Raw genomic sequence first — 115,343 nt, forward strand, 5'->3', positions numbered from 1 at the left:
GCCACGGATCTTGAAGGAGAACACCGGTTGCAGGTCTTCGCGCTTGAGCAGCACCTGATTACCCAGCCGCTCGGACAACTGGCGCGCGCCGTGCAGCGGGGTTTCGATGGCGATGTCGTACACGCGGGAAGTGAGGATCTTGCGCATGTAGTGGTTAAGCAGATCGGGTTGTACGTGGCTCATCGCGGCACTGGCTCCTGGCTCCTGGTTCAAGCGTTCAAGCCCGGGAGACAGTAAAAACCCGCCTCCAGGGCGGGTTTTTTTGCAAACGTCGGCTAACCCGCCATGACTGGAATGACGGTAATAATAATCTGGCCGAGGTTTTGCTTGGATGTGTACATGGCAGCGAGGGTATTGCGCCACGGGCGTGTGAGTCAAGCGGGTAATGGCCCATTGATTCAGGAAGGCACGCCGATGGTTGTCAGTGCACTCGGGTGGTGCAATTAAATCGGGGGCATGTCGGCTCGTATCTTGATGACACCGATCTTAATGGCACTGACATTTTTTCTTCACATGTGAACCTTAATGTCAAGCAAGCGGTCAGTACACCCAACGCCCGAAAGAATGAGGGCTACTTAGTGAATCAAGCCAAGAGGGCTAGCAACATGGACGAATACCAGGAAGAACTGCTCGAATACCGCGCCTCTGAACTCGACCCGGTCGAGCCTGCCGACGACGCGACAGAGCTGTGATCATCGAGCGCTTTGGCGCTGGTGGCGGCGAAACTCCCCGGGAGTCTGCCCGCTCCAGCGTTTGAAGGCGCGTTGAAAGGCCTCTGCCGAGGCAAACCCCAGCAGGTAGGCGATCTCGCCGAATGCCAATTCAGTATCGCGGATGTAGGTCATTGCCAGATCTCGCCGCGTGTCATTGAGAATGTCCCGAAAGCGCGTGCCCTCATCGGCCAGCTTGCGCCGCAAGGTCCAGGTCGGCAGCTTGAGCCGCGCCGCCACTTCTTCAAGATCCGGTTCCCGTCCCCCATTCAGCAATGGCCCCAACAGGCCGATGATGCGTTCGCGCAGGCTGCGTGTGCGGGTCAGGCGTTCCAGTTCTTGTTCGCATAACTGCTGCAAATGCTCGAATGTGCCCGGGCAATGCGCCGGGTTGCGCAGTTCCAGGCGTGCGCGGTCGAGCCGCAGCCGGTTGGCGCCTGCCTCGAAGGTGATGGGCTGTTCGCACAGCGATGCATAATCGGTGGCGTAACCGGGGGCGGCGAATTCGATTTCGACCCGCTGGGCGACGATCGACTGGTCGACTACGGCCGATAACTGCGCCAGCCAGCCGCTGAGCAACGAGTCGACGACAAAGCGGTTATAGGCGTTATACGGGCTGATGGAATAGAACTGCAGCCAGGCGCCGTCGGCATCCTCATGAAACGTTGACTGGCCGCGGTAGTTGGAGCCGTACAACGGCTCGAAACGCAGCAAGGTCCGTGCGGCCTCGCGCACCGTCGGCGCCTGGGCTGCGGTCACGCCGGCCAGCCCGACCTGACCCAGATGACTGAGCCGGCCCATGCGCAAGCCCAGCCCCGGCTGCCCGGTAAGCTGGATCGCCGCGTGCCCCAGGTGCATATAGCGCGGAATCGACAAGCGCCCGCCGGCCTGGGCCAGGCGGGTGGCGCTCAAGCCGTATTGTTCCAGCAGCGGCGCCGGGTCATGACCGTAACTGCGCACGGCATCGCTCAGGCTGTGGATAAACCCCACCGACAGATCACCCAGGCGCAGGGTCGGACGGTTCATGTTCACAGCCACAGATTGATCATGCGTGCGCCGCCACCGGTGCGTTGTTCGACCTGCTGCGCGGCCGATTGCACCGGCCGCGGGCGCTTGTGCGCATGGGTGAAGCTTTCGCCAAAGCTGCTCTGGTCCCAGAACTGGCCGTGCATGAACACGCTGATGCCAGCCCTTGCCGTGCTGTCCGGCGTCTGCCCGGTAAGGGTCAGATGCTGCCAGGCCTGGCCCTCGCTGAGGCTGCCCGCCGGTAGATCAACATCTTTGCGCGCACGCCATGGCTGATTCCAGCGCTGCCGGTCAGGCACAAAGGCCGGCACGGCGATCAGTTCGGCGGCGTTGGCGTTCAGGCGCGCATAGTTGCGTGCATACAGACTGTCGCTGCCGATCAGGACGCCCAGGCGCCCGGCCGGGGTGTCGAAGACTTGCAGGTCGGCAGGGTCCGCGCCTTGAATGTAGCGGCGCTGATGGAATTCGGGATCGGTCTGGCGTTGTGGCTGGCCCAGCGGCTGGCCGTCGGCGGCAAACACCACGCTGACGTTGTACAGCGCGCCTGTGCCGGTTTTCAGTTGGCCGTCTTCGATGCGCGGCTCGGGCAGCACGATGGAGCCGGCCACCAGGGTGACGGCAAACTCGCGCGCCAGGCCGCCGAACACCTGCTGATAATCGCGGGCCATGCGCCGTGCCTTCATGCGCAGGGCGGCATCGGCCAGCCGCTGCCTGCCTTCGGCCTGCAACAGGGCACGGGCAAACTGCAGCGGGTTGCTCCAGGCCAGCCACTCCATCGCGGTATTGATGTTGTCGGCCTGATAGAACTGGTTCTTCTCGCCGGCCGCGACCAGCCAGGTGCCGATGTGTTCGGGCAGCACCACCAGGGTCTTGTCGTTGAGCAGGCCCTGATCACGGGCCTGTTGCAGCCAGGCGGCCAGCTTGCGGTGCAGGCGGTTCAGGTCCTGATAATCGGTGGGGTACAGCTCGGCCTCGATGCCCAGCAGATTGCCGCGCCCGGCGGGCTGGCCTTCGTTGACTGCCAGCTGAATGCGCAGGTCCGACAGGTAATGGCCCATGGGCCGCTGGGTGGTCCACACGCCATAGCTGGTCAACAAGGCCGCGACCAGCACTGCCAGGCAGAGACCGAAAAGTTTGCGCATAAAAGGCCAGCCACTGGCGTTGGAAAGTTGTCGACTAGGGTAGGGCGCGGCTGGCAGCTTGCCAAGCCCGGCTGCGCACAAGGATCAGTGAGTTGTCAGTTTCGGTCATTGAGCGCGCCGGCCATGCTATTTACTGTGAGCGACATCAATAAGGGAGCGACACAGACTCCCGACCCTTTCCGTGATGATCTCGTTGGAGCCTGACCATGAGCACCGCCGCCTACCCGCACCTGCTCGCCCCGCTGGACCTGGGGTTCACCACCTTGCGCAACCGTGCCCTGATGGGCTCGATGCACACGGGCCTGGAAGAAAAGCCCGGTGGTTTCGAACGCATGGCCGCCTATTTTGCCGAGCGCGCCCGTGGCGGCGTCGGCCTGATCGTGACCGGCGGCATTGCCCCCAACGAAGAGGGCGTGACCTATAAGGGCGCGGCCAAGCTGACCAGCTCCGAAGAGGCGGCCCAACATCGAATCGTCACTGACGCGGTGCATGCCGCCGGCAGCAAGATCTGCATGCAGATCCTGCACACCGGACGCTACGCCTACAGCCCCAAGCTGATCGCGCCCAGCGCCATTCAGGCACCGATCAACCCGTTCAAGCCGCGTGAGCTGGACGAGGAGGGCATCGAAAAGCAGATCAGCGATTTCGTCACCTGCGCCAGCCTGGCGCGTGAGGCCGGTTATGACGGCGTCGAAATCATGGGGTCCGAAGGCTACTTCATCAATCAGTTCCTGGCCGCGCGCACCAACCAGCGCACCGACCGCTGGGGCGGCAGTTATGAAAACCGCATGCGCCTGCCGGTGGAAATCGTGCGCCGGGTGCGTGAGGCGACGGGGCCGGACTTCATCATCATCTATCGCCTGTCGATGCTCGATCTGGTTGAAGGCGGCAGCGACTGGGACGAAATCGTGCTGCTGGCGCAGGCGGTCGAACGTGTCGGCGCCACCCTGATCAACACCGGCATCGGCTGGCATGAGGCGCGCATCCCGACCATCGCTACCAAGGTGCCGCGTGCCGCCTTCAGCAAGGTCACCGCGCACCTCAAGGGCGCGGTGAGCATTCCGCTGATCACCACCAACCGCATCAATACGCCAGAGGTGGCCGAGCAGATCCTCAGTGAAGGCGATGCCGACATGGTCTCGATGGCCCGGCCATTCCTGGCGGACCCGGAATTCATCAACAAGGCCGCTGCCGGGCGTGCCGACGACATCAACACCTGCATCGGCTGCAACCAGGCCTGCCTGGACCATATCTTTGCCGGCAAGCTGACCAGTTGCCTGGTCAACCCGCGGGCCTGCCATGAAACCGAACTCAACTATGTCACCACTACGCAGCCCAAACGCATTGCCGTGGTCGGTGCCGGCCCCGCAGGGCTGGCGGCGGCGACCGTGGCGGCGGAGCGCGGGCACCAGGTCACGCTGTTCGAGTCGGCCAGCGAGATCGGCGGTCAGTTCAACATCGCCAAGCAGATTCCCGGCAAGGAAGAATTCTTCGAAACCCTGCGCTACTTCGGTCGCAAGCTGCAAAGCACGGGTGTGCAGGTACGCCTCAACACCCGGGTGACGGCGCAGGACCTGCTGGCGCAAGGCTTTGACGAGGTGCTGCTGGCCACCGGCATCACCCCGCGAAAGCCTGCGATTCCCGGCATCGAGCATCCCAAAGTGCTGAGCTACCTGGAAGTGATCGGCCAGCACCGCCCGGTCGGGCCGCGGGTCGCGGTGATCGGCGCGGGCGGCATCGGCTTCGACGTGTCGGAGTTTCTCGTGCACCAAGGCATTTCTACCAGCCTGAGCCGCGAGGCGTTCTGGAAAGAGTGGGGCATCGACACGCACTTGCAGGCGCGTGGCGGCGTCACTGGTATCACCCCGGAGATCGAAGCACCGGCCCGCGAAGTGTTTCTCTTGCAGCGCAAGGCCTCCAAGGTCGGCGACGGGCTGGGCAAGACCACCGGCTGGATTCACCGCACCGGGCTGAAGAACCGTCAGGTGCACATGCTCAGCGGCGTGCAGTACCTGAACATCGACGATGCCGGCCTGCACATTCGCATTGGCGAGGGCGAGCCTCAGGTGCTGGCGGTGGACAACATCGTCATCTGCGCAGGGCAAGACCCGCTGCGCGAACTGCATGACGCGCTGGTAGCCGGCGGGCAAAGCGTGCACCTGATCGGTGGCGCCGATGTCGCCAGCGAGCTGGACGCCAAACGTGCCATCGATCAGGGTTCCAGACTGGCGGCCGTGCTGTAGATTGCTGCGTCTTTGAAGGCCCGAAGTCCGTCGATGATCCACACCACCCTGACCTGGCAGCCCCAGGCCCCGCTGCAATCCTTGACCCTGCCCTGGCTGCAACAGGCCGGGGTCGAGGTGGCAATCCTGCGCCTGGACCTGATCGACCCGCTGATCAGCGGCAACAAGTGGTTCAAGCTGCGTGAGCACTTGCACATAGCCGTACATCAGGGCGCGACCGGCCTGATCAGCCTTGGCGGCGCGCACTCCAACCACCTGCACGCCATGGCCGCCGCAGGCAAGCGCTTCGGTTTCCCGACCGTTGGCCTGCTGCGCGGCCATGCGCAGCAAACGCCCACGGTGCAGGATCTTGAGGCGTTCGGCATGCAGCTGCACTGGCTGGGTTATGGCGGTTATCGCGAGCGCCATCAGCCCGGTTTCTGGCAACCGTGGCAGGTGCAATACCCGAACCTGTACCCGATTGCCGAAGGCGGCGGCGGGCTGGCCGGCACTGTCGGCTGTGCGGACATCGTCAGGCAGGCGCGCGATCAATTGGCCGCGCTGGGCTGGGATGATTACCACGGCTGGTGGCTGGCCGCCGGCACCGGTACCACCCTGGCCGGGCTGGTGCGTGCCGAAGCTGGCGTGCACCCGGTGTATGGCGCACTGGCCGTGCCGGTCGATCATGGCGTGGCGAGCAACGTCGCAGCGCTGGTCGATCAGCCCGGTCACGGCTATGAACTGCTGGATGCCAGCCGGGGCGGCTTTGCCAGGACCGATGCCCGCTTGCTGGCGTTCATCCATGACAGCGAGGCACACAGCGGCGTGCCTCTGGAGCCGCTGTACACCGGCAAAGCCCTGCTGGCGCTGCACGAGGCCGTGACCGAAGGCCGCTTCGCTTGCGGCACCCGGCTGATCTTCGTGCACACCGGCGGCCTGCAGGGTCGCCGCGCAGCCTTCAACCCATCGGGTGACTGATCGATACCAATCGCCAGGTATCACCCATGTCGGCCTCGGATATGCCGATGCCCCTTTCAGAGCGAGGCCCGCCTGACAGCCTGCGGATAATCGATTCAGTCCCGATTATCGCGCCGAGGTCCGCATGACAACCACCGCTGTCGAGCAGGTCGATCCTGCCACCCTGAGAAAAGTCATTGTCGCGGCTGCCATCGGCAACTTCGTCGAGTGGTTCGACTTTGCCGTCTACGGCTTTCTGGCCACCACCATCGCCTTGCTGTTCTTCCCCAGTGGCGACCCCAGCGTGGCGCTGTTGAAGACCTTTGCCGTATTCGCCGTGGCCTTCGCGTTCCGGCCGCTGGGCGGCATCTTCTTCGGCATGCTCGGCGACCGCATCGGCCGCAAGCGCACCCTGGCCATGACCATTCTGCTGATGGCCGGCGCCACCACCCTGATCGGCGTGTTGCCGACCTACGCCAGCATTGGCGTGATGGCGCCGATCCTGCTGACCTTGATCCGCTGCGCCCAGGGCTTTTCCGCCGGCGGTGAATACGCTGGCGCCTGTGCCTATGTCATGGAACACGCGCCGAACGACAAACGCGCCTGGTATGGCAGCTTCCTGCCGGTGTCGACCTTTTCCGCCTTCGCCTGCGCCGCGGTGTTTGCCTATGTGCTGGAAGCGTCGTTGTCGGCCGAGGTCATGGCCAGCTGGGGCTGGCGCCTGCCGTTCCTGATCGCCGCACCGATGGGCCTGATCGGCCTTTACCTGCGCTGGCAACTGGATGAAACCCCGGCCTTCCAGGCGGTCAGCGACGAACATGCGGTGGCCCATTCGCCCCTGAAGGAAACCTTGCTGCACCACGGCAGACCGATGCTGTGCCTGGGCGCCTTCGTCTCGCTGACGGCGCTGTCGTTCTATACCTTCACCACCTACTTTGCGACTTACCTGCAAGTCGCCGGCGGCCTGAGCCGCGCCACCGCCTTGCTGGTGGCGCTTATCGCCTTGCTGTTCGCCGCCGCCATCTGCCCACTGGCCGGGGCCTTTTCCGACAAGGTCGGGCGGCGCAAGACCATCGTCACCACCTGTGCATTGCTGATCGTGGCGGTGCTGCCGTCATTCCTGATGGCCAGCTCCGGCTCGTTCGCCGCTTCCGTGCTGGGCGTGATGCTGCTGGCCGTTGGCGCCGTGCTCAGTGGCGTGGTTACTGCCGCGCTGCTGTCGGAAGTGTTCCCGACCCGCACGCGCTACACCGCCTCGGCGATCACCTACAACATGGCCTACACCCTGTTTGGCGGTACTGCACCGCTGATGGCAACCTGGCTGATCTCGACCACCGGCAGCAACCTGGCACCGGCGTTCTATCTGGTGGCCGTGGCCTTGCTGGCGCTGATCGGCGGGCTGGCACTGCCGGAAACCTCGCGCATTTCGCTGCATGACGTGCCGTCGATGGACAAGCAACCGGTGGCCAGCTCCATCGCGTGACACTGTTTACAAACGACACCGACAGGGCTGTGCAGCCGACGGCCCTGTCGCAAAAGCGGCAATAAAACATGGCGTCCCTGCACCGAAAAATGGCACATTGACGCGCCTCTGGAGTGAATGACACATCTTGTAATCATCCCTTCAAGGGCTTCTGCCACTTGATTTCAGGATGATTCCTCATGTCGCTCAGTGCCCAATCCGCCCCTGCGGCGGCTTCGACGGCCCCTCAATCCAGTCCGCTGGTCATGCGCATCATTGGTGCCGTGGCCCTCGCTCATCTGATCAATGACCTGATCCAGGCGATCCTGCCGTCCATCTATCCCATGCTCAAGGCCAGCTATGACCTGAGCTTTGCGCAGATCGGCATGATCACCCTGACGTTCCAGATCACCGCCTCGCTGTTGCAGCCGTGGGTCGGTTATTACACCGACCGCCATCCCAACCCGCTGGTGTTGCCGTTGGGCTCGGTGTGCACCCTGATCGGTATCGTGCTGATGTCGGTGGCCGGCAGTTTCGAGATGATCCTGCTGGCCTCGGCACTGATCGGCATTGGTTCCTCGACCTTCCACCCCGAAGCGTCACGCATTGCGCGGCTGGCGTCGGGCGGCAGGTTTGGCTTGGCGCAGTCGACCTTTCAGGTTGGCGGCAACACCGGCACGGCGATTGGCCCGTTGCTGGCGGCGGCGATCATCATTCCGTTCGGCCAGGGCAACGTTGCGTTCATCGGGGTGATTGCGCTGCTGGCGCTGGGCCTGCTGTGGGCGATCAGCCGCTGGTACAAAGCGCACCTGACCCTGTTCAAGCTCAAGTCCGGACAGGCCGCGACCCACGGTCTGTCGCGCCGCCAGGTGACCTTTTCGCTGGTGATCCTGGCGCTGCTGATCTTCTCCAAGTTCTGGTACATGACCAGCCTGACCAGCTACTACACCTTCTACCTGATCGAGAAATTCGACCTGTCGGTGCGCAGTTCGCAATTGCACCTGTTCCTGTTCCTGGGCGCAGTGGCGGCGGGCACCTTCTTCGGCGGCCCGATCGGCGACAAGATCGGCCGCAAGGCGGTGATCTGGTTCTCGATCCTCGGTGCGGCGCCGTTCACCCTGGCGCTGCCGTACGCCGACCTGTTCTGGACCAGCGTGCTGAGCGTGATCATCGGCTTCATTCTGGCCTCGGCGTTCTCGGCCATCGTGGTTTACGCGCAGGAGCTGGTGCCGGGCAACGTCGGCATGATCGCCGGGATCTTCTTCGGCCTGATGTTCGGCCTGAGCGGCATCGGCGCGGCGACCCTTGGGTTACTGGCCGACAGCCATGGCATCAACTACGTGTACCACCTGTGCTCGTTCCTGCCGCTGCTGGGCATCCTGACCGTCCTGTTGCCGCGGATGAAGAAGTAAACTGCACGCGGCCTTGTAGGAGCGCGCTTGCCCGCGACCGGCTGCGCTAGCAGCCGTAAATTTTCAGCGTTTCCGAAATTTTGCGAGCGCTAGCGCACTCGGTCGTTGGTATGCCGCCCAGGGCCAGGCGCGCTCCTACGGGGGGAGCGTCGGCACTGTCTGTGTGTTTCCTCGGCGACTGGTATCCACCAGCGCCGGCCAGGCATCGGACACCAGAAACAGCCGCTCGGCCTCGTGCCAGTCGCCAGCGGTTTGCTGCTGCAGGCGCACCAGTAACTGCGCCGGCGCCAGTGGGTCGAGCTGTTCCAGCCAGGCCTGCATTTGTTCTGTGCTCCAGGCCTGTTCATAACGCGCCGGCGCCAGCCAGGCCTGACGTGGCAAGGGCTGCCAGCAGCCCGGCAGGCTCTGGGCGATAAACGCCGGCCAGTCGCGCTGATGCAACCAGCGGCCCTTCAGATGCTGCGCGTGCGCGCCGCTCGGCGACTGCGCTTCACCGGGCCATGGATACAGCAGATAACCGCCCAGCCACAGCTCGGCACTGAACCCGTCGATGCCCAGCTCATTCAGGCTTGCGCGGCTTTGCGGGCGTGCCGACATTGGCAACTGGTGCTCGCTCAAATGCGCCAGCTTGCGGTCCAGCCGGTCGTTGGAGCCCGGCCCCAGCCAGTTGGCGGGGTTGCGGCCGTCACCGTCCTGCGGGCCCAGGTACAACTTGATCGCCAGCTCGATGTGATGAACACCTTCGCGATCACGCAGCAACAGGTCCAGCTCGCCCAGGGTATGGCCCTCCAGGCGGATCGGCAGATTGGCGGCAATAATCTCGACGCCCGGCGCCTGCTGAACGGCAAACTGCCAGAGCCGTTCGTAGTAACGGCCCAGCCGGTGCGTGGTCGCTTGCGCCAGCCACTGCTCAAGCGGTGCCGGGTCGCGATCCAGATCGATGAGAAAACCGGCCAGTTGCTGCGGCGTCTGCACCCAGTCGCTGGCGCTCAAGGGATGGCGCTGTGGCCAGGGCGTTTGCGCCAGCATGGGCGGCGCGATGATCACCCAGGCCAGGTCGCGGACTTCAGGATGGCGTAACTGGCGGGGCAGATCGGTGAGGCTGGGGAATAGAGTCATGTGCCGAGAATAGCCCACGCCAGCGGGTAATCGCTTTGGATAAAACTGTGACGCAGCTCACAGCCAGGCCTTCGCGCGGGAATTTTCCGTTTTTTATACGGTCTTTTACACGCTTGATACACAAACGCATCTCGTTCAGGCCCTGACAGGCCGTTCTGAACCCACTCAGCAGGCGGATTGCACGCCTCGCGCCATCGCTAATGGATTACACATGCTTGCCACGTCACGGACATGGCCGACCTTGTGCGGCCTGATTTTGAGCCTGGGTGCTGTTTCACCCGTCATGGCCGCCACCCCCGGCGAGCAGGACCTGATTCGTGATCGCCAGGATCGCCTGCTGCAAGAGCAGCGTCGGCGCCTTGAAGAACTCAAGGACCTGCCCGGCAAACAGAGTGCCCCGCAGGCGCCGGCCGCGCCTGTCGATACTCGCTGCTTCGACATCAAACGCATCGAGCTCAAGGGCGCCGACTCGCTGTCCCAAGCTGAGCGCCAGCGCCTGATCGCGCCATATCAAGGCCAATGCCTGGGTGTCACGCAGCTCAACGAACTGCTCAAGGCCATCACCAATCACTACCTCGACAAAGGCCTGGTGACCACCCGCGCGTATCTGCCGCAGCAGGACTTGTCCAAGGGCGACCTGCAGATTCTGGTCATCGAAGGCAAGCTGGAAAAACTGCGCAGCGAGGCCAGCAGCGACCTGTCGGCACGTGAGCTGGCCATGACGTTTCCCGGCAAGGAAGGCGAGGTGGTCAACCTGCGCGAGCTGGAACAAATGGTCGACCAGCTCAACCGCTTGCCCTCGAAACAGGCGCGGCTGGAGCTGACCCCCGGCCAGCAGGTCGGCGGCAGCGACGTGGTGGTCAACAACACCGCGCTCAAACCCTGGCGCGCCTCGCTGTCGCGCAACAACGACGGCCAGCGCAGCACCGGCGAGCAGCAATGGAACGCCGGCCTTGAGTGGGACAGCCCGCTGGGCCTGGCCGACCAGCTAACCCTGCGCGGCGGGCATGACGCGATCAGCGATCACCAGAAAACCTCGCGCAATGGCGTCCTGGCCTACAACCTGCCGCTGGGCTGGTGGACCTTCAGCTACCTGTACAGCGAAAGCGAATATCGCGCGCGCGGGCAGGGCGATGGTTTTACCGTCAAGCAGGACGGCGACAGCCAGAATCACCAGTTTCGCGCCGAGCGCGTGGTGCATCGCGATGCGCTGAGCAAGACCGCGCTCAACGTGGGCCTGGCCCATGTGCGCACCAACAACTATGTCGAAGACAGCAAGCTGGCGCTGAGCAGCAACCGCATTACCGAAGCGCAGTTCGGCATCAACCACGGCCGGCGCGTGGGTTCGGCGTTCGTCAACCTCGACCTGGGCGTGCAGCAAGGCATCGGCGCGCTGGATGCGCAGGGCCGCCATCACCCAGGCCCCGGCGAGCCCGACGCGCGCTACCGCAAATACACCGGCACCCTGAGCTACCTGCACCCGTTCCAGCTGGGCGGCGAGCAGTTGACCTTCACCAGCCTGGCCACCGGGCAGCGCAGCGAAGACCCGCTGTTCAGCCCGCAGCGCCTGAGCCTGGGCGGCTCGTCCTCGGTGCGCGGCTACAAGGATCAGTTTCTGGCCGGCGACAGCGGCGGCTACTGGCGCAACGAACTGCGCCTGGCCCGCCCGGTGACCCTGGACTGGATGCGCCCGGCCTTCGTCGAGTACGGCGCGGCCATCGGCTACGACCAGGGCGTGATCCGCAATAACCGTTACAACGGCGAAGAACACGGTCGCCTGTCCAGCCACTCGCTGGAGCTGTTTGCCCGGGGCCAGCACGCCGCTGCCTCGGTGACCTTCGCCCATTCTCTTGAACGTCCCGACGTGATCGAGCGCGAAACGCCGATCTATTTCAGTCTCGACCTGTTCCTGTAATTACATCGCTTTGAGGTTTCACATGGATGTTCATCAACTGGCCCTGCTGGCCCGTCAGCCTTCTGCAGCCCTGACCGAGCGCTCGCGTTTCTGGGGCATGCCCAAACGCGGCCTGGCATTGATCCTGGCCAATGCGCTGTTCTGGCAACCCTTGCTGGTGCAGGCCGAAGGCATCGTTGCCAGCAACCCGGCGACCCAGGTCGGCCAGGCCGGCAACGGCGTGCCGGTGGTGAACATCGCCGCCCCCAACGGCAGCGGGCTGTCGCATAACCAGTTCCAGCAGTACAACGTCGACAGCAAGGGCGTGATCCTCAACAACGCCACCAACCCGACCCAGGGCACGCAACTGGGCGGCATCGTGGTCGGCAACCCTAACCTGCAAGGCCGGGCGGCGGGCACAATCCTCAACGAAGTGACCGGCGCCAACGCCAGCCAGCTCAACGGCTACACCGAAGTCGCCGGGCAGTCGGCGCGGGTCATCGTCGCCAACCCGCACGGCATCAGTTGCAACGGTTGCGGCTTCATCAACACCCCGCAAGTGACCCTGACCACCGGCAAGCCGGTCATCGATGCCAGCGGCCAGTTGCAGCGTTTCAACGTGCAGGACGGCAGCGTCAGCATCGACGGCGCCGGGCTGAATGCGACCAACGTCGACCAGTTCGACATCATTACCCGCAGCGCGAAGATCAACGCCGAGCTGCACGCGAAAAAACTCAACATCATCGCCGGTCGCAACGACGTCGATGCCCAGACCCTGGCGGCCACCGCGCTGCCCGACGACGGCAGCGCCAAACCGGAGCTGGCCATCGACAGCTCGGCACTGGGCGGCATGTACGCCGGCGCGGTCAAGCTGGTGGGCACCGAAGCCGGTGTCGGCGTCAGGCTGGCCGGCGACCTGGCCGCCAGTGGTGGCGATATCCAGATCGATGCCAACGGCCAGTTGACCCTCGGCCAGAGCGCCGCCAGCGGCAACATTGCCGCCAAGGCACGCGACATCACCGTTACCGGCCCTGCTTACGCCGGCGGCCAACTGAACCTGGAGGCCAGTGGCAAACTCGACAATGGCCAGCAACTGGTTGCCGCCAAGTCCGTGACCCTGCAAGCCGATCAACTGAACAACCGTGGCAACGTGCAGGCCGGCATCAACCCCGACAACACGCGCAACACCACCGGCACCGTCACCGCCAGGGCGCGTACGGTGGTCAACACAGGCACCATCGCCGCCAGCAATAACGTGACGGTCACGGCGACAGAAAAACTCGACAACCGCGCCGGCAAACTGGTCAGCGACGCGAGCCTGAACGTCAACGCGGCGCGCCTCGATAACGCCGACGGCACCCTGAGCGCCAGTCAGGCCCTGAGCGTGAGCGCAGGCACACTGAACAACAACGCGGCCGGGCGCATCACCAGCGGCGCCGCACTGACCCTCGACGCCACCACGCTCGACAACCTCGGCGGCCTGCTGTCGGGGCTTGAAAGCGTCAACATCAAGGCCGCGCGCCTGGACAACAGCGCGGGTACGGTGGTCAGCAACGGCCGTGTAAATCTCGACCTGATCGACAGCCTGACCAACCTCAATGGCGACGTGGTCAGCGGCGGCGACCTGCTGCTGCAAGGCACCGCGCAGGTCAATAACCAGAACGGCCGGCTGAGCAGCAAAGGCCTGATGACCCTGTTCAGCGAACGCCTGGATAACCGCAACAAGGGCCTGATTGCCGCCAGCGGCAGCGCACTGACACTCAACGCCGCCAGCCTCGATAACAGCGCCGGCACCGTGCAAAGCACCGGCAGCCTGAACGTCACCAGTCTTGACACCCATAACAACGGCGGCAGCCTGATTGCCCAGGCCGGCGACCTGCAGGTCAACGGCACAAACCTCGACAACCGCAGCGGCGTGATCGCCAGCCTTAATGGCAACGTCGGCACCGACCTGAGCGGCGTGCTGCGCAATGGCGTGGCCACATCGACAGCCACCACAACCACAACCACAGCCACCGCCACAAGCAAAGGCGGAGCCATTCAAGGCCAGAACCTGTTGCTGATCGCCCGTGGCGGCCTCGACAACCAGGGCGGCGGCATTCTGGCGCAGAGCGGCAATGCCCTGCTGCAAGCCTCGACCGTTGATAACCGCAACGGCGCGCTGTCGGCCAAACGCCTGCTGCAAATGCGCGGCGCTGGCCTGGATAACGCCAGCGGCCAGATCTCCGGTGCCGACATCGACCTGGGCGTGACCGGCGTACTGGCCAACCGTGCCGGCCTGATCGAAAGCAGCGGCGCGCTGACGATCAACGCCGCCAGCCTGGACAACACCCAAGGCCGCCTGCGTGCCCTGGGCACCACCGGTTCCAGCGTATTTACCCTGGCCGGCGCGCTGGACAACAGCCGCGGTACCCTGGAAAGCGCCAACAGCAACCTGCAATTTGCGATCGGCAAGCTGATCAACACCGACGGCTCGATTCTGCACGTCGGCACCGGCGTGCTCGGCCTGGGCCTGCCGATGTTGCAAAACGTCGGCGGCCGGGTCGCCACCAACGGCAGCCTGACCCTGACCGGCAACACCTGGACCAACAGCAGCGTGCTGCAAGCGGCCAACCTCAACCTGAACATCGACCGCTTCAGCCAGACCGGCAGCGGCCAATTGCTGGCCGGCAAAAGCTTTACCGGGCGCGGCAGCCAGTGGCAAAACGACGGCCTGATCGCCAGTGACGGCACCCTCGACGTCCGCCTGACCGGCAGCTACAGCGGCGCCGGCCGCCTGACCAGCCTGGGCGGCCTGACCCTCAACGCCGCGCAACTGGACCTCAACAACGCCAGCTCACGCATCGCCGGTGGCGGCAGCACCGTCATCGACATCGACGGCATTCTCAACAACCGCGGCATCATCACCAGCGCCGCCGGCCTGCGCCTCGATGCCACGACCCTGAACAACCTCGGCAGCCTTGGCGCCGCCGGCAACCTGACCGTCAATGCCGCAACCCTGCTCAACCAGAATGGCCTGATCTTCAGCGGCGCCGACATGGGCCTGTTCGTCAACGACTTCACCAACCAGTACGGCGACGTCTACAGCCTCGGCAACCTGCAAATCAGCCGCGATGCCACCGGTGCCCTCGCCAACAGCATCGTCAACCGCTCCGCCACCCTGACCAGCGACGCCAGCCTGCTGCTGGCCGCCCGGCGCATCGACAACATTCGCGATGTGCTGACCGTCGACGACGCCGGCATCTACAACGCCCGCATCGACGAAATCGCCTGCGGCACCGCAGGCCTGGGCAACCTCGACTGCAGCGGCGGCAAGGAACACCACGTCTGGAAGATCCAGCAAAACGAAAAACTCGCCGTCACCGACGCCAGCGCCGCCTCCAGCATCACCGCCGGCGTCAACCTGAGCCTGATCGGCGGCGACTTCCTCAACAGCAGCAGCACCGTGGCCGCCGGTGGCGCACTGAGCGCCCGTGTCGACAACCTCAACAATGTCGGCCTGATCACCAACGACACCCAGACCGACCGCATCTTCGTCTCCAGCCGCACCCGCAACGACAGCGGCTGGCAAAGCCTGGCCCGCGCCTTCAACGCGCAATACTCCGCACAAGGCGCGAGCTACAACGCCGCCAACCTGGGCGGCCTGCAAGCGGCGATGAGTAACTTCATCTCCGCCACCGAGCGCGAAGCAATCAACCTGCGCGTCACCACCCAGCACGCCTTCGACGCCCAGACCTACGCCGCCGTGATCCAGGCCGGCGGCGCGGTCAACGTCCAGGCCGGCAACAACATCGACAACAGCGTCGTACGCGGCGGCTTTACCTACGTCAGCGGCGGCAAACGCACCGACACCACGGCACCGGGCAGCGACTACGCCACGCTGGTGCCGCTCGACCGGCAAGTGGCGCCAGACCTCGCCCAGCAAGCGCTCAACCCGACCACGTTGCCCGGCTTCAGCCTGCCCACTGGCCAGAACGGCCTGTTTCGCCTGAGCGACGCGCCCACCAGCGGCACCGGTGCTGCGCTGCTCAGCGCCGCCACCAGCAGCCAGCCACACCGCTACCTGATCGAAACCAACCCGGCACTGACCGACCTGCGCCAGTTCCTCAGTTCCAGCTACCTGCTCGACGGCCTGGGCCTGGATGCCGACACCGCCTGGAAACGCCTGGGCGACGGCTACTACGAACAACGCCTGATCCAGCAAGCCGTCGTCGCCCGCACCGGGCAGCGCTTCATCAACGGCCTGACCAGCGACGAAGCGATGTTCAAGTACCTGATGGACAACGCCATCGCCAGCCAGTCAGCGCTGAACCTCAGCGTCGGTGTCGGCCTGTCCGGCGAGCAAGTCGCCGCACTGACCCATGACATCGTCTGGATGGAGGACCAGGTGGTGCGCGGCGAACACGTGCTGGTGCCGGTGCTGTACCTGGCCCAGGCCAACAACCGCCTGGCCGCCAACGGTGCGCTGATTCAAGGCAACGAACTGTCGCTGATCGCCGGCAACAACCTGACCAACGTCGGCGTGCTCAAGGCCACCAGCACCCTGCAGGCCGGGGCCGGCAACAGCCTGATCAACGAAGGGCTGATTCAGACCAACGAGCGTCTGAACCTGCAAGCCACCAACGATGTACTCAATCGCGCCGGCGGCGTGATCAGCGGCCGCGATGTCAGCGTTACAGCAGTAAACGGCGATGTAAGCAACGAACGCACAGTCACCAGCCACCAAAGCGCGACCGGCGCATCGGTGTGGCGCGAAGACTTCGCCAACAGCGCCGCGCGGGTCGAGGCGGCGGGAGACCTGACGGCCAGGGCCGGGCGGGATGTGAATAACTCCGGTGTCATGCAGGCCGCTGGCAACGCGACGCTGGTGGCGGGCCGCGATGTAAATGTGGTGGCGGCGCAGACCCAGGAAGGGCGCGTGAACGGGCCGAATCACACCCGCTCCAGCGTGACGCAACTGGGCGCTGAACTCAGTGCCGGGCAGAACGTGGGCGTGAAGGCGGGGCGGGATATCAATGTGACGGCCAGTCAGGTCGCCAGCCAAGGCAACCAGACACTTCTGGCGGGCGAAAACATTCGGGTCGAATCCGCCGCTAACCAGAGCGAGTACGTTTCACGCAGCAAGAAGGTCACCGAAGAGATTCGCACGGTCAATCAGCAGGCCAGCCAGCTGCAAGCCGGCGGCAACCTTGTGCTGGATGCCGGTACGAATCTCGATGTCGTGGCCAGCCAGCTCAACGCACAAGGCAATGTGGCCCTCGACGCTGGACAGGACATCAACCTGACCTCAGCGCTGAATGAGGATGCACGCTTCTATGCCAAGAAAAGCAAAGGCTCGTTTGGCCGCAGCAGCAGTGAACAACGTGAAAGCTATGACAGCACCAACGTCGCCACCGAGGTCAATGCAGGCCAGGACCTGACCGTCAACGCCCGCCAGGCGGCCGATGGCAGCATCGGTATCAACGGGGCTCGCGATGTCACCGTTATCGGCAGCCAACTCAAGGCCGGCAACGATCTGGTCATCGGCGCCAGCAACGATGTTGCAGTGCTGTCAGGCGTCGAAGAGCACGGAGCCTACAGCCAGAAGAGCAAATCCGGGTTTCTGGGCCTGTCCAAAAGTGGCAAGAGCGAGTTGCAAACCAGCGCCACGCAAGTGGCCAGCGGGCTGGATGCCAAAGGTAATGTCATCGTCGCCTCGGGCAAGGACATCCGCCTGCGCGCCAGCGACATCAATGCCGGTAACGACATTGATCTCAGGGCGGGTCTGGTCGACAGCAACGGCGACATCAACCTGATCGCCGCCAACGACGAAGCCTACAGCCGCAGCGAGGAATATCGCAAAAAGACTGGCTTGTCGGTCTCGGGCGGCTTCCTGTCAATCAGCTCGGCCAAGCAGGCCGGGCGCGAAGCGCAAAGCAGCACCAGCGTCGGCAGCCAGGTGACGGCAGAGCGCGATGCCGCGTTGCAAGCCGAGCGCGACATCAATGTGGTCGGCAGCCGTATTCAAGCCGGGGGCCAGGTCAACCTGAATGCCGGTCGTGATGTGAATGTCTTGGCCGCACAAAACAGCCGTTCCGATCAGGATTGGGAGAAAAAACGTCAGAGCGGGATTGGCATCTCGGGCGACGACAATGGCGTCACCCTCTTTGCCGGCATCGAGCGCACCGCCGAAAGAAACCGACTGGAACAACAGACCGCCGCCGCGAGCCAGATCAGTGCAGGCCAGGACCTTGGTATTAGGGCCGGGCAAGACATCAATCAGATCGGCTCAGACCTGCAAGCCGGCAACGACATCAATCTGGCGGCACAGCGCAACATCCTGATCGACGCCGCCAGCGAGCGGCAGGTCATCGAGCAGCAGCGTGAACAACAACGCAATGGTCTGAGCGGCACCATCAATCACAACTTCGGGAGTACCAAGGATGCGGTGAGCGGTGCGGGCAAAGGCGATGACAACGTCAGCAAGGCCTCCAGCACCCTCAAGGCTGTGGACAGCGTCAGCCAGTTCCTCGCCGGCCCGACCAGTGATGGCAAGTTTGGTACCAGCAAGCAAAGCACTACCGAGCAAGTGACCGAGCAAAGCAGCCGTGCCTCCACGCTGGCGGCGGGTAACGATGTGAACCTGTCGGCGAACAATGATGTGCGGGTACGCGGCAGCCAGATGCAGGCTGGGCGGGACATCAATGTCATGGGGCGCGATGTGACCCTGGAAGCGGCCAGGAACAGTTTTAGCCAAGAAAACCGGGAAAGGCAGAGCTGGGGCGGGATTCATGGTGGGACCAGTGGTGGGTTCAAGGTCGGCGTAGGTGGCAGCAATGGTGTTGCCAGTGGCGACACTATTCAAGAACAGGCAACCGCGACCACGTTGCAAGCCGGGCGCGACGTCAATCTGCAGGCGCGTAACGATCTCAACCTGATCGGCACGCAAGTTCAGGCCGCTCGTGATATCGATCTGAGGGCCGGGAACGACCTGAATATCAAGGCAGCCCAGAACGACAGCAGCACCGATAACAGTCGTAAAAATGGCGGTGGGGAGGTTGGTCTTACCTTTGGCTCCGAAGGGGTTGGCGTCTACGCCAGCGTCAATATGGGCAAAGGCGATCTTGACCGCGAAGCTCAACAACAGCAGCAAGCCTATTTGTATGCCGGTAACCAACTCGCCTTTACAAGCGGGAGGGATACCCATATCGCCGGCGCTACGCTGCACGGCAATGATGTCGTCGGGCGTGTAGGACGCGATCTTAACGTTACGTCGCTTCCGGACACCGGCAAGGTCGAGGGCAAGGAGTACGACCTCAATGTAACCGTCACTGTCGGGCCAGGGGCCGGTGTCAGTGGCTCAGCAGGATATGGTGAAACCAACGGCTCTACCCATTGGGTGGAACAGCAAACCAGCATCACCGGCCAGAATGCCGTCGACATTCGTACGGGAAACCATACCCAGCTGGATGGGGCACTGATTGCCTCGAATAGCGGCAATCTCAGACTCGATACTGGCACCTTGGGTTTTAGCGACATCGCCGGTAAGGACAAGGAGCACGGTTATTACCTGAATATCGGTGGTTCATACGGTAAGGGCAGCGCTCAGGATTCAAGTCAGGTCGGTAAAGGTGACCAGGGACAAAACGGCTGGAGCGTCGAAGGCTGGAACTATGAGAAGGACCGCGAGCAAATCGTCCGCGGGACGATTGGTGCAGGCGAGTTGCAAGTTCGCAATGACAGCGTCACCGGCAAAGACTCGACGGCGGGCCTGAATCGGGATGTAAGCAAAGCCTATGAGGTTACTCAGGATGATGAGCAGCGGACGGATGTGTATGCGACGCGTTCCTCATTCCAGGCAGTGGCCAATCCGGAACAAAAAATTAATGAATGGAAAAGAAATGTACAGCTGTACGGAGAGAACAGTCAGGAGGCGATAGGTAAAATTGCCGACATGATTCTTGTCACCGCCTCCGTGCCTTTAGCCACTGTAATAACCATGCTTTCTCATGAGAAAGCGGAGACAGCAGCCAAAATATTGCATCACATTTTGGCTGGTCGAGAAGCGGCTCGACACATCATGAGCAATGATGAAACCCTACGTTCAGAATCTATCCGCGCATACCTAAAACTTATGGAGGGTAGCCAAGACAGTACCAATATTGCCCCTCTTATTGAGCGTCTTGTTGACTTGTCAAGAGAGGATCGCTCTGCGGCTGTTCAAGCGATCGAACTATTCGCAAAGCTTAAATCGAGTCCCAGTCTAGAGATAAATACTGAAGCCCATGTAGAAAAACAGCTTGGTGCTGCAACAGCAGTGTTTGGGGTGGGTGCTGCTTTAGCTGCTGCGCTGTCTGCCACACAGGCCACGCCTGAAGGTCAGGATCGCATCAAAGCGGCGGCTAACGCCGTTGCAAACTCTGCTGCTAAGTCCGGGCAGTCTGTAGAAACACAAGTCAGTACGTCTATCGAAATCTGGAAATTCCTGTTCAATACGTCTTTTCCGGTTCACCTACTTGACGATGAAAACGGCAAGCTGATCAACCCTATCGTTGAGGCTCAAGGTGCCAATCCAGCGAGTGGAGGCTATGCTGCTGGAGCGCAGCCGGGATCTTCCACGTCGACGGGTGGGAGTCAGATTGTTGATCAGGGGGGTAATGATTACTCGCGGCCTGTAGTGGAACTACCGGCTCCGGGGATGATGAGTCAGGATAATGTCGGAGAAGACGCTTTTGCAGATAATGGTGCAAAGGGGGGAGGAGAGAACGGTAAGCTAATTGAAGACGCTAGTAGGCAGTTACAAGAGTACATTGGTACCTTTGGTAAATATAAGCCTCCAACGGTCATTGGTGCTGTCGATCCTTTATCGGGAAAAATAGTAGCTGCATCCAGTGGAACGGTTCCGGAGGTGATTGCGCCAGAATTAAAGGCGTATGCTGAAAGTTTAGGTGGTTTGGGTGTCAAAGCTGCTTGTGGTAATACGTTGGGTCGCTGTGCTGAGTTTAGGGCTGCTAATGAGTTGCTTTTGAGTAATCCCAGTCTTAAGTTGAGTGATATTAAGTTTACTCCAGCAATACGTCCGAGGACCGGTAAAGTAGTTCCTCGCTGTGAGAATTGTACTAACATATTTGGGGCAGAGTGATGGAGATGGATGAAGAGTTTTTGGAAGTCAACGATCTGGATTGGTTTGCTTCTTATCAAGATGGCCTGCTTGCACATTTTGCGACAGCGGGGCGAGGATTTGTACCAATGGCAGTAAGGGAGTCAATCTCTGTTTATGAAAAAAATTATGATTATTTCTTTTCTGTAGAAGACAGTATTGCTGTTGAGGTTGTTGAAGAAAATTTACCTGTCTTCAGTGATAGTGCTCAGCGTGACCGCTATTTGCAGTCTTTTGTCGATATGGCTAGAAGAGGTTTGTTTAGTTATGATGTCAGCGATACTGGAGGGTATAATTTAATAGCTAGGCCTCTGGAAAATAGATTGGCTGATAGTTTGCCTTTGGATGTTAAGGAAAGTATTCATGTTCTACCTTTGAGTTTTTCTATGAGAATAGAGGCCAGTGATCTTCTTTGATTTTTTGGTGGGCTATGAATTTATAAATTTTATTGGTGATGTTGATAGTGCGTTGACACCGCCTGGAAACTCCTAGGCGACGGCTACTATGAACAACGCCTGATCCAGCAAGCCGTCGTCGCCCGCACCGGTCAGCGCTTCATCAACGGCCTGACCCTCGACATCGTCTGGATGGAAGACCAGGTGGTGCGCGGCGAACACGTGCTGGTGCCGGTGCTGTACCTGGCGCAGGCCAACAACCGCCTAGCCGCCAACGGCGCACTGATTCAAGGCAACGAACTGTCGCTGATCGCCGGCAACAACCTGACCAACGTCGGCGTGCTCAAAGCTACCAGCACCTTGCAGGCCGGAGCCGGTAACAGCCTGATCAACGAAGGGCTGATTCAGACCAATGAACGCCTGAACCTGCAAGCGACCAACGATGTGCTCAATCGCGCCGGCGGCGTCATTAGCGGCCGCGATGTCAGCGTTACCGCAGTAAACGGCGATGTGAGCAACGAACGCACAGTCACCAGCCACCAAAGCGCGACCGGCGCATCGGTCTGGCGCGAAGACTTCGCCAACAGCGCGGCGCGGATCGAGGCGGCGGGGGACCTGACGGCCAGGGCCGGGCGGGATGTGAATAACTCCGGTGTCATGCAGGCCGCTGGCAACGCGACGCTGGTGGCGGGCCGCGATGTAAATGTGGTGGCGGCGCAGACCCAGGAAGGGCGCGTGAACGGGCCGAATCACACCCGCTCCAGCGTGACGCAACTGGGTGCTGAACTCAGTGCCGGGCAGAACGTGGGCGTGAAGGCGGGGCGGGATATCAATGTCACGGCCAGTCAGATCGACGCCAAGGGCGACCTGGCGCTGGCCGCCGGCAACAACCTGAACATCGCTGCGGCGGCCAACGAAAGTCATTACTACAGCAAGACCAAGAAGGTGACCGCGCAGGAAGACCACGTCAGTCAGGTGGGGAGCCAACTGACCGCTGGCGGCAGCGCGGCACTGAGCGCCGGGCAGGACATTACGCTGACGGCCAGTGGTGTGAAGGCTGGGGGTGAGGCGTATTTGTATGCCGGGAATGATTTGAGTTTGCTGGCCGCGCAAAACCACGATTATTCGTATTACTCGAAAATCAAGAAAGGCTCCTGGGGCAAGAAAAGCTACAAGATGACCGAGAGCCAGAACGACGTTGCCGTTGGCTCGATTATAGAGTCGGCCAATGACGTCGTGCTCTCTGCGACCCGCGACATCAACGGTGTCGGCGCAAACGTCACCAGCAACGGTGCATTGAGCCTGCTGGCCGGCCGCGATATCGATCTTGCCGCTGCCGATAACTACGCCAGCGAAGCGCAGGCCTCATCGAAAAAGGGATTGCTGTCTTCCAAAAGCAGTAGCAGCCATTCCAGCCAATCGACCGTCACCGGCACTGAGCTGAAAGGCCAAAGCATCAAACTGGCGGCCGACAACGATATCCGCCTGAACGCCGCCACGCTGTATGCCGAGCAGGACGCCACGCTGACCGCAGGCCGCGATGTCGAGATCAGCGCCGCACAGCAAAACAGCGCTTCTGGCAGCGCCAGCCAGTCCAACAAGTTTTCGTTCACCTGGATGGGTGAAATGTCGGTGCAGCAAAAGGCCGCCGAAAATGAACAGCGGGCTTCTGAAGTCAAAGGCAGCAGCATCAGCGCCGACACGCTGGCAATAAAAAGTGGCCGCGACGTTGCTATTCAAGGCAGCACACTGGTCACCGACGGGGATACCCGCATCGATGCCGGTCGTAATCTTGATGTGCTCAGTGCCGAGAGCAGCACCGCTTCCGACAGCAGTTCCAGCAGTAAAAAAGCCGGTGAAATTGGCAGCTGGTGGCAATCCTCACTGGGCGTCGCGAAGCTCAAGCAAAGTGATAGCAGCGACACCACCACCCAGACCGGCAGCCAGATTGCCTCGTTGGGCGGCAATGTTGCCCTGACCGCAGGCGAGCGCTATGGCCAACTGGCCAGCCAGGTCGTGGCGCCGAATGGCGATATCTCTATCGCGGCCAAGCAAGTGGATGTGGTGGCAGGCTTCGACCTGCTCAGCGCCGAGAACGCCAAAAGCGCCAACAAGACTGCGATTGGCGGCAGCATCCGGATCCCCTTGCTGGATGCAGCCAAAAACCTGAAACAAGCGGCCGAGTCCACTACCAAAACCAATGACCCGCGTATGCAGGGCTTGTCGGCTCTCAATACCGCCATGAGCGCCAAGAAAGCCTACGACGCCGGGCAGGACATTTTGCAGAATGGCATCGGCTTCAAGGTCAGCCTCAGCCTGGGCAATACCCAGAGCCGAAGTGAAAGCAGCCAGTCCGGGCAAAACGTTGTTTCAAGCAGTTTGGCCGCAGGCAGGGATGTGGATATCCGTGCAACCGGCGCAGGCAAAGACAGCACGATCAATATCGTGGGCAGTTCGATCGAGGCCGGCAATGATGTGCGCCTGACCTCCGATGGCGATATCAACCTCCAGTCTGCCCAGAATACGGCTAAGCAAGAGGGCTCCAACAGCAACAGCGGCTGGAGCATCGGGATTGGTTTCACCGTCGGCGGCACGCAAAACGGCTTCACTCTGGATCTGGCCGCCAACAAAGGTCAGGGTAAATCCGATGGTGACGATGTCACGCAAACCAATACCCATATCAAGGCTGGTAACACCGCAACGCTGGACAGTGGCCGCGACACTAACCTGAAGGGCGCGGTGGTATCGGCCCGTCAGGTACAGGCCAATGTCGGCGGCGACCTGAATATTGAAAGCTTGCAGGACACCAGCAAGTACACGTCCAAACAGACGGATGCCAGTGTTGGCATCAGCATTTGTATTCCGCCGTTTTGCGTCGGTATTCCCGGCAGCACAGCCATTACTGCCAGTGGCAGCGCGGGCTTCAATCAGCAAAAAATGCAGAGCGATTACGCCAGTGTCGCCGAGCAGACCGGCATCAAGGCCGGCGATGGCGGTTTCCAGGTCGAGGTCAAAGGCAATACAGACTTGATCGGCGGCGTGATTGCGAGCAGCGATCAAGCAACGGCGCGCGGGCTCAATACGCTGACTACCGGCACCCTGACGTCTTCCGACATCAAGAACAAAGCTGACTACGATGCCAGCAGCATTGGCTTGAGCGGCGGCGTCGGCGGCACCTTGGGTCGTGATGCAGACAACAATATTCAAGCCGGAGCGCCAGGCCCGACGCCGACAAGTATTGGTAACGTCAGTGCAAACGCGCCTGTCGCCTTGATCGCCAGCGGTGATTCCAGCAGCAAGACCCGCAGCGGTATCAGCGGTGCGACCGTCAACATCACCAACGAAACGGGCCAACGCGCCCTGACCGGCGCAAGCGCCGCCGAAACGGTCGCCGGTATCAATACCGACGTGTCCAGCGAGCGCGATGGTACCAACAAGCTCAAGCCGATTTTCGACGCCGAAGAAATTCAGACGAATTTCGAGATCACCAGCACATTCGTCAAAAACGTCGGCGTGTTCCTGGAAGACCGTGCCAACGAGGTCAAAGCCAAAAACAATGAGGCTGAAAAAGAACTGGTTGCCTCCCAGAACCCCAACCGTTCGCTGGAGGATCGGCAAGCCAGCCGCGACAGGTACCTGACCCTCAAGGAAGAGGCCCGCGAAACCAACAACGACTGGGGCGCCGGAGGCACCTACCGTCAGATCGCCACCGCACTGACCGCCGGCATCTCCGGCAACGTGACCGGCGGCGCCAGCCAGTTCGCGCAGAACATGGTGGTCAACTACCTCCAGCAACAAGGCTCGGCCGCCATTGGCGACATGGTCAGGGATGGACTGGGAGAAGGCAGCCCGGAACACGCCGCACTGCACGCCATCCTCGGTTGCGCAGGTGCAGCGGCCAGCCGACAAAGTTGCTCCGCCGGCGCCATGGGCGGTGCGGCATCAAGCTTGCTGACCCATCTGTTCAGCGAAACCAGCGCCGATGAGTCTTCACCGGAACGCGAAGCCAAACGCAACGTCATCGCCAGCCTGGTGACAGGTATTGCGGGCATGACCAGCCCATCTACGGCGGCGACGGCCAGTAATGCCGCGGCTGCCAATGTGGATAACAACTGGCTGGCGACGCAGCAGGAGTTGCAGTACCGCAAGGAAATGGATCAAGCCTCTACATCGCTTGAGCAACTGGCTGTCTGGGCCAAGTGGGAAAAGACCTCACTCAGGCAGGACGTACTGACGGGCACAGGCGCGGCCAAAGGCTTCACAGAGGGCATGGCCGGTATGGGGCTGGACACCTTGAACAGCGCCGTCGGGTTCATGCGCGATCCGAAGGAAAGTTTCAAGGCCGCCAAAGAGTTCATTACCTCCCCTGAAGCCCAGAGGCAGTTGGGCCAGCAGTTGGCTGCCACCCTGGAGAAGCAGGTCAGGGAGATCGAAGTCGAGCTTGATCAGGGCGGCGACGCTCACGCCGAAGAACTCGGCAAGAAAATGGGGCAGACCTATGCCCTGGTGATCGGGACGATTGCCAGCGGCGGTGGCGGTAATGCTGCCAAATCCATGAACCTTGCGAAAATCGGGATCAATCTTCCCAGCAAAAGTGTTGAGGCGCTTGGCACTGCGGTGAAGCTGGATCACGTCAAGGACGAGATCGCCACGCTTGGGAAGGTGGGGCGTGATGCGGATGTGCCGGTTATTGAAACTGTTGCAGGCACAGCCGCGCAGGCAAAGAAGGATGTCGAGTCTGGCCTTGATTTATTACTCAGTGACCGTGCCAAGGCTCTGGCAGAGCAAAATGCAGATCGAAAACTCTCGCTATACGGGCCATGCTGCTTTGCAGCGGGCACCAAAGTATCGACTCCAAGCGGCGAGCGCGCGATCGAGACGCTCAAAGTGGGCGACATCGTCTGGAGCAAGCCAGAAAAAGGCGGTAAACCATTCGCCGCTGCCATCCTGGCCACGCATGTTCGTTCCGATCAGCCGATTTATAAGCTCAAACTCAAGGGTGTAGACGAAGACGGCAAGGTCAGGAACGAAACGCTGCTGGTGACTCCAGGGCATCCGTTCTATGTAGCGGCCAGGAAAGACTTTGTTCCCGTCATTGATCTCAAGTCGGGAGATCAACTGCAGTCACTGGCGGACGGTGCGACCGAGAACACCTCATCCGAGGTTGAATCGCTGGAGCTTTACGCACCGGTAGGCAAGACGTATAACCTGACAGTCGATGTTGGCCATACGTTCTATGTCGGTGAGCTTAAGACGTGGGTTCATAACACCGGAAATTGCTGGCTTCCGGATGGGACGCTAGGGTACGTCGAAGCGACGCCGGACATACCAGCTACCTCTATGGCTGCACGGATAGGCTTACGCGAAGATCTTGCAGCACAAGCAGGAATTCCTCGAAATATGGTTGAGGTGCCTGCGAATATTTGGGGTGCATCTATCGACGATATTTTGCAGTCGTTTAAGATGGATGGAGCGACGCTAACATATAAGCCACCTAAGCGTGATTCGTCGGGTAATGCTCAGGTATACAAGGTTGAAGGTGGCACGACTGGAATCAAAGAGGTTCAGTACAGCCCGTCAACTGTTGGTAAGGACGTCAAGTCAGAGCACGTAGGTGAGTATTATAAGATTACGTACGTTGATGGTAGCAAGGTGAAAATAGTTGACCCGCTTGTTTATAGACCAAGTTTTTCTGGGCCTTCAAAGCCAATCTATGATGCCAATACTGTATGTTTGAATCCGCAAGGCCAGAAAGTAATATTTAATCCCTCAACGAATACGTGGATTGAAAGATGATGATTTCAGAGGTTTTTTTCATAGATTGGCATGCGCCTATAGTTCCAGCGGTATCTCTTGCGGGGATCCCGCTGGGTGTCCATTTTTCTGAATTGGAGACTGTGTTAGATAGTTACTTGGTTGATGAAAAAAACTCTCTCTATAGATTTGTCGGTTCGCCAGTTTTAAAGATGCACAAGAGTAAGCTGGATCCGTCAGGGGGGGGTGGAATGTCTTTTTCAGTCTTTGATGATTCTGTAGTTAATAAGCTCAAGCGGGGTATCCCTGCCTTATCAGTTTTAATTAGAGATGAGAAAATATATGCCGTAAAGATTTATGATTTTAGCTTCCCTGGCGATTTAGCGGAAAAGCTTGTTTATAAAGGATGTTTGCCAGGTGGGATAAGGTTGGGGAGTGCTGTTGCAGAGATGCTACTGCTTACGGAATTAGAGTTTGATGAGGCTGAAGAGTGGTTTTATACTGATTCTGACTATGGCGTTATTGAAGTTTCAGGATGGGGGGTTCCACTCTCGGATGAGTCAGAGCAACTTGTTACGGCTATATGTGTGATTCCTAATTCGTAAGATTGATTCATTCAGGGCACGAAAGCGAAATAGTATGTTTTGCTTCACGCAAGGGTGCTCTTGTTGAAGGGAAATACAGGTATGAACTGTAAGGGCAGGTAGTTGGTTTGGCCTTAAGTGGTAGTAATTAATCGGTTTTTTAGCGCTGGTGATGGTTCGCTCTTTAAAAACGTACCGTGATATAGCTGTTGTCACAGTGTGAGCGAGTACGCCGTTACTATCCATCAGAATGCGCCAACAGCAGCCAGCCACACCGCTACCTGATCGAAACCAACCCGGCGCTGACCGACCTGCGCCAGTTCCTCAGCTCCAGCTACCTGCTCGATGGCCTGGGCCTGGACGCCGACACCGCCTGGAAACGCCTGGGCGACGGCTATTACGAACAACGCCTGATCCAGCAAGCCGTCGTCGCCCGCACCGGGCAGCGCTTCATCAATGGCCTGACCAGCGACGAAGCGGTGTTCAAGTACCTGATGGACAACGCCATTGCCAGCCAGTCGGCGCTGAACCTCAGCGTCGGCGTCGGCCTGTCCGGCGAACAAGTCGCGGCACTGACCCACGACATCGTCTGGATGGAAGACCAGGTCGTGCGCGGCGAACACGTGCTGGTGCCGGTGCTGTACCTGGCGCAAGCCAACAACCGCCTGGCCGCCAACGGCGCGCTGATTCAAGGCAACGAACTGTCGCTGATCGCCGGCAACAACCTGACCAACGTCGGCGTGCTCAAGGCCACCAGCACCTTGCAGGCCGGGGCCGGCAACAGCCTGATCAACGAAGGGCTGATTCAGACCAACGAGCGTCTGAACCTGCAAGCCACCAACGATGTACTCAATCGCGCCGGCGGCGTCATTAGCGGCCGCGATGTCAGCGTTACCGCAGTAAACGGCGATGTGAGCAACGAACGCACAGTCACCAGCCACCAAAGCGCGACCGGCGCATCCGTCTGGCGCGAAGACTTCGCCAACAGTGCGGCGCGGATCGAGGCGGCGGGGGACCTGACGGCCAGGGCCGGGCGGGATGTGAATAACTCCGGTGTCATGCAGGCCGCTGGCAACGCGACGCTGGTGGCGGGCAGCGATGTAAATGTGGTGGCGGCGCAGACCCAGGAAGGGCGTGTGGACGGGCCGAACCACACCCGCTCCAGCGTGACGCAACTGGGTGCTGAACTCAGTGCCGGGCAGAACGTAGGCGTGAAGGCGGGGCGGGATATTAATGTGACGGCCAGCCAGATCGACGCCAAGGGCGACCTGGCGCTGGCCGCCGGCAGCAACCTGAACATCGCTGCGGCGGCCAACGAAAGTCATTACTACAGCAAGACCAAAAAGGTGACCGCGCAGGAAGACCACGTCAGTCAGGTGGGTAGCCAACTGACCGCTGGCGGTAGTGCGGCACTGAGCGCCGGACAGGACATTACGCTGACGGCCAGTGGCGTGAAGACTGGGGGTGAGGCGTATCTGTATGCCGGCAATGAGCTGAATCTGCTGGCGGCACAGGATTACGACTACTCGCTGTACGACATGAAGAAAAAAGGCAGCTTCGGCGCGAAGAAAACCCAGCGCGACGAAGTGACCGACATTCGTCATGTCGGCAGCCAGATCACCACCGGCGGCGATCTGCTGCTGGCCAGCGAAGGCAATCAACGCTACCAGGCCGCGAAGCTCAACAGCGGCAACGACCTGACGCTGCAAAGCGGTGGCGCGATTGCTTTCGAAGGCGTGAAGGATCTGCATCAGGAGAGCCACGAGAAGAGCAAAAGCGACCTGGCCTGGAACAGCATGAAGGGCAAGGGCAGCACGGACGAGACCTTGCGTCAGAGCCAGATTATCGCTCAGGGCGAAGTGGCGATTCGGGCGGTGGAAGGGCTGCAGATCGACGTGAAACAGGTCGACCAGCAGACCGTGAGCCAAGCCATTGATGCGATGGTCAAGGCTGATCCGCAACTGGCGTGGTTGAAGGAAGCCGAAAAACGCGGGGATGTGGATTGGCGGCAGGTGAAGGAGGTGCATGACTCCTTCAAGTACAGCCATTCGGGGCTGGGCCAGGGCGCCATGCTGGCGATCATTATCATCGTGACAGTGGTTACGGCAGGCGCGGGTACTTTTGCCGCTGCGGGTACTGCGGCTGGAGGCGCGGCGACCGGTGCAGCAGGGGCCGCTGCCAGTGCAGCCGGGGCGAGTATTTCCGCTGCCACAGTCACTGCAATTGGTGCCGCCGCTGAGGCGGCAACAGTGGCAGGCCTGACGTCCATGACCTCTCAAGCTGTCATCAGCACGATTAACAACAAAGGCAATCTGGGCGCAGCGTTCAAGGACACATTCAGCAGCGACAGTTTGAAAAATGCGGCCGTTTCAAGTCTCGCCGCTGGCTTCACAGCTGGTGTCATAGACCCTCAGCTTGGCGGAAAAACCGAGCCGTTCAATAACCTGACCAAGGGTTTTGATCTGTCCACGCCTGCAGGCATGGGTGGTTTTGCTCTGCATTCCGGCGCACAGGGTCTGGCTTCCGGCACGATCAATACCGCCATTAAAGGCGGCAGCCTGAGCGACAACCTTGCTGATGGTCTGGTCAGTCAGGCCGCGAACGTGGCGGCTGCACTGGCTTTCTATCAGGTGGGCAGTTTTGCAGAGCGCCAACGCCTGCAAGCGCAGTCAGAAAACAATCTGGCGGCAATGGACTTCTGGAAAGAAGGCGGCGCAGGGCGGGTGTCGCTGCACGCCTTGATGGGCGGCGCGGTGTCCTCGGCCACCGGTGGTGACTTCACCAGTGGCGCTGTAGCCGCCGGAGCCAGTCAGGCATTGGCCGGGGAACTGAGTGAGGTGTTTGCCAGCCAGCCAGAAATTCGTCAGGGCGCTGCGCAACTGGTCGGCCTGACCGCTGCGGCTCTGGCAGGTGCTGATGTAGAGAAGGCGGCCTGGGTGTCGCAAATGGCCGATCAATACAACCGGCAACTGCACCCGGATGAAATTCCGCTGCTGCAAAAACAGGCCGACAGCCTGGCAAAAGAGGCTGGCATCAGTCCGGCTGAAGCCGAAGCGCGTCTGGCAAAGGCATTGATCTACTACACCGACAAGGACTGGAACAGCACGCTCAGTGCACAAGGTTTTACGCCGGATGCTGTGACTGTCGAGCACTTGGGAATTGCGCTGGCACCCAAAGGCAATACTTACGCTGCCGTTTCAGACATTCCCGTGACAGGCCCCGAAAGAACCTACACGCCGGCCGAGACGGCTGCGCTGATTACCGATTATCACAATGCCAATGCGCTGGATTATGGAAACAGCAAAGGTAACATTCTGAGCTTCATGGACTCGTCCTCTGATCTAGGAAAGCCATTTGCATACAGCAGCTTTTATGACAAAAACCTGGACGTTGACCCTGGGGTCGGTACGCAGATCCTGGGTACGCTGACAGGATACGGTCAAGGAATAGGCCAGGCAGGCTGGAATACCCTTGCAGGTACATGGGCATTGCTCAGCCACCCGGTAGACAGCGCAGATCAGATCGCCAATGGTCTGGTTGGCATGACCAAGCACCCGCTGGAGAGCGCAGTGGGTGCCTTATCGGGGTTTAATGAAGCGCAGCAAACCCGCTTGGCCATGCAGAGGGTTTATGAGCTGCAGGGCAACTATGCTGCCAGCACGGCATTGAAGACGGAAAACAACACGGAGTGGGCCCTTGCCTTGGTACCCAGTAATCGTGTCAAGGCACTGGCAGAGCTGGGGGCTGGTGGGAAAGCGGGTAAGCTAAATTTTGCAGAAGAAATAAATTTAGATAAAATAGAGAGGTCCTTCCTTGGAAGTAGTGAAGGGCATATATATGCGGAAAGTGTAACGCCTGGGGGCACGGGAACTGCATTTGCTGGGCATGGTGAATATGTCTATGGTGCAGGAAGTATGACTGTGCCATCTGGCACGGCAATAACTATTCCGAGAGAGGGAATAAAGATTCTTGATGAGACGGGTAGATATATAGAGGCTGGGGACTGGGCCGGATTAGCTCGTGCAGCTTCAATTAACCCTCGGATCGCTGATGATATTGAAGGGATGGCAACTTGGCTTCCTGGCAGCAAAGTACCAAATTATATTTTGAGCGCTCCAAATAACCCGCCGCTAAATATTCTCGAAAACTCTACCACGGTGGAATCTGCAACGCATTTAGACATGTTGTTAAAGCGTGATATGGGGTGTGTACAGTGGGCGGCATGTACATTTTACAAAAGGAGATAGGCAGTGATTTATCTGGATATGACTAGCTATAGGCACTTTCTTCAAAAGCCATTGAGCAGCGTGAATAATGTAGGCTGGCTGAGTGCTGAATATGACTTTAATCAGGGAGAGGTCAGTCCGTTTTTCTTGCAAAAATTGCGTGATGCTATCATTGGAGATAAGTTCTTCAATGCCCAAGTGAACCGGATGCGCTCTGCATCGCCTTGTCCGCTCTGCGACCGTAGTGCAATTGAAGTTAATAGTGATCATGGTCGGGAGTTTTTAGGCGCTGCCGAGCTATGGATTCCAGCGATTAAAGAGGGGGTCTATTATGCAGCGCCAACGCTTATCATACATTATATTTCTGAGCACTTTTATTTGCCTCCGCTGGAGTTTATTGAAGCCTTGGTGAAATTGGATATGTCCACACCTTATGTTGCACAGGACCACTATTTGAAGGAGGTTCAGGGCTGTTTTTAAGAGGGGGAAAAGAGTGTAGAGAAAAGCAGGCTGGGACTGGTGGGGCTTGGAACGTTTTGGGCGAGGCTATTAGTTTAATGTGGTAAAGCAATTCACTCCCACAACTTGCGGTGCTGCCTATGGTGAGAGGCTGTTGAAGGATCAAGGCGTTCTTACTTCTCGAGTTGATCTTGGAATCTCCGTTTACTTCCATGAACTTCTTGACGAGAAAATTGAATACAGTTGATTATTGCTACTAGCGGATCTTTAAAAACCTAATCTCCACAGATGCTGAGGCGGGTATGCCTTATACGCATCCGGTTAAAGTAGTAAGCGGTGCAAATAATGCAGCCGCAGAAATTGGAGTCCCTGTTTCCAGATCGAAAAACCCGCTCAGCCCTGTTCTGGAGCACGATGCGTACGGGAATGAAATCATGTATCGCACAATGTCTAAAGAACAGTATTTGCAGTTTACAGAATCTGGTAAGTTACCGCCTACTACAGAAACTTCAATTTCGCCCTCTGTGCTATATTCGTCAAAATATGACGGTGTGACGGTAAAATCACGGTAGCGCCGGGAACATCCGATGCTCTTCAAGAAATTGGAATTGCAGCAAATAAACCGGTAGCTATTCAGTTTCCTAATATGTCAACTCAGACAGGAAGTTGGATGCAAACAAATGCGCGCTTCAAAGTTGAGGGCGGACAGATGACGACGCAGCTTGGGCAAGGCAAGGCTATCGATATCCTCAATCAGAACATTGTGGACTTTGCGTTGGCCCCTAAAGGAGATCATTGATGTTGTTGTGCTTAGAAAATGCGAGCGGGCCGATGAAGTTGGTATATAAGCACTCCGAAAAGCTAAAGGCTGACCCGGAGCGGGTTGCAGCGGCACAAGCGCTTACAGTCAATCAATCTAAACCCGCACTAGGACTTAAAGGCACATATGGGCTTTATGGGTCGCCAGAGTGGTGGGTAAATATCCAACAGCGAAAAATGCCGTTATTGTTCGTTTCTGGTATCGTTCACCGTGCGTATGTCGCAGGCCAGGACAGCGGCAACGAAAATAATGGTATCGATTTGCTTTTGGATGATGGCTCAGTTCGTGCTGAAGGTATCTATGTCAACGATAAGACGGATATTTCACTCTTCCGAGTTGGATGCCGAGTGCAGATTGTTTTTGCTCTAGATGAATTAAAAAAACAGCCTGCACCGGACGGCGGCATAAACTATTTGGAAGTTCCGTTAGAAATGGCGGTTTCATTGGAGCCTGTCACCACATCTGTCTAGAGTAAAAGGCAAAGGGTGCGTCCTTTGGTGCAAAAGAGGCTGTCGCCGCCAATGAATTAGCAAGATTATCTGAGCGGGCGGTGCAAGTTCGCTCGGAGCTGAATATTGGGAGTGGTAGGAATATTGCTGTTGCTGAGTATTCAATCGATGGTCGAAGCGCTGAGCTTGTAGGAGTAAGCGGGGCAGCGAAGCGCTCTGGAACGGTCGACGTCCCTGAAAAGCAGGTATTCGACACAATACAAACTGGTAATAATCCAAGGACAATGGACTCAGAGTATAAAATATTGTCGCATTTGGCAGATAAGCTAACCCCTCGTCGCAAGGGGTCGTGAATATTTACTCAGAGCTCCCAGTCTGCGTTTCATGCAGTGGGGTTGTAAGTCAGTCTCAACAAAGGTTCCCGGGTGTGCATATTAACGTAGAAACAGGAAAGCCAAGATGAAAAAATTCGGGATATTTTTCATGAGTTGGTGCTGAGAGGAGTGATTTTAGAATCTGATCTTGTTGGTTGCTCTGATGTGGATATTGCTTTGGTTGAGCAATATTTTGGTTGTAAGGCTCCGTTAGCATATCGTGAGTTTTTGACGGTTGCGGGGCGTTCGGCTGGTAAGATTTTTTTGTGGTGTAGATATATTTTATCCGAGATTACTTGGCCTGAAGTTCGAGGCGGAAGAGTTGCTTGATGAGTTAGGTCTATCTGGTTTGCTGCCTGCGGATGCTAAGTTGTTCTGCATGCATCAAGGGTATGAAATTAATTATTTTCTACCGATCTCTGACGACCCACCAGTCTTTCAATTTTTCGAAGGTCAGAGCTCGACAACTAAAGCTTGGGATAGTTTTTCAGGCTTTTTAATTAAGTCGATAGAAGATCATCTTTTACAATGGCCTGACTTGAATTAGCACGGGCGGCCGCAAAAATCGAGTGCAATATCTCTGCGTAAGTTTGATTTGAAAGTTTGTTTTGATCTTTAAAAATTAATGATGTGAAGATATGAGTGTTGTGGGTAATGTTGTTGGCAGGCTATCAAGTCGTAGCCTGCCTTTTAGACAAGCCTTCACAAAAACATCGGTCGCGATGCGGATAATAACTTGCAAACCGGTATATCAGGCCAGCCACACCGCTACCTGATCTACACCAACCCGGCACTGACCGACCTGCGCCAGTTCCTCAGCTCCAGCTACCTGCTCGACGGTCTGGGCAAGAGTCTCGACATCAACGCCGACAACGCCTGGAAACGCCTCGGCGACGGCTACTACGAACAACGCCTGATCCAGCAAGCCGTCGTCGCCCGCACCGGGCAGCGCTTCATCAACGGCCTGACCAGCGACGAAGCGATGTTCAAGTACCTGATGGACAACGCCATCGCCAGCCAGTCGGCGCTGAACCTCAGCTTCAGCCTGTCAACCTCACCAACGTCGGCATACACATGTCGTACTACACGCTATCCTCTGTTGCGCAGGTGAAGTGGCCAACCGCCGTAGGCAAAGACAGTATGATCAATAGCCAGATGAGTTTTGAGCACAAAGCTTTCATTTTTGATATCGACAGCTTTAGTCATGAGCTTAAGCCACTGCTAGAGGCTGCTTTACGATCGGGAGCGATCGAGCCAATACGAAAATTTATTGTGCATAATAAGCAGCTTTTAGTTGATCCTTATGAAGGCGAATCGCTGGGTGATAATTGGGAGGGCATGATTGAGTGTGCGGATGTTCATCAATATGGCGATTTTGCGCTTACGAAATATTATTCACCCTTGAATGATCGAGGGGTAGGTTTTGAATGGGGGAGTTTGCAAGAGCAGATATCCCGGAATGGCAGACTAAATTTTCTGCCGTTTTTAGGCACGCCAGTTGGCGTGGATGGCTGCTTTTTTGATCCAGGAAAGATGGGGTCTTATTTTCAAGGTGGAAATAATCTGGTTAAAATCTTGAGTGAGCTTAGAGCGTTTGAGTCTGAGCTCCGAGGCGAACTGTTTGGTAATTTAGTGAGGTACAGGTGTTTGCTTGAACAAGCCGTAAGTGAGCGGAAGGGGGTTTACATAACCTTTTGATCTGATAGACGAGACGTCATCAGCTGTGAATGGCAGGTGTTACATTTTAAACAGTACTTTCGGTTTTTTCAGGCTGTTAGTTTCTTCGGTTTCTGTAAGCCGTTGCGAGGTTTTAGAGTGGTTGATGTTATGGGGGAGTTTGACAGGCTTTGCAGTGAGGCGATGGCTGCTTATGATGAGGGGTTGGAGTTTTCCTATGAGGAGGCATTATTAAGGATTTTAGATTTCGTCAAGGAAAATCCAGCCAATAAAAAAGAGTTTGTAAGTGAGTTCAAGTCTATTTTGATGTCGGCCAACTCACCGTTTGAGGCGGTCGCATTTTGCATGCGAGAGCTTCAGTGGTCTGAAATAAAAGAATTTGTTGTTTTACATATGGATCCTGCACATGACCCTCGTAGTGAGGGTCTACGAAGTGCATTGACAGCCTATGACGAATTTTGGCCAGATGCTGATATGTACACGTACTACGAGATGAGGTGATATTCGCTCGGCGTAAACGTTAATGCTGTTTTGGTTGGGGGGTGAAAATGGATGTTGGCGATTTTTTTGAATCTGCAGGTTGGTTGGCTATTATCGATTTTAGGCTTTTTTTGTTGCCTGTAAACTATTCTGAAAATGATGAGGTTGATAGTAAGGTTGAAATATCCAGCCCTGAATTAATATTTGCTGTCATTGATAAGGTTCTTCCCTTGGGAGGTGGTAAGAGTTTTGTATTTCATAAGTCGGAGGCTTCGGGCTTCGTAATACAGATTTCGCCGGTAAAGATTAAGTTGACGGCCTTGTCTGTAGAGGAGAGGGGGCATGGTTTTGTTTGTGTAGATGTCAGTGATGTCTCTATTGAATCGTGTAGGCCTCGCTATCAAAAACTACTTAAAAGCAAAAACATTAAGTCGGGTGACTGGCTGGATTATGTCTGATTAGGCTCTTTTCTGAGGCCGGAAATAGTCTGGTTGGTTGTAGAGAATTTTTTCAACGATCCACAGCAGAAATCAGAACGTATACAGTGGATTGCGTCTAACGATATTGTCTGGTCAGGCAATAGCTGAAAATTCTCAAACAATAAAGCTCGAAACGCTAAGCAGGGCATCTGATGAATCACTCAATCCAGACAATCCATGCGCTTCCCTCCATCGAACGTATCAAGCACGTCAGCCAGGCGCTTGCGCTGCTGGATGCGATCATCATGCCCGAGTGGCAATACCGGTATTTCTCATTCAACTGCAATTGGGATGGCGCCGGTCAAGAAATGATGGCGTCGATGAGGGACGGTTCAGGGGCGGAGTACTTCCTGCATTTCAGTCATGAAGGCGTTGCCGGAAAGGCCGCGAGTGGATCGCTGTTGCCGGATGCTCCCAGGCATCTGAGCGCAATGCCTGAGAGGTTCCAGGGTTTCAAATCCGAGCCAGCTTTTTCCACCGAACATGCAAGCCTGTTTTTCTGGAGAGGTGCGGATCAACCCTCGTGGTCGGTATCACCGGATACGTTGGGCCTCTATCCATTGCTGGGTTTTCTGGTGGATGGCGTCGATGCTTACAAGAAGCTGGTTGAGGATTACTACGAAGAACACCTTGATGCGAATGCCATCGAGCAGGTGTTCGCTTCATTAAGCGTGACTGAGCACCAGTTGCGCGAGCTTAACCCTGATCTGAGCCTTGAGGATCTGGCAGAGGACGCTCAAGAGATTTTGGGGCGAGTTCTTTAGGAGCACTAAGGTTGTGATGGATAAACAAGCGATTTCAAGACAGGTCAGCGAAATGCCGTGGATCAAGAAGGCCGCTCTCTTTCTGCTGATACTTGACCACGCGCTGGAAAACATCACTTCATCCACGAATACACATGAAACCTGCAAAGAGGCCATCGATCTTTGCTGGCAATGGCTGTCTGACCGCAACGTGACGGGGGAGGCGCTGGCGCACTACCTCGATTCCGACGAGCTGCAAGATGGCCCGTTGGCAGAAAGTAATTTTGCCAACGGCAGTGTCGAACAGGACAGCCTGATTCTGATTGTGCTGGTTATCGGGTTTTTTGCTCATCAGGCTTACAAGGTGTCAGGCGAGCACGCAAAGATGTCAGCCTCGCTGTGCGAAGCCGATGAAGGTGCTGCGCAGTACATTGTCGAGTTCATTGACAAGGTGGGTTTGCTGGATGTGCTGGGTGTTCACTTGCCCGCGGCCCACACATAAACCGTCACTGTCGCCCACCGATAATCACCGCCCCGTTTGCCGCTTACCGGGCGTTTCGCCATAATCCTTGCCTTGACACCGTTTCGCAGACTTAGCAGGAGCCTCATGGAGCACTTTCGTAATATCGGCATCATCGGTCGTCTGGGCAGTGCCCAGGTGCTGGAGACGGTGCGCCGACTCAAGAGATTCCTCCTGGACCGGCATCTGCATGTGATCCTCGAAGACACCATTGCCGAGGCGTTGCCTGGCCACGGTCTGCAAACCTCGTCACGCAAGATGCTCGGCGAGGTCTGCGATCTGGTGATTGTGGTCGGCGGCGACGGTAGCCTGCTGGGCGCGGCGCGGGCGCTGGCCCGGCACAATGTGCCGGTGCTGGGCATCAACCGTGGGCATCTGGGCTTTCTGACCGATATCCGCCCCGACGAGCTGGAGATCAAGGTCGCCGAGGTGCTGGACGGTCATTACCTGGTCGAGAACCGTTTTCTGCTGCAGGCCGAGGTGCGCCGGCATGGCGAAGCCATCGGCCAGGGCGATGCGCTCAACGATGTGGTGCTGCACCCCGGCAAATCGACGCGGATGATTGAGTTCGAGATCTGGATCGATGGCCAGTTCGTGTGCAGCCAGAAGGCTGACGGCCTGATCGTTGCCACCCCGACCGGCTCGACGGCGTATGCGCTGTCGGCGGGCGGGCCGATCATGCACCCCAAGCTCGACGCCATTGTCATTGTGCCGATGTACCCGCACACGCTGTCGGGTCGGCCGATTGTGGTCGACGGCAACAGTGAGCTGAAGATCGTGGTGGCCAAGGACATGACGATTTATCCGCAGGTGTCGTGCGATGGCCAGAACCATTTCACCTGTGCTCCGGGCGACACCGTCACGGTCAGCAAGAAGTCGCAGAAGCTGCGGCTGATCCATCCGCTGGATCACAACTATTACGAAGTGTGCCGTACCAAGCTCGGTTGGGGCAGTCGCCTCGGCGGGAGAGGAGACGACTGATGCTCGATCCCGCGCGTAGCTACGATCTGATCGGTGACGTGCACGGGTGTGCCCAGACCCTGGAGCGACTTCTGGAGCAACTCGGTTATCGTCTTGAAGCGGGTGTGTGGCGCCATCGCCAGCGCATTGCGCTGTTTCTCGGCGACATCATTGACCGCGGTCCACGGATCCGCGAGTCCCTGCACATTGTGCGTGACATGGTTCAGGCAGGTTACGCGCTGTGCATCATGGGCAACCATGAATTTAACGCGCTGGGCTGGGTTACCCCGGCCTTGCCACAAAGCGGCCAGCATTACGTGCGCGAGCACACGCCACGGCATGAAAAGCTGATCGGCGAGACCCTGGCGCAGTTCGAGCAGTACCCGGACGAATGGCGCGAGTTCATCGACTGGTTTTATGAGTTGCCGCTGTTTATCGATGCCGGGCGTTTCCGTGCCGTGCATGCCTGCTGGGACCCGAACCTGATCGAGCCGCTGCGTGGCCTGCACGGCTGCGGGCGCATCGACCGGCATTTCATCCAGGCCTCGGCGATTCCCGGCAGTTTTGCCAGCAATGTCTTCAACCGCCTGCTGCGCGGCACCGACATGCGACTGCCGCATGGCCTGACGCTGACCGGCGGCGATGGCCTGACCCGCGAGTTCTTCCGCACCAAGTTCTGGGAAGACGACCCGCAAACCTATGGCGATATCGTCTTCCAGCCCGACGCGCTGCCTGAAGGCGTTGCCAAGACGCCGCTGTCGACCTCGGACAAGAACGCCTTGCTGCGCTATGGCATCAACGAGCCGCTGTTGTTCGTCGGCCATTACTGGCGCAGCGGCGTGCCGGCGCCGATCCGGCCCAACCTGGCGTGCCTGGACTACAGCGCGGTGCTGTACGGCAAGCTGGTGGCATACCGGCTGGATCAGGAAACCCGGATCGACCCGGACAAATTTGTCTGGGTAGATGTCCAACGCCCCGAGGCGAGCCGCTAAGCGCTGTCTGCCCCTTTATTCAACCATTGGCTGTCACAAGGATTCACCATGGATGACTCGACGCTGGACCAACTGGAAGCCGCGCTGTCGGCGTCCCCCGGCAATGTCGCGCTGATTACCCTGCTGCTCAAGGCGTGCCTTGAGCGCGGCGATTATTCGCGTGGGCTCAAGTTGCTTCCCGATGACCTGCAAAACCAGGCCGGTAATGAAGCCCTCAAGCCCGTCGCGGCGCAGCTGTACCTGGCGGCCGGCGATGCACAAAAGGCGCTGGAGCTGGCCGAGGGCGACGATGCGCAGACACAGTTGCTGCGTGCCCGAGCGCTGGCGGATCTGGGCCGGCTCAAGGACGGTCAGGTTGAGTACCGCGCCGCGATCGATGCCAACCCGGCGCTGGAAGACATGGCGCTGTGGCGTCGGCTGAATGTGTCGGTCACCAGCATCGACAAGGGTGAAGGGCGTCCGCGCTTGCGCGTGATTTCCAACGACGACACTGACCAGACCGAAGTGCGCCGCTTGCTGGTGCCGGAAAGCCAGGACGTGACCTTCGCCGACATCGGTGGCCTGGATGAGCTGAAAAAGACCATCCACAAGAAAATTATCCTGCCGTACCAGAAGCCGGGCCTGTTCGAGCGCTTTCGCAAGCGTGTCGGCGGCGGTGTGCTGTTGTACGGGCCGCCCGGTTGCGGCAAGACCATGCTGGCGCGAGCCACGGCCGGCGAGTGCAAGGCCAAGTTCTTCAACGTGGCGATTTCCGATGTGCTGGACATGTACATCGGTGAGTCCGAGCGCAAGTTGCACGCCTTGTTCGAGCAGGCGAGGGCGCAGGCGCCGGCGGTGATGTTCTTCGACGAGGTCGAAGCGCTGGGCGGCAAGCGTTCCAATACACGCGACTCGACGTCTTCCAAGCTGGTCAGCCAGTTTCTGTCGGAGATGGACGGTTTCACCCAGGACAACAAGGGCGTGCTGATCCTGGCGGCGACCAACGTGCCGTGGTCGGTGGACTCGGCGTTCCGCCGTCCGGGGCGCTTCGATCGCACCTTGTTCGTGCCGCCGCCTGACCGCGTGGCGCGCGAGACCATGCTGCAGTTGATGGTCAAGGGCCGTCCGCTGGCGGCCGATATCGACTTTGCCTTTCTGGCCAAGAACACTTCGGGCTTTTCTGGCGCCGATCTGGGCGAACTGGTGGAAACCGCCGCCGATGAGGCCATCGAAGAGTCGATCGAGCAGGGCGGTGAACAGCCGATCTGCGACCGGCACTTCAAGCAGGCCTTGAAAGAGGTGCGCGCCACCACGCTGGAATGGCTGACCACGGCGCGCAATTACGCGCGCTATGCCAACGAAGGCAATCAGTACGACGAAGTGCTGGCCTTTCTCGACAAGCATGGCAAGGGACGTTGATGGCCACTGACAACGTGTATCGCATCGAAGACGAGCCGCGCCCCGGTGCGCTGGCCAAATTTGCCGTCTCACCGTTCTGGCCGCTGTTGGGCCTGATGATGGGCGGGCTGTGGCTGGGCTTGCCGTGGTTCGTGCTCAACTCCATCGCCGTCGGTTGCCCCAACCGGGTCAAGGAATGGATCTGGGCCGGCGTCGGTCTGCTGGGCAGCGTGATTATTGCGCTGGGCCTGCTGTGGCTGATCAATACCGGCTACCTGAACAGCCAGGTTCAGTTGCAATACGCCATTCTGATTCTGGTGGTGTGGAAGCTGTCCATCGGTTATGTGCTGTTCACCCAGCAGAGCGCCACCATCGAGCTGTACCAGTATTACGGCGGCGAGCTTAATCGCTTCGCGCCGCTGGTGGCGTTGGGTGGCGCGTTCCTGCTCAGGGGCGCGGTGCTCAAACTGCTGCCTTCAGACCTCTGGTTTTTGGTGATGAGCTGATGAATACAGACTATTTGCTGGAAGTCGCCTATCAGCGCCTGAACACCGGCCACACCGACGGCGCCATCGACAGCTTGCGCCAGTTGCTGGCGCATGACCCGGAGTCGGCCGAGGCGCATGCCTTGCTGGCCATCTGTTTGCTCAACATGCGCCGCCTGCATGCGGCACGTCACGAAGTCGGGCTGGCGCTGGCCAATGACCCGGCGCTGGCGCTGGCGCACTATGCGGCCGGGCAGATCGACATCGCTGCCCGCCAGTTCAAGAGCGCCGAACGGCACCTGTTGCAGTTGCTCGACCTGGAGCCCGTGCAGCCACGCGGCTATCGCAGCCTGGCGGACCTGTATCAGTTGACCGGACGCCTGAGCCAGAGCCTGCCATTGCTGGAAAAGGCGCTGGAATTGCAGCCTGATGACGCCGCCAATCTCACGGCCCTGGCCGATTACTACCGCTCATGCGGCGACTACGGCAAGGCGCAGCTGTTTGCCCGGCAGGCGTTGCAGGCTGAGCCCGGCCATATCGGCGCCATTGTGGTGTTAGGGCACTTGTTGCTGCGTGAAGGCAATGTGCAAGGCGCACGCGAACATGCGGCCTGGGCCTTGCAGGAAGACCCCAACAGTGTGCCGGCGCTGGGCCTGCTGACCGAGGTCAAGGCGCGCAGCAACGTGTTCATGGGCGGCTGGTGGCGTTTCAACCGCTGGCTGATCGAACGCGGCAGCACCCGCGCCATCGTGCTGTTGCTGGTCATGTTCGTCTGCTATCGGGTCACGGTGCTCACCGTCAGCAGCCAGGGCTACCCGCAGGCGGCGCAGGTCATCGACTGGTTGTGGCTGGGCTTTGCCATCTACACCTTCGCAGCCCCGCAGATCTTCCGCCGCACCATGCAGAAAGAGCTGGAGCAGGTGAAGCTGTCGAGAGATTTCTAACGGCGCTGAGAATCACCCGTAGGAGTAATGCCGATCAGTTAAGGCGGTTTTCGCCGATATTTCGTCTGGCGCCGAATCCGTAGGAGTGAGCATAGCTCGCGAAAGGGCCCGTAAAATCAGCACATTTGCGGTGGATGTACCTTAGCATTCGCGAGCTCAGGGGGCGGCCATCCGCCTCACTCCTACGGATCTTGATCATTTTTTAATCCCAAGTGTCCTGCCGCGCGATCAGCGTTAAACTGGCGCCATCCCGTAGAGAGTGTTGAACATGTCCTCTTTTGCAGAAATGATTCAAAACATCACCCCCGATGTCTATGAGAGCCTCAAGCTGGCTGTCGAAATCGGTAAATGGTCCGATGGCCGCAAACTGACCCAGGAGCAGCGCGAGCTGTCGATGCAGGCGTTGATCGCCTGGGAAGTGCGCAACCTGCCCGAAGACCAGCGCACCGGTTACATGGGCCCGCAAGAGTGTTCGTCCAAGTCCGGGCCGATTGCCAATATCCTGTTCAAGTCGGATGCCATCCATTGATTGAACTGGGTCGTGGTTCCGTCAACAAGATGGCGGCGCGTCAAGGTGACGCGCCGTTTGTGCAATATGCCTTTCGCCTGGGCGATGCTGAAATCGCGGTCAACCCGCTGATCGGCAAAAGCCTGCGCCTGGAGTTTCTGGGCGCCATTCATTGCAGCAACTGCGGGCGCAAGACCAAGTCCAGCTACAGCCAGGGCTATTGCTACCCGTGCATGACCAAGCTGGCGCAGTGCGATGTCTGCATCATGAGCCCGGAGAAGTGCCATCACCACGAAGGCACTTGTCGCGATCCGGCCTGGGGCGAGCAGTTCTGCATGACCGACCACATCGTCTACCTGGCCAATTCGTCCGGGGTCAAGGTCGGCATCACCCGCGCCACCCAGTTGCCGACCCGCTGGCTCGATCAGGGCGCCAGCCAGGCGCTGCCGATCTTGCGTGTGGCCACCCGTCAGCAGTCCGGCTTTGTCGAAGACCTGCTGCGCAGCCAGGTCGCCGACCGCACCAACTGGCGCGCGCTGCTCAAGGGCGATGCGCAACCGGTGGACCTCAAGGCCATTCGTAACGAGCTTTTCGAGCAATGTGGCGCCGGCCTTGCCGCATTGCAGGAACAGTTTGGCCTGCAGGCCATCCAATTGCTGCACGATGCCGAACCGCTGGAGTTCCGCTACCCGGTCGAGGCGTATCCGACCAAGATCGTCAGCTTCAATCTGGACAAGAACCCGATCGCTGAAGGCACATTGCTGGGCATCAAGGGCCAGTACCTGATCTTCGACACCGGCGTCATCAATATTCGCAAGTACACGGCCTATCAACTGGCCGTACTTCAGTAATAAGGATTTTCCGCATGCGCACCGAACAACCGCAAGTGATCCATCTGAAGGACTATCAGGCGCCCGAGTACCTCATCGACGAGACGCACCTGACCTTCGAGCTGTTCGACGACCACACGCTGGTTCATGCGCAACTGGTGATGCGCCGCAACCCCGAACGTGGCGCCGGCCTGCCGCCTCTGGTGCTCGACGGCCAGCACCTGGAGCTGCTGTCGCTGCAACTGGACGACAGCGAGCTGACCGCCGCCGATTATCAGCTGAGCGACAGCCACCTGACCGTGCAGCCCAAAGCCGAGCAGTTCACCCTCGACAGCACGGTGCGCATCCACCCGGAAACCAACACCGCGCTGGAAGGCCTGTACAAGTCCAGCGGCATGTTCTGCACCCAGTGCGAGGCCGAAGGCTTTCGCAAGATCACCTATTACCTTGACCGCCCGGACGTGATGAGCAGCTTCACCACCACGGTCAGCGGCGACAAGCAGAAGTACCCGATCCTGCTCTCCAACGGCAACCCGATCGCCAGCGGCCAGGAAGACGACGGCCGCCACTGGGCGACCTGGGAAGACCCGTTCAAGAAGCCGGCTTACCTGTTCGCGCTGGTGGCCGGTGACCTGTGGTGCATCGAAGACACCTTCACCACCCGCAGCGCGCGTGAAGTGACCCTGCGCATTTATGTCGAGCCGGAAAACGTCGACAAGTGCCAGCACGCCATGGACAGCCTGAAGAAATCCATGCGCTGGGACGAAGAAGCCTACGGTCGCGAGTACGACCTCGACATCTTCATGATCGTGGCGGTCAACGACTTCAACATGGGCGCGATGGAGAACAAGGGCCTCAACATCTTCAACTCCAGCGCCGTGCTGGCCCGCGCCGAAACCGCCACCGACGCCGCTCACCAGCGCGTCGAGGCGATCGTCGCCCACGAATACTTCCACAACTGGTCGGGCAACCGCGTGACCTGCCGCGACTGGTTCCAGCTGTCGCTCAAGGAAGGCTTCACCGTGTACCGCGATTCCGGCTTCTCGGCCGACATGAACTCGGCCACGGTCAAGCGTATTCAGGACGTAGCTTACCTGCGCACCCACCAGTTCGCCGAAGACGCAGGCCCCATGGCCCACGCCGTGCGCCCGGACAGCTTTATCGAAATCTCCAACTTCTACACCCTGACCGTCTACGAGAAGGGTTCGGAAGTGGTCGGCATGATCCACACCCTGCTGGGCGCCGAAGGTTTCCGTAAAGGCAGCGACCTGTATTTCGAGCGCCACGACGGCCAGGCCGTGACCTGCGATGACTTCGTCAAGGCCATGGAAGACGCCAATGGCGTGGACCTCACCCAGTTCAAGCGCTGGTACAGCCAGGCCGGCACGCCGCGCCTTGAAGTCAGCGAGCATTACGACGCCACTGCGCGCACCTACAGCCTGACCTTCCGCCAGAGCTGCCCGATGACCCCGGACAAGCAGGAAAAACTGCCGTTCGTGATTCCGGTCGCGCTGGGCCTGCTGGACCCGCAAGGCAATGAAATCGCCCTGCGCCTGGACGGCGAAACGGCGGCCGTCGGCACCAGCCGCGTGCTGTCGGTGACGGAGGCCGAACAGACCTTCACCTTCGTCGACATCGACGCGCAACCGCTGCCTTCGCTGCTGCGCGGCTTCAGTGCGCCGGTCAAGCTGAGCTTCCCGTACAACCGCGATCAGTTGATGTTCCTGATGCAGCACGACAGCGACGGCTTCAACCGTTGGGAAGCCGGCCAGCAATTGTCGGTGCAGGTGTTGCAAGACCTGATCGGCCAGCATCAACAGGGCCAGCCACTGGTCATCGATCAGCGCCTGGTGACCGCGCTGGGTACTGTGCTTGCGGATGAGCAACTGGACCAGGCCATGGTCGCCGAAATGCTCTCGCTGCCGGGCGAGGCGTACCTGACTGAAATCAGCCAGGTGGCCGATGTCGATGCCATTCACGCCGCCCGCGAATTTGCCCGCAAGGAAATCGCCAGCGGTCTGTTCGACAGCCTGTGGGCGCGTTACCAGGCTAACCGCGAAGTCTCGCGCAAGACCGCTTACGTGGCCGAGGCCGAACACTTTGCCCGTCGTGCCTTGCAGAACATTGCGCTGTCGTACCTGATGCTCAGCGAAAAACCGCAAGTGCTGGCAGCGGCTATCGACCAGTTCGACACCAGCGACAACATGACCGAGCGCCTGACCGCGCTGGCCGTGTTGGTCAACTCGCCGTTCGAGCAAGAGCGTGCCCAGGCACTGGCGGTGTTCGCCGAAAACTTCAAGGACAACCCGCTGGTCATGGACCAATGGTTCAGCGTCCAGGCCGCCAGCACCCAGCCCGGCGGCCTGGCGCGGGTCAAGGCGTTGATGGAGCACCCGGCGTTCAACATCAAGAACCCCAACAAGGTGCGGGCGTTGATCGGTGCGTTTGCCGGCCAGAACCTGATCAACTTCCATGCGGCAGATGGTTCGGGTTATCGCTTCCTGGCCGACATCGTCATCCAGCTCAACGGCTTCAACCCGCAGATCGCCTCGCGCCAGCTGGCGCCGCTGACCCGCTGGCGCAAATACGACAGCGCCCGCCAGGCGCTGCTCAAGGCCGAGCTGGAGCGGATTCGCAGCTCCGGCGAATTGTCGTCCGATGTGTATGAAGTGGTGAACAAGAGCCTGGCGGATTAAGCGGTTCTGAGTGATAGACAAGGCGTTATCCGCAGTTGCGGGTAACGCCTTTTTTATTGCTGTACACCGATTAATGCCTCGCTCTCATCAAACACAACGCACAACTGTCCGATTAATCGCATCCGTAGGAGTGAGCGCCAGCTCGCGAATGCTGATTACAAGTCACTGAATAGGTTGAAAGTGCTGGCCTCTTCGCGAGCTGCGCTCACTCCTACGTAATGTGTGTCGTACTCAGTATCAACGCCAGGCCAAAATCCGTGGGAGCGAGCGCCAGCTCGCGAAGGCTAAGGTACATTCACCGCAAATGTGCTGATTTCACCGGCCCTTTCGCGAGCTGCGCTCACTCCTACGTAATGTGTGCCGTACTCAGTATCAACGCCAGGCCAAAATCCGTGGGAGCGAGCGCCAGCTCGCGAAGGCTAAGGTACATTTACCGCAAATGTGCGGATTTCACGGGCCCTTTCGCGAGCTGCGCTCACTCCTACGTAATGTGTGCCGTACTCAGTATCAACGCCAGGCCAAAATCCGTAGGAGTAAGCGCCAGCTTGCGAATGCAAAGGTGCAGTCACCCCAAATGTGCTGATTTCACCGGCCCTTTCGCGAGCTGCGCTCACTCCTGCGCAATGTGTGCCGTACTCAGTCTCAAGCCCGCCCAAACTCCGTGGGAGCGAGCGCCAGCTCGCGAAGGCTAAGGTACATTCACCACAAATGTGCTGATTTCACGGGCCCTTTCGCGAGCTGCGCTCACTCCTACGCAATGTGTGCCGTACTCGGTATCAACGCCAGACCAAAATCCGTGGGAGCGAGCGCCAGCTCGCGAAGGCTAAGGTACATTCACCGCAAATGTGCGGATTTCACTGGCCCTTTCGCGAGCTGCGCTCACTCCTGCGCAATGTGTGTCGTACTCAGTATCAACGCCAGGCCAAAATCCGTGGGAGCGAGCGCCAGCTCGCGAAGGCTAAGGTACATTCACCGCAAATGTGCTGATTTCACGGGCCCTTTCGCGAGCTGTGCTCACTCCTGCGCAATGTGTGCCGTACTCGGTATCAAGGCCAGGCCAAAATCCGTGGGAGCGAGCGCCAGCTCGCGAAGGCTAAGGTACATTCACCGCAAATGTGCTGATTTCACGGGCCCTTTCGCGAGCTGCGCTCACTCCTACGTAATGTGTGCCGTACTCAGTATCAAGTGCGCCCAAACTCCGTGGCAGCTCGCGAAGGCTAAGGTACATTCACCGCAAATGCGCGGATTTAACTGGCCCTTTCGCGAGCTGTGCTCACTCCTACGCAATGTGTGCCGTGCTCAGTATCAACGCCAGGCCAAAATCCGTGGGAGCGAGCGCCAGCTCGTGAAGGCTAAGGTACATTCACCGCAAATGTGCGGATTTAACTGGCCCTTTCGCGAGCTGCGCTCACTCCTACGTAATGTGTGTCGTACTCAGTATCAACGCCAGAATGCGCGGAGCCTTGAAGGCTGACGCGCATTTGGATTGAGAACACAGTTGCTAGGGATCTGGTGTATCACACAAGAGATGTGCGCCATCTCGCGAAAATCCTCACATGTGAGGGCTTTCGGGTTTTTGAAACATCTGTTAGCGTGCGTGTCAGTTGTGTAAACGAATCAAGGGAGGAGTGCCCATGCCTCGCAAGACTGGAGGCGAGAACCCTTCGGGAACCGGCAAGCCCCTTAAGAGCTCGACCGACTATATGCGCGAAATGCGTCAGCGCCTCAAGGAGGCGGGTCTGGTCAAGCGCGAATTCTGGATCCGGCCCGAGAACACCGACGCTTTACGGGGTATCGAGAAGGCCCTGCGACAGCCCTTCCTCGGCACACGAATCAAACTGGAGGATTTCATGACCGAGAACGCCAACTGGACCATTCATTCGTTGCACAAATCCCTGGCCGAGCTGGACCTGGTGACTCAAGGCCAGATCGAACTGAGCCTGACCGAGGCCAGCGAGCACGGCATTCGCCTGACGCTGCGTGAGTTCGGTGACTTGCCGGTGTATCTGGCGGTGGTCGGCGACCAGATCCTGGCCGACACCACGCTGATCGAAGTCAGCCGCATCAAGGACACTGCCGCCTTCAATGAAATCGTGTTGCGCAGCCGTGATCTGTTCCCGCTGTCGGCGGTGGGCATCGAACAACTGGCCGACGGCCAGGAAGTCTACTGCCTGTTCGGCGCCCTGAGCGCCGCTTCGAGCCTGACCGTGATCGTTCAGGAAATCCTCACCCTGGCGGACAACGTGATCCGCGCGGCCGAGGCGTTCGAAGACCACTTTATCGACTGAAACGGCCCACTGGCCGTTCTGGAGAAAGACCTACATGAGCACAAGCATCTGGAAAAAACTGGTCACTGCCGTCCGTGGTGGTGCATCCGAAGTGGGTGAGGCGGTCATCGATGCCAATGCCTTGCGCATCCTCGATCAGGAAATTCGCGACGCCGACAGCGCGCTGGTCAAGGCCCGCGAAGGCCTGATCGGCATCAAGGCCAAGCACAAGCTGTCGACCCAACGCCTTGAGGAGCACAACAGCAACATCACCAATTGGGAAAACCGCGCCTTGCAGGCCCTGAACAAGGGTGAAGAAGGCCTGGCCGGCGAATGCGCGGCCAAGATTGCCGAAATCGAAGCCCTGCGCGATCAGGAAAAGGCGCTGGCCGACCAGTTCGGCAAGCAGACCAGCTTGCTGCAAGAGCAGGTGATCAAGGCCGAGGCGCGGATTCGCGGCCTCAAGCAGCAGGTCGAAATGGCCAAGGCGCGCGAAACCGTGCAACGTGCCCGTGTCGCCACGGCCAATGCCACCGGCGGCGCCAACGGTGCGGTCGAAACCGCCGTTGGTTCGCTGGCGCGGCTCAAGCAACGCCAGGATGAGCAGGACGCCAAGCTGGAAGCAGCTGAAGAGCTGGCCAATCAGTCCAGCGGTGGTGATCTTGAGCGTCGCCTGCAAGATGCCGGCATCGGTGCGCGCAGTGGCGGCGCTGATGACGTGCTGGCGCGGCTAAAGGCCAAAAGTCAGACCCCGCAATAATTGGCACTTTCGACACGCTTTCGCCTGATCCTCGGCTTGTCGCTGTTGATGGTCGGGGTGCAACTGGTCAATGCGTTCAGCGGCTACAGCCTGGTCCAGCACGGCATTTTGCCGCGCACGGTGTGGGGCTTGCAGGGCCTGGTGTTTGCGCCGCTGTTGCATGGCTCGTTCGCGCATTTGCTCAGCAACCTGCTGCCGTTCATGGTGCTCAGCTGGCTGGTGGCGACCGAAGGCGTCAAGCGTTATGCATGGGTGGTGGCGCTGGTGTGCCTGCTGGGCGGTGGCCTGGTCTGGCTGTTCGGGCGCACCAGCCTGCATGTCGGCGCCAGTGGTCTGATCTTCGGCTTGTGGGCGTATTTGCTGGCCCGGGTCTGGTATCAGCGCAGTTTCGCCAGCCTGCTGGTGGCGCTGGTGACATTGCTCGCGTACAGCGGTCTGATCATGGGTTTTGTGCCCATGCCCGGCGTGTCGTTCGAATCGCACATCGCTGGCGCCGTGGCCGGCGTGATCGTTGCCCGGTTGATGCACGCCAGGGCCGATCCGCGCTAAACGGGTTTCTATAGGGCATCCAGTCGATTTCAAGGAGATGCGCAATGAGTTGGTTCAAACGGGTCATGGGCCTGGAAGCGCCCAAACCTTCTGGCAAGCAAGCGGGCTCGGCCAGCGCCTCCAGTCCTCTGGGATTGCGCAGCGGCAATATGCTGTGCCTGGATGCTTCGCTCAAACTCCTGCTGGACGGCCATTCGCAGGTCGATCTGCCCGGTGACGAGAAGGTCTGGGCGGTGGGCGAGATCGATCTTGGTCAGGCCATGACCCTGCGGCGTTTCTATCTGGACGACGAAGACTATTTTCTCCAGGTGCTCAGCAACGGGCCGCTGGCCGAAGATATTCAGGACATCATCCTGTTCGGCTACTACAGCGCCACGCCGATCACCAGCCGTGACGAACTGTTACGGCTGACGGGGCCGTCATCGGAGATTGGCCTGCCGACCTACGAGCACGAAGGCGAAGTGTTCGAGCGCCAGTGGGGCACCGAGACCGGCCAGACCGAGCTCACGCCCATGGATGAGCGCGTGGTCAGCCCTGATAGCACTTACGTGGTCAAACACCTGAGCATGCTGTACGCCCGCGAGACCGGGCTGATCAACCGCCGCGAATTCTTGCTGTTCTCCCTTGAAGAGGACGAAGAGGGCAATATCAGCCTGAGCACGGCGGTTGGCGTCACGCTGCAATCCACCGACATCACCGTTCTATAAGAACGGCTTCACAAGAAAAGGAAATCTTCATGCTCGACGCGCTGCAATTGTCGCTCAATGCCCCGGCGGTATTGGGCTTCATCCTCTACATCCTGGTCGCGGCCCTGCTGTTTGCGGTGTTTCAGTTCATCTATAGCCGGGTCACACCGCACAAGGAATTCGCGCTGATCCGTGAAAACAACAGCGCAGCGGCACTGGCGCTGGGCGGTTCGTTGATCGGTTTCGCCTTGCCGGCCAGCAATATCATCGCCTACAGCATCAGCATTCTGGATGTCGTGGTCTGGGCGCTGATTGCCGCCGTGGTCCAGCTGCTGGCCTTCGGGGCTACCAGCCTGGTGCTCAAGGGCCTGTCGGCGCGGATTGCCAAGGGTGAAATGGCGGCGGCGATCTATGCGGCCAGCGTGGCCATCAGCGTCGGTATGCTCAATGCGGCGTGCATGACGCCTTCGGTCTGAGTCAGGGAGATCACCATGAGACGCAGTTCAGCCAAACTCGTGCTGGTCAGCGCGCTGCCGCTGGCGCTCAGTGCCTGCGGCGACTCGGACGAAAAACCGAATTTCACCGCCAAGACCACATTCAATTCGGTGCAGGAATGCTCCGAGGCCAAGGTGCCGGTGGACGTCTGCTCCGACGCCTACATGGAAGCCCTGGCCGACCACCGCCGCATCGCGCCGGTCTACGATGACAAGGCCTCTTGCGACGCCGATTTCGTGGCCGACTATTGCCAGGTCAACTCCGATGGCAAATACACCCCGAAACTGGGCGGTTTCGAGCTGTCGTTCGCCGGCAATGTGCCGCAACAGACGCTGGACCAGGCCAATCAGCAGATTGCCCAGGCCAACAGCGGCGCCACCAGCAACCTGCTGACCGGCCTGTTGATCGGCCACTTGCTCAGCAATGGCTTTGGCAACAACAGCCGTTATTACGCGCAGCCGGTGTACATGGGCCGCGATGATCGCGGCGGCTATTACAACTCGTCGCTGTACACGCACATTGACCGCGGCAAGACCTTCAGCCGCTCGACTCAGGCGCGCTATAGCTCGGAAAAGACCTACACCAAGTCGACGCTGGGTCGTAACCTCGGTGGCGGCTCGTCGGTGTCTTCGACCGTGTCGCGCGGCGGCTTCGGCAGCCAGGCCACGGCGCGCAGCGGCTGGGGCGGCAAGAGCAGCAGCATCGGCCGTTCCGGCGGTTAAGGGCAGCGCATGAAGCGGATCAGCATCGAAGAACGTCCCGACTGGCGCGCCACCGCCGAGCGTGAAGGTTTTGACTTTCACACCATCGACGGCGAGCGCTATTGGGACGAGCGTCATTACTACCTGTTCAACGAACAGCAGATCACCCGCGACCTTGAGGCGCCGACCCAGGAATTGCACCAGATGTGCCTGGACGCGGTCGCGCGGGTGGTCGACAGCGAGGCGCTGCTCAAGCAACTGGCGATTCCCGAGGCCTTCTACGATCTGATCCGCCACTCCTGGAAAGACGGTCACCGCCATCTTTATGCCCGCTTCGACTTTGCCTACGACGGCACGGGGCCGGCGAAGATGTACGAAATCAACGCCGACACGCCGACCAGCCTGATGGAGGCCGCCGCCTTTCAGTTGTTGTGGCTGGACGAGCAGATCGAGCGTGGCGTGTTGCCGGCGCATGCCAGCCAGTTCAATGCCATCGCCGAGGACCTGGTCACGGCGTTCGCGCCGTTCAAGGGCCCGACACCGTTTTACTTCTCCGCCATGTCCGGCTCTGCCGAAGACCGTGGCACCACCGAATTCATGCGGCGCATGGCCGCGCATGCCGGCATCGACACCCGGCATATCGATGTCGAGGACATTGGTCTGGATAGCCAGGGCCGCTTCGTCGACCTGCAAGGCCGCCCGATCGAGCGCTTGTTCAAGCTGCATGCGTGGGAGCATATCTTCCACGAGCCCTTTGGCCAGCACGTCGCCGCCAGCGGCACGCGCTTTGTCGAGCCGGCCTGGAAAGCGATCTTGAGCAACAAGGGCATTTTGCCGTTGCTGTGGCAGTTCAATGAAGGCCATCCCAACCTGCTGGAATCGTTTGTCGACACAAGCCCGACGCAAGCGGTGCCCAAGGGCTGGGTGCGCAAACCGTTTTTCTCCCGCGAAGGCGCCAATATCGAGATCCGCACGCCGGGTGACGAAGTGATTGCCGAAGACGGCCCGTACACCGATGCGCCTTATATCCTGCAGGCGTATTCGCCGCTGCCCAGGTTTGGTGAGAGCTACACGCTGATAGGTTCGTGGGTGATGGGCGATGTGGCCTCAGGGATCGGTATCCGGGAAGACGACAGCCTGATCACCAAGGACAGCAGCCGCTTTTTGCCGCATGCGGTGATTGATTGACGCTAACGCTCAGAACACGCTGCCTCCCTTAGACGTGCTCTGGTCTGGACAGCGCTCGGAAAATTTCGGAAATGCCACAGATTTACGGCTATAACTTCTGCGAAACGCTACAAATTTACGACTGCTAACGCAGCCGGTCGCGGGTAAACGCGCTCCTACGGGGCTCCGGCGTGTCCGGTATCAGAACAACAACAGGAAGTGGTCCATGAGCGATGCTTTACGGCGGTGTATCTGTCTGCTTGTTGTCTGTCTGGCGCCGGGTTTGCTCAGCGCCGCTGAATCGGAAACCTGGTCCATCGAGTCGAGCAAAGCCGCCAACACCCTGTTGCTGGATGTCGCGCAGGCCGGTGCTCGTCTGGTCGTGGTGGGCGACCATGGCCATATCCTCTATTCCGACGATCAGGGCCTGCACTGGCAGCAAGCCAAGGTGCCGACCCGCCAGTTACTGACGGCGGTGTATTTCGTCGATCAGCAACATGGCTGGGCCGTGGGTCATGATGCGCAGATTCTGGCCAGCAGCGACGGCGGCCAGAGCTGGAGCAAACAGTTCGAAGACCTGAGCCGTGAGGCGCCGCTGCTGGATGTCTGGTTTCAGGACCTGAACACCGGCTTTGCCGTCGGCGCCTACGGTACCTTGTTGACCACGGTTGACGGCGGCAAGCATTGGCAGGATGTCAGCGAGCGTCTGGACAACGAAGACCAGTACCACCTCAATGCCATTGCCGCCGTGCGCGAGGCCGGCCTGTTCATCGTCGGCGAGGCAGGCGGCATGTACCGCTCGCGTGATAACGGTGCCAGTTGGGAAAAACTGCAAAGCCCCTATCAGGGATCGTTGTTCGGCGTGATCGGCACCGCTCATGCACAGACGCTGCTGGTCTATGGGCTGCGCGGCAACCTGCTGCGCTCCAGCGATTTTGGCGACACCTGGAACCGCATCGAGCTGCAGGCCGGGCGCGGGCCGCTGGAAGCCAGCCTGACCGGCGCCGGCCTGTTGGCCGATGGCTCGCTGGTGCTGGTCGGCAATGGCGGCAGTGTGTTGCGCAGCCAGGACGACGGCCAGAGTTTCAAGGTGTTCAATCGTCCTGACCGCATCGCCCTGTCCAGCGTGACCGGCAATGCTCAAGGCCAACTGATTCTGGTCGGGCAGGGCGGCGTACGCGCAGGCCAGGCCAACGGCGCCACACCACAATAAGAAGTCGAACAAGGATGGCAGGCATGACCGAGTCTTCGCATTCCCGGCAGCAGTCCGATGAACAGGCCACATTGCTTGAGCGCCTGATCTTCAATCATCGCCCCACCGTGATCATCCTTTGCCTGCTGGCCAGTCTGGTGCTGTTCTGGCAAGCCTTGCAGGTTCGGCCCTCGACCAGCTTCGAGAAGATGATTCCGCTCGCACATCCCTATATCCAGAACATGCTCACGCACCGTAATGACCTGGGCAACCTGGGCAATACCGTGCGCATTTCGGTGGAGGCCACCGAGGGCGATATCTTTTCGCGGGCATACATGGAAACCCTGCGCGGCATTCATGACGAAGCGTTTTATATTCCCGGCGTCGACCGCTCGGGCCTCAAGTCGCTGTGGAGCCCCAGCGTGCGCTGGACCGAGGTCACCGAAGAAGGCTTTGCCGGCGGCGAGGTGATTCCCAAGACCTATGACGGCTCCGACGACAGCCTGGAGCTTTTGCGCAATAACGTACTCAAGTCCGGCCAGGTCGGGCGGCTGGTGGCCAACGATTTCAGGTCGAGCATCGTTGAGGTGCCGCTGCTGGAAGCCTACCCGGACCCCAACGATCAAGGCACCTTGCTAAGCCTCGACTACCAGCAGTTCTCTCATCAGCTCGAAGAAAAGATCCGCGACAAATACCAGGCGCAAAACCCGCAGATCAAAGTCCACATCGTCGGCTTTGCCAAGAAGGTCGGCGACCTGATCGACGGCCTGTTCATGGTCGTGGCGTTTTTCGCCATCGCCTTTGTCATCACCCTGGTGCTGCTGATCTGGTTCACCCGCTGCATCCGCAGCACCATCGCCGTGCTCAGTACCACGATGATTGCCGTGTTGTGGCAACTGGGCCTGATGCATGTGGTGGGTTTTGGCATCGATCCGTATTCGATGCTGGTGCCGTTTCTGATCTTTGCCATCGGCATTTCCCATGGCGTGCAGAAGATCAACGGCATCGCCCTGCAATCGAGCGAAGCCGACAACGCCCTGACGGCGGCGCGGCGCACGTTCCGCCAGTTGTTCCTGCCGGGCATGATCGCCATTCTTGCCGATGCGGTGGGTTTCATTACCTTGCTGATCATCGACATCGGCGTTATCCGCGAGCTGGCCATCGGCGCCTCGATCGGTGTGGCGGTCATCGTGTTTACTAACCTGATTCTGCTGCCGGTGGCGATTTCCTATGTCGGCATCAGTCGCAAGGCCGTCAGCCGCAGCAAGCAGTACGCGGTGTCGGAACATCCGTTCTGGCGCTTGCTGTCGAACTTTGCCAGCCCCGGCGTGGCCCGTGTTTCTGTGGTCCTTGCCGTGTTGGCCTTTGCCGGCGGGCTCTGGTACAGCCAGAACCTGAAGATCGGCGATCTGGATCAGGGCGCGCCAGAGCTGCGCCCGGACTCGCGCTATAACCAGGACAATGCTTTCATCATCGAGCATTACTCGACCAGCTCGGATGTGCTGGTGGTGATGGTCAAGACGCCGCCCGAAGGCTGCTCGGCCTACGCGACGCTGGAGGCGATGGGCGAACTGGCGTGGAAGATGGAAAATACGCCCGGCGTGCAGTCGACGGTGTCGCTGGTCAACGTGTCGCGCCAGGTGATCAAGGGCATGAACGAGGGCAGCCTGAAATGGGAGACCCTGTCGCGTAACAAGGATGTGCTCAACAGCTCGATTGCCCGCGCCGAAGGCCTGTACAACACCGACTGCTCGCTGGCGCCGCTGATGATTTTCCTCAACGACCACAAGGCCGAAACCCTCGACCGCGCCGTGCAGGCGGTGCAGGCCTTTGCCGATCAACACCAGAACCCCGAGCTTCAGTTTCTGCTGGCGGCCGGCAACGCCGGGATCGAGGCGGCGACCAACCAGGTCATCAAGCAATCGGAGTTTCTGATCCTGCTGCTGGTTTACCTGTGCGTGGCCGGCATGTGCATGATCACCTTCCGTTCGTGGGCGGCCACCTTGTGCATCGTGTTGCCGCTGGTGCTGACCTCGGTACTCGGCAACGCGCTGATGGCGTTGCTGGGCATCGGCGTCAAGGTCGCGACCTTGCCGGTGATTGCCCTGGGCGTAGGCATTGGCGTCGACTACGGCATCTATATCTACAGCCGCCTAGAAAGCTTTCTGCGCGCCGGGCTGCCGTTGCAGGAGGCCTATTACGAAACGCTCAAGTCCACGGGCAAGGCGGTGCTGTTTACCGGTCTGTGCCTGGCGATCGGCGTGTGCACCTGGATCTTCTCGGCCATCAAGTTCCAGGCCGACATGGGGTTGATGCTGACCTTCATGCTGCTGTGGAACATGTTCGGCGCGCTGTGGTTGCTGCCGGCGCTGGCGCGGTTTCTGCTCAAGCCGCAAAGGATGGCCGGCAAGGTCGGCCATTCGCTGTTTTCCCATTGAGTGGCTATCATGGCGACCTTTTCCCGCTACCCCGTGAGTGCTCATGACCACCTCTACCTTCCTGCAAACCCTGCAAGCGACCACCCTGCTTGAAGTCGACGGGCTGTATGCCTCGGACTTCAGCCTTGAAAACGGGCTGCAGATCGAATGCATGGACGGCCGCGCCCGCAAGGTCTGGACCTTCAGCGCCGAGCAAGTGCAGGCTGCCGCCTTTGACGAGTCGCTGCAAAGCTGGGTGATCAACGACGGTGAGTCCGATCACCGCGTGGTCTGCCTGGACGCTTTCAGCCCCAGCGATGACGAGGATGTCGATCTGGATTGATCCAGATCAATCTTTTGTTATCGCTCAACCACTAGACTGACCCGGCGTGCCGACCTTGCTGCTGTGCAGCGGGTCGCCATCGGGCGGTAGGGTGCCTGGATAACCGTTCCAGCCACTACACACGGACGTGCTTGCCTTTTCTTGCCTCGATCACGGGGCAACGACGTTTCATGCCCGGCTCATGCCGGTCGCTGCGCTTCATGAAATCGAGCGAACAAGAAAAACAGGGAGTTTCTATGTCTACCCACGGGTCTTCCCACGGTGCGTTGAGTCGCGCGCGGCTGTTGCCGACTTTTCTGGGCGTATTGCTGATGGTGCTGGGCCTGGTCCAGTTAATGGCCGGCTACAAGCTGGTCAGCCTCGGCGGCTCGTTCTTTTACCTGCTGTCCGGGCTGGCGCTGGCACTGTGCGGGGTCTTGCTGTTGCTGGCCCTGCGCCTGGCGATCTGGCTGTTCACCCTGTGCTTGTCACTGTTCACGGTCTGGTCACTGTGTGATGTGGGCCTTGACCGTCAGCAACTGATGCCGCGCCTGTTCATCTGGTTTCTGATCGGCCTGGTGCTGTTGCTGCCTGTGGTGCGCCAGGGACTCAAACCCATGCGCCGGCCATTCTCGATCGGCCATCTGGTGGTGGCGCTGGCGCTGACCGGTGTTTCCATTGACCCGTTGGCGCAGATCCGCCAGTACCGCCCGGATTATCGAGGGCTGGCAGCGTTGTTTATTCCGAGCATGGACGTGATGCCGCTGGCGCTGGAGGATACGAAGGTGTGGGGGCCTGAGGGGTAGTGTTGAACCTTGGTGAGGATGGCAGTGTCCTGAGTTGAACGTTTTACAATAAAAAGGAGCTCACCATGATCCGCCCATTGCTACCGTGGCTGGCCTTGGCCAGTGCGTTCAGTGTATTCAGCGCGCATGCCCAGGCGGCGCCCGCTGTTGAGTTGCTGGTCGGCACTTACACCCAGGGCGCCAGCCAGGGTATCTATCGCATGGGCTTCGATAGCCAGACCGGGCTGATCGAGATCAAGCCGCGCCAGATCGTGCAGACCGATAACCCGTCCTGGCTGACCTTGTCGCGTGAGGGTAATTACCTGTTTGCGGTCAACGAGAATGGCCCCGGGCAGCGGGATGAGCGGGGCAAGGTCAGCAGCTACGCCATTGACCCGGCCACCCGCGAGCTTACGGCGATCAATCAGGTGGCCAGCCAGAGTGACGAGCCGACCCATTCCAGCCTGAGCCCGGATCAGCGCTTTCTGTTTGTAGCCAATTACGCGGTACAGGCCAAGCCAGGCGGCTTGCTGGCAGTCGTGCCGGTCGGGGAGGGTGCTCAACTGGGTGATGTGGTACAGACACTGGGCCCTAACCCGCCGAGCAAGGTCAACCGCGAGCGCCAGGCTTCGTCGCATGTGCATGCGGTCGTGCCCAGCCCGGAGGGTCGCTATGTGATGGCCGCCGATCTGGGGGCTGACCGGCTGTATGTTTATCGCTATCACCAGAACCGTGCGCAACCGCTTGAGCGCGCTCCGGTGCCTGAAGTGGTGTTGCCCAAGGGCAGCGGGCCGCGGCATTTGCTGTTCAGTCGGGATGGCCGACATGCCTGGCTGACCCTGGAAATGTCGGCGCAGGTGGCGGTGTTCGATTATCAGGACGGTGTCTTTCGTCAGACCCAACTGGTCGACCTGAAAAGCGCTGGTGTGCAGCAAAGCCACGGTGCCAGCGGCCTGCATGCCTCGGCCGACGGGCGTTTTCTGTATGTGGCCAATCGCGGCGATGCCAATCAGTTGCTGGTGTTCAGCATTGATGCGGCCAACGGCACGCTCAAGGAAATCCAGCGGCGTTCGGTGGAGGGGCGTGAGCCACGTGAATTCAGCATCGATCCCAGCGGCCGGTTTCTGTTGATCGCCAACCAGAAAAGCAACCAGATCGTGACCCTGCGCCGCGACCCGCAGACCGGGCAATTGGGCGATATCGTCCAGGCGCTGGATTTCGATTCGCCTTCATCGCTGGTATTTCTGCCGGCGGCGCAGTGAATACTCAGGCTAAAAACCGCTCTGGCCCGCGTGTTACGGGGCCTGCGCTTACTATCAATCACACTGATAGAAGCTAGTGCCACAAAAGATTTTTGCAACAACCGCCTCGGGAGTAAGTTTGATCCATGGCCAACACGGTCCGGAACCTGAAACCACTTCCGAGGAATTACCCATGAACTTCAATATGTTTTCCATCATTGCCGCATCGGCCATCTCTGCCACCGTCGCGCTGCCTGCCAGTGCAAGTTCGGAAGTTGCCGAAAAAAGACTGCACACCACCCAGACCCAGAGCTACACCCCGCAATACCTGCAACAAAGCGCCAACTTCTACGCGGCGCTGGATCACAAAAGCGTTAAATGAAACATCGTTCACAATGAAGCTTTCGCGAGTTTGTTAGCCCACTTTCCTGGCGACCCCTGTCCATTGCGCGACAGACAACGCAGACCTCGTCGGCCAGCATGCTCGCGAAAGCTTCGCCACTGTTTTCAGGTACACCCTTATTTTCGTCATCCCCGCAGGGTACTCTCTGGCGGGGATGTTTTTTTGTGCGAGCAAAAGATTAAACGTTCAGGTTTTTCAGGCATCAATACTAGTGATCGCTGGTATGCAAAGACATGCTTTCTCATGGATCAACCTTTCAAGCACTCTGGTGCCACAGAAAGACGAGGAACCCAAACATGGCCACTGCACTGCTTCATTCGATCAAACAAGGCGCCTGGATTGCCATTGCCTTGTACGTGGTGTTCATTGCTGTGGTCACGGTGACCAGCATGAACCCGACCCTGAGCCCATCGCAGGCGCCCGTCGTGGTGCACAGCGCAGAACCGCCAACGGCGCAGCATGCGACCTGATCGGCACCCATAAAAAACCCCGCACGAGTGCGGGGTTTTTTTATTGCGTCATTTCAGTCGATCAAGCTTGAACGACCGGAATGTTGGCGCTGGCTGCTGCTTCACGGAACTCGGCGATCTGGTCGAAGCTCAGGTAGCGGTAGACGTCCGCTGCCATGGTATCGATCTGCTTGGCGTATTCCATGTACTCCTCGACGGTCGGCAGGCGACCCAGGATCGAGGCAACCGATGCCAGCTCGGCCGAAGCCAGGTAGACATTGGCGCCGTCGCCCAGACGGTTCGGGAAGTTACGGGTCGAGGTCGAGACCACGGTAGAGTTCGGCTCTACACGTGCCTGGTTACCCATGCACAGCGAGCAGCCTGGCATTTCCATGCGCGCGCCGGCCTTGCCGTAGATGCCGTAGTAGCCTTCTTCGGTCAGCTGGTGAGCGTCCATCTTGGTCGGCGGCGACAGCCACAGACGTGTTGGCAACTGGCCTTTGACCTTGTCCAGCAACTTGCCCGCTGCACGGAAGTGACCAATGTTGGTCATGCACGAACCGATGAACACTTCGTCGATCTTCTCGCCCTGTACGGAGGAGAGCAGACGGGCGTCATCCGGATCGTTCGGGGCGCAGAGCACAGGCTCCTTGATGTCCGCCAGGTCGATCTCGATGATCTCGGCGTATTCGGCGTCCGGGTCGGCAGCCAGCAGTTGCGGGTTGGCGATCCAGGCTTCCATCGCCTGAGCACGACGCTCCATGGTCCGCACATCGCCGTAGCCTTCGCTGATCATCCAGCGCAGCAGGGTGATGTTCGATTGCAGGTATTCGGCAATCGGTTTTTCCGGCAGCTTGATGGTGCAACCGGCAGCGGAACGCTCGGCCGAGGCGTCGGACAGTTCGAACGCTTGCTCGACAGTCAGCTCGTCCAGGCCTTCGATTTCCAGGATGCGGCCGGAGAAGGCGTTGATCTTGCCTTTCTTCTCGACAGTCAGCAGACCCTTCTGGATGGCGACGTAAGGGATGGCATGGACCAGATCACGCAGGGTGATACCGGGTTGCATCTTGCCTTTGAAGCGCACCAGGATCGACTCGGGCATGTCCAGCGGCATCACGCCGGTGGCAGCGGCGAAGGCGACCAGGCCGGAACCGGCCGGGAAGGAAATGCCGATCGGGAAGCGGGTGTGCGAGTCGCCGCCGGTGCCGACAGTGTCAGGCAGCAGCATGCGGTTCAGCCAGCTGTGGATGATGCCGTCGCCAGGGCGCAGGGACACGCCGCCACGGGTGCGGATGAAATCCGGCAGGGTGTGGTGGGTGGTGACGTCGATCGGCTTTGGATAAGCCGCAGTGTGGCAGAACGACTGCATGACCAAATCGGCGGAGAAGCCCAGGCACGCCAGGTCCTTGAGTTCGTCGCGGGTCATCGGGCCGGTGGTGTCCTGAGAACCGACGGTGGTCATCTTCGGTTCGCAGTAAGTGCCTGGACGCACGCCTTTGCCTTCCGGCAGGCCGCACGCCTTGCCGACCATCTTCTGCGCCAGGGTGTAGCCCTTGCCAGTATCGACCGGCGCTTCAGGCAGCTTGAACAGGTCGGTCGGGCCCAGGCCCAGTTCGGCACGGGCCTTTTCGGTCAGGCCACGGCCGACGATCAGCGGAATACGGCCACCGGCGCGGACTTCGTCCAGCAATACAGGGGTCTTGAGCTCGAAGGTGGTGATGACTTCTTCGCTGTCGTGCTTGCAGACCTTGCCCTGATGCGGGTAAAGGTCGATCACGTCACCCATGTTGATGTTGGAGACATCGAATTCAATCGGCAGGGCGCCGGCGTCTTCCATGGTGTTGTAGAAAATCGGCGCGATCTTGGTGCCGAAGCAGAAACCGCCGGCACGCTTGTTCGGCACGTACGGGATGTCATCGCCGAAGAACCACAGCACGGAGTTGGTTGCCGATTTACGCGAGGAACCGGTACCGACCACGTCACCTACGTAGGCGACCGGAAAGCCATCGCCGTACATCTGGGCGATCTGCTTCATCGGGCCGATAGAGCCTTGCGCGTCAGGGACGATGCCTTCACGGGCCATTTTCAGCATGGCCAGAGCATGCAGCGGGATGTCCGGGCGCGACCAGGCGTCGGGCGCAGGCGACAGGTCATCGGTGTTGGTTTCGCCGGTGACCTTGAATACGCGCAGGCTGATCTTGTCGGCCAGGGTCGGGCGCTTCTTGAACCACTCGCCATCGGCCCACGATTGCAGCACGGCCTTGGCATTGGCGTTGCCGGCCTTGGCTTTTTCAGCAACGTCGTGGAACGCATCGAACATCAGCAGGGTGTGCTTGAGCTGTTCGGCAGCGACAGCGCTCAGGTCGGCATCGTCGAGCAGTTCGACCAGGGTGGCGATGTTGTAGCCGCCCTGCATGGTGCCCAGCAATTCGGTGGCGCGCTTCTTGTCGATCAGCGGCGAGGTGGCTTCGCCCTTGGCCAGGGCCGACAGGAAACCGGCCTTGACGTAGGCAGCTTCGTCAACGCCTGGTGGAACGCGGTTGGTGATCAGGTCGACAAGGAAAGCTTCTTCGCCAGCCGGGGGATTTTTCAGCAGCTCGACCAGGCCTGCAGTTTGTTCGGCGTTAAGCGGCTGGGGCACGATGCCCTGGGCGGCACGCTCTTCGATATGTTTACGGTAGGCTTCAAGCACAGTATTACCCTCATCAGTGGTCCCAAATAGGGTGTCCGGGACGCTCATCCAGAAATTTTCCGTAGCCTGCGCATGTGAGTGCTTTTTGAGCACCCTGGCCAGGCTGACGGCAATTCCTTACGAAGCTGTTTTCAAAGTTTTACGCCTGCTGAACGGCTGGTGGGACAGTCGGTCGGCCATTCGTGATGAGGGAATGGCCGGGCCGACACCGGACGGCTGGAAAACTTGACTGTGCTCGTGACGCTTTGAAAACAGCTTCCGACGGACATTGGCGCCTTAAAAGGCCCGGTGATTCTACGGCAAAACTTCGGTAAAGGTAAGTTAGGCCCTACATCTTCTGGGGTGACCCTGGTTAGACAAAGGGCTAACATGGCCCCTCGTTCCACCAGTTGCTGCCCGCCGCTCATGCCAGATCAAATCATCAAGACGCCGTGCATCGGCCTTTGCTCCACTGTCTTTGGCGACCGTGTGTGCCGGGGTTGCAAGCGTTTTCACCATGAAATCGTCAACTGGAACGCCTACAACGAAGACGAGAAACGCGCCGTGTGGATGCGCCTCGAGCAGTTGCTGGTGCAGGTCATGACCGCCAAGCTCGAAGTGTTCGATGCCGAAAAACTGCGTGCGCAACTCATCCAGCGCAAGATCCGCTTTGTCGCGCACCAGTCCGAATATTGCTGGGCCTACCAGCTGATCGCCCGTGGCGCGCGGGTCATCAACCAGGTCGAGGCTTATGGTTTTGTGCTGCTGCCGGAGTTTCGTGACTGGGCCCTGCCGGATTTGCGCGACGCCATCGACCGCGAGTTTTTCCTGCTGTCCGATGCCCATTACGATCGCTATATCGCCCCGTCCTTTTTGCGCGAAGCACTGGGCACCTGACCCTGTAGCAACCCTTCCAGATGCTCGATGATCGCCTCGGTCTTGAGCACCAGCACGTCGCTTTCCAGCGTGTCGAGCACGACTTCGGCGGTATTGCCGATCAATACGCCGGAGATTCCGGTGCGGGCCACCGTGCCGATCACGGTCACCGCGGCATCGAGCCTGTGTGCCATCTGCGGGATCAGCACCTCGGCGGGCCCTTCAGTGATGTGCAACTGCTCATCGGGAATGTCGAAACGGCGCTGAAAGTCGCCGCACTGTTGCCGGTAGCGGGCCTCGATACTGTTTTTGAGTTCGGAGACGACATCATCGGCCGCCAGCATTGGCGAAGGGTGCGAACTGATCACATGCAACTCGCCCTTGGCCAGCAGCGCAATGGCATAGCCGTGATCGACAATCGCTTCATGCAGGGCCAGGTGCTGCGCCTCGCCATTACCGACATCCACCGCCGCCAGCACCACGCCGCCGGCCCAGGGCCGTGAAGTCTTGACCATCAACACCGGGCTTGGGCAGTAGCGCAGCAGTTTCCAGTCGTCGGGGGCGAGCAGGGCTTTCTTCAGCGGATTGTCGGGCCAGTGCTGCTTGATCACCAGGCCACAGCCCCTGGCCTGCTGGACCTTGATAATGGTCTTGTGGGTCGAGTCTTCCCAGTCCTGCTGGGCGCTGACGCTAAAGCCTTCCTTTTCCAGCGTGCGCTTGTGCTCGGTCAGCCATTGGGTGTGCGGCTGCTTGCGGTCACAGACCAGCAGGTGCAAATGCGCCTGTGTAACGCCTGCGATCAGGCGTGCGCGCTTGAGCGCCAGGCTATCGGGCCGGTCGGGGTCGAGAACCACCAGGATGCTGCGGACCGATTGCATGATGTTGCCCTCTACAAGCACGGTGTGTGCGAGTTCACTATAGCCGCCGCTGGCGGGGCTTGATCCTGATCAGCGTTTTTGTGTCGCCCGCTGTGCGCACCGCTCGTATAATGCGCCGCTTTGCCCAGTCGTCCTCGTGAGCCTATGTACCCGATCCCTGAAATCGAAGCCTTCTTGCTGTGCCGCACCCCCGACGCCTGGGTGCAGGCGGCACTGCGTAACCTGGATATCCTGCTGATCGACCACGCCAACAACGAAAAGAAGGCGGCCGGCGCGGCGTTTCAGTTCATGTTCCAGTACAACGACAAGTTCGATCTGCAGGCCAAGATGTCGCGTCTGGCGCGTGAAGAACTGCGCCACTTCGAGCAGGTCATCAGCCTGATCCGCAAGCGCCATATCCCCATGGCCAACATCAGCTCGGCGCGCTACGCCGGGGCTTTGCGCAAACGGGTGCGTAACCACAACCCTTATCGACTGACCGATGCGCTGATCGTCGGCGCCATCGTCGAGGCGCGTTCGTGCGAGCGCTTTGCCGCCTTGGTGCCGCACCTGGACGAAGAACTGTCGAAGTTCTACGCCAGCCTGCTCAAGTCCGAATCGCGGCATTTTCAGGACTACCTGAAGCTGGCCTATGCCTACGGCGAGAAGGCTGATGTCGATGCCAAGATCGAAGAAATTCGTCAGGCCGAGCGCGAACTGATCGAAAGCCCGGATGAGGATTTCCGCTTCCACAGCGGCGTGCCGATCGCGGCATAAGCCGCCCGGATTCACCCAGAACGACCGCCTCGCCGCCGGTCGTTTTTTTATGCCCTATTAATAAGCACGCTAACGAAAGCTTTGACATTAGCTGCTCAGGCAGTAATATTTTGCAATAACTGCCTAAGCAGCTTTTTCGGTGATCAATTGAAACATTTCTCGGCGGACAACTTCGATTCCAGCCTTATCGGCTTGCTGGTCGGGCGCACCAACGCCCTCAAGGACCGCATGCTGGATAAATACCTGGTGCCTTATGACCTGACCTTTGCCCAGTTCAAGGTGCTGATCATCATTGCCCAGTTTTCCTCCGACACCCCGGTTGAACTGTGCCGGCACCTGTCGCTGGACAGCGGCTCGATGACCCGCATGCTCGATCGCCTGGAACTCAAGGGTCTGGTGGTGCGCAGCCGCTCGGCCGCCGACCGGCGCCAGGTCAAAGTGGTGCTGACCGAGAAGGGCCAGACCATTGCCGACCTGTTGCCGAGCATCGGCGCCGATGCCATGAATGACACCTTTGCCGCTCTCGATGCGCAAGAAATCGACACCCTGCAACGTATTCTCACCAAGGTGCTGGTGGCCGCCGATGACCACATCACCCTGACGCGCCTGAGCTTCAAAGCGGTAGGTGGCAAATGAACAGGCGTCTAAGCGCACTCATGCTCGGCATCACGCTGGGCCTGGCCGGTTGCGCCAGTTACAAAGGCTTGCAGCCCGAGAGCCAGCGCCTCGAAGCCGAACACCTGCAAGCGGCCGCCAGCCTGCGCGACATTCCGTTGTCGGCGGCGGCCTGGCCCCGGGACGACTGGTGGAAAGGGCTGGGCGATGCGCAGCTCGACCAGTTGATTACCGAGGCCTTGCACGATAGCCCGGACATGCAGGTTGCCAGCGCCCGTGCGCACCAGGCCATGGCCGCCGCCTATGCCGCCGACGCCTCGCGCATGCCCGAGGTCGACGCCAACGCCAGCGTGACCCGATCCCGACTGGCGCGTGATCAAGACCCGTTGGGGCAGGGCGCGCGCTACAGCACGCTGCGCTCGTTGGGGCTCAATTTCAGTTACACCTTCGACTTGTGGGGCGGCCAGCGCGCCAATTGGGAAGCCGCACTGGGTCAGGCGCGCGCAGCCGAGGTCGACCGTCAGGCCGCCCGCCTGACGCTGGCCACCGATGTCGCACGCGCCTACAGCCAGCTCGCTCAGGCCCATGTGGTGCGTGATCTGGCCGCTGAAGACCTGCAACGCACGCGCAAAATGCTCGACCTGGGCAACAAGCGCCTGAGCTCCGGCATCGACAGCCAGTACCAGTATCAACAGACCCAGAGTCTGGAAGCCGGCGCCCAGGAAGCCATGCTCGACGCCGACAAGCGCCTGCGCAGTGCGCAAATCACCTTGGCAGTGCTGCTGGGCAAAGGACCGGATCGCGGCATCAGCCTGACCCGCCCTAATGTGCTGACGCCGGCCGTGGCGGCGCTGCCGTCGTCGTTGCCTGCCGAACTGCTGGGCCGTCGCCCGGACCTGGTGGCAGCGCGCTGGCGGGTCGAAGCCGCCGGCAAGGGCATCGAGGCGAGCAAGACGCGCTTTTACCCCAACCTCAATCTCAGCGCCGCGGCCGGCACCGAGTCGCTGCTGGGCGATGCACTGTTCGGCAACGCCAGCCGCTTCTTCAATATTCGTCCCACGGTGTCGTTGCCGTTGTTCGATGGCGGTCGCCTGCGCGCCGATCTAGATGCGCGCGACGCCGATTACGAGCTGGCCGTGGCGCAGTACAACAAAACCCTGGTGGCAGCACTGGGCCAGGTCAGCGATGACATCGGCCAGTTGCGTGACATCGACGGCCAGATCAAGGCCCGGCAACAGGCCACCGACATTGTCCGCCGTTCGTTCGACACCGCCACCGAGCGCTATGGCGCCGGCATCGGCAACTACCTCGATGTGCTGAGCAACGAGCAGCAACTGCTGCAATCGCAACGCCAGCTGGCCGACCTGAATGCCGAACGCATCGACCTCTCGATCCGCCTGATGCAGGCCCTGGGCGGCGGTTTTGTCGACGATCGATCCCCTGATGCTAAACCCCAGGCTCCAACCGCTTCGCAGACTACAAGGTAATCACCATGGCCACTGACGCTCCCGAATCTTCATCCGCCACCACTGCCAGGGATCAGGGCTCCGGCAAGCGCAAATTCCTGTTGCTGGGCCTGGCTGCGCTGGTGATTGCCGGCGGCCTGGGCGCCTGGGCCTGGCACGAACTGTATGGCCGTTGGGGCGAAAGCACCGACGACGCCTACGTGAACGGCAACGTGGTGGAAATCACCCCGCTGACCACCGGCACCGTCATCAGCATTGCCGCCGATGACGGCGATCTGGTCCGCGAAGGCCAGGTATTGCTCAAGTTCGACCCCAGCGACGCGCAAGTCGGCCTGCAAAGTGCCGAGGCCAATCTGGGCAAGGTCGTGCGCCAGGTGCGCGGCCTGTACAGCAATGTCGACGGCATGAAGGCGCAATTGGCGTCCCAGCGCGCCGCCGTGCAAAAGGCGCAGGACAACTACACGCGGCGGCGCAATCTGGCGGCCAGCGGGGCGATCTCGCAAGAGGAGTTGTCGCACGCCAAGGACGATCTGGTCAGCGCGCAAAGCGCTCTGAACAACGTTCAGCAACAACTGGCCAGCACTGTGGCGCTGGTCGATGACACAGAAATTTCTTCGCACCCTGACGTCAAGGCCGCCGCTGCACAGCTGCGTCAGGCCTGGCTGGCCAACGCGCGCACCACGCTGGTGGCGCCGGTGACCGGTTATGTGGCCAAGCGCAATGTGCAACTGGGCCAGCGCGTGCAGCCGGGCACCGCGACCATGGCGGTGATCCCGCTGGACCAGCTGTGGATCGATGCCAACTTCAAGGAGACCCAACTGGGCAAGATGCGCATCGGCCAGCCGGTGGAAATCCACGCCGACTTGTACGGCAGTGACGTGACCTACAGCGGCACCATCGACAGCCTCGGCGCCGGCACCGGCAGCGCGTTTGCCTTGCTGCCGGCACAGAACGCCACCGGCAACTGGATCAAGATCGTCCAGCGCGTACCGGTGCGCGTTCATATCAACCGTGACGAACTGGCCAGCCACCCGCTGCGCATCGGCCTGTCGACCACCGTCGATGTCGACCTGCACGACCAGAGCGGCCCGGTACTGGCCCAGCAACCGCCCAAACAGGCAAGCTTCAGCACCTCGGTGTATGACGAGCAACTGGCCGAGGCCGATGCGGTGATCGCCCGGCTGATTCACGAAAACAGCGCCGCTGGCGGCAAGACGGCGGCGCTGCGCTGATGAGCCAGAACGCTCCCGCTTCATTCACGCCGCCGAGCCTGCTGATGTGCACCATCGGCCTGTCGCTGGCGACCTTCATGCAGGTGCTCGACACCACCATCGCCAACGTGGCCTTGCCGACCATTTCCGGCAACCTGGGCGTGAGTTCCGAGCAGGGCACCTGGGTCATCACCTCGTTCGCGGTGAGCAACGCCATCGCCTTGCCGCTGACCGGCTGGCTGAGCCGGCGCTTCGGTGAGGTCAAGCTGTTCATCTGGGCCACGCTGCTGTTCGTGCTGGCTTCGTTTTTGTGCGGCATCTCGCAGTCGATGCCGGAGCTGGTCGGTTTCAGGGTGCTGCAAGGCGTGGTCGCCGGGCCCTTGTACCCGATGAGCCAGACCTTGCTGATCGCCATTTATCCACCGGCCAAGCGCGGCATGGCGCTGGCGCTACTGGCGATGGTCACGGTGGTGGCGCCCATTGCAGGGCCGATTCTCGGCGGCTGGATCACTGACAGTTACAGCTGGCCGTGGATCTTCTTCATCAATATCCCGATTGGCCTGTTTGCCGCTTTTGTGGTCAAGACGCAAATGGCCAAGCGACCGGTGAACACCAGTCGCCAGCCGATGGACTATATCGGCCTGTTGACCCTGATCATCGGCGTCGGCGCCTTGCAGGTGGTGCTCGACAAGGGCAACGACATGGACTGGTTCGAGTCGGACTTCATCGTCTTTGGCACGTTGATTTCGGTGGTCGCGCTGGCGGTGTTCGTGATCTGGGAAATGACCGATCGCCATCCGATCGTCAACCTGCGGCTGTTCGCCTACCGCAACTTCCGTATCGGCACGATCGTGCTGGTGTGTGGCTATGCCGGGTTCTTCGGCATCAACCTGATCCTGCCGCAATGGCTGCAGACACAGATGGGCTACACCGCGACCTGGGCAGGCCTGGCCGTGGCGCCGATCGGTATCCTGCCGGTCTTGATGTCGCCGTTCGTGGGTAAATACGCGCACCGTTTCGACCTGCGCCTGCTGGCCGGGCTGGCATTTCTGGCGATGGGCCTGTCGTGCTTCATGCGCTCCGGCTTCAACAGCGAAGTCGACTTTGCCCATGTGGCGCTGGTGCAGATGTTCATGGGCATTGGCGTGGCGCTGTTCTTCATGCCGACCCTGACCATCCTGCTGTCGGACCTGCCGCCGCAACAGATCGCCGACGGCTCGGGCCTGGCGACCTTCCTGCGCACGCTGGGCGGCAGCTTTGCGGCGTCACTGACCACCTGGATCTGGATTCGCCGTGCCGATCAGCACCATGCGTACTTGAGCGAGCACATCAGCACCTTCGATCCGGTCACCCGCCAGACCCTCGACAGCCTGGGCGGTGCCAGCCCGCAGGCCTATGCGCGGCTGGAACAGACCCTCAACAGCCAGGCCTACATGATGTCGACGGTGGATTATTTCTACATGCTGGCCTGGCTGTTCATGGGGCTGATCCTGCTGGTATGGCTGGCCAAACCACCGTTTACCGCCAAGGCGGGCCCGGCGGCACAGGGCGGGCATTGATCAATAAACCCCGCCATCACGGGTCGGTGCCGGAGCGTCCTTGAAGGTTGCGGCCAGCGTTTGCAGGCCGCGCATCAGCACCGTGGTGTCGACACCGACCGCCACGAATTTTGCGCCCAGCTCGATATAGCGCCGCGCCAGTTTCTGGTCGGCGCTTAATATGCCCGCCGCCTTGCCGGCCTTGCCGATGCGCACAATCGCGTCTTCAATCGCGGCCTGCACTTCGGGGTGACCGGGGTTACCGCGATGGCCCATCGCAGCGCTCAGGTCGGCCGGTCCGATGAATACGCCATCCACGCCGTCCACCGCCACGATGGCGTCCAGATTGGCCAGGCCTTCGAGGTTTTCGATCTGCACCAGCAGGCACATCTGCTCATCGGCTTTATCGAGATAGCCGGGAATGGTGTTCCAGCGCGAAGCCCGCGCCAGCGCGCTGCCGACCCCGCGCACGCCGCTGGGCGGGTAGTGGATGGCACGCACCAGCTCACGCGCCTGCCCGGCGCTTTCGACCATCGGCACCAGCAGCGTCTGGGTACCGATGTCGAGAATCTGCTTGATCAGCGCGGTATCACCGATCACCGGACGAATCACCGCCTGGCTCGCATACGGCGCCACCGCCTGCAACTGGCCCAGCAGGCCGCGCAGATCATTGGGCGCATGCTCGCCGTCGATCAACAGCCAGTCGAACCCGGCATTGGCGGCAAGCTCCGCACAATACGGATCGGCCAGACCCAGCCACAACCCGATCTGCGCCGGGCCGGATATCAGGCGTTGTTTGAAAGTATTGATGGGCATATCCATTGTTCACTCCTGAAATATAACCCCCCCGTAGGAGCGCGCTTGCCCGCGACGGAGTGCGCTAGCGCTCGCAAAATCTCGGAAACGCCACACATTTACGACTGCTAACGCAGCCGGTCGCGGGCAAGCGCGCTCCTACCGGGGGAGGTGATTCAAATAAACCGACAGGCGATGCTGCCGAGCTGGTCGTAGTCGACGTGGAAGGTGTCGCCGGGGTTGGCCGCCACCGGGCGGGTGAACGAGCCGCCGAGGATGATCTGCCCGGCTTCAAGGGTGACGTCGTACGGCGCCAGTTTGTTCGCCAGCCACGCCACGCCCTTGGCCGGGTGGTTGAGTACGGCAGCGGAGACGCCGGACTCTTCGATCACGCCGTTGCGGTACAGCACCGCAGGCACCCGGCGCAGGTCGATGTCGTTGGCGCGTACCGGGCGGCCGCCCATGACCACGCCGGCATTCGCGGCGTTGTCGGAGATGGTGTCGAACACCTTGCGGGTGACCTGGGTCTGCGGGTCGACCTGCTGGATACGCGCATCGATGATTTCCAGCGCCGGCACCACCCATTCGGTGGCGTCCAGCACATCGAAGATCGTCACGTTCGGGCCCTTGAGCGGCTTGCCGAGGATAAACGCCAGCTCCACTTCAACGCGCGGCACGATGAAGCGGTTGAACGGGATATCGGTGCCTTCGTCGAAGAACATGTCGTCGAGCAGGGCGCCGTAATCGGGTTCGGTAATGTTGGAGGACACCTGCATGGCGCGTGAGGTCAGGCCGATCTTGTGGCCGACCAGCTTGCGCCCGTCACGGATCTTGCGCTCGACCCAGGCGCGCTGGATGGCGTAGGCGTCGTCGATGGTGATGTCGGGGTATTGCAAGGAAAACTGGCCCACCTGCTCGCGGGAGCGTTCGGCCTGGTCGAGCCGTTCGGCGGCTTGCTGGATGAGGTTTTTATCGAGCATCGGAGGCGTTCCTTATTGCGGATTGACGATGGCGGCGGGGGTGCGCATGACCAGCAGGCCGCCCAGGGCGATCAGCAGGGCCAGCACATAAAGGGCCAGGCTGGCGCTGTGGGTGGTGTCGCGCATCCAGCCGATCAGGTAGGGCGCGAGAAACGAGGCGATGCTGCCGAACGAGCTGATCAGGCCGATGCCGGCTGCTTGAGTACCGCTCGACAGGAACGCCGGCGGCAGTTGCCAGAACATCGGCAAGGCAGCGCTGGCGCCCATGCCGGCGATGATCAGCGCGGCCAGCACCGCAAGGCCGTTACCCGGCGCGATGCCGGCGGCGGCAATGCCGAAGGCGCACATCAACAGCGGCACGCACAGGTGCCAGCGGCGTTCGCGATGACGGTCCGAAGAGCGGCCGCAGGCGAGCATGAAAAATACCCCGGCCAGGTACGGAATGGCGCTGAGCAAGCCGACCATGCTGTCGCGGGCGATGCCGGCGCCGTGGATCAGGGTCGGCATCCAGAACGCTAATGTGTTGACCGCGAGCATCACCGCAAAGTAGACCGCCACCAGCAGCCAGACATGGCCGTCGCGCAGAATGCCGGCGAACGAGGTGATGGTCTTGCGCTGCTCTTCGGCGTGCAGTTCCTCGCCCAGACGGGCTTTCTGTTCGTCGCTCAGCCAGTTCACTTGCTCGAAGCGCTCCGGCAGCACGCGCCAGACCAGCAGGCCGAGCAGCACCACCGGCGAGCCTTCAAGCAGAAACATCCACTGCCAGCCGCGCAGGCCGCCGGCATTGTTGAGGCCCTCCAGAATCATCCCGGACAACGGCCCGCCGATCACGCCGGCCATCGGCACGGCAATGGCGAACAGCGCGGTGATCTGTGCCCGGCGCCCGGCCGGGTACCAGCGGTTCAGGTACACCAGAATGCCGGGGAAGAAACCCGCCTCGGCGACCCCCAGCAGAAAGCGCAGGGTGTAGAAACCACTGGCGCTTTCGACCAGCAGCATGCCGGTGGACATCACGCCCCAGACCACCATCAGCGTGGCAATCCAGCGCCGTGGCCCGATGCGGTCCAGGGCCAGGTTGCTCGGCACGCCGAACAGCGCATAAGCGACGAAAAACAGCCCGGCACCCAGGCCATAAACCGTATCGCTGAAGTGCAGGTCGGTGCTCATCTGCATCTTGGCAAAGCCGATGTTGATGCGGTCCAGATGGGCGAACAGGTAACACACCAGCAGCAACGGCATCAGCCGCCAGGTCACGGTGCGGTGGGTTGAATCGCTGACGGCACGAGGCGTGTCGAGTGTCGAGACAGGGAGAACAGTGCGCATGATCTTGTACTTTTTATGGGTGAAACTGCACAGGGAAAAGCTACGTCTGCGTTATGTGTTACACCGCGTCGCAGGACCGGCTTTAGCCGGGAACGGTATCGCTGCGATTCCCGACTGAAGTCGGTCCTACGTGTATTCCAACACGCGATTGGGGCATAACACAGGAGCCGCCGGGTTCAGGTGTTCTTGTTGAACAGCGGATGCAGGCTGCTGTGTTTACCGTCGTAGACCTGACCGCCGCTTTCGTCGATCTGCAAGGTGATGCCCAGCGGGCGTTGCTGCACGATCGGGTCCAGATGCGTTTTCAGTACCGCCAGCAGGCTGTCGCCCACCGTCTTGTGTACCGCCGCACTGCGGCCTGCGGCCATGCGCAGGTTGGCGTAAATGAATCCGTAGTCACCTTTGCCGTCGGCCACCGCGCTGTGGGCGGCGGGGTAGGCCAGCACGCGGGTGCCGCCGGTGGGAAACACGGCCTTGCCGCTGTCGTCACGCTGTTCCAGCATGGCGTCGGCCAGCGCACGGCACAGGCCGGTCATGTCGGCGTCGCGTTCCAGGTCCTGGGTGTAGAGCAGTACCAGATGAGGCATGGTGGTGGTCTCCATAAGGTGGTTTTACAACCGGCTGCCATTACAATCGGCTGCCATTACAGCCGACTGCCATTACAACCGACTGGTAGAAACCACGGCTGCCGGGTTGGCGGCCTGTGCTGCCGGGATGGCCGAGCCGTCCTGCGGGGTCACCGGGAACAGGGCGTTTATCTGCCCGGTGCCCGAGGAGCCGAAGTAGGGCGTGAGCACTTCGACGTTGCCGTCGTAGTTCGACCAGCCCAGCGCGCCGAGCAGCATCGCGGTGTCATGCATGAAGCCTTCACCGTGACCCTTGGCGGCGTATTCGGGCAGCATGCCGCAGAACTCCGGCCACTCGGCGTTCTCCCACATCTTCACTACACGGTGATCGAGGGTCTCCAGGAACGGGCTCCAGACCTTGGTCGAGAAGTCCGGCGCCTGGCCGTTCTGGGCAAAACGGTGGGTCAGCGAGCCGCTGGCCAGAAACGCCACCGTGCCGTCGTAGTGATCCTCGACCGCCTTGCGCATCGCCCAGCCCAGGCGCGCGCTGTCGTTGAGGTAGTGCGAAGTACACAGCGCCGAGACCGAAATCACCTTGAAGTGCTGGTCCTGGTTCATGTAGCGCATCGGCACCAGCGTGCCGTATTCCGGACCGAGGGTGGTGGCGTGGTGGGCCATGGTCTCGACATTGAAACGGTTGCACTCTTCGGCCAGCAACAGGCCCAGCTCCTTGTTGCCCGGAAACTCGTACTCCATGTTGCTGATGAAATGCGGCAGCTCGTTGCTGGTGTACACGCCCTTGTAATGCGGGCCGCACAGCACGTGGTAATTGGCATTGACCAGCCAGTGAGTGTCGAACACCACAATGGTGTCCACGCCCAGTTCGCGGCAACGCCGACTGATCTCGTAATGGCCGTCGATGGCCGCCTGACGAAAGCCCTGGCGCGGGCCTGGCAATTCAGACAGGTACATCGACGGAACGTGAGTGATCTTGGCAGCTAAAGCGAGTTTGCCCATGGTGCTTCTCCGATTGTTCTTATTAACGCCCCCCCTGTAGGAGCGCGCTTGCCCGCGACCGAGTGCGTAGCGCTCGCAGAAATTGATTAAACGCCACAAATTTACGACTGCTACGCAGCCGGTCGCGGGCAAGCGCGCTCCTACACAGGTCGGTGTCCGCAGGCCAGGCCAGTTTTAGATCCCCCAACGCGGGATGTGGTGGCTGCCCATGGATATACACACGTTCTTGATCTCGGCAAACACCTCGAAGCTGTACTGGCCACCTTCGCGACCGGTGCCAGAGCCTTTGACGCCGCCGAACGGCTGGCGCAGGTCGCGTACGTTCTGGCTGTTGATGAACACCATGCCCGCTTCGATGCCGTAGGCCAGGCGGTGGGCCTTGCCGATGTCCTGGGTCCAGATGTAGGAAGCCAGTCCGTATTCGGTGTCGTTGGCCAGTTGCAGCGCTTCGGCTTCGTCCTTGAACGGGATCAGGCAGACCACCGGGCCAAAGATTTCTTCCTGGGCGATGCGCATCTTGTTGTTCACATCGGCGAACACGGTGGGCTGGATGAACTGCCCGCGAGCCAGGTGCGCCGGCAAATTGGCCGGACGTTCCAGACCGCCGGCCAGCAGGGTCGCGCCTTCTTCCAGGCCGATCCTGATGTAGCCGGTGACCTTGTCGTAGTGGGCCTGGGTGATCATCGAGCCTACTTGAGTTTTCGGGTCCTGCGGGTCACCGACAATCAGGCGTTTGGCGCGGGCAGCGAATTCGGCAACGAATTGCGGGTACACGCTTTCCTGAATGAAGATCCGGCTGCCAGCGGTGCAGCGCTCACCGTTCAGCGAGAAGATGGTGAACAGTGCGGCGTCCAGCGCGCGCTCAAGGTCGGCGTCTTCAAAGATCAGTACCGGTGACTTGCCGCCCAGTTCCATCGAGTACTTTTTAAGGCCGGCGGTCTGCATGATCTTCTTGCCGGTGGCGGTGCCGCCGGTGAACGAAATGGCGCGCACATCGGGGTGGCGAACCAGCGCGTCGCCGGCGGTGGCGCCGTAGCCCTGAATCACGTTGAGCACACCATTGGGAATACCGGCCTCGACCGCAAGGCGGCCCAGCTCGTTGGCAGTCAGCGGCGACAGCTCGGACATCTTCAGCACCGCCGTGTTGCCCAGCGCCAGGCATGGCGCGGTCTTCCAGGTGGCGGTCATGAACGGCACGTTCCACGGCGACACCAGACCACACACGCCCACCGGCTGGTACAGGGTGTAGTTGAGCATCTGGTCGTCGACCGGGTAGCTGTGGCCGTCCATGCGTGTGCAGACTTCAGCGAAGAAATCGAAGTTGTGCGAGGCACGCGGGATCAGCACGTTCTTGGTCTGGTGAATCGGCAGGCCGGTGTCCAGCGTCTCCAGCTCGGCCAGGTGCGGCACGTTCTGGTCGATCAGTTCGCCGAGCTTGCGCATCAAGCGTGCGCGTTCCTTGGCCGGGGTGTTGGCCCATTTCGGGAACGCCTCCTTGGCCGCTGCAACCGCCTGGGCCACTTCTTCGGCGCCGCCGCTGGCGACTTCGCCAATGGCTTCACCGGTGGCCGGGTTGTAGTTGACGAACACGTCTTTGCTTTCGACCTCACGGCCATTGATCCAGTGCTTGATCATGCGGTTCACGCCTCTTGTTGTTGGGTTTGCAGGGCGAAGAACTCCGCTTCGCTGACAATACGGTTGACCAGACGGCCCACGCCTTCGACTTCCACCACCACTTCATCGCCTGGCACCACATCGGCCAGGCCTTCGGGCGTACCGGTGGCGATCATGTCGCCCGGTTGCAGGGTCATGAAGCCGGACAGGTATTCGATCAGGAAGGGGATGTCGAAAATCATGTCTTTGGTGCTGCCTTCCTGTTTCAGCTCACCGTTGATCCAGGTGCGCAGCTTCAGGTCGGAGGTGTCCGGCACATCGCTGACATCGACGATGAACGGGCCGACCGGCGTGGTCGCGTCGCGGTTTTTCACCCGCAGGTTGGGCCGGTAGTAGTTCTCGAGGTAGTCACGGATGGCGTAGTCGTTGCACACCGTGTAGCCGGCCAGGTACTCAAGCGCGTCCTCACGCTTGACGTTACGCGCGACCTTGCCGATCACCGCCACCAGCTCGCACTCGTAGTGCATGTACCTGACGTTGTCCGGGCGCCAGGTGACCTGGTTGTGGCCGGTGTAGGTGCCGGGCGATTTGACGAAGGCCAGCGGCTCGGTCGGCGGCGCGAAGGCCAGTTCCGCGGCGTGATCGGCGTAGTTAAGCCCTAAGGCAAACATGTTGCCGGTGGCCGGAGGCAGCCACTGCACCTGGTCCTCGGCAATCAGTCGGCCATCGGCCAGGCGTACGGCCAACGCTCCGGCATCGCCGGCTTCGACGGTGACGGCATGCACCTGGCCTTCAAAACCAATGCGGGCGTGTTTCATGGGCGCGACTCCTCGGCGACGATGCTGTTGCTCAAGCGGCCGAGGCCGGTGATCTCGACCGTCACGCGGTCGCCGGGGACCACGTCGACGCGGCCTTCGGGAGTGCCGGTGATCAGCACATCGCCTTCGTGCAGGGTCATGAATTCACTGATTTCAGCAATCAGTTGCTGAACATTGCGCACCCAGTTGGCCGTGGTGTTCTCTTGGCGCAGTTCATCGTTGACGAACAGCTTGAGGGGCAACTGACCGGGGTCTTGAACCTGATCGGCGGGCACCAGTTCAGGGCCCAGTGCGCAGAAGCCGTCACGGCATTTGGCTTTGACGGCAGGGCGGTAATAGCTGTCTTCCGGCAGGCTGAATTCATTGACGATCACGTAACCGGCCACATGCGCCAGAGCGTCGGCCTGGCTGACCCGGCTGGCGGATTTACCGATCACCACGCCCAGCGCCGGCCCCGGTTGCAGGCGCTCGATGCCCGCCGGATAGACCACCGCACCGTCATGGCTGTTGCGGGTGTTGGGGGTCTTGATGAACAGCACCGGTTTGACCGGCGGCTGCTGATAGGGCGCTTGGGCAAATTCGGCGAGGCGTTGCTCCAGCAAGCCCTGGTAGTTCAGCGCTACGCCGAACAGGGTGCCGTTGGCAACGTCGTGCAGGGCACGGCTCATGCTTTTCTCCTGGCGGTGACCTGACAGCGGCTGCCGGGTCGGTGATTTTGTTAATGTGTTAACTTTATAAGTTAAGATGTTAACGATCGTCAAGTGCGAAGCGCAGCGACGCTGTTCGAACCCTGAAAAAAGGCGGACCATAGGCCCAGGCTTGATGCCCGCGAAGAACAAGAACGACAAGAAAGAGAGCCATCCGATGAACGATCGACAGCCGATCCCTAACATCAACATTGGCAAGGTCTACGACCAGCGCTACAGCGACGCCGAGGTGCACTACGACAAACTCGGCAACCTGGCCGGCTTTTTCGGTCGCAACATGCCGGTGCATCGCCATGACCGTTTCTTTCAGGTGCACTACGTCAACAGCGGCACAGTGCGGGTGTATCTGGACGACCAGCAGTACGTCGAATCCGGGCCGATGTTTTTCTTGACGCCGCCCACCATCCCGCACTCGTTCGTCACCGAGCCCGACAGCGACGGCCATGTGCTGACTGTGCGTCAGCAGCTTGTGTGGGCACTGATCGAAGCCGACCCGACGCTGGCGCCCGGTGCGCAATTGCCGGCCGCCTGTGTAGCGTTGTCGCGGCTGGGGCCGGAATTTGCCGGCGAGATTCGCCGCCTGGAGTTTCTGTTCGAAGAACTGCGCGAGGAAATCAACGGCCAGCGCGCCGGGCGCGGTTCGGCGCTGGACAGCCTGACCCAGTTGATCATGACCAGCCTGCTCAGGCTCTGCGCGCGTTCGTTGCAGGCGCAGCCGGCGCGGCATGAAGACCTGCAGATTTTTCATCGTTTCAATGAGCTGATCGAAGCCCATTACCAGCAGCACTGGTCGCTGTCGCGTTACGCCAGCGGCATTGGCGTGACCGAAGCGCGGCTCAACGATGTCTGCCGGCGCATCGCCGACTTGCCGTCCAAGCGCCTGATTCTCGAACGCCTGATGCAAGAGGCGCGGCGCCTGTTGTTGTTCACCGGGCTGTCGGCCAACGAGATCTGCTATCGCCTGGGCTTCAAGGACCCTGCGTATTTCAGCCGCTTCTTTCACCGTTACGCCGGCATGACACCGGGCGAGTATCGGCAGCGGCAACCGGCATAAGCACGGCCAACTGTTCGTTTACTTGTTAATTACGTGTCGGCTATAGTCCCGGCCCACAGCCTGATTACCCGAACCGCGAATGCTCATGCCCATCCCAAGACCTTCCCTGACCCTTACCCTGCTACAGGCCCGCGAGGCGGCGATGGCGTTTTTTCGCCCGTCGCTCAATGAGCACGGCCTGACCGAACAACAATGGCGGGTCATTCGTATCCTGCGCCAGCAGGGCGAGATGGAAAGCCACCAGCTGGCCGATCAGGCCTGCATCCTCAAACCGAGCATGACCGGCGTATTGGCACGCCTGGAACGCGATGGCATCGTGCGGCGCTGGAAACCGGCCCACGATCAGCGGCGCATGCTGGTCGGCCTGACCGAGCAGGGCCAGCAGTGCTTCGTTTCGATGAGCGAAGACATGGAGCGCAACTACCAGCGCATCCAGGCGCAGTTCGGCGAAGAAAAGATGCAGCAACTGCTTGAATTGCTGCGTGATCTCAAGCGTATCGAGCCCTGATTCATACGTGAGCCTGGCCAGCGCAATGTCGGCCAGGCGATTGCCGTTGTGCGTACGCCTGACAAAACCCCATTCCTGCTGTGCAAACCTCCAAAGCGTTTTTGTTGACGCCCTCTTATGATCGACTGGCTGCCCCGCAAGCTTCATAAAAACAACAAGCTCTGAGGAACACACCATGTCCAACTCGCCGATTCGCGAGGCTGATGACGTGCAAGGCAATCAGGTCTATCGCCTGATCACGCTGCGTCTGATCCCCTTTATCTTCATCTGCTATCTGTTCAACTATCTGGACCGCGTCAACGTCGGTTTTGCCAAGTTGCAGATGCTCGATGCCCTGAATTTCAGTGAAACGGTATACGGCCTGGGGGCCGGGATCTTTTTCATCGGCTATGTGTTGTGCGGGCTGCCAAGCAATCTGGCGCTCAACCGTTTCGGCCCACGGCGCTGGATCGGCCTGATGATGATCACCTGGGGCACGTTTTCGACCTGTCTGCTGTTCGTCACTACACCGGTCGAATTCTATGTATTGCGCTTTCTGACCGGCATGGCCGAAGCCGGCTTCTTCCCCGGCATCGTGTTGTACCTGTCGCGCTGGTACCCCAACCAGCGCCGCGGCAGGATCATGGCGCTGTTCATGTGCGCCATCCCGGTGTCGGGCCTGCTCGGCGGGCCGTTCTCTGGCTGGATTCTCAACCACTTCGCACTGGGCCAGGGCGGCATGCAGGGCTGGCAGTGGATGTTCCTGATCCAGGGCTTGCCGACCGTTGCGCTGGGCGTAATGGCTTTCAAACTGCTGTGCGACAAGGTCGAAGACGCCGCCTGGCTGACCCCCGAGCAACGTCAGCGGGTCAAGACCGATGTGGCCAACGATGAGCTGAACCGCCCCAAACAGACCAACACCTCGGTGGCCAGCGTGCTGACCATGCCGATTATCTGGATTCTGGGCTTTATCTACTTCTGCATTCAGAGCGGCGTCTACGCGATCAACTTCTGGCTGCCCTCGATCATCAAGAACCTGGGGTTCAGCGATGCCTTGGTGATTGGCTGGATCAGTGCGATTCCGTACCTGCTGGCCGGTGTGTTCATGCTGCTGGTCGGTCGCTCGGCCGACTTGCGTAACGAGCGCCGCTGGCATCTGGTGGTGCCGATGCTGATGGGCGCGGCCGGGCTGATCATCGCCGCCAACTTCGCCACGGTGCCGGTCATCGCCATTGCCGGCTTGTGCATCGCAACCATGGGCGCACTGACCGGTCTGCCGATGTTCTGGCCACTGCCCACCGCGCTGCTGAGCGCCAGCGTGGCGGCGGGCGGGCTGGCACTGATCAACTCGATCGGGCAGATGGCCGGCTTTCTCAGCCCGTACCTGGTGGGCTGGATCAAGGACCAGACCGGCTCGACGACCATGGCCCTGTATTCGCTGGCCGCATTGACCATCGTCGGCAGCCTGGTTGCCCTGCGCCTGAGCCGGCCATCGGCCGCCCGCACGGCGGCGACGGCCTGACGGCTTGCTGTAATGGAATACGTAGGAGCGAGCGATAGCTCGCGAAAGCGTCAGTAAAACTGACACATTTGTGTCGACTGTGCATAAGTGCTCGCGAGCTTTGCTCGCTCCTACGGTTCTCCCGCCCGGCCTATTCAATGGCCTCGTACGGCAAACCGACGTAGTTTTCGGCGATGGTCTGGCGGCCGGCCGGTGAGCCGATGTAGTAGTCCAGTTCGGTCTGCTGGATGCGCTGGCTGAAGGCGTCGGTGTCGGGAAACTTGTGCAGCAGCGAGGTCATCCACCACGAGAAGCGTTCGGCTTTCCAGACGCGGCGCAGGCAGATGGCCGAGTAGCGTTCCAGCAGGTCGGTGCGGCCTTCGCGGTAGACCTTGAGCAGGATGTGATACAGGGTGCTGACGTCGCTGGCCGCCAGGTTCAGGCCTTTGGCGCCGGTGGGCGGCACAATGTGCGCGGCGTCACCGAGCAGGAACAGGTGGCCGTACTGCATCGGTTCGACGACGAAGCTGCGCAGCGGTGCGATGCTTTTTTCGATCGAGGGCCCGGTAATCAGGCGTTCGGCCAGGTGCTCGGGCAGGCGGGTCTTGAGTTCGGTCCAGAAGCGTTCGTCCGACCAGTTCTCGACCTGTTCCTCGGCGCCGACCTGCACGTAATAACGGGTGCGTGTCGCCGAGCGCATGCTGCACAGGGCAAAGCCGCGCGGGTGGTTGGCGTAGACCAGCTCTTCATTGACCGGCGGGGTGTCGGCCAGCACGCCCAGCCAGCCGAACGGGTAGACGCGCTCGAAGGTCTTGAGGCTGTCGGCCGGAATCGACTGGCGCGACACGCCATGAAAGCCGTCGCAGCCGGCAATGTAGTCGCAATCGATGCGCACGCTTTCGCCGTTCTGCATGAACGTCACGTAGGGACGCTCGCCTTTGAGTTCGTGCAGTTGCACATCGTCTGCGTTGTACAGGGTCACGGCGCCAGCGGCCTGGCGGGCTTCCATCAGGTCGCGGGTGACTTCGGTCTGGCCATAGACCATGACCGTTTTGCCGTCGGTCAGGCCCTTGAGGTCGATGCGCTCGCAGCGCCCGTCGAAGGCCAGCTCGAAACCGTCGTGTACCAGGCCTTGTTCGTCCATGCGCGCACTGACGCCAGCCTCGCGCAGTAAGTCGACCATGCCTTGTTCCAGCACGCCTGCGCGGATACGCGAGAGGATGTAATCGGGGTCTTTGCGTTCGATGATGATGTTATCGATGCCGGCACGCTGCAGCAGTTGACCGAGCAGCAGCCCGGACGGGCCTGAGCCGATGATTGCGACTTGGGTTTTCATTGTTTTTATCCTGTCTGTATCTCGGCAATGCCGGTGGCTTGCGAGATGTCGTTGTTTTTATCTCCTGCATTTTTAATGGATAGGTGGCGTATAAGAAGGCACTATCGAGCGCATTATCTGGACTTTTCGAGGATTGACCTGGCCATGTCCAAGCGCGCTGCCAGTCCTGTTCCGGTGTTCAAGCTGTATGGCGAAACCGCCGCCTGGCCGACGCCGGACCTGATTCACTGTGAGTCGATCCCGGAGCGCAGCAGCCTGCACGACTGGGAGATCAAGCCGCACCGGCACAGTGATCTGGTGCAGTTGCTGTACGTGCAGTCGGGGCAGGCGTTGCTCAAGGTCGAGGATGAAGTGCGTGAGGTGCAAGGCCCGGCGTTGCAGGTGGTGCCGGCCTTGAGCGTGCACACCTTTCGTTTTGCCGAGACCATTCAGGGCCATATTCTCAGCCTGGCCAGCCCGCTGGTGGAACAACTGGAAGCCGTGCTCGACGGCCTGCATTTGAGCGTGGCGCAGTGTCATGTGCCGGGTGAGGACAGCGCGCAACTCGACAGCCTGTTCAATGCCATTGCCGACGAATACCGCCAGCCGCGCAGTGGCCGCGACCTGATGCTGCAATCGTTGATCAATATGCTGATGGTCTGGTTGAGCCGGCGTGGTCACCAGCAGGCCGCAGCCCGTGAAGCCGGTGCCCCGGACCGCGGGCGAGAACATGTGCAGGCGTTCATGCACCAGCTGGAAGCAAGCTTTCGCCTGCACTGGCCCATCGACGAGCACGCCCGGCGCCTGGGCCTCAGCGCCGCGCACCTGAATGCCTTGTGCCGCCGCCTGAGCGATCAGTCGGCGTTGCAGGTGATCAACCAGCGCCTGCTGCTGGAGGCCAAGCGTAATCTTGTGTACACCACGATGACCATCAATCAGGTCTCCGACAGCCTGGGCTTCTCGGAGCCGGCGTATTTCACACGTTTTTTCAAACGCGCCACCGGCATGTCGCCCAGGCAGTTTCGGACCTCGCGCTGATAATCAGGGCGCCTCTAAAAACGTAGGCGAGGCAGTCAGCGCAAGGCAAAAACAGGCGAGGAAGCGGAGTTTACGGGTTGTCAATGAGCATTCCGAGCCTGTTTTTAACGCAGCGATGGCAACGCAGGTAGTTTTTAGAGGTGCCCTAGCTCACCACCTGATAGCACGGCACATAGGCCGCACCGCCCGGCAACTTCATCCGGTGTTGCTCGACGAACGCCTGTAGCAGTTTGTCCAGCGGCTGCATGATCGAAGCATCGCCGTGGATCTGGTACGGGCCGTGTTCTTCGATCAGGCGGATGCCCTTGTCCTTGACGTTGCCGGCGACGATGCCAGAGAAGGCGCGGCGCAGGTTGGCGGCCAGTTCGTGCGGCGGCAGTTCATGGCTGAGCTTGAGCTGGGCCATGTTCTCGTGCGTCGGGTCGAACGGGTGCTGGAAGCTTTCGTCGATTTTCAGCAGCCAGTTGAAGTGGAACGCGTCGTTGCGCTCGCGGCGGAACTGCTTGACCGTCTTGAGGCTCTGGGCCATCTGCCGTGCCACCTCCGACGGGTTGTCGATGATGATCTGGTAATGACGTTGCGCCGCTTCGCCCAGAGTCGCCTGCACGAAGGCGTCGAGCTGGCGCAGGTAAGGTTCGGTGTTTTTCGGGCCGGTGAGAATGACCGGGAAGGGCAGGTCGTGGTTGGCCGGGTGCATGAGGATGCCCAGCAGGTACAGGAATTCTTCGGCGGTGCCCGCGCCACCGGGGAAGATGATGATGCCGTGGCCGACGCGCACGAAGGCTTCGAGGCGCTTTTCGATGTCCGGCAGAATCACCAGCTCGTTGACGATCGGGTTCGGCGCCTCGGCGGCGATGATGCCCGGCTCGGTCAGGCCCAGGTAGCGGCCGCCATGAATGCGCTGCTTGGCGTGGGCAATGGTCGCGCCCTTCATCGGGCCTTTCATCACGCCAGGGCCGCAACCGGTGCAGATATCGAGGCTGCGCAGGCCCAGCTCGTGGCCGACCTTCTTGGTGTACTTGTATTCTTCGGTGTTGATCGAGTGGCCGCCCCAGCACACCACCAGTTTCGGCTCGACGCCCGGACGCAGGGTGCGGGCGTTTCGCAGCAGGTGGAACACGTAGTCGGTGATGCCCTGCGAGGTGCTCAGGTCGATGCGCTGGCTGTCCAGCTCGCTTTCGGTGTAGACGATATCGCGCAGGGCGCTGAACAGCATTTCCCGGGTGCTGGCGATCATTTCGCCATCGACGAAAGCGTCGGCCGGGGCATTGAGCAGCTCAAGGCGCACGCCACGGTCTTGCTGGTGAATACGGACTTCGAAGCTCTCGTAGGCTTCCAGAATGGTCTTGGCATTGTCGACATGGGCGCCGGTATTGAGAATGGCCAGGGCGCACTGGCGAAACAGGGTATAGACGCTGCCGGAACTGGCGGCGCTCAGTTGCTGCACTTCACGCTGAGACAGGGTTTCAAGGCTGCCTTTTGGGCTGACCGAGGCGTTAATCACATTTCTTGGGATCATTCTATTTTCCATTAGATCGATGCCATGCGGCCAAGGCTGAACACCCCGGGTGGCAAGCATCAGGATGGTGAGCATCGCAGATGTTCACGCCTGAGCCGTATTCTTGCTGGCAGCCGGACAGGAAAGCAAACCAAACCATTCAGGTGGTCGTTCAAAGCGCCAATAATGAACCTGAGCCATTTTGCAAGGTCTGTAGGCTGATGGATTGGCGTGTGTTCTGCGATGTGTTCTACCCGATAGTTCAGTCGCAGGGCGCTGTCCGCCACCTGATGCCCATCGTGCGCCGGCCCGTTCATCGCGGCCTTTGTTTTATCCAGCGAAGATAGTCATTGCCATGCCTCGTCATTTTTCCGCACTGCGGGCTCCCATTTGCGGCCTGTTTTCTTTTGCGACCTCGCGCCACGCCCTCAAGCGCGGGCTGCTGATCGGAGCACTCGGCCTGCTGGCCCCACAACTGGTGCAGGCTGCCGGTAACGATCGCTGGATCAGCGACAGCCTCAATACTTATGTGCGCAGCGGCCCGACCGATGGGCACCGCATCGTTGGCACCCTCAAGTCCGGTCAGAAAGTCGAACTGCTTTCCACTCAGGGCGCCTACAGCCAGATCCGCGGCGAGGGCGGTAGCACGGTCTTCATCCTCACCAGCGATTTGCAGGAAGAGCCCGGCCAGTCCGAGCGCCTGCCACAACTGACCGCGCAAGTTGCGCAACTGACCGGTCAACTGGCCAAGATCGACGACACCTGGAAGGTGCGTGTGCAGGGCATGCAGGAAACCCTGGACTCGCGCAAATCGCTGGTCGACGAACTGGAAGCCCGCAACAAGGGCCTCAACGAGCAACTGAGCCAGGCGCAGTCCGAACTGCGCGACGCCCAGGCCCGCCTTGGCAATGAAAACCAGCAGGCGCTGATGGGCTACATGGTCTATGGCGGCAGCATTGCCGGCGCAGGACTGCTGGTCGGCCTGATCCTGCCGTCGCTGACGCGCCGGCGTAAACGCAACGACGGTTGGTCCTGAACCGCGCTTGCCACTCGCCTGAATACAGTGAGCCAGGTCTCTTTTTCACCGGCTGCGCGGACGCAATGTCTCGCGCAGTGAGATCTGCTTCTATAGTTTCTGCACCTTTGGTCGAAAACCTCTAGAGCGCTGTGGGCCTGCAGGTTCACAACGCCCTGTGGAAATCTGTTTGATGGCACGTTGCTGTTAGATATCATCTGCGCCCTCGCAACCGGCATTACTCCTGAGCCCAGGCAGTCGCGCCCGGCTTTGCACTCTATGAAAACAGGATTCTGGATGCTGGCGTACAACCAAAAAAGCTTTCTGATCGTTGACGACTTTTCCGATTTTCGTAGCTCGGTCAGGTCGATGCTGCGTGAGTTGGGCGTCAAGGATGTGGATACCGCCGACACCGGCGAGCAGGCCCTGCGCCAATGCTCGCAAAAGCGTTACGACTTTGTCTTGCACGATTTCAACCTGGGCGATGGCCGCAAGAACGGTCAGCAGGTGCTTGAAGACCTGATGACCGAGCGGCTGCTCAGTCACGAAAGCGTGTTCATCATGGTGACCGCCGAAAACAGCCAGGCGATGGTCATGAGCGCGCTGGAATGGGAGCCCGACGGCTACCTGACCAAGCCGTTCAACCGCGCAGGCCTGTCTCAGCGCCTGGAAAAGCTGGTGCAGCGCAAGACCCTGCTCAAGCCCATCATGCAGGCGCTGGACCGGTCCAAGCCGATCGAGGTGCTGACCGCCTGCACGCAACTGACTCAGAAAGACCCGCGCCTGGCGCCTTTGTGCCTGCGCTACAAGGCCTGCGCCCTGCGTGATCTGAACCAGTTCGAACCGTTGCACAAGCTGCTGACCTCGATCATCGCCGACCGCCCGACGCCCTGGGCGTTCGGCATGCTCGGCAGCCTGTTGCTCAAGCGCGGCAAGACCAGCGAGGCGCTGGCGGTCTATGAGCAGGCGACCAAAGCGTTTTCGATGTTTCCGGCGTTGTTCGATGGCCTGGCTGACGTGCTGGTGGCGCGTGGCGAGCTCAAGCGTGCGCAGAATGTGCTTGAAGCCGCGGTGCGCCTGTCGCCTCTGGCAGTGCGCCGGCAGACGCTGCTGGGCAAACTGGCACTGGACAACAATGACTTCGACAGCGCCTCCAAGGCCTATCGCCAGGCGGTCAGCCAGGGACGTCATTCACGCTTCAAGGACCCGGAAACCAATCTTGGCCTGGCGCAGGCGCTGATCAGCCGCAGTGGCGATGGCGGCCTGGATGCCCGTACCCGGGTGGAAATCAACCAGGCGCTGGGTGAAGTCGCCAAGGAACATACCAGCGATGAAGGCTTGCAGGTCCGTGCCCGGCTGATGAAGGCCACCAGCCTGCAACAGTCGGACCCTGAAACCGCGGGCAAACTCACCGAGCAGGCGGTCGGGCGGCTGGACAAGATGAGCCAGTTCCTCAGCGCCAACGCGGCCCTGACGGTGGCGACCCAGCTCAATCAGTTGGGGCAGCCGGCGGCCAGTGCCGGCGTGCTCAAGAGCACAGCGGAAATCTACGGCGACGACCCGCAGGTGATGAAGAGCCTGGCGCGCCTGACCGATGACCCTGAGATTCTGGGTGCCAACAAGGCCGCCATCGACATCAACGTTCAAGGCGTGCGTTGCTACAAGGCCGGCCAATTGGGCGAGGCCCAGGATCTGTTCCGCAAGGCACTGGCCCTGCAACCGAAAAACATCAGTATTGCCTTGAATCTGGCACAGTCGCTTTTGCACCCCGGACAGAACCTGGGGCCAGAGGCAGCTCAAGAGTGTCGGGCCTGCCTGAACATGGTTGGCAAAATGCCCGACAGCGATCCGCGTTTCGATCGTTATCAGAAACTCAAAGAAAGGGCATTTGGCGATGAGCGATAAAGAGCAGGGCCTGGATTTTTCCATGGTGATTGCCTCCACCGTGCACGACATGAAGAATTCCCTGGCAACCCTGACCCGCGCCCACAGCGAGTGGCAGGCGCAGCTGCCTGTCGAGCTGCGCAACACGCCGGGGCACGGGGTGATCGAGTATGAATTCGCCAACCTCAACGGCATGCTCGTGCAGTTGCTGGGGCTCTACAAACTGGGCGTCAACCAGTTGCCGTTGCGGCCCGATTACCATGAGCTCGATGACTTCATCGAAGCGCAACTGGCCCACCACCAGGAAGTGCTCGATAGCCGCGGCATCAGCGCAGGCTTCGAGATCGACGATCTGATTCCGCTGGGCTTCTTCGACCGCGAACTGGTCGGCTCGGTGGTCAGCAATATCCTGGTCAATGCCATCCGTTTTGCCCGCCAGGCAATTGCCGTCGAAGTCGGCGAGCAGGACGGTCAGTTGTGCATCAGCATCAACGACGACGGCCCGGGCTACCCCGCGCACATGATCGAGAAACAGACCGATTACGTGCAGGGCATCAACGCCCTGAGCGGCAGCACCGGCCTGGGCCTGTACTTCGCCTCGCACATCGCCCGCCTGCACCAGCGCAATGGCGTGCAAGGCCGCATCGAAATCGCCAACGGCGGTGCGCTGGGTGGCGGCCGGTTCAGTATTTATCTGCCTTGAAGACGCCGATCGGTCGACGCTCACACGTAGAGGTCGTTCCTGGACAGCTGTAGCGTTTAACCCTGCGTAATTGCATGGCAATGCTTGAAATCCTCGCTGCGCGCCGCCTATGGTGTACGCCTTGCCGCCGGGCGGACTGAATAGCGAAGGATCGAAGGATGGCCTGCAATGAGCGCCCTGTCATGACTCACGTGCTGGACGGGGTGGAGGAAGTGGAGTGCGTCACGCCGGATCTCAATGGCGTGCCGCGAGGCAAGGTAATGACCGCCGAGGGCTTTCTGGCCGGGCGGCGTCTGCAAATGGCCCGTGGCGTGCTGTTGCAGTGTGTGATGGGCGGATACCCGGCGGCGCGCTTTTACGGTAGCGACGACGGCGACCTGGCGCTGGTGGCCGATGCGCAGCAGGTTTACCGCTTGCCCTGGAGCGACACGCCACGGGCCCTGGCCATTTGCGCCGCCGACGAACTCGATGGCCAGCCTTGTGGCCTGTCGACCCGGGCGCTGCTCAAGTCGGTGCTCGGCCGTTATGCCGCACGCGGCCTGGCGCCGGTGGTGGCCACCGAGCTTGAATTCTATGTGTTCGCTCATAATCCCGACCCGCAGCAGCCCTTTGTGCCGCCTGTAGGGCTGGACGGTCGTCGCGAGCAGGGCTTTTCGGCGTTCAGTGTCAGCTCCCACAACGGCCTGCGGCCGTTCTTTGCCGAGGTGCGATCGTGCATGGCGGCGCTGGGCTTGCCCATCGACACGGTGATGCACGAGATGGGCGTCAGCCAGTTCGAGATCAACCTGTTGCACGGCGATCCACTGTTACTGGCCGACCAGACCTTTTTGTTCAAGCATCTGCTCAAGGAAGTGGGGCTCAAGCATGGGCTGTCGGTGGTGTGCATGGCCAAGCCGCTGGCGCACGCGGCCGGCAGTTCGATGCACATTCACCAGAGTGTGGTGGATACCGTATCGGGACGAAATGTGTTCAACGACACCGGCGACCAGCCAACCGCGATGTTTCGGCACTTTATCGGTGGTCAGCAGGCGTGTCTGGCCGAATTCACGGCCTTGTTCGCGCCGAATGTGAACGCCTACCAGCGGCTGTTCCATCCTTATGCCTCGCCCAACAATGCGTGCTGGTCCTTTGACAATCGCGCGGCGGGGCTGCGCATTCCGGCCAGTGTGCCCGAGGCGCGGCGCGTCGAAAATCGCCTGCCGGGCGCCGATGCCAATCCCTATCTGGCCATTGCCGCCAGCCTGGCGGCCGGCCTGTATGGCATCGAACATGAGCTTGAGCCGACGGCAGCGTTGCAGGGCGAGATCGAGGTGCCCGAGCACCTGACCTTGCCCGACACCCTGCAATCGGCGTTGCGCCGTCTTGCACGCAGTACACGAGCGCGGGAACTGTTCGGCCACACCTTCATCGAAGGCTTCATCGCCAGCAAGACCCTGGAACTGACCAGCTTTCTGGATGAAATAACCCCTTGGGAACGACGGGTGCTGGGCAGCCAGATCTGATTGTGAACCCTGCCGGTCTGGCAGGGGCCTGATGTACGACCACGCCCGTGCGGGCGACTCTTTATAGGCAGTCGGGAATACCATGCGCCAAATCTGGAAGTCTTTTCGAGCGCTTTACTTCGCTTCACTGATGATGCTGATCGGTTCCGGTCTGCTGAGTACGTATCTGGCCTTGCGCCTGGCCGCCGATCAGGTCGACAGCCTGTGGGTCGGTTCGTTGATGGCAGCCAACTATTTTGGTCTGGTGCTGGGCGGCAAGATCGGCCACCGCTTGATCGGCCGCGTAGGGCATATTCGCGCCTATGCGACCTGCGCCGGCATCGTCGGCGCGGCGGTGCTGGGTCATGGCATGACCGACTGGCTGCCGGCCTGGCTGGGGCTGCGGATGATCGTGGGCCTGGGGATGATGTGCCAGTACATGGTCATCGAAAGCTGGCTCAACGAACAGGCCAGCGCCAAACAGCGCGGCATGGTCTTTAGCGGCTACATGATTGCCTCTTACCTGGGGCTGGTGCTGGGCCAGTTGATTCTGGTCGTGCACCCGCAACTGGGCCCGGAGCTGTTGATGCTGGTCGCCATGTGCTTTGCCCTGTGCCTGGTGCCGGTGGCCATGACCCGCAGCATTCACCCGGCGCCCATGCGCCCGGCCCCGCTTGAGCCATTGTTTTTCATGAAAAGGGTGCCGCAGTCGCTGACCGCCGTGCTGGGTGCAGGCTTGAGCCTGGGCGCCTTCTACGGTCTGGCACCGGTGTATGCGGCCAGCCATGGCTTGTCGACCGAGCAGGTCGGTCTGTTCATGGGCTGCTGCATCATGGCCGGTTTTGTCGTGCAGTGGCCGCTGGGCTTGCTGTCGGACCGCTATGACCGCTCGCAACTGATCCGCGTATTTGCAGGCTTGCTGGCCCTGGCCAGCCTGCCGCTGGTGGTGTTGAACGGGGTGCCGGTGGAGGTGTTGTTTGTCATCGGCTTTATTGCAGCGCTGATGCAGTTCAGCCTTTATCCGCTGGCGGTGGCCTTTGCCAACGACCATGTCGAGGCGGATCACCGGGTATCGCTGACGGCCATGTTGCTGATGACCTACGGCATTGGCGCCAGTGTCGGTCCGCTGCTGGCCGGGGTGCTGATGCAGGCATTTGGCGGCAATATGCTTTATGCCTTCATCTGCGTCACCGCCGGGATACTCGTCGTATTGATCCGGCCCAAAGCCGTCACTCGCCTGCATGAAGTCGAGAATGCACCGTTGCAGCACGTTGCAATGCCCGACAGCATGGCCAGTTCACCGTTGGTGGTCGCGCTTGACCCACGGGTTGATGAGCAAATGGTTCAGGATCAGATGCAGCAGACTACGACAGAGCCGGCAACGGAAGCAGAGCCGGTCACCGAGCCCGAGAAGGCACAAGACAAGGATGAGGTACTGGATAAACCGTATGGCGGGTGCCCGTAGGACTGACTGGGCGGCGCTCTGCTTTAGCCGGGAAGGGCGCGCAAGCGTGCCACTCCCTTCCCGGCTGGAGCCGGTCCTGGCGGGTGCAGGACCTGAAAGTCAGAAATCGTCGTCTTTGTCGAAGCGGCGGGCTTCGCGCTGCAACTGGTAGACGAAGCGCTCGACCTGGCGCTGCACCAGACCGCTGACGTTGTGGAAACGTACGCCGGCAAAGGTGGTGTTGAAGCGTTCTTCGAAATGCAGGTAGCGCAATTCAACGGCCGAGGTCAGGGCGCCGAAGGGCAGTTTGGCGACGAAACGGTCGTACACCTGGCCCAGTTGCACGCGCTCGGAAATGTCGCCCTCGAAACGCAGCTTGCAGCCGGTGGCCGAGATGTCGAGCAGCTTGCCTCTGATAGGGAACTTGAGCTTTTCGCCGTCAAGGTCGATGTCGACCAGTTGCGACAGCTTCAGGGCGGCGCGGAAGGCATTGCGACGCTGGTGATAAACCACTTCGGCAGGCATCGAGCCGCGATACAGGCGCTGGCCTGCATCTTCGACGATGCTCATGGCGCCGTTGGACTCCCAGGCGATGCGCACGCCATCATGGAAACCTTCGACGCGAAAAGCCTCGCCGCTGGTCAGAAAGCGTTCGCCATCACGGGGGATCATTTCGTCCAGTGCGATGGTGTTGTTGTCACGGTCTACCTGAACCAGATAGCTTTGAAAGCGCTGGGAGCGCTCATGGAAGGTGATGATCAGGGGATCGTGGTTTTCCATGAGTAACCGCAGGTTGGCGGCAATTTCCAAAGGCGTATTCAGAACCTTCGGGGGTTGCGGAGCATCATCCGCGGCTAAGCCATTCACTTTTAAGTATCTCCAGGCAAAATACTACGGCAACGCAGTGATAGGCATTCTGCCATCATGTGACGCAGCTTGAAACAGCAAGTTAGGCCTGGCTAAGAGGACGCGGCTTGGCTCTGCCCGCAGTCGAGCCTCGGCTGTCGTATAGCGAGGGTGTCTCGCCGCCGTTCAGAATGCGCAATTGATGAGCGGTTGTCATCTGCTGCAACTGAATCAGCTTGCCGTTTTGTTCGTTGAGCGCCTGGCACTCGGCAATGAGGGTGGCCAGTTCTTCACCGGCTTCGAGCAATTGCGGGCCTACCGACGACTGGCTGGCCAGTGTTTCCAGACCTTGGCGGTTGGTGGGCAGGCCGAGGCTGGCAAGCACCTGGCTGCGCCGGCGGCCGTGCTGTTCGAGCTGGATCACCAGCGCCTGTTTCTGCGCCAGAATCCGCTCCATCTCGGTCATGTCGCGGCCATGCAGCACCAGCGACTCGCCCTGCAGCAATTCGAGCAGTTGGCGGGTCGGGGCCATGTCGTCAGTAATCATCTGCAGCAAAGTAGTGTCTTGCATCGCATGCTCTGGTTTTCAAGCGTCCAGAAAGTCCCGCGCGATACTTAGCGCGCGGCTTCGAAGCCGAGCAGCTTACTGGCTACACGGTTGCTGTCCACCACATAACTGCCATCTGCAATCGCCTGCTTGAGCTCGGCAACGCGGGAGCTGTTGACGGTTGGCAGATCAGCCAGCTTGTCGGTGATCTTCTGCAACTGTTGAGCCTCACTGCTCAGGTGTACGGATTCGCCGGCATTCTTCACGTCGGCTGTCGTTGGCAGGCTGTCGGTCTTGCCGGTTTCCCTGGCGCCGTTTGTGCGCGAAGTGCTGCCTACGGACTGTGAGTTACTAAGTCGACTGAAATCGATGGGCATGATTGAAAACCTCTGGGTGTTTTGGACGCTTGCCTTGTTTTCGGCCACCCAATGAAAAACTTTAGGCGCAATGTGACAAAGCCTGGGCAACAGGCAATGCGCGCCCGGATATGCGTTGCAGTCTAGAAAAAACCGGCGCTGCATACCAGCTTCAATCGATGAAAATGCCCTTTACATGGCCACTTCCACTTGCCCTGGCCCCGTCACATTGGCCTTGATCACCCGCTTGGAGTTGAGGTTTCGCACCCGTATCTGTTCGTTAAGGCCGCCATCGGACAGCGCCTCGCCCGGCATGCGTACGGCAAGGCTTGCGCTGCGCGCGACGATCACCACCTGATCGCCTTTGCGGATCATCGCCGGCTGTTCCATGAACGTCGGCGAAAGCACCTGGTCGACGACCGCTGGTCGGACAAGCTTTTGCCCGATCGCCAGATCCATCGAGGGCAAAAAACCCATGCCCAGTGCGCCGATGTCCCGCTCGCGTACGGCAATGTCTTCCTCGGTAATGACGGTGTCGCGCTTGAGCGGTCGCGTGGCAACCACCACATTGCGAAACAGCTGCACCTGCGCCGGAACGTAGACCGTCCAGGGCGATGAGCCTTCGCAGCGCACCTTTACCGTGACCCGGCCTACCGGGCGCTGGCTTTCCAGTGTGGCTGTCAAATCCTTGTCGCAAAACGCCATGCGCATGCGCGGGTCCAGTTGCCGGACCTGAATCTGGTGGCGGCCTTCGATCTGGCTGCTCGCCAAATACTCTTGTACGGTGTACTCAAGAAACCCCTCGGTGACGCCGATAAGCTGTTCAGGCCGTGTGAAATTCTCGGCGCGGCCGGGAGTTGCACTGCAAAAAAGGCACAGCATGACGATTGCACCCAGCCATTGGCGGGTTTCTAATGCGGCGTGTCGAAAAATTGTCGTCTTGGCAGTCATGGCGTACAAATAGCAAGGCTCGTGCCGCTTGCCGCATCTGGCAAGTGGTGAACGATGGTTGAGTCAAGGGGGTCAGGGCATGGCAGGTGTAATGGATTCGGTGAACCAGCGTACACAGCTGGTTGGTCAGAATCGCCTGGAGCTGTTGCTGTTTCGCCTGCAAGGCAAGCAGCTCTACGGGATTAACGTATTCAAGGTCAAAGAAGTACTGCAATGCCCAAAACTCACCATCATGCCCAAATCGAGCAGGATCGTGCGTGGCGTGGCAAACATTCGTGGCGGCACGATCCCGATTCTGGATCTGGCCATGGCCACCGGTTCCTCCGGGATGATTGCGCTGGAAAATACCTTCGTCATCATCACTGAGTACAACACCAAGGTTCAGGGTTTTCTGGTGCATTCGGTCGAACGCATCGTCAACATGAACTGGGAAGAGATCCATCCGCCACCCAAGGGTACCGGCCGCGATCACTACCTGACCGCGGTGACCCGGGTTGACAATCAGTTGGTGGAAATCATCGACGTCGAGAAGATCCTGGCTGAAGTGGCGCCGATTGCCGAGGCTGTATCGGTCGGCGTGGTGGATGAAGAAACCCATCACAAGGCGGTTTCGTTGCGGGTGTTGACCGTCGACGACTCGTCGGTGGCGCGTAAGCAGGTCAGTCGTTGCCTGGAAACGGTCGGCGTTGAAGTGGTTGCTCTCAATGATGGTCGTCAGGCGCTGGATTACCTGCTGGCGATGATCGCCGAGGGTAAAAAGCCCGAGGAGGAATTCCTCATGATGATCTCCGACATTGAAATGCCGGAGATGGATGGCTATACCTTGACGGCAGCCATACGCAATGACCCGCGTATGAACAAGATGCACATCACCTTGCATACCTCGTTGTCGGGGGTGTTCAACCAGGCGATGGTCAAGAAGGTCGGTGCCGACGATTTCCTCGCGAAATTCCGGCCTGACGATCTGGCAGCGCGCGTCGTTGCGCGGATCAAGGCGGCAGACCACAGCTAGGGTAATCACCCTGCACGTTCACATGATTTGAGAGGCGGTACCTTTGTCTACGGGTAATTTGGATTTTGAACAGTTCCGGGTCTTTCTGGAAAAAGCCTGTGGCATCCTGCTGGGTGAAAACAAGCAGTATCTGGTGTCCAGCCGCCTCAACAAGCTGATGGAACAGCAGGGCATCAAGAGCCTGGGCGAGTTGGTGTCACGTATTCAATCCCAGCCGCGCAGTGGTTTGCGCGAGCAGGTGGTCGATGCGATGACCACCAACGAAACCTTGTGGTTTCGCGATACCTATCCCTTCGAGGTGCTGAAAAACAAGGTGCTGCCCGAGCAGATCAAGGCCAGCCCAGGTCAGCGCCTGCGCATCTGGTCGGCGGCCTGTTCGTCCGGCCAGGAACCGTACTCGCTGTCGATGTCGATCGATGAGTTCGAGCGCAGCAACCCCGGGCAACTCAAGACCGGGGTGCAGATTGTTGCCACGGATTTGTCGAGCCTGATGCTCAACAACTGCAAGACCGGCGAGTACGACAGCCTGGCCATCGGCCGCGGCCTGTCGCCGGAGCGCTTGCAGCGCTATTTCGACACCAAGGCACCGGGTCGCTGGGCCGTGAAGGCGCCGATCAAGAGCCGTGTCGAGTTTCGCTCGTTCAACCTGCTCGACAGCTACGCGAGCCTGGGCAAGTTCGACATCGTGTTTTGCCGCAACGTGTTGATCTACTTCTCCGCCGAGGTGAAGAAAGACATCCTGCTGCGCATTCACAGCGTGCTCAAGCCCGGCGGTTACCTGTTTCTGGGGGCTTCGGAGGCGCTCAACGGTTTGCCGGATCATTACCAGATGGTCCAGTGCAGTCCGGGAATCATCTATAAGGCCAAGTAAACCTCTTGTGGAGCGCGCTTGCCGGAATGCCGGGCCACCATGACCGGGTGCGCTAGCGCCCGCAAAATTGATGAGTCGGCGAAAATTTACGACTGCTAACGCAGTCGGTCGCGGGCAGGCGCGCTCCTACAAGTCTGGCAAAAAAACGACACTCCTCTTGCCGCCGCTGCTCCTTCAGCGGAAATCCCTTGCCGCTTTTCTGGCATCCCTGCCGCACTCGCCCGGCAAAACCCCTGCAAACATTGGCTTCCAAAACATGGCATGCCGATTGCTTTGTCTGTGATACGTACATCAGGTCAACCGGTAAAGGTTTCCCGACATGAGCATCAACTTCGATAAAGCACTGGGTATCCATGAAAAGGCCTTGAACTTCCGGGCTCAGCGGGCAGAGGTGTTGGCCAATAACATCTCCAACGCCGATACCCCGGGCTACAAGGCGCGCGACCTGGATTTCTCTGCGGTGCTGGCCGCCGAGACCGAAAAGGTCAATAGCAAGGGCCAGTTCGCCATGAACACCACCAACGGTCGTCATATCGAAGCTCAGGCCGCCGGCAGCGACACCGAGGGCGTGCTGTTGTATCGCACCCCGTCGGCACCTTCGCTGGACCAGAACACCGTCGACTCGCAAGTGGAGCAGGCCAGTTACGCCCAGAACTCCATGTCTTTCCAGGCCAGCTTCACGCTGCTCAATAGCAAGTTCAAAGGGCTGGTAGCAGCCCTGCGCGGAGAGTGATTCATGTCGCTATCGAATGTCTTCAACATTGCCGGCAGCGCCATGAGTGCCCAGACCACGCGTCTGAACACCACTGCCAGTAACATTGCCAACGCTGAAACCGTGTCCTCGAGCATGGACCAGACCTATCGCGCCCGTCATCCGGTGTTCGCCACCGTCCTTGAAGGTCAGCAGTCGATCGGTGGCGGTTCGTTGTTCCAGGACCAGGGTCAGGCCGGGCAGGGCGTACAGGTCTCGGGCATCATCGAGGACACCTCCAACCTCGAAGCCCGTTACGAGCCCAATCATCCTTCTGCCGATGGCAACGGGTATGTCTATTACCCCAACGTCAATGTCGTGGAAGAAATGGCTGACATGATCTCTGCCAGTCGGTCGTTCCAGACCAACGTCGAAATCATGAACACCGCCAAGACCATGATGCAGAAGGTTCTGACCCTGGGTCAGTAATGAGGGCGTGAACCATGGCTGTTGAAAACGATGTATCGGCGAACTTTGTCAATTCGCTGCAAAACCCGACCAAGACCAAGACTGACGACGGCACCAGCGCGCTGGGCAAGGACGCGTTCCTGCAGCTGCTCGTCACCCAGATGAAGAACCAGAACCCTCTGGACCCTCAGGACAATACCCAGTTCGTGGCCCAGCTGGCGCAGTTCAGCAGCCTTGAAAGCATGCAGAACCTGACCAGCACGGTTGATTCGATTGCCACCATCTACAAGTCGTCGCAGGCCTTGCAGGCCTCTTCGCTGGTGGGGCGTTCGGTGATCGTCGATACCAGCAGCGTGTATGTCGATGCAGGCAAGGGCCTGACCGGTTCGATTGTTGTGCCGGCGACCACCACCAGCACGACCCTGAGTGTCTACGATGCCAACGGCACGCTGGCCGACACCGTCGACCTGGGCGGCCTGAGTGCCGGCACCCAGAGCTTTACCTGGGACGGCATCAAGGAAGACGGCACGGCGGCGGCTGCTGGCACCTACACCTTCAAGGTCAATGGTTCGATCAGCGGCACCAATACAGCGCTCGGCACTTACCTGCCGGCCACAGTCAACAGCGTGACCACAGCCACCACTGGCGGCGACATGACCCTGAATCTGGCAGGTGGCAGCAGCATCGCCCTGTCCAAAGTACAGACCATCGGATTGTAAGAGCCGGGCAGACGGCGAGGAGTTGTAAATGTCTTTCAATATCGGCCTTAGTGGTCTCTTTGCAGCCAACAAGAATCTCGACGTCACCGGCAACAACATTGCCAACGTCGCTACCACTGGTTTCAAGTCGTCGCGTGTCGAATTCCGCGACCAGTATGCCCAGTCGATCCGCGCCACCTCCGGCGGCGCCAGCGCCGGCACCGGCGTGGCCGTCGGTGCCGTTTCGCAACAGTTCACCCAAGGCAGCATGTCGACCGGTACCGGCAACAGCCTGGACATGGCAATCAATGGCAGCGGCTTCTTCATGCTGACCGACAACGGCGAGAAGGTGTATACCCGCGCCGGCGCGTTCCATACCGACCGTGAAGGCTACATCGTCAACAGTGAAGGCATGAACCTGCAAGGCTACAACGTTGATGCCAACGGTAGCCTGGCAGTCGGCACCCTGAGCGACATGCGTATCGACACCTCCAACCTGGTGCCTTCCACTACGTCGCAGATCACCAATACGGCGAACCTGAATTCCTCGACGACCGTGCCTACGTTGACGACTTTCGACGCGACCGACACCAAATCGTACAACTTCAAGTACGACACCCCGATCTATGACAGCCAGGGCAATGAGCACAAGCTGGAAAACTACTTCGTCAAGACCGGCGTCAACACCTGGTCCATGCACAGCCTGATCGATGGTCGCAGTATCAACGACCCGACCACGGCTACGGCGACTGAAACCCAGCTGACCTTCGATTCCAGCGGCAACCTGATCACCTCGGGCACCGGTGCTCCGGTGACCTCAGGCGCTGTGACCCTCAATGCCGACGGCACGTTGCAGGTCAATGGCTGGGTTCCTGGCGCACAGACCGGTACCGGCACCGCTGCGGCCTGGGCTGCCAACGGCGCCGCAGGTTCCGCCACCGGCATGAAGCTGGACATGACCGGCGTGAAACAGACTGCGGCGGCTTCCGGCCTGATCAGCCAGACCCAGAACGGTTATGCCACCGGTCAAGTCAGCTCGTTGAGCGTCGACCCGAGCGGCAGCCTGTTCGCCACCTACACCAATGGCCAGTCGAAAGTCATCGGCCAATTGTCGCTGACCAACTTTGCCAACGTGCAGGGCCTGGAATCGACAGGCGGCACCAACTGGCGCGAAACCTACGCGTCGGGTGTGCCGGTCACGGGCGCACCGCAAACCGGTACCTTGGGTAATATCACCGGTCAGGCACTGGAAGAGTCCAACGTCGACCTGACCTCGGAACTGGTTGAGCTGATCAAGGCGCAAAGCAACTATCAGGCGAACGCCAAGACCATTTCGACCCAGAGCACCATCCTGCAGACCACCATCCAGATGTAATGTCTGTTTGATGAACCTGAAAAAGCCCCTGTTTACAGGGGCTTTTTCATGCGCGGTCATAAAAGAATGTGACGCTGTCCTGCTATTGAAAGGCTCAGGACCGTTCCTACTGTTAACTGTGGAAATTCCCACTTTCGTTGCTGCGAGACTTCAAGTCTCTTAATCAACGGCCGCGCCAGGCGGCTCAGGAGTTTCCATGACATTCAATGTTGCCATGAGTGGGCTGCGCGCGGCCCATAAACGCCTTGAGGTGGCCGGTAATAATATCGCCAATGTTGGCACGGTCGGCTTCAAGTCTTCGCGGGCCGAGTTCTCGGCCTTGTATTCGGCGGCGCAATTGGGCGGTGGCGGTAATACCGCAGGTGATGGTGTTCGCCTGGCCAATATCGCGCAGAACTTCAACTCCGGTGTTGCGATGACCAGTGCCGGCGCGCCGCTGGATATGCGCATTCAGGGCAATGGTTTTTTTGTGGTCAGCGAACAGGGCTCACTGGCTTATACCCGTGCCGGCGCCTTTCACAAGGATGCCGGAGACTTTATCGTCGACAGTGATGGCAATCGCTTGCAGGGCTATGGCGCGGATGCTCAAGGCGCCATCGTCAATGGCGTGCGCAGCGACCTGAAGATCGACACGTCGATCATGCAGCCCACGCCCAGCAGCGCGCTCAGGCAGACCATGAATCTGGGTGCGGGTATGCCTTCGCTGGCGGCGCTGCGGGCATTCGATGCCGATGACCCGAGTACCTACACCCGCGTCGTGACCCGTACGATTCGGGATCAGGGCGCCGCTGCGCAGGCGCCGGCCGATCATGAGCTCAAGCAGTATTTCGTCAAGACCGACGCCGATCGCTGGGATGTGTACGTCACTGTTGATGGCCGCAATCCGCTGGACCCGACCGCCAGTGCGCCGTTGCAATGGGCGGTGCGCCGGCACAGTGACGGCAGTGCGGTATTGGCCGGCGGCAATCAGCAGGTCAGCAAGGTGTCCGACACTGAATTTGCCCTCAGTCAGTGGAAGCCGGGCGTGCAGGTCAATGGGCAATGGGTTGCCAGCCCGGCCGGCAACGGCGGCAAAGTCGCCTTGCCGCTGCTCGATGGTGCGCAGAGTCTGATCGATGCGGCTGATCCGCTGATGGAGCGCCCGCTGCCGGCGTTTCGGCCCACCGAGGTCGGGGCCTACAGCAAGATGTTCTCCAGCGCGATCCACGATTCGCTGGGCAATGTTCATGACCTGCGCCAGTACTTCGTCAAGGACGGTACCAACAGCTGGAAAATGCACGTACTGGTCAATGACCGTAACCCGATCGACCCGCAAAGTACCGAGCCGTTGACCGCCAGCCTGTTGTTCGATGGCAATGGCACGCTGAGCAGTGTGACCGGCAGTCCGGGACTGGAGCTTGATGGCGATTCACTGGTGGTGCACGGCTGGCTGCCGGCCTGGCAGCCGCGCCGCAACGATACGCTGTGGGCACCCAATGGTGCGACGGCGCACCCTGACGGCCTGCGTATCCAGATTGACCGTTTGAGCCAGCACAACGCCGACACCGCGCGCAGTTCAGGGCATGTCGACGGGCATGCGCCGGGCAGCCTGACGGGGATCAGTGTCGGGCGCGATGGCGTGTTGCAGGCCTCATTCAGTAATGGCCTGTACCGCTCGATCGGGCAGGTGATGCTGGCGCGTTTCAGTAATGAACAAGGTTTGACGCCGCAAAGCGAAACCCGCTGGCGCCAGACCCATGCCTCCGGCATCGCCGATTACCAGGCGCCAGGGCAGGGAGGTGTAGGGAGTCTTGTGGCGCAATCGCTGGAAGCTTCGAATGTCGACCTGACCTCTGAACTGGTGGAGCTGGTCCAGGCGCAGTCGGCGTTTCAGGGCAATTCCAAGGTGATTGCGACCGAGGCGACGCTGTTGCAAACACTGATTCAGTCGACGTGATGCGCAGGCAGTCAGATCGAGCAGTCGGCCTTGACGTAAAAGCCGTTCAAGCGTGTCCAGCCGTGTCCCGGGCTGGTCTGGGCGCAGACCACGCGGTCGCTGCCTTGCCATTTGTAATAGCGCGCAGGTGCCGCCTGGGCGAGCAGGGCGCAACTGATCAGGCTGGTGGCCAGCAGGCCGGTTACAACGTGGCGCCAACGAGTGTGAGTTCGCATGCTGGCCTCCGGTGGTCAGGCAAGTGCCATCACGATAAACGCCCGCATGGCATTCTCCAAGCACCGCCGGGTAAGTTTTTTTGGCGCTAGGCGGCAGTTCGTCGCCGCTTTGCCGCACACATGGCAACGGTACCCGCCGGCCGGAGCCTGTCATTGCTGGCGAATGGCTGCTTTGTATCGGTTTTGAAAAACTGGTCCGAAAATTGCTCAGGGATTGGCAGAACAGCTACAGGCGGCAAACGTCTGTCAGAGGAGGAAGACTGTGGACAAGTTGCTTTACGTGGCGATGACCGGTGCTTCGGAAAACGCCGTTGCGCAAAAGGCGCGTGCCAACAACCTGGCAAACGTATCGACCAATGGTTTCTTGCGCGATTTCGAGCAGGCCCGTTCGATGCCGGTGTTTGGCGAGGCGCTGCCTTCGCGGGCGTATGCCTTGACCGAGCGTCCCGGCACCGACTTTTCCAGCGGCACCCTGATCGAGACCGGGCGCGACCTGGATATCTCGGTCAATGGCGATGGCTTTATTGCCGTGCAAACCGCTGACGGTGGCGAAGCCTATACCCGCACCTCGGGCATGAACATCGACGCACTGGGTATCCTGCGCGATGCCAACGGCTTGCCGGTCATGGGCAACGGTGGCCCGATTGCCGTGCCGCCTCAGCAACAGATCGAAATCGGCTCTGACGGCACCATCAGTGTCCGTGCCCTGGGTGAAAGCCCGCAGGTGATGGCGCAGATCGATCGCATCAAGCTGGTCAATCCGGACCTGAAAACCATGGAAAAAGGCCCCGATGGCCTGATCCATACCAAGAGCGGCCAGCCGGCTGCCGTGGACGCCAACGTGCGCGTCGAGTCGGGCTTCCTGCAAGCCAGCAACGTCAATGCGGTCGATGAGATGACCTCGATCCTGGCGTTGTCGCGGCAGTTCGAGCTGCACGTAAAAATGATGAAAACAGCTGAAGAAGACGATGCGGCAATGGCTCGCGTCTTGCAGATCTGATAACCATTGACAGCCTGCGCCGACAAACCGGCGCCTGAGGAGAAATTCCATGCTTCCTGCTCTCTACGTCGCCAAGACGGGCCTGGCTGCCCAGGACACCAACCTGACAACCATTTCCAACAACCTGGCCAACGTGTCGACCACCGGCTTCAAGCGTGATCGTGCCGAGTTCCAGGACTTGCTCTATCAGATCAAGCGTCAGCCAGGTGCCCAGTCGACCCAGGACAGCGAGCTGCCTTCGGGCCTGCAACTGGGTACCGGTGTGCGCATCGTCGGCACCCAGAAAAGCTTCGTGGCCGGTAGCCTGCAGACCACTGAGAACCCGCTGGACCTGGCGGTCAACGGTCGCGGTTTCTTTCAGGTCATGCAGCCTGACGGCACCATCGCCTACACCCGCGACGGTACTTTCCACCTCGACAGCACCGGCCAGATCGTGACCTCCAACGGTTTCGCCCTGGAGCCTGCGGTCGTCGTGCCGCAAAACGCCCAGACTTTCACCGTCGGTCAGGACGGTACTGTGACCGTGACCCTGGCAGGCGCTACGGCCACGCCACAGGTGATCGGCAACATTCAGACCACTGACTTCATCAACCCGGCCGGCCTGCAGGCCATGGGCGGTAACCTGTTCCTGGAAACCGCCTCCAGCGGTGCGCCGCAAGTCGGCCAGCCAGGCCTGAACGGTCTGGGCCCGGTGTTGCAGAACACCCTGGAAAACTCCAACGTCAGCACGGTTGAAGAGCTGGTCAACATGATCACCACCCAGCGTGCCTACGAGATGAACTCCAAGGTGATTTCCACCGCCGACCAGATGATGCAGAACCTGGTGCAAACCATTTAACAAGCCCTGATGGATCAGCTCAATCCGACACGGCGTCTGTCCGGCGCCTGCTACACCGCGAGGTTTCAAGAGTCATGAAGCGCTTTTCCGCTTTGCGTTTTCCAGTGCTGATCGCTCCGTTGTGCGCCGCTGCCCTGTTGACAGGTTGCGTAGCGCCCGCAGCCAAGCCCGATGACCCTTATTACGCTCCGGTGTTGCCACGCACGCCGATGTCGGCGGCGGCCAACAATGGCGCCATCTACCAGGCCGGCTTCGAGCAGAACCTGTACGGCGACCGTAAGGCATTCCGGGTCGGTGACATCATCACCATCACCCTGTCCGAGCGCATGGCGGCCAGCAAGGCGGCCAGCTCCGACATGACCAAGAAAAGCAACACCAGCGTCGGCCTGACCTCGCTGTTCGGTTCCAGCCTGACGACGAACAACCCGATCGGCAGCAACGACCTGAGCCTGAGTGCCGGCTACAACGGCTCTCGCGCCAACGAAGGCGACAGCAAGGCGGCGCAGAGCAACAGCCTGACCGGTTCGGTCACCGTCACCGTCGCCGATGTGTTGCCCAACGGCATCCTGTCGGTGCGTGGCGAGAAGTGGATGACGCTCAACACCGGCAATGAGCTGGTGCGCATTGCCGGGCTGATTCGTGCCGATGACATCGCCACCGATAACACCGTGTCGTCGACCCGAGTGGCAGACGCGCGCATCACCTATTCAGGTACTGGGGCATTTGCCGATACCAGCCAGCCAGGCTGGTTTGATCGGTTCTTCCTCAGCCCGTTGTTCCCTTTCTGATCGCGGGATAGCCATGCGCACGCTCAATAAACTGATCACCGCCGTTCTGCTGGTTTGCGCGCCTCTGGCAGCGCAAGCCGAGCGCTTGAAAGACATCGCCAGTATTTCCGGCGTGCGGACCAACCAGTTGATCGGCTACGGCCTGGTCGTGGGCCTGAACGGCACGGGCGACCAGACCACCCAGACGCCGTTCACGCTGCAGACCTTCAACAACATGCTGGCGCAGTTCGGCATCAAGGTGCCGGCCGGTTCCGGCACTGTGCAGCTGAAAAACGTCGCGGCGGTGGCGATCTATGCCGACCTGCCGCCGTTCGCCAAGCCCGGCCAGCAAGTGGACATCACTGTTTCGTCGATTGGTAACTCCAAGAGCCTGCGCGGCGGCAGCCTGCTGATGACGCCGCTCAAGGGTATCGACGGCAACGTCTATGCCGTGGCCCAGGGCAACCTGGTGGTCGGCGGCTTCGATGCCGAAGGCCGCGATGGTTCGAAGATCACCGTCAACGTTCCGTCGTCCGGGCGGATTCCGGGTGGTGCAACCGTCGAGCGCTCGGTGCCGAGCGGTTTCAACCAAGGCAACTCGCTGACCCTGAACCTCAACCGTTCCGACTTCACCACCGCCAAGCGCGTGGTCGACAAGATCAACGACCTGCTCGGTCCAGGCGTGGCCCAGGCGCTGGACGGCGGTTCGGTGCGTGTGACTGCGCCGCTCGATCCAGGGCAGCGTGTCGATTACCTGTCGATTCTGGAAAACCTGGAAATCGATCCGGGCCAGACCGCCGCCAAGGTGATCATCAATTCGCGCACCGGCACCATCGTCATCGGCCAGAACGTCAAGGTTTCGCCGGCGGCAGTGACCCACGGCAGCCTGACGGTGACCATCACCGAAGACCCGATTGTCAGCCAGCCAGGCCCGCTGTCCAATGGTCAGACTGCCGTTGTGCCGCGCTCCAGGCTCAATGCGCAGCAGGAGCTGAAGCCGATGTTCAAGTTCGGTCCTGGCACCACGCTGGATGAGATCGTGCGCGCAGTGAACCAGGTGGGCGCCGCCCCCGGTGACCTGATGGCCATTCTTGAAGCCCTGAAACAGGCCGGCGCCTTGCAGGCCGACCTGATCGTGATTTAAGGAGGCGTTCATGGATATGCCCAAGAGCATGACGTCTGGCACGGTCGATTCCGGCGCCTACACTGACGTTAACCGTCTGGCTTCGTTGAAAGGCAGCGGCAAGGACAATCCGGAAAACCTCAAGAAGGTTGCCCGCGAGTTTGAGTCGCTGTTCGTCAGTCAGATGCTCAAGGCCATGCGTTCTGCCAACGAAGTGCTGGCCAAGGACAATCCAATGAATACTGCTGAAACCCGCCAGTTTCAGGAGATGTATGACCAGCAACTGGCGGTCACCCTGTCGACGCGCGGCAACGGCATCGGCCTGCAGGATGTGCTGATGCGCCAGTTGTCCAAGGACAAGGGCATCAATCATGCGCCGGCGGCCGAGACCGCGCCGACCGATGCTGCCACCACTGATGCTGCCGCCGACAAGGCTGCGGCGCGTCCGGCGCTGGCCACCGGTATTTATCAGCAACCGCTGTGGGCCAGCCGTTCGACTTCCGCTCAGGCGGCCGCAGCCACCAGTGCCGCAGGTCATGCCCGTAATGACATGGCCATGCTCAATACTCGGCGCCTGTCGCTGCCCGGCAAGCTCACTGACCGGCTGCTGGCCGGCATCGTGCCGTCGGCGGCCACCGCTCAGGATCAGGCCAGCCACCGTATCAATGTGCCTGGCACCACGGCGTCCGGCAGCAACAAGGAACTGATTGCCCGCGGCAATGGCGACTGGACCCTGGACCCGAACCTGGCGGCGCCCGCCATCGCGTCGACCCGCACCGTGGCCCAGCCGCCGCTGGCGCCGGCCAAGCGCGCCTTCAGCAACGCCGACCAGTTCGTCGAAACCATGCTGCCGCTGGCCAAAGAGGCTGCGGCGCGCATTGGTGTCGACCCGGTCATGCTGGTCGCCCAGGCCGCGCTGGAAACCGGTTGGGGCAAATCGATCATGCGCCAGGGCGATGGCAGCAGCAGCCACAACCTGTTTGGTATCAAGGCCATGGGCAGCTGGAAGGGCGCCGAGGCGCGCGCCATCACCAGCGAGTTCCGCGAAGGCAAGATGGTCAAGGAAACGGCGGACTTCCGTGCCTACGAATCCTATGCCGACAGCTTCCACGATCTGGTCAGCCTGTTGCAGAACAACAGTCGCTATAAAGAAGTGATCAACTCGGCCGATAAACCGGAACAGTTTGTAAAAGAGCTGCAAAAGGCCGGGTATGCCACGGACCCGGACTACGCCAGCAAGATTACCCAGATTGCTAAGCAGATGAAGAGTTACCAGAACTATGCCGCCGTGACGGGCTCTTCCACGACTTTATAAAGGCTTGAACCATGTCGCTGATTAATATTGGGCTTTCAGGGCTGACTGCCAGTACTGCCGCGATCAACACCATTGGCAATAACACCGCCAATATCGATACCGACGGCTATTCGCGCCAACAGGTACGAACGACCGCGTCGGTGCAGGTCAGCGCAGGTAACGGCATCGGTTATATCGGTACCGGCACCACGTTGCAGGATGTGCGCCGCATCTACAACGGCTACCTGGAAACCCAATTGCACACCAGCACGGCGCTGACGGCCGATGCCGCCGCCTATTCGAGCCAGGCCAGCCGCACCGACACCTTGCTGTCCGACAGCAGCACCGGTGTGACCGCGCAGTTGTCGTCGTTTTTCACCAAGCTGCAAACCATGTCGGGCAACGCGACCCAGTCGGCCGAGCGCACCGCGTTCCTGACCCAGGCTTCTTCGCTGGCCGCGCGGATGAACTCCATCGCCGGGCAGTTGAGCACCCAGAACGACAACCTGAATATCCAGCTGAGCAGCTACACCGACGGCGTCAACGAGTTGACGACCACGATCGCCAGTCTCAACAAACAGATCGCCCAGGCCTCCGGTGGCAACACCTCGCCCAACAGCCTGCTGGACTCGCGCAACGAAGCGGTGCGCAAGCTCAATGAGCTGGTTGGCGTCAAGGTGGTCGAGAACAACGGCGGTTACGACGTGTATACCGGCAGCGGCCAGTCGCTGGTGGTGGGCGGCTCATCGTTCAAAATGAGCGCAGTGCCGGGCGTTAGCGATCCGTCGCAGTACACCTTGCAAGTCAGCTATGGCAATACGTCGACCGACGTATCCAACGTGGTCACCGGCGGCGCCATTGGCGGCCTGCTGCGCTATCGCTCCGATGTCTTGCAACCGGCGAGCAACGAACTGGGCCGCATCGGCCTGGTGCTGGCCGATCAGGTCAACACCCAGCTGGCCCAAGGCATCGACCTCAAGGGCAACTTCGGCAGTGCGCTGTTCAGCGATATCAACTCCACTCAGGCCATCGGCCAGCGCAGCCTCGGCCAGACCGGCAACAGTGCAGGCTCCGGCAACCTGAATGTCACCATCACCGACACCAGCGTGCTGTCGACCAGCGATTACGAAGTCACTTTCACCAGTGACAGCGACTACACCGTGCGCCGCCTGCCCAATGGCGAAAGCGTCGGCACCGGTAATTTGACTGACGACCCGGCCCCTAGCTTCGAAGGCTTTTCCTTGTCGCGCCTCGGTGGCGCGATGTCGGCAGGCGACACGTTCAAGGTGACCCCGACGCGCAACGGCGCCTCGGGCATCTCGGTAGTCATGACCGACCCGCAAGACATCGCTGCCGCCGCGCCTCTGACCGCCGCGGCCGGCGTCAGCAACAGCGGCACCGGCGGCTTCACCCAGCCGGTGCTGACCACCACCCCGAACATCTACGATGCGGCCGAGCTCAACAGCCTGCAAACCGGCATCAAGGATGCCACGCCGATGCGCCTGGTCATGGGCAGCGTCAGCGGCGGCGTGCAGAGCTACAAACTGGTCAATGCCCAAGGCGCGGCCGTCAAGGACCCAAGCGGCAATGACATCACCGGCACCGTGGTGCAGGGCCAGACCAACACGCTGAAATTCAACGTGGCCTCGGGTTCCAGTTCGTTCGGCTTCGAAATGAGCTTGTCCGGCACCTCGAACGCCAACGACACCTTCAGCATCAGCCTGACCGGCGCCGGCTCTTCGGACAACCGCAACGCAGCCGCCGTCATGGGCCTGCAAACCGAGCGCACCGTAGGCGTGAGCAATGGCAGCGTCGGCGTCAGCATGACCCAGTCCTATGCCAGCATCGTCTCCAGCGTCGGCACCTATGCCAGCCAGGGCAAAAGCGATGTCACCGCCACCGAAGCCGTACTCGCCCAGGCCAAATCGGCACGCGATTCGGTGTCTGGCGTATCGCTGGACGAAGAGGCCGCCAACCTGATCAAGTATCAGCAGTACTACACCGCCTCGTCACAAATCATCAAGGCGGCGCAGACCATGTTCAGCACGCTGATCAACAGTCTTTAAGGAGTCGTAGACCATGCGCATTTCCACCGGCCAGATTTACGAAACCTCAGCAGCCAACTACCAGCGTAACTACGCCAAGTACGTCAAGACCGGCGAAGAGGTCAGCAGCGAAAGCAAACTCAACACCGCGAGTGATAACCCGGTGGGCGCAGCGCGTGTGCTGCAATTGGCCCAACAGAACGCGATGCTTGAGCAGTATGCGAATAACATCACGATTGTTAATAACAATACGGCCAATACTGAAACGGCGATGACCAGCATCACCGATGCGCTGCAACGCGCCAGTGAGTTGGTAATCAGCTCCGGCAACGGTGCCCAGACTGATGCCGACCGACTGGCCAACTCTCAGGAGCTGGTGCAGTTGCAAAGCCAGATCATGGGCCTGATGAACAGCCAGGATGCCAACGGGCGCTACCTGTTTTCCGGTTCCGATTCGGCTCAGCCGCCGTACATCCGTAACTCTGATGGTACCTACAGCTATCAGGGTGACCAGAACGGCGTCTCGCTGGCCGTCGGCGATGGCCTGGTGCTGAACAGCATCACCACCGGTTGGGAGGCTTTCGAGCAAGCGGTCAACACGACGCGTACTTCCGCGACCCTGACCAACCCGGCCACTGAAGACGGCAAGATCACCCTGTCCAGCGGCAGTGTGTCTTCGTCCAGTACCTACAATGCCAGCTATGTCGCTGGCCAGCCGTACACCCTGTCGTTTGTCGATGGTCCGCAGATCCTGATCACTGACAGCACCGGTAAGGATGTGACTGCCGATTCGTCCACTGCTGGCAAGTTCGATTACACCAGTTCGGCCAGCCAGACCTTCACCTTTCGCGGCGTGGACATGACGCTGAACGTCAACCTGTCGGCGGCTGAAAAGGCAAGCGCTGGTGCGGCTGAAACTGCCCTGAAAGACCGTACCTACCAACTGGCGTCTACACCCAGCAGCATCAGCCCAAGCCGCAGCCCCGGAAACACCTCGGCGGCGACGATTACCCAGGCGGCAGTGGGCACTACGGCCGCGGATCAGGCCTTGTTCAACAATTCCTTCCCGAGCGGTGGCGCGATTCTCAAGTTCACCGACAGCGGCTATGAGCTGTATGCATCGCCGGTGAGCAATGGTAATCCGCCGGTTGCCAAGGGTGATGGTTTTGGCCCGGTGATCAGTGCGGCAGGTGCCAGCTTTACCATCAGCGGCACGCCGGAAGAGGGTGACCAGTTCATCATCGAGTCCAATACTCATCAGACCAAGAACATCCTGAACACTCTGTCGGACATCATCACGGCACTGGATACCAAGGTCGATGGCGACGCGGTGGGCCTGCAAAAGCTTCAGGCGTCGCTCAACTCGGCACTGGGCAACCTCAACAGCGGTAAAGAGCAACTGTCTACCGCTATTTCGGGCAGTGGTGCACGGCAGAAGGCAGCTATTGAACAGGGCGTGACCAACGACATGATCAAGGGTAACAACGTCACTGAATCAGAGACGTTTACCAAGTCCGACGGTGTTGAAGCGGCTACCCGGCTGACCTTGCAACAGAACATGTTGCAGGCCTCTCAGCAGGTGTTTATTCAAGCCTCCAAGCTGAACCTGTTCAGCCAGATTTAAGCGCATTCAGGCAAGGCATCCGCCGAGCATCCGCCGTTTTCAGCGGCCATAAGGAGTCATTCGCATGAATGACTCCGGTGCCGCTCGCGAGTCCGCACTGTGAATCAAACTCCTCTCGTTACTGTCGTCATCCCCGCCTTCAATCCTCGTTTTTTCAACGCCGCGATCCAGAGTGCTCTGGAGCAGTCCTGGGAGTGCCTGGAAATCATCGTCAGTGACGACTGTCCGGGTGATGAGATCCGTCAGATCATCGAGACCTTGAGCATTCCGGATTCAGTGTCGCTGCGTTATGTGCGCAACCCTGTGCGTCTGGGATTTGCCCATAATCTGGCCGGTCTCGTGGCACAAGCGCGTGGTGAGTTCATCAAGGTGTTGTGCGACGACGACAGGCTGTTTTCCCAATGCATCAGCCTGCAGGCGCAGGTGTTGATCGAGCATAGCGACGTCAATCTGGTTCTGGGCCAGCGTTTTCTAAGTGATGCCAACGACTTCGTATTACCGTCGCGGATGATCAATAGCCCGCTATGCAGCATCGACACGCTGTTCAATGGCGGCGACATGCTGGAGCTGATTCACGGCTCGCCGGCCAACATCCTTGGCAATTTCTCGTCGGCATTGATGCGTACCGCCGATGTGCAGGTTCTGCTACCTGCCTTGACTCAGGAAAGCGCAGGGTTTCGCGCCTTGCTGGACTTTGCCGTGTTCATTTGTCTCCTGCGACGCGGCAACATGGTCATGCTGCGTTCAGTGGTCAGCGTAGAGCGCCTCCACCCGGATCGTTTGAGCAAGCAGGCCGAAATGCTCAAGGCTGCGGTGGTCGAGAAGCAATGGCTGGTCGACATGTTGGCGGCGCGAAGCAGTGAAGGCGCCCCAGCCCATGGCTGGGTACGGACCATTGAACTGCCCAGAATTGTCAAAGGTTTGCCGCACAAATGGGAGGAAGCTGCGCTGCTGCGTGCTTTCGGTAATCTCAAAACGTTTTTGCAGGCGCGTGTTGGTAGCTCCAGTGAAAGCTACGAAGCGTTTTATGCCGACTGGCTGGCCGCGCGGCGTTTCACCGACGCTCAGTTGCGCCTGATCCCTAGAACCATCGCAGCCTGGCCTGCCCAGCCGCGTATCGCCGTGATCATCACCGATGTAAAAAATGATGCTGCAGGTCTTGGCATTGTTTTCGAAAGCCTTGACCGGCAGTTGTATGCGGCGCAGTCCGTGGTTGTGTTGTCGGCAGGCAAATCGTCTCTGCCTGACAAAGTGCTGCATGTGCCGTTGCGCAGTGACTGGGCTGGCCAGCTAAACGAAGTCGTCGATGGCCTGACGGATATCGACTGGATCTACTTGTTGCAACCGGGGGACCGACTGGTCGATTCGGCGCTGTTGGTGCTGGCTGAGCGAGTTGCCAATATGGCGGCTATCTGCTGCGTTTACAGCGATGAAAGCGCTTTGATCGAAGGCATTTCACAAGAACCGGTGTTCAAGCCCGATTTCAATCTGGACCTGATGCGTAGCTACCCCTATGTCGGGCGCAGCCTGGCGTTTTCCCGCAAGGCATTATTGGAAATCGGCGGCTTTGACCCCGCGCAGGGCGATCTGGCCCCGCATGATGTGCTGTGGAGACTGGTAGAAAGCCTGGGGCCGCAGGTCATCGAACACATTACCGAGATGCAGGTTGCCTCGACCTTCAGTTTTGCCCAGTGGCTGTCGCAGTCGACGATCATTGAAGGCAGCAGTCGTTTACTGGAAGCGCATCTGCAGCGTATCGGTATCGAATATCGACTGCGAACGGGCGACATGCCGCTGATCAATCGGGTCGATTATGTGAGCGCGACCGAGCCGCTGGTCAGCATTATCATCCATGCCGGTTATCGCCTGGATGCGTTGCAACGCTGCATCGAGTCACTGATCGAGAAAACCAGCTATACCCGCTACGAAATCCTTATCGTCGACAATGCCCACGCCGAGCCGCAGATTGCCGAATGGTTGAATGCCATGGCGCAACTGGACAGCAATCTGCTGCGCGTATTAAGCCAGCCAGCGAGTGAGCCTTACGAAGCGGCATTGAAAAACCACGCCGCCAGCCATGCGCGCGGCGACTATCTGTTGTTTCTCAATCCCGACATCGTGGTGGTTTCCGGGCAGTGGCTGAGCGAGTTGCTCAACCATGCCCGCCGGCCAGAAGTGGGCGTGGTCGGCGCACGTATTCTCAGCGCGCAAGGCAGCATTGTGCATGCGGGTCTGATCGTGGGGATGAGTGGTCTGGCAGCTTCACCTTTTATCGGTGAACCGGCCAATGCCCGAGGCTACATGCAGCGCTTGCTGACCACCCAGAACTGGAGCGCGGTCAGCGGCGATTGCCTGATGGTGCGTAAGGGAGTTTTCGATAGCGTCGGTCAGTTCGATGCGCAGCACCTGGCGCTGAGCTTGCATGACGTAGATCTCTGCCTGCGAATTGGTCAGCAGGGTTATCTGGTGGTAGCTACTGCGCATGCGACGCTCGCTATGGGCCGACTACCCGGCACGAGCGTTTCGCGTGCAGTCAGCGAACGGCTTGAGGCAGGGCAGGACATTTTCTATCGTCGCTGGATTGCGGTCATTGCCAGAGACCCCGCTTATAACCCCAACCTTGGATTGGGGTTATCCAGTTTCAGTCTGCACGCCGGATTGAAAAATGGTTGGGATCCGTTTTGTGCCCGTTCATTGCCTTCAGTCCTTGGTCTGCCTATCAACAATACGGCGGTGGGTAATTATCGTGTCATCCAGCCGCTGGCAGAGCTCGAGTCGGCGCAGCGTGTCGGCGGCCGGATCATGTTCGATTACCCCTCGATCGTTGAAATTCAGCGCATGTCGCCGGATGTGATCGTGCTGCAGTGCCGCTATAGCACTGTGTCGCCTGGGTATATCGCTTCGTTGAAAAAGTATTCGAGTGCCCTGCGTATCTTTGAACTTGACGACTATGTGATCAAGGCTCCCGAAAAGAACTCGCACGCGCGCAACAAGCCTATTAACACTGAGCAGATGTTGCGCGAATCGATTGCACTGTGCGATCGGGTGGTGGTGACTACTCAGGCCTTGAAAAACGCCCTGGCCGGTATGCACGATGACATTCGCGTGGTGCCGAACATGCTGTCAACGGCCCAGTGGTCGAGACTGCAAAGCCGCCGCAGCACCTCGCGTCGGCCGCGAGTGGGTTGGGGGGGAGGCACCAGCCACACTGGCGATCTGGAGGTTATCGCCGAAGTGGTTCGTGAGCTGGCCAATGAGGTGGAGTGGATCTTCTTTGGTATGTGCCCCGAAGAGTTGATGCCTTATGTGCATGAATTCCATCCGGCAGTAAACCTTGATCTCTACCCGGCCAAGCTGGCCAGTCTGAATCTGGACCTTGCGCTGGCACCGCTGGAGTTTCATATCTTCAACGACTGCAAGAGCAACCTGCGTTTGCTGGAGTACGGCGCTTGCGGCTATCCGGTGATCTGCACCGACACTGAAGCCTATCGGGGCTTCTTGCCATGTACCAAGGTCAAGACAAACAGCACCGCCGAGTGGCTTGAAGCTATCAGGTCGCATCTGGCTGACCCCGAGTCCAGCTACCGCATGGGCGACCAACTGCGTGAGGCAGTGTTGCAGAACTTTATGCTGGCCGGTGACAACCTCAAGCATTGGGAGTGGGGCTGGCTGCCGGATTGAGTCGTATAAGCGCTCGGCCAGTTCTGCTCATTCAGGTCCGTTAATGTCAACTTTGCTCTTGGCGCAGTTCCTGCAAGCTTGTCGCCTATCGCCATGAATCCTTCATCGCTTCGGCATGAAGGACTCCGATGGCCGGTATCACATGGTTAAGGCGGCGCTACACCGCCACGGTGGGGGCAGAGCAGAGCGATGAAGGCAGTCATTCTGGCCGGTGGGCTGGGCACACGTATCAGTGAAGAGTCGCACCTCAAGCCCAAACCGATGATTGAGATCGGTGGCAAGCCAATTCTTTGGCACATCATGAAGCAGTACTCTGCCCACGGTATCCACGATTTCGTGATCTGCCTTGGGTACAAGGGCTACGCGATCAAGGACTTTTTCGCCAACTACTTCTTGCACACCTCGGACGTCACGTTCGACATGCGTAAAAACCGCATGGACGTGCATCAGAATTACAGCGAGCCCTGGAGCGTCACCTTGATCGACACCGGCGAGGAGACCATGACCGGTGGCCGCCTCAAGCGCGCCGGACAGTATCTCAAGGATGAACAGGCATTCTGCTTTACCTATGGCGACGGCGTTTCGGACCTGAATATTCGCGCACTGGTCGATTTCCATAATGCCCATGGTCATCTGGCGACGGTGACGGCCGTACAGCCGCCAGGCCGTTACGGGGCGCTGGAATGCAATGGCGACAAGGTACTCGGTTTTACCGAAAAGCCACCCGGCGACGGTGCCTGGATCAACGGCGGTTTCTTCGTCCTGTCGCCCAAGGTGCTGCCCTATATCGAGGGTGACGAAATGCCCTGGGAAGCCGAGCCACTGAACCGGCTGGCTGCCGAAGGCCAGTTGCATGCTTTCCAGCACACCGGCTTCTGGCATCCGATGGACACCCTGCGCGACAAAAACTATCTGGAACAACTGTGGCAAAGCGGGGAGGCGCCGTGGAAACAGTGGGACTGAGCCCGGCATTCTGGCAGGGCAAACGAGTCCTGCTGACCGGCCACACCGGCTTCAAAGGCAGTTGGCTGGCCCTGTGGCTGCAAAGCCTCGGCGCCCAAGTGACCGGCTTCGCGCTGGACCCCGGTACCCGGCCGAGCCTGTTCGAGCTGGCACGGGTGGGCGAGGGCATGACCGACCGCCGTGGCGATTTGCGTGACCTCGGTGCGTTGCTTGAGGTGGTCAACGAAACCCGGCCCGAGATCGTTTTGCACCTGGCGGCGCAGCCGCTGGTGCGCGAGGCCTATCGCGATCCGCTGGGCACTTATTCCAGCAACGTCATGGGCACCCTGCATCTGCTTGAAGCGATCCGCCAGGTCGGCGGCGTCAAGGCGTGCGTGCTGGTCACCACTGACAAGGTCTATGCCAATCAGGAATGGGCCTGGCCCTATCGCGAGAACGAAGCGCTGGGCGGTCACGACCCTTACAGCAGCAGCAAGGCCTGCTGCGAATTGCTCGCACAGTCCTATGCCGCTTCATTCTTTG

The 115,343-nt window shown here is 60.1% G+C and carries 92 protein-coding genes and 3 pseudogenes (1 of these 95 running past the window's edge); 74 read left to right on the top strand and 21 right to left on the bottom strand.

Annotated elements, in window-relative coordinates:
* From ACYAS9_RS05105 to ACYAS9_RS05115, 3 genes and pseudogenes are all read right to left on the bottom strand, one after another.
* Window positions 1-183: pseudogene (locus ACYAS9_RS05105) on the bottom strand (threonine ammonia-lyase, biosynthetic); the annotation flags it as partial.
* Window positions 184-692: 509 nt separating this feature from the next.
* Entirely contained in the window at window positions 693-1,736 is a 1,044-nt protein-coding gene (locus ACYAS9_RS05110) for an AraC family transcriptional regulator (protein WP_463567239.1), read from the bottom strand.
* 2 nt (window positions 1,737-1,738) lie between these two features.
* Window positions 1,739-2,878 (bottom strand): nitrilase-related carbon-nitrogen hydrolase, encoded by a 1,140-nt coding sequence (locus ACYAS9_RS05115; RefSeq protein WP_463567240.1) that lies wholly within the window; start codon window positions 2,876-2,878, stop codon window positions 1,739-1,741.
* A gap of 206 nt (window positions 2,879-3,084) precedes the next feature.
* On the opposite strand from ACYAS9_RS05115, the gene ACYAS9_RS05120 reads away from it, so the two are divergent.
* The 4 genes from ACYAS9_RS05120 (at window position 3,085) to ACYAS9_RS05135 (ending at window position 8,931) form a co-directional block, all read left to right on the top strand.
* Window positions 3,085-5,121, top strand: coding sequence for an oxidoreductase (locus ACYAS9_RS05120; RefSeq protein ID WP_463567241.1), 2,037 nt, complete (start codon window positions 3,085-3,087; stop codon window positions 5,119-5,121).
* Between the two features lie 33 nt (window positions 5,122-5,154).
* Complete coding sequence (locus ACYAS9_RS05125; RefSeq protein WP_463567242.1) at window positions 5,155-6,078, top strand: 1-aminocyclopropane-1-carboxylate deaminase/D-cysteine desulfhydrase; 924 nt, start codon at window positions 5,155-5,157, stop codon at window positions 6,076-6,078.
* 124 nt (window positions 6,079-6,202) lie between these two features.
* On the top strand, window positions 6,203-7,540 hold the full coding sequence (locus ACYAS9_RS05130) for an MFS transporter (RefSeq protein WP_463567243.1): 1,338 nt from the start codon (window positions 6,203-6,205) through the stop codon (window positions 7,538-7,540).
* Between the two features lie 179 nt (window positions 7,541-7,719).
* Window positions 7,720-8,931, top strand: a complete 1,212-nt coding sequence (locus tag ACYAS9_RS05135) for an MFS transporter (RefSeq protein WP_463567244.1) — start codon at window positions 7,720-7,722, stop codon at window positions 8,929-8,931.
* A 135-nt stretch (window positions 8,932-9,066) separates the two neighbouring features.
* On the opposite strand, the gene ACYAS9_RS05140 is transcribed toward ACYAS9_RS05135, so the two are convergent.
* Window positions 9,067-10,050 (bottom strand): DUF1853 family protein, encoded by a 984-nt coding sequence (locus ACYAS9_RS05140; RefSeq protein ID WP_463567245.1) that lies wholly within the window; start codon window positions 10,048-10,050, stop codon window positions 9,067-9,069.
* Between the two features lie 211 nt (window positions 10,051-10,261).
* On the opposite strand from ACYAS9_RS05140, the gene ACYAS9_RS05145 reads away from it, so the two are divergent.
* The 38 genes and pseudogenes from ACYAS9_RS05145 to ACYAS9_RS05330 all read left to right on the top strand — a co-directional run bounded on the left by ACYAS9_RS05145 (window position 10,262) and on the right by ACYAS9_RS05330 (window position 60,290).
* The gene (locus ACYAS9_RS05145; protein ID WP_463567247.1) at window positions 10,262-11,965 is read left to right on the top strand and encodes a ShlB/FhaC/HecB family hemolysin secretion/activation protein; all 1,704 of its coding nucleotides are present in this window, start codon (window positions 10,262-10,264) and stop codon (window positions 11,963-11,965) included.
* 22 nt (window positions 11,966-11,987) lie between these two features.
* Entirely contained in the window at window positions 11,988-21,065 is a 9,078-nt protein-coding gene (locus ACYAS9_RS05150; protein ID WP_463567248.1) for a hemagglutinin repeat-containing protein, read from the top strand.
* A gap of 5 nt (window positions 21,066-21,070) precedes the next feature.
* Entirely contained in the window at window positions 21,071-21,499 is a 429-nt protein-coding gene (locus ACYAS9_RS05155) for a hypothetical protein (RefSeq protein WP_463567249.1), read from the top strand.
* A gap of 171 nt (window positions 21,500-21,670) precedes the next feature.
* On the top strand, window positions 21,671-27,274 hold the full coding sequence (locus ACYAS9_RS05160; protein WP_463567250.1) for a hemagglutinin repeat-containing protein: 5,604 nt from the start codon (window positions 21,671-21,673) through the stop codon (window positions 27,272-27,274).
* Window positions 27,271-27,837, top strand: a complete 567-nt coding sequence (locus tag ACYAS9_RS05165) for a hypothetical protein (protein ID WP_463567251.1) — start codon at window positions 27,271-27,273, stop codon at window positions 27,835-27,837. Before ACYAS9_RS05160 ends, ACYAS9_RS05165 begins: the two co-directional genes overlap by 4 nt.
* A 473-nt stretch (window positions 27,838-28,310) precedes the next feature.
* Window positions 28,311-32,063 carry a DUF637 domain-containing protein gene (locus tag ACYAS9_RS05170; protein WP_463567413.1) on the top strand — a complete coding sequence of 1,251 codons (3,753 nt, stop codon included), beginning with the start codon at window positions 28,311-28,313 and terminating at the stop codon, window positions 32,061-32,063.
* A 3-nt stretch (window positions 32,064-32,066) separates the two neighbouring features.
* Window positions 32,067-32,522, top strand: coding sequence for a DUF7919 family protein (locus ACYAS9_RS05175; protein ID WP_463567252.1), 456 nt, complete (start codon window positions 32,067-32,069; stop codon window positions 32,520-32,522).
* A 649-nt stretch (window positions 32,523-33,171) separates the two neighbouring features.
* Window positions 33,172-33,300 carry a hypothetical protein gene (locus tag ACYAS9_RS05180; RefSeq protein WP_463567253.1) on the top strand — a complete coding sequence of 43 codons (129 nt, stop codon included), beginning with the start codon at window positions 33,172-33,174 and terminating at the stop codon, window positions 33,298-33,300.
* Window positions 33,300-33,791, top strand: a complete 492-nt coding sequence (locus tag ACYAS9_RS05185; RefSeq protein ID WP_463567254.1) for a hypothetical protein — start codon at window positions 33,300-33,302, stop codon at window positions 33,789-33,791. Before ACYAS9_RS05180 ends, ACYAS9_RS05185 begins: the two co-directional genes overlap by 1 nt.
* Before the next feature lie 325 nt (window positions 33,792-34,116).
* Window positions 34,117-34,233: pseudogene (locus ACYAS9_RS05190) on the top strand (hypothetical protein); the annotation flags it as partial.
* A gap of 668 nt (window positions 34,234-34,901) precedes the next feature.
* A pseudogene (locus tag ACYAS9_RS05195) lies at window positions 34,902-35,195 on the top strand (hypothetical protein); the annotation flags it as partial.
* Window positions 35,196-35,284: 89 nt separating this feature from the next.
* A complete protein-coding gene (locus ACYAS9_RS05200) occupies window positions 35,285-35,842 on the top strand; it encodes a hypothetical protein (protein WP_463567255.1) in 558 nt (185 codons plus the stop codon).
* Window positions 35,843-35,959: 117 nt separating this feature from the next.
* Window positions 35,960-36,322, top strand: a complete 363-nt coding sequence (locus ACYAS9_RS05205; RefSeq protein ID WP_463567256.1) for a hypothetical protein — start codon at window positions 35,960-35,962, stop codon at window positions 36,320-36,322.
* Between the two features lie 47 nt (window positions 36,323-36,369).
* Window positions 36,370-36,759 carry a hypothetical protein gene (locus ACYAS9_RS05210; RefSeq protein WP_463567257.1) on the top strand — a complete coding sequence of 130 codons (390 nt, stop codon included), beginning with the start codon at window positions 36,370-36,372 and terminating at the stop codon, window positions 36,757-36,759.
* A 173-nt stretch (window positions 36,760-36,932) separates the two neighbouring features.
* A complete protein-coding gene (locus tag ACYAS9_RS05215) occupies window positions 36,933-37,544 on the top strand; it encodes a hypothetical protein (protein WP_463567258.1) in 612 nt (203 codons plus the stop codon).
* 16 nt (window positions 37,545-37,560) lie between these two features.
* Window positions 37,561-38,025 carry an Imm6 family immunity protein gene (locus tag ACYAS9_RS05220; RefSeq protein ID WP_463567414.1) on the top strand — a complete coding sequence of 155 codons (465 nt, stop codon included), beginning with the start codon at window positions 37,561-37,563 and terminating at the stop codon, window positions 38,023-38,025.
* Between the two features lie 105 nt (window positions 38,026-38,130).
* On the top strand, window positions 38,131-39,024 hold the full coding sequence (locus ACYAS9_RS05225; protein ID WP_463567259.1) for an NAD(+) kinase: 894 nt from the start codon (window positions 38,131-38,133) through the stop codon (window positions 39,022-39,024).
* Window positions 39,024-39,995, top strand: coding sequence for a metallophosphoesterase (locus ACYAS9_RS05230; RefSeq protein WP_463567260.1), 972 nt, complete (start codon window positions 39,024-39,026; stop codon window positions 39,993-39,995). The genes ACYAS9_RS05225 and ACYAS9_RS05230 overlap by 1 nt, the downstream gene beginning before the upstream one ends.
* Before the next feature lie 48 nt (window positions 39,996-40,043).
* Entirely contained in the window at window positions 40,044-41,393 is a 1,350-nt protein-coding gene (locus tag ACYAS9_RS05235; RefSeq protein ID WP_463567261.1) for an AAA family ATPase, read from the top strand.
* Window positions 41,393-41,878 carry a hypothetical protein gene (locus tag ACYAS9_RS05240; protein ID WP_463567262.1) on the top strand — a complete coding sequence of 162 codons (486 nt, stop codon included), beginning with the start codon at window positions 41,393-41,395 and terminating at the stop codon, window positions 41,876-41,878. The genes ACYAS9_RS05235 and ACYAS9_RS05240 overlap by 1 nt, the downstream gene beginning before the upstream one ends.
* The gene (locus ACYAS9_RS05245; protein ID WP_463567263.1) at window positions 41,878-42,801 is read left to right on the top strand and encodes a tetratricopeptide repeat protein; all 924 of its coding nucleotides are present in this window, start codon (window positions 41,878-41,880) and stop codon (window positions 42,799-42,801) included. The genes ACYAS9_RS05240 and ACYAS9_RS05245 overlap by 1 nt, the downstream gene beginning before the upstream one ends.
* Window positions 42,802-43,069: 268 nt before the next feature.
* Window positions 43,070-43,330, top strand: a complete 261-nt coding sequence (locus ACYAS9_RS05250) for a YeaC family protein (RefSeq protein WP_463567264.1) — start codon at window positions 43,070-43,072, stop codon at window positions 43,328-43,330.
* Window positions 43,327-44,160, top strand: a complete 834-nt coding sequence (locus ACYAS9_RS05255; protein ID WP_463567265.1) for a DUF2797 domain-containing protein — start codon at window positions 43,327-43,329, stop codon at window positions 44,158-44,160. The genes ACYAS9_RS05250 and ACYAS9_RS05255 overlap by 4 nt, the downstream gene beginning before the upstream one ends.
* A gap of 14 nt (window positions 44,161-44,174) precedes the next feature.
* Complete coding sequence (gene pepN, locus ACYAS9_RS05260; RefSeq protein WP_463567266.1) at window positions 44,175-46,835, top strand: aminopeptidase N; 2,661 nt, start codon at window positions 44,175-44,177, stop codon at window positions 46,833-46,835.
* A gap of 1,634 nt (window positions 46,836-48,469) precedes the next feature.
* Complete coding sequence (locus ACYAS9_RS05265; RefSeq protein WP_463567267.1) at window positions 48,470-49,123, top strand: YjfI family protein; 654 nt, start codon at window positions 48,470-48,472, stop codon at window positions 49,121-49,123.
* A gap of 34 nt (window positions 49,124-49,157) precedes the next feature.
* Window positions 49,158-49,862: a PspA/IM30 family protein gene (locus ACYAS9_RS05270; RefSeq protein WP_463567268.1), complete on the top strand. Its 705-nt coding sequence runs from the start codon at window positions 49,158-49,160 to the stop codon at window positions 49,860-49,862.
* Window positions 49,863-50,411, top strand: coding sequence for a rhomboid family intramembrane serine protease (locus ACYAS9_RS05275; protein ID WP_463567269.1), 549 nt, complete (start codon window positions 49,863-49,865; stop codon window positions 50,409-50,411).
* Between the two features lie 44 nt (window positions 50,412-50,455).
* On the top strand, window positions 50,456-51,118 hold the full coding sequence (locus ACYAS9_RS05280) for a YjfK family protein (protein WP_463567270.1): 663 nt from the start codon (window positions 50,456-50,458) through the stop codon (window positions 51,116-51,118).
* A gap of 29 nt (window positions 51,119-51,147) precedes the next feature.
* Entirely contained in the window at window positions 51,148-51,573 is a 426-nt protein-coding gene (locus ACYAS9_RS05285; RefSeq protein WP_463567271.1) for a DUF350 domain-containing protein, read from the top strand.
* Between the two features lie 15 nt (window positions 51,574-51,588).
* On the top strand, window positions 51,589-52,314 hold the full coding sequence (locus ACYAS9_RS05290) for a DUF1190 domain-containing protein (RefSeq protein ID WP_463567272.1): 726 nt from the start codon (window positions 51,589-51,591) through the stop codon (window positions 52,312-52,314).
* 9 nt (window positions 52,315-52,323) lie between these two features.
* Window positions 52,324-53,481, top strand: coding sequence for a glutathionylspermidine synthase family protein (locus tag ACYAS9_RS05295; RefSeq protein WP_463567273.1), 1,158 nt, complete (start codon window positions 52,324-52,326; stop codon window positions 53,479-53,481).
* 205 nt (window positions 53,482-53,686) lie between these two features.
* Window positions 53,687-54,673: a WD40/YVTN/BNR-like repeat-containing protein gene (locus tag ACYAS9_RS05300; protein ID WP_463567274.1), complete on the top strand. Its 987-nt coding sequence runs from the start codon at window positions 53,687-53,689 to the stop codon at window positions 54,671-54,673.
* Window positions 54,674-54,696: 23 nt separating this feature from the next.
* Window positions 54,697-57,090 (top strand): efflux RND transporter permease subunit, encoded by a 2,394-nt coding sequence (locus ACYAS9_RS05305; RefSeq protein WP_463567275.1) that lies wholly within the window; start codon window positions 54,697-54,699, stop codon window positions 57,088-57,090.
* Window positions 57,091-57,133: 43 nt separating this feature from the next.
* The gene (locus tag ACYAS9_RS05310; RefSeq protein ID WP_463567276.1) at window positions 57,134-57,412 is read left to right on the top strand and encodes a DUF5629 family protein; all 279 of its coding nucleotides are present in this window, start codon (window positions 57,134-57,136) and stop codon (window positions 57,410-57,412) included.
* Window positions 57,413-57,648: 236 nt separating this feature from the next.
* The gene (locus ACYAS9_RS05315) at window positions 57,649-58,197 is read left to right on the top strand and encodes a hypothetical protein (RefSeq protein WP_463567277.1); all 549 of its coding nucleotides are present in this window, start codon (window positions 57,649-57,651) and stop codon (window positions 58,195-58,197) included.
* Between the two features lie 65 nt (window positions 58,198-58,262).
* Entirely contained in the window at window positions 58,263-59,438 is a 1,176-nt protein-coding gene (locus ACYAS9_RS05320; RefSeq protein WP_463567278.1) for a lactonase family protein, read from the top strand.
* A 172-nt stretch (window positions 59,439-59,610) separates the two neighbouring features.
* Window positions 59,611-59,799, top strand: a complete 189-nt coding sequence (locus ACYAS9_RS05325; RefSeq protein WP_463567279.1) for a hypothetical protein — start codon at window positions 59,611-59,613, stop codon at window positions 59,797-59,799.
* A 317-nt stretch (window positions 59,800-60,116) separates the two neighbouring features.
* On the top strand, window positions 60,117-60,290 hold the full coding sequence (locus tag ACYAS9_RS05330) for a hypothetical protein (protein ID WP_463567280.1): 174 nt from the start codon (window positions 60,117-60,119) through the stop codon (window positions 60,288-60,290).
* Window positions 60,291-60,351: 61 nt separating this feature from the next.
* Here the strand turns inward: ACYAS9_RS05330 and acnB are convergent, their stop codons facing one another.
* Window positions 60,352-62,961, bottom strand: a complete 2,610-nt coding sequence (acnB, locus tag ACYAS9_RS05335) for a bifunctional aconitate hydratase 2/2-methylisocitrate dehydratase (RefSeq protein ID WP_463567281.1) — start codon at window positions 62,959-62,961, stop codon at window positions 60,352-60,354.
* A gap of 405 nt (window positions 62,962-63,366) precedes the next feature.
* Here acnB and ACYAS9_RS05340 point away from each other — a divergent pair, with 405 nt between their 5' ends.
* On the top strand, window positions 63,367-63,837 hold the full coding sequence (locus ACYAS9_RS05340) for a DUF1289 domain-containing protein (RefSeq protein WP_463567282.1): 471 nt from the start codon (window positions 63,367-63,369) through the stop codon (window positions 63,835-63,837).
* Here ACYAS9_RS05340 and ACYAS9_RS05345 read toward each other — a convergent pair.
* On the bottom strand, window positions 63,795-64,694 hold the full coding sequence (locus ACYAS9_RS05345) for a universal stress protein (RefSeq protein WP_463567283.1): 900 nt from the start codon (window positions 64,692-64,694) through the stop codon (window positions 63,795-63,797). The genes ACYAS9_RS05340 and ACYAS9_RS05345 overlap by 43 nt on opposite strands.
* Before the next feature lie 144 nt (window positions 64,695-64,838).
* Between ACYAS9_RS05345 and ACYAS9_RS05350 the strand changes: the two genes are divergently transcribed.
* From ACYAS9_RS05350 to ACYAS9_RS05370, 5 genes are all read left to right on the top strand, one after another.
* Complete coding sequence (locus ACYAS9_RS05350; protein ID WP_463567284.1) at window positions 64,839-65,450, top strand: MiaE family protein; 612 nt, start codon at window positions 64,839-64,841, stop codon at window positions 65,448-65,450.
* Window positions 65,451-65,597: 147 nt separating this feature from the next.
* Entirely contained in the window at window positions 65,598-66,086 is a 489-nt protein-coding gene (locus ACYAS9_RS05355; RefSeq protein ID WP_463567285.1) for a MarR family winged helix-turn-helix transcriptional regulator, read from the top strand.
* Entirely contained in the window at window positions 66,083-67,552 is a 1,470-nt protein-coding gene (locus ACYAS9_RS05360) for an efflux transporter outer membrane subunit (RefSeq protein ID WP_463567286.1), read from the top strand. Before ACYAS9_RS05355 ends, ACYAS9_RS05360 begins: the two co-directional genes overlap by 4 nt.
* A 5-nt stretch (window positions 67,553-67,557) precedes the next feature.
* Window positions 67,558-68,763, top strand: coding sequence for an HlyD family secretion protein (locus tag ACYAS9_RS05365; RefSeq protein WP_463567287.1), 1,206 nt, complete (start codon window positions 67,558-67,560; stop codon window positions 68,761-68,763).
* Window positions 68,763-70,301 (top strand): DHA2 family efflux MFS transporter permease subunit, encoded by a 1,539-nt coding sequence (locus ACYAS9_RS05370; protein WP_463567288.1) that lies wholly within the window; start codon window positions 68,763-68,765, stop codon window positions 70,299-70,301. Before ACYAS9_RS05365 ends, ACYAS9_RS05370 begins: the two co-directional genes overlap by 1 nt.
* On the opposite strand, the gene hpaI is transcribed toward ACYAS9_RS05370, so the two are convergent.
* The 8 genes from hpaI to ACYAS9_RS05410 form a co-directional block, all read right to left on the bottom strand.
* Entirely contained in the window at window positions 70,302-71,102 is an 801-nt protein-coding gene (gene hpaI / locus ACYAS9_RS05375; RefSeq protein ID WP_463567289.1) for a 4-hydroxy-2-oxoheptanedioate aldolase, read from the bottom strand.
* A gap of 149 nt (window positions 71,103-71,251) precedes the next feature.
* Window positions 71,252-72,055 (bottom strand): 2-oxo-hept-4-ene-1,7-dioate hydratase, encoded by an 804-nt coding sequence (gene hpaH, locus ACYAS9_RS05380; RefSeq protein WP_463567290.1) that lies wholly within the window; start codon window positions 72,053-72,055, stop codon window positions 71,252-71,254.
* Window positions 72,056-72,067: 12 nt separating this feature from the next.
* Window positions 72,068-73,378 carry an MFS transporter gene (locus ACYAS9_RS05385; protein WP_463567291.1) on the bottom strand — a complete coding sequence of 437 codons (1,311 nt, stop codon included), beginning with the start codon at window positions 73,376-73,378 and terminating at the stop codon, window positions 72,068-72,070.
* A gap of 176 nt (window positions 73,379-73,554) precedes the next feature.
* Window positions 73,555-73,965, bottom strand: a complete 411-nt coding sequence (locus tag ACYAS9_RS05390) for a 5-carboxymethyl-2-hydroxymuconate isomerase (RefSeq protein WP_463567292.1) — start codon at window positions 73,963-73,965, stop codon at window positions 73,555-73,557.
* A gap of 72 nt (window positions 73,966-74,037) precedes the next feature.
* On the bottom strand, window positions 74,038-74,961 hold the full coding sequence (hpaD, locus tag ACYAS9_RS05395; RefSeq protein WP_463567293.1) for a 3,4-dihydroxyphenylacetate 2,3-dioxygenase: 924 nt from the start codon (window positions 74,959-74,961) through the stop codon (window positions 74,038-74,040).
* A gap of 174 nt (window positions 74,962-75,135) precedes the next feature.
* A complete protein-coding gene (gene hpaE / locus ACYAS9_RS05400; RefSeq protein ID WP_463567294.1) occupies window positions 75,136-76,596 on the bottom strand; it encodes a 5-carboxymethyl-2-hydroxymuconate semialdehyde dehydrogenase in 1,461 nt (486 codons plus the stop codon).
* A gap of 5 nt (window positions 76,597-76,601) precedes the next feature.
* Window positions 76,602-77,393, bottom strand: a complete 792-nt coding sequence (locus ACYAS9_RS05405) for a fumarylacetoacetate hydrolase family protein (protein WP_463567295.1) — start codon at window positions 77,391-77,393, stop codon at window positions 76,602-76,604.
* Entirely contained in the window at window positions 77,390-78,061 is a 672-nt protein-coding gene (locus tag ACYAS9_RS05410; protein WP_463567296.1) for a fumarylacetoacetate hydrolase family protein, read from the bottom strand. Before ACYAS9_RS05410 ends, ACYAS9_RS05405 begins: the two co-directional genes overlap by 4 nt.
* 196 nt (window positions 78,062-78,257) lie before the next feature.
* Between ACYAS9_RS05410 and hpaA the strand changes: the two genes are divergently transcribed.
* The 3 genes from hpaA to ACYAS9_RS05425 all read left to right on the top strand — a co-directional run bounded on the left by hpaA (window position 78,258) and on the right by ACYAS9_RS05425 (window position 81,163).
* Window positions 78,258-79,154, top strand: a complete 897-nt coding sequence (hpaA, locus tag ACYAS9_RS05415) for a 4-hydroxyphenylacetate catabolism regulatory protein HpaA (protein WP_463567297.1) — start codon at window positions 78,258-78,260, stop codon at window positions 79,152-79,154.
* Between the two features lie 85 nt (window positions 79,155-79,239).
* Complete coding sequence (hpaR, locus tag ACYAS9_RS05420; protein WP_463567298.1) at window positions 79,240-79,662, top strand: homoprotocatechuate degradation operon regulator HpaR; 423 nt, start codon at window positions 79,240-79,242, stop codon at window positions 79,660-79,662.
* 175 nt (window positions 79,663-79,837) lie between these two features.
* Entirely contained in the window at window positions 79,838-81,163 is a 1,326-nt protein-coding gene (locus ACYAS9_RS05425) for an MFS transporter (RefSeq protein ID WP_463567299.1), read from the top strand.
* 130 nt (window positions 81,164-81,293) lie between these two features.
* Here the strand turns inward: ACYAS9_RS05425 and pobA are convergent, their stop codons facing one another.
* A complete protein-coding gene (gene pobA, locus ACYAS9_RS05430) occupies window positions 81,294-82,478 on the bottom strand; it encodes a 4-hydroxybenzoate 3-monooxygenase (protein WP_463567300.1) in 1,185 nt (394 codons plus the stop codon).
* 144 nt (window positions 82,479-82,622) lie between these two features.
* Between pobA and ACYAS9_RS05435 the strand changes: the two genes are divergently transcribed.
* Entirely contained in the window at window positions 82,623-83,495 is an 873-nt protein-coding gene (locus ACYAS9_RS05435; protein WP_463567301.1) for a helix-turn-helix domain-containing protein, read from the top strand.
* 145 nt (window positions 83,496-83,640) lie between these two features.
* On the opposite strand, the gene ppnN is transcribed toward ACYAS9_RS05435, so the two are convergent.
* Entirely contained in the window at window positions 83,641-85,014 is a 1,374-nt protein-coding gene (ppnN, locus tag ACYAS9_RS05440) for a nucleotide 5'-monophosphate nucleosidase PpnN (protein ID WP_463567302.1), read from the bottom strand.
* A gap of 334 nt (window positions 85,015-85,348) precedes the next feature.
* Between ppnN and ACYAS9_RS05445 the strand changes: the two genes are divergently transcribed.
* The 5 genes from ACYAS9_RS05445 to ACYAS9_RS05465 all read left to right on the top strand — a co-directional run bounded on the left by ACYAS9_RS05445 (window position 85,349) and on the right by ACYAS9_RS05465 (window position 91,541).
* Window positions 85,349-86,029, top strand: coding sequence for a TIGR04211 family SH3 domain-containing protein (locus ACYAS9_RS05445; RefSeq protein ID WP_463567303.1), 681 nt, complete (start codon window positions 85,349-85,351; stop codon window positions 86,027-86,029).
* Between the two features lie 276 nt (window positions 86,030-86,305).
* Window positions 86,306-87,913 carry a response regulator gene (locus ACYAS9_RS05450; RefSeq protein WP_463567304.1) on the top strand — a complete coding sequence of 536 codons (1,608 nt, stop codon included), beginning with the start codon at window positions 86,306-86,308 and terminating at the stop codon, window positions 87,911-87,913.
* Window positions 87,903-88,595 carry a sensor histidine kinase gene (locus ACYAS9_RS05455; RefSeq protein ID WP_463567305.1) on the top strand — a complete coding sequence of 231 codons (693 nt, stop codon included), beginning with the start codon at window positions 87,903-87,905 and terminating at the stop codon, window positions 88,593-88,595. The genes ACYAS9_RS05450 and ACYAS9_RS05455 overlap by 11 nt, the downstream gene beginning before the upstream one ends.
* A gap of 260 nt (window positions 88,596-88,855) precedes the next feature.
* The gene (locus tag ACYAS9_RS05460; protein WP_463567415.1) at window positions 88,856-90,097 is read left to right on the top strand and encodes a glutamine synthetase family protein; all 1,242 of its coding nucleotides are present in this window, start codon (window positions 88,856-88,858) and stop codon (window positions 90,095-90,097) included.
* An 82-nt stretch (window positions 90,098-90,179) separates the two neighbouring features.
* Window positions 90,180-91,541, top strand: a complete 1,362-nt coding sequence (locus ACYAS9_RS05465) for an MFS transporter (RefSeq protein WP_463567306.1) — start codon at window positions 90,180-90,182, stop codon at window positions 91,539-91,541.
* A 99-nt stretch (window positions 91,542-91,640) separates the two neighbouring features.
* Here ACYAS9_RS05465 and ACYAS9_RS05470 read toward each other — a convergent pair whose 3' ends face one another.
* The 4 genes from ACYAS9_RS05470 to flgA all read right to left on the bottom strand — a co-directional run bounded on the left by ACYAS9_RS05470 (window position 91,641) and on the right by flgA (window position 94,220).
* Complete coding sequence (locus ACYAS9_RS05470) at window positions 91,641-92,387, bottom strand: flagellar brake protein (protein WP_463567307.1); 747 nt, start codon at window positions 92,385-92,387, stop codon at window positions 91,641-91,643.
* A gap of 82 nt (window positions 92,388-92,469) precedes the next feature.
* Entirely contained in the window at window positions 92,470-92,937 is a 468-nt protein-coding gene (locus ACYAS9_RS05475; protein ID WP_463567308.1) for a flagella synthesis protein FlgN, read from the bottom strand.
* Window positions 92,938-92,981: 44 nt separating this feature from the next.
* The gene (flgM, locus tag ACYAS9_RS05480) at window positions 92,982-93,290 is read right to left on the bottom strand and encodes a flagellar biosynthesis anti-sigma factor FlgM (RefSeq protein WP_463567309.1); all 309 of its coding nucleotides are present in this window, start codon (window positions 93,288-93,290) and stop codon (window positions 92,982-92,984) included.
* Window positions 93,291-93,461: 171 nt separating this feature from the next.
* On the bottom strand, window positions 93,462-94,220 hold the full coding sequence (gene flgA, locus ACYAS9_RS05485) for a flagellar basal body P-ring formation chaperone FlgA (protein WP_463567416.1): 759 nt from the start codon (window positions 94,218-94,220) through the stop codon (window positions 93,462-93,464).
* Between the two features lie 79 nt (window positions 94,221-94,299).
* Here flgA and ACYAS9_RS05490 point away from each other — a divergent pair, with 79 nt between their 5' ends.
* From ACYAS9_RS05490 to ACYAS9_RS05520, 7 genes are all read left to right on the top strand, one after another.
* Complete coding sequence (locus ACYAS9_RS05490; protein ID WP_463567310.1) at window positions 94,300-95,232, top strand: chemotaxis protein CheV; 933 nt, start codon at window positions 94,300-94,302, stop codon at window positions 95,230-95,232.
* A 43-nt stretch (window positions 95,233-95,275) separates the two neighbouring features.
* Window positions 95,276-96,103: a protein-glutamate O-methyltransferase CheR gene (gene cheR, locus ACYAS9_RS05495; RefSeq protein WP_459748278.1), complete on the top strand. Its 828-nt coding sequence runs from the start codon at window positions 95,276-95,278 to the stop codon at window positions 96,101-96,103.
* A 319-nt stretch (window positions 96,104-96,422) separates the two neighbouring features.
* Window positions 96,423-96,836: a flagellar basal body rod protein FlgB gene (gene flgB / locus ACYAS9_RS05500; RefSeq protein WP_463567311.1), complete on the top strand. Its 414-nt coding sequence runs from the start codon at window positions 96,423-96,425 to the stop codon at window positions 96,834-96,836.
* Between the two features lie 3 nt (window positions 96,837-96,839).
* The gene (flgC, locus tag ACYAS9_RS05505; protein WP_056838647.1) at window positions 96,840-97,283 is read left to right on the top strand and encodes a flagellar basal body rod protein FlgC; all 444 of its coding nucleotides are present in this window, start codon (window positions 96,840-96,842) and stop codon (window positions 97,281-97,283) included.
* 14 nt (window positions 97,284-97,297) lie between these two features.
* Entirely contained in the window at window positions 97,298-97,981 is a 684-nt protein-coding gene (locus tag ACYAS9_RS05510) for a flagellar hook assembly protein FlgD (RefSeq protein WP_463567312.1), read from the top strand.
* A gap of 28 nt (window positions 97,982-98,009) precedes the next feature.
* Complete coding sequence (flgE, locus tag ACYAS9_RS05515) at window positions 98,010-99,335, top strand: flagellar hook protein FlgE (protein WP_463567313.1); 1,326 nt, start codon at window positions 98,010-98,012, stop codon at window positions 99,333-99,335.
* A 196-nt stretch (window positions 99,336-99,531) separates the two neighbouring features.
* On the top strand, window positions 99,532-101,271 hold the full coding sequence (locus tag ACYAS9_RS05520) for a flagellar hook protein FlgE (protein ID WP_463567314.1): 1,740 nt from the start codon (window positions 99,532-99,534) through the stop codon (window positions 101,269-101,271).
* 11 nt (window positions 101,272-101,282) lie between these two features.
* Here ACYAS9_RS05520 and ACYAS9_RS05525 read toward each other — a convergent pair whose 3' ends face one another.
* Window positions 101,283-101,486, bottom strand: a complete 204-nt coding sequence (locus ACYAS9_RS05525) for a hypothetical protein (RefSeq protein ID WP_463567315.1) — start codon at window positions 101,484-101,486, stop codon at window positions 101,283-101,285.
* Between the two features lie 262 nt (window positions 101,487-101,748).
* On the opposite strand from ACYAS9_RS05525, the gene ACYAS9_RS05530 reads away from it, so the two are divergent.
* The 10 genes from ACYAS9_RS05530 to rfbG all read left to right on the top strand — a co-directional run.
* Window positions 101,749-102,486, top strand: a complete 738-nt coding sequence (locus tag ACYAS9_RS05530; RefSeq protein ID WP_463567316.1) for a flagellar basal body rod protein FlgF — start codon at window positions 101,749-101,751, stop codon at window positions 102,484-102,486.
* 49 nt (window positions 102,487-102,535) lie between these two features.
* On the top strand, window positions 102,536-103,324 hold the full coding sequence (gene flgG / locus ACYAS9_RS05535) for a flagellar basal-body rod protein FlgG (RefSeq protein WP_463567317.1): 789 nt from the start codon (window positions 102,536-102,538) through the stop codon (window positions 103,322-103,324).
* A gap of 74 nt (window positions 103,325-103,398) precedes the next feature.
* Window positions 103,399-104,112: a flagellar basal body L-ring protein FlgH gene (gene flgH, locus ACYAS9_RS05540; RefSeq protein ID WP_459748286.1), complete on the top strand. Its 714-nt coding sequence runs from the start codon at window positions 103,399-103,401 to the stop codon at window positions 104,110-104,112.
* Between the two features lie 13 nt (window positions 104,113-104,125).
* On the top strand, window positions 104,126-105,235 hold the full coding sequence (locus ACYAS9_RS05545) for a flagellar basal body P-ring protein FlgI (RefSeq protein WP_463567318.1): 1,110 nt from the start codon (window positions 104,126-104,128) through the stop codon (window positions 105,233-105,235).
* 10 nt (window positions 105,236-105,245) lie between these two features.
* Window positions 105,246-106,529, top strand: coding sequence for a flagellar assembly peptidoglycan hydrolase FlgJ (flgJ, locus tag ACYAS9_RS05550; protein WP_463567319.1), 1,284 nt, complete (start codon window positions 105,246-105,248; stop codon window positions 106,527-106,529).
* An 11-nt stretch (window positions 106,530-106,540) separates the two neighbouring features.
* Window positions 106,541-108,574, top strand: coding sequence for a flagellar hook-associated protein FlgK (gene flgK / locus ACYAS9_RS05555; RefSeq protein ID WP_463567320.1), 2,034 nt, complete (start codon window positions 106,541-106,543; stop codon window positions 108,572-108,574).
* 13 nt (window positions 108,575-108,587) lie between these two features.
* A complete protein-coding gene (locus tag ACYAS9_RS05560; RefSeq protein WP_463567321.1) occupies window positions 108,588-110,177 on the top strand; it encodes a flagellar hook-associated protein 3 in 1,590 nt (529 codons plus the stop codon).
* 99 nt (window positions 110,178-110,276) lie between these two features.
* Window positions 110,277-113,858 carry a glycosyltransferase gene (locus tag ACYAS9_RS05565; RefSeq protein ID WP_463567322.1) on the top strand — a complete coding sequence of 1,194 codons (3,582 nt, stop codon included), beginning with the start codon at window positions 110,277-110,279 and terminating at the stop codon, window positions 113,856-113,858.
* Between the two features lie 189 nt (window positions 113,859-114,047).
* Entirely contained in the window at window positions 114,048-114,821 is a 774-nt protein-coding gene (gene rfbF / locus ACYAS9_RS05570; RefSeq protein ID WP_463567323.1) for a glucose-1-phosphate cytidylyltransferase, read from the top strand.
* Window positions 114,803-115,343: the start of a CDP-glucose 4,6-dehydratase gene (gene rfbG / locus ACYAS9_RS05575; RefSeq protein ID WP_463567324.1), read on the top strand. 542 nt of this gene lie beyond the right edge of the window; only the first 541 of its 1,083 coding nucleotides appear in the window; its start codon is at window positions 114,803-114,805; the stop codon falls past the right edge of the window. The genes rfbF and rfbG overlap by 19 nt, the downstream gene beginning before the upstream one ends.

It is taken from the genome of Pseudomonas sp. HP_08, from assembly GCF_055284095.1.

Coding starts and splice junctions, on each gene's coding strand:
- ACYAS9_RS05545 (WP_463567318.1), top strand. CDS start 104,126: ATGCGCACGCTCAATAAACTGATCACCGCCGTTCTGCTGGTTTGCGCG.
- ACYAS9_RS05110 (WP_463567239.1), bottom strand. CDS start 1,736: ATGAACCGTCCGACCCTGCGCCTGGGTGATCTGTCGGTGGGGTTTATC.
- flgC (WP_056838647.1), top strand. CDS start 96,840: ATGTCGCTATCGAATGTCTTCAACATTGCCGGCAGCGCCATGAGTGCC.
- ACYAS9_RS05330 (WP_463567280.1), top strand. CDS start 60,117: ATGGCCACTGCACTGCTTCATTCGATCAAACAAGGCGCCTGGATTGCC.
- ACYAS9_RS05250 (WP_463567264.1), top strand. CDS start 43,070: ATGTCCTCTTTTGCAGAAATGATTCAAAACATCACCCCCGATGTCTAT.
- ACYAS9_RS05465 (WP_463567306.1), top strand. CDS start 90,180: ATGCGCCAAATCTGGAAGTCTTTTCGAGCGCTTTACTTCGCTTCACTG.
- ACYAS9_RS05450 (WP_463567304.1), top strand. CDS start 86,306: ATGCTGGCGTACAACCAAAAAAGCTTTCTGATCGTTGACGACTTTTCC.
- pepN (WP_463567266.1), top strand. CDS start 44,175: ATGCGCACCGAACAACCGCAAGTGATCCATCTGAAGGACTATCAGGCG.
- ACYAS9_RS05215 (WP_463567258.1), top strand. CDS start 36,933: ATGAATCACTCAATCCAGACAATCCATGCGCTTCCCTCCATCGAACGT.
- ACYAS9_RS05225 (WP_463567259.1), top strand. CDS start 38,131: ATGGAGCACTTTCGTAATATCGGCATCATCGGTCGTCTGGGCAGTGCC.
- ACYAS9_RS05155 (WP_463567249.1), top strand. CDS start 21,071: ATGGATGAAGAGTTTTTGGAAGTCAACGATCTGGATTGGTTTGCTTCT.
- ACYAS9_RS05235 (WP_463567261.1), top strand. CDS start 40,044: ATGGATGACTCGACGCTGGACCAACTGGAAGCCGCGCTGTCGGCGTCC.
- ACYAS9_RS05410 (WP_463567296.1), bottom strand. CDS start 78,061: ATGAGCCGTGCCCTGCACGACGTTGCCAACGGCACCCTGTTCGGCGTA.
- ACYAS9_RS05425 (WP_463567299.1), top strand. CDS start 79,838: ATGTCCAACTCGCCGATTCGCGAGGCTGATGACGTGCAAGGCAATCAG.
- ACYAS9_RS05135 (WP_463567244.1), top strand. CDS start 7,720: ATGTCGCTCAGTGCCCAATCCGCCCCTGCGGCGGCTTCGACGGCCCCT.
- ACYAS9_RS05270 (WP_463567268.1), top strand. CDS start 49,158: ATGAGCACAAGCATCTGGAAAAAACTGGTCACTGCCGTCCGTGGTGGT.
- ACYAS9_RS05315 (WP_463567277.1), top strand. CDS start 57,649: ATGTCTACCCACGGGTCTTCCCACGGTGCGTTGAGTCGCGCGCGGCTG.
- ACYAS9_RS05230 (WP_463567260.1), top strand. CDS start 39,024: ATGCTCGATCCCGCGCGTAGCTACGATCTGATCGGTGACGTGCACGGG.
- hpaI (WP_463567289.1), bottom strand. CDS start 71,102: ATGGATATGCCCATCAATACTTTCAAACAACGCCTGATATCCGGCCCG.
- ACYAS9_RS05265 (WP_463567267.1), top strand. CDS start 48,470: ATGCCTCGCAAGACTGGAGGCGAGAACCCTTCGGGAACCGGCAAGCCC.
- flgM (WP_463567309.1), bottom strand. CDS start 93,290: ATGCCCATCGATTTCAGTCGACTTAGTAACTCACAGTCCGTAGGCAGC.
- ACYAS9_RS05510 (WP_463567312.1), top strand. CDS start 97,298: ATGGCTGTTGAAAACGATGTATCGGCGAACTTTGTCAATTCGCTGCAA.
- ACYAS9_RS05405 (WP_463567295.1), bottom strand. CDS start 77,393: ATGAAACACGCCCGCATTGGTTTTGAAGGCCAGGTGCATGCCGTCACC.
- ACYAS9_RS05165 (WP_463567251.1), top strand. CDS start 27,271: ATGATGATTTCAGAGGTTTTTTTCATAGATTGGCATGCGCCTATAGTT.
- ACYAS9_RS05475 (WP_463567308.1), bottom strand. CDS start 92,937: ATGCAAGACACTACTTTGCTGCAGATGATTACTGACGACATGGCCCCG.
- flgE (WP_463567313.1), top strand. CDS start 98,010: ATGTCTTTCAATATCGGCCTTAGTGGTCTCTTTGCAGCCAACAAGAAT.
- ACYAS9_RS05435 (WP_463567301.1), top strand. CDS start 82,623: ATGTCCAAGCGCGCTGCCAGTCCTGTTCCGGTGTTCAAGCTGTATGGC.
- flgH (WP_459748286.1), top strand. CDS start 103,399: ATGAAGCGCTTTTCCGCTTTGCGTTTTCCAGTGCTGATCGCTCCGTTG.
- pobA (WP_463567300.1), bottom strand. CDS start 82,478: ATGAAAACCCAAGTCGCAATCATCGGCTCAGGCCCGTCCGGGCTGCTG.
- ACYAS9_RS05140 (WP_463567245.1), bottom strand. CDS start 10,050: ATGACTCTATTCCCCAGCCTCACCGATCTGCCCCGCCAGTTACGCCAT.
- ACYAS9_RS05280 (WP_463567270.1), top strand. CDS start 50,456: ATGAGTTGGTTCAAACGGGTCATGGGCCTGGAAGCGCCCAAACCTTCT.
- ACYAS9_RS05160 (WP_463567250.1), top strand. CDS start 21,671: ATGGAAGACCAGGTGGTGCGCGGCGAACACGTGCTGGTGCCGGTGCTG.
- hpaH (WP_463567290.1), bottom strand. CDS start 72,055: ATGCTCGATAAAAACCTCATCCAGCAAGCCGCCGAACGGCTCGACCAG.
- ACYAS9_RS05520 (WP_463567314.1), top strand. CDS start 99,532: ATGACATTCAATGTTGCCATGAGTGGGCTGCGCGCGGCCCATAAACGC.
- ACYAS9_RS05365 (WP_463567287.1), top strand. CDS start 67,558: ATGGCCACTGACGCTCCCGAATCTTCATCCGCCACCACTGCCAGGGAT.
- ACYAS9_RS05345 (WP_463567283.1), bottom strand. CDS start 64,694: ATGCAATCGGTCCGCAGCATCCTGGTGGTTCTCGACCCCGACCGGCCC.
- hpaE (WP_463567294.1), bottom strand. CDS start 76,596: ATGATCAAGCACTGGATCAATGGCCGTGAGGTCGAAAGCAAAGACGTG.
- ACYAS9_RS05525 (WP_463567315.1), bottom strand. CDS start 101,486: ATGCGAACTCACACTCGTTGGCGCCACGTTGTAACCGGCCTGCTGGCC.
- ACYAS9_RS05300 (WP_463567274.1), top strand. CDS start 53,687: ATGAGCGATGCTTTACGGCGGTGTATCTGTCTGCTTGTTGTCTGTCTG.
- ACYAS9_RS05445 (WP_463567303.1), top strand. CDS start 85,349: ATGCCTCGTCATTTTTCCGCACTGCGGGCTCCCATTTGCGGCCTGTTT.
- ACYAS9_RS05305 (WP_463567275.1), top strand. CDS start 54,697: ATGACCGAGTCTTCGCATTCCCGGCAGCAGTCCGATGAACAGGCCACA.
- ACYAS9_RS05320 (WP_463567278.1), top strand. CDS start 58,263: ATGATCCGCCCATTGCTACCGTGGCTGGCCTTGGCCAGTGCGTTCAGT.
- flgG (WP_463567317.1), top strand. CDS start 102,536: ATGCTTCCTGCTCTCTACGTCGCCAAGACGGGCCTGGCTGCCCAGGAC.
- flgK (WP_463567320.1), top strand. CDS start 106,541: ATGTCGCTGATTAATATTGGGCTTTCAGGGCTGACTGCCAGTACTGCC.
- ACYAS9_RS05120 (WP_463567241.1), top strand. CDS start 3,085: ATGAGCACCGCCGCCTACCCGCACCTGCTCGCCCCGCTGGACCTGGGG.
- ACYAS9_RS05325 (WP_463567279.1), top strand. CDS start 59,611: ATGAACTTCAATATGTTTTCCATCATTGCCGCATCGGCCATCTCTGCC.
- ACYAS9_RS05240 (WP_463567262.1), top strand. CDS start 41,393: ATGGCCACTGACAACGTGTATCGCATCGAAGACGAGCCGCGCCCCGGT.
- flgJ (WP_463567319.1), top strand. CDS start 105,246: ATGGATATGCCCAAGAGCATGACGTCTGGCACGGTCGATTCCGGCGCC.
- hpaA (WP_463567297.1), top strand. CDS start 78,258: ATGAACGATCGACAGCCGATCCCTAACATCAACATTGGCAAGGTCTAC.
- rfbF (WP_463567323.1), top strand. CDS start 114,048: ATGAAGGCAGTCATTCTGGCCGGTGGGCTGGGCACACGTATCAGTGAA.
- ACYAS9_RS05180 (WP_463567253.1), top strand. CDS start 33,172: ATGCAAACAAATGCGCGCTTCAAAGTTGAGGGCGGACAGATGACGACG.
- hpaD (WP_463567293.1), bottom strand. CDS start 74,961: ATGGGCAAACTCGCTTTAGCTGCCAAGATCACTCACGTTCCGTCGATG.
- ACYAS9_RS05115 (WP_463567240.1), bottom strand. CDS start 2,878: ATGCGCAAACTTTTCGGTCTCTGCCTGGCAGTGCTGGTCGCGGCCTTG.
- ppnN (WP_463567302.1), bottom strand. CDS start 85,014: ATGATCCCAAGAAATGTGATTAACGCCTCGGTCAGCCCAAAAGGCAGC.
- ACYAS9_RS05125 (WP_463567242.1), top strand. CDS start 5,155: ATGATCCACACCACCCTGACCTGGCAGCCCCAGGCCCCGCTGCAATCC.
- ACYAS9_RS05385 (WP_463567291.1), bottom strand. CDS start 73,378: ATGCGCACTGTTCTCCCTGTCTCGACACTCGACACGCCTCGTGCCGTC.
- ACYAS9_RS05560 (WP_463567321.1), top strand. CDS start 108,588: ATGCGCATTTCCACCGGCCAGATTTACGAAACCTCAGCAGCCAACTAC.
- ACYAS9_RS05245 (WP_463567263.1), top strand. CDS start 41,878: ATGAATACAGACTATTTGCTGGAAGTCGCCTATCAGCGCCTGAACACC.
- ACYAS9_RS05290 (WP_463567272.1), top strand. CDS start 51,589: ATGAGACGCAGTTCAGCCAAACTCGTGCTGGTCAGCGCGCTGCCGCTG.
- ACYAS9_RS05390 (WP_463567292.1), bottom strand. CDS start 73,965: ATGCCTCATCTGGTACTGCTCTACACCCAGGACCTGGAACGCGACGCC.
- ACYAS9_RS05370 (WP_463567288.1), top strand. CDS start 68,763: ATGAGCCAGAACGCTCCCGCTTCATTCACGCCGCCGAGCCTGCTGATG.
- ACYAS9_RS05350 (WP_463567284.1), top strand. CDS start 64,839: ATGTACCCGATCCCTGAAATCGAAGCCTTCTTGCTGTGCCGCACCCCC.
- ACYAS9_RS05340 (WP_463567282.1), top strand. CDS start 63,367: ATGCCAGATCAAATCATCAAGACGCCGTGCATCGGCCTTTGCTCCACT.
- flgB (WP_463567311.1), top strand. CDS start 96,423: ATGAGCATCAACTTCGATAAAGCACTGGGTATCCATGAAAAGGCCTTG.
- ACYAS9_RS05360 (WP_463567286.1), top strand. CDS start 66,083: ATGAACAGGCGTCTAAGCGCACTCATGCTCGGCATCACGCTGGGCCTG.
- ACYAS9_RS05460 (WP_463567415.1), top strand. CDS start 88,856: ATGACCGCCGAGGGCTTTCTGGCCGGGCGGCGTCTGCAAATGGCCCGT.
- ACYAS9_RS05455 (WP_463567305.1), top strand. CDS start 87,903: ATGAGCGATAAAGAGCAGGGCCTGGATTTTTCCATGGTGATTGCCTCC.
- ACYAS9_RS05145 (WP_463567247.1), top strand. CDS start 10,262: ATGCTTGCCACGTCACGGACATGGCCGACCTTGTGCGGCCTGATTTTG.
- ACYAS9_RS05490 (WP_463567310.1), top strand. CDS start 94,300: ATGGCAGGTGTAATGGATTCGGTGAACCAGCGTACACAGCTGGTTGGT.
- ACYAS9_RS05170 (WP_463567413.1), top strand. CDS start 28,311: ATGGACAACGCCATTGCCAGCCAGTCGGCGCTGAACCTCAGCGTCGGC.
- ACYAS9_RS05200 (WP_463567255.1), top strand. CDS start 35,285: ATGATCAATAGCCAGATGAGTTTTGAGCACAAAGCTTTCATTTTTGAT.
- ACYAS9_RS05185 (WP_463567254.1), top strand. CDS start 33,300: ATGTTGTTGTGCTTAGAAAATGCGAGCGGGCCGATGAAGTTGGTATAT.
- flgA (WP_463567416.1), bottom strand. CDS start 94,220: ATGACTGCCAAGACGACAATTTTTCGACACGCCGCATTAGAAACCCGC.
- ACYAS9_RS05285 (WP_463567271.1), top strand. CDS start 51,148: ATGCTCGACGCGCTGCAATTGTCGCTCAATGCCCCGGCGGTATTGGGC.
- ACYAS9_RS05295 (WP_463567273.1), top strand. CDS start 52,324: ATGAAGCGGATCAGCATCGAAGAACGTCCCGACTGGCGCGCCACCGCC.
- ACYAS9_RS05130 (WP_463567243.1), top strand. CDS start 6,203: ATGACAACCACCGCTGTCGAGCAGGTCGATCCTGCCACCCTGAGAAAA.
- ACYAS9_RS05150 (WP_463567248.1), top strand. CDS start 11,988: ATGGATGTTCATCAACTGGCCCTGCTGGCCCGTCAGCCTTCTGCAGCC.
- hpaR (WP_463567298.1), top strand. CDS start 79,240: ATGCCCATCCCAAGACCTTCCCTGACCCTTACCCTGCTACAGGCCCGC.
- ACYAS9_RS05220 (WP_463567414.1), top strand. CDS start 37,561: ATGGATAAACAAGCGATTTCAAGACAGGTCAGCGAAATGCCGTGGATC.
- ACYAS9_RS05210 (WP_463567257.1), top strand. CDS start 36,370: ATGGATGTTGGCGATTTTTTTGAATCTGCAGGTTGGTTGGCTATTATC.
- ACYAS9_RS05310 (WP_463567276.1), top strand. CDS start 57,134: ATGACCACCTCTACCTTCCTGCAAACCCTGCAAGCGACCACCCTGCTT.